The sequence below is a fragment of the Pedobacter sp. GR22-10 genome, from assembly GCF_026239715.1.
In the GTDB taxonomy this organism is placed as follows: Bacteria; Bacteroidota; Bacteroidia; order Sphingobacteriales; family Sphingobacteriaceae; genus Pedobacter.
On the sequence record NZ_JAPIVR010000008.1, the window covers coordinates 1 to 115343 of the forward strand.

83 protein-coding genes and 1 tRNA gene (1 of these 84 running past the window's edge) are annotated in these 115343 nt (G+C 38.8%); 19 read left to right on the forward strand and 65 right to left on the reverse strand.

Annotated features, from left to right (window positions below):
• Window positions 1–98 precede the first annotated feature (98 nt).
• Together OQX64_RS21505 and recO are read right to left on the reverse strand one after the other, a co-directional pair.
• Window positions 99–173 (reverse strand) — tRNA-Val (locus OQX64_RS21505).
• 63 nt (window positions 174–236) lie between these two features.
• On the reverse strand, window positions 237–962 hold the full coding sequence (gene recO, locus OQX64_RS21510) for a DNA repair protein RecO (RefSeq protein ID WP_265820304.1): 726 nt from the start codon (window positions 960–962) through the stop codon (window positions 237–239).
• Between the two features lie 120 nt (window positions 963–1082).
• Here recO and OQX64_RS21515 point away from each other — a divergent pair, with 120 nt between their 5' ends.
• On the forward strand, window positions 1083–3398 hold the full coding sequence (locus OQX64_RS21515; protein WP_265820305.1) for an efflux RND transporter permease subunit: 2316 nt from the start codon (window positions 1083–1085) through the stop codon (window positions 3396–3398).
• 4 nt (window positions 3399–3402) lie between these two features.
• On the opposite strand, the gene OQX64_RS21520 is transcribed toward OQX64_RS21515, so the two are convergent.
• A complete protein-coding gene (locus OQX64_RS21520; RefSeq protein WP_088302276.1) occupies window positions 3403–3675 on the reverse strand; it encodes an isoleucyl-tRNA synthetase in 273 nt (90 codons plus the stop codon).
• Window positions 3676–3932: 257 nt separating this feature from the next.
• Here OQX64_RS21520 and ileS point away from each other — a divergent pair, with 257 nt between their 5' ends.
• The 4 genes from ileS (at window position 3933) to OQX64_RS21540 (ending at window position 9052) form a co-directional block, all read left to right on the forward strand.
• On the forward strand, window positions 3933–7334 hold the full coding sequence (gene ileS / locus OQX64_RS21525; protein WP_265820306.1) for an isoleucine--tRNA ligase: 3402 nt from the start codon (window positions 3933–3935) through the stop codon (window positions 7332–7334).
• 30 nt (window positions 7335–7364) lie between these two features.
• A complete protein-coding gene (locus OQX64_RS21530) occupies window positions 7365–7748 on the forward strand; it encodes a TraR/DksA family transcriptional regulator (protein ID WP_029286865.1) in 384 nt (127 codons plus the stop codon).
• Entirely contained in the window at window positions 7748–8350 is a 603-nt protein-coding gene (locus OQX64_RS21535) for a lipoprotein signal peptidase (protein ID WP_088302274.1), read from the forward strand. Before OQX64_RS21530 ends, OQX64_RS21535 begins: the two co-directional genes overlap by 1 nt.
• A 186-nt stretch (window positions 8351–8536) precedes the next feature.
• The gene (locus OQX64_RS21540; protein ID WP_265820307.1) at window positions 8537–9052 is read left to right on the forward strand and encodes a DUF4269 domain-containing protein; all 516 of its coding nucleotides are present in this window, start codon (window positions 8537–8539) and stop codon (window positions 9050–9052) included.
• A gap of 181 nt (window positions 9053–9233) precedes the next feature.
• Here OQX64_RS21540 and odhB read toward each other — a convergent pair whose 3' ends face one another.
• From odhB to OQX64_RS21555, 3 genes are all read right to left on the reverse strand, one after another.
• The gene (gene odhB, locus OQX64_RS21545; RefSeq protein WP_265820308.1) at window positions 9234–10469 is read right to left on the reverse strand and encodes a 2-oxoglutarate dehydrogenase complex dihydrolipoyllysine-residue succinyltransferase; all 1236 of its coding nucleotides are present in this window, start codon (window positions 10467–10469) and stop codon (window positions 9234–9236) included.
• A gap of 100 nt (window positions 10470–10569) precedes the next feature.
• Window positions 10570–13368 carry a 2-oxoglutarate dehydrogenase E1 component gene (locus OQX64_RS21550; protein WP_265820309.1) on the reverse strand — a complete coding sequence of 933 codons (2799 nt, stop codon included), beginning with the start codon at window positions 13366–13368 and terminating at the stop codon, window positions 10570–10572.
• 329 nt (window positions 13369–13697) lie between these two features.
• A complete protein-coding gene (locus OQX64_RS21555) occupies window positions 13698–14975 on the reverse strand; it encodes a DASH family cryptochrome (protein ID WP_265820310.1) in 1278 nt (425 codons plus the stop codon).
• A 179-nt stretch (window positions 14976–15154) separates the two neighbouring features.
• On the opposite strand from OQX64_RS21555, the gene OQX64_RS21560 reads away from it, so the two are divergent.
• The 3 genes from OQX64_RS21560 to OQX64_RS21570 are packed head-to-tail and all read left to right on the forward strand — an operon-like array spanning window position 15155 to window position 19064.
• Window positions 15155–16768 (forward strand): DUF4139 domain-containing protein, encoded by a 1614-nt coding sequence (locus OQX64_RS21560; RefSeq protein WP_265820311.1) that lies wholly within the window; start codon window positions 15155–15157, stop codon window positions 16766–16768.
• A 55-nt stretch (window positions 16769–16823) separates the two neighbouring features.
• On the forward strand, window positions 16824–17732 hold the full coding sequence (locus OQX64_RS21565) for a TIGR01777 family oxidoreductase (RefSeq protein WP_265820312.1): 909 nt from the start codon (window positions 16824–16826) through the stop codon (window positions 17730–17732).
• A 33-nt stretch (window positions 17733–17765) separates the two neighbouring features.
• Complete coding sequence (locus tag OQX64_RS21570; RefSeq protein ID WP_265820313.1) at window positions 17766–19064, forward strand: cryptochrome/photolyase family protein; 1299 nt, start codon at window positions 17766–17768, stop codon at window positions 19062–19064.
• A gap of 63 nt (window positions 19065–19127) precedes the next feature.
• Here OQX64_RS21570 and OQX64_RS21575 read toward each other — a convergent pair whose 3' ends face one another.
• The 9 genes from OQX64_RS21575 to OQX64_RS21615 all read right to left on the reverse strand — a co-directional run bounded on the left by OQX64_RS21575 (window position 19128) and on the right by OQX64_RS21615 (window position 29025).
• Complete coding sequence (locus OQX64_RS21575) at window positions 19128–20153, reverse strand: hypothetical protein (RefSeq protein ID WP_265820314.1); 1026 nt, start codon at window positions 20151–20153, stop codon at window positions 19128–19130.
• 186 nt (window positions 20154–20339) lie between these two features.
• A complete protein-coding gene (locus OQX64_RS21580) occupies window positions 20340–21275 on the reverse strand; it encodes an FKBP-type peptidyl-prolyl cis-trans isomerase (protein ID WP_265820315.1) in 936 nt (311 codons plus the stop codon).
• Window positions 21276–21767 carry an FKBP-type peptidyl-prolyl cis-trans isomerase gene (locus OQX64_RS21585; protein WP_265820316.1) on the reverse strand — a complete coding sequence of 164 codons (492 nt, stop codon included), beginning with the start codon at window positions 21765–21767 and terminating at the stop codon, window positions 21276–21278.
• Between the two features lie 217 nt (window positions 21768–21984).
• Window positions 21985–22425 (reverse strand): FKBP-type peptidyl-prolyl cis-trans isomerase, encoded by a 441-nt coding sequence (locus OQX64_RS21590; protein ID WP_265820317.1) that lies wholly within the window; start codon window positions 22423–22425, stop codon window positions 21985–21987.
• 158 nt (window positions 22426–22583) lie between these two features.
• On the reverse strand, window positions 22584–24377 hold the full coding sequence (locus tag OQX64_RS21595) for an acyl-CoA dehydrogenase family protein (protein WP_265820318.1): 1794 nt from the start codon (window positions 24375–24377) through the stop codon (window positions 22584–22586).
• Between the two features lie 159 nt (window positions 24378–24536).
• Window positions 24537–25712, reverse strand: a complete 1176-nt coding sequence (locus OQX64_RS21600; RefSeq protein ID WP_088302263.1) for an acetyl-CoA C-acyltransferase — start codon at window positions 25710–25712, stop codon at window positions 24537–24539.
• Between the two features lie 60 nt (window positions 25713–25772).
• Window positions 25773–26123, reverse strand: coding sequence for a four helix bundle protein (locus OQX64_RS21605; RefSeq protein WP_265820319.1), 351 nt, complete (start codon window positions 26121–26123; stop codon window positions 25773–25775).
• A gap of 56 nt (window positions 26124–26179) precedes the next feature.
• Window positions 26180–28585 (reverse strand): 3-hydroxyacyl-CoA dehydrogenase/enoyl-CoA hydratase family protein, encoded by a 2406-nt coding sequence (locus tag OQX64_RS21610; RefSeq protein ID WP_265820320.1) that lies wholly within the window; start codon window positions 28583–28585, stop codon window positions 26180–26182.
• A gap of 5 nt (window positions 28586–28590) precedes the next feature.
• Complete coding sequence (locus tag OQX64_RS21615) at window positions 28591–29025, reverse strand: MarR family winged helix-turn-helix transcriptional regulator (RefSeq protein WP_088302260.1); 435 nt, start codon at window positions 29023–29025, stop codon at window positions 28591–28593.
• Window positions 29026–29150: 125 nt separating this feature from the next.
• Here OQX64_RS21615 and OQX64_RS21620 point away from each other — a divergent pair, with 125 nt between their 5' ends.
• Complete coding sequence (locus tag OQX64_RS21620) at window positions 29151–30110, forward strand: hypothetical protein (protein ID WP_265820321.1); 960 nt, start codon at window positions 29151–29153, stop codon at window positions 30108–30110.
• An 89-nt stretch (window positions 30111–30199) separates the two neighbouring features.
• On the opposite strand, the gene OQX64_RS21625 is transcribed toward OQX64_RS21620, so the two are convergent.
• From OQX64_RS21625 to OQX64_RS21635, 3 genes are all read right to left on the reverse strand, one after another.
• The gene (locus OQX64_RS21625; protein ID WP_265820322.1) at window positions 30200–31513 is read right to left on the reverse strand and encodes a DUF6089 family protein; all 1314 of its coding nucleotides are present in this window, start codon (window positions 31511–31513) and stop codon (window positions 30200–30202) included.
• A 90-nt stretch (window positions 31514–31603) separates the two neighbouring features.
• Window positions 31604–33319, reverse strand: a complete 1716-nt coding sequence (gene ggt, locus OQX64_RS21630) for a gamma-glutamyltransferase (RefSeq protein WP_265820323.1) — start codon at window positions 33317–33319, stop codon at window positions 31604–31606.
• Window positions 33291–35066: an AMP-dependent synthetase/ligase gene (locus OQX64_RS21635; protein WP_265820324.1), complete on the reverse strand. Its 1776-nt coding sequence runs from the start codon at window positions 35064–35066 to the stop codon at window positions 33291–33293. Before OQX64_RS21635 ends, ggt begins: the two co-directional genes overlap by 29 nt.
• Window positions 35067–35330: 264 nt before the next feature.
• On the opposite strand from OQX64_RS21635, the gene OQX64_RS21640 reads away from it, so the two are divergent.
• Window positions 35331–35804 (forward strand): hypothetical protein, encoded by a 474-nt coding sequence (locus OQX64_RS21640; protein WP_088302254.1) that lies wholly within the window; start codon window positions 35331–35333, stop codon window positions 35802–35804.
• Between the two features lie 80 nt (window positions 35805–35884).
• On the opposite strand, the gene OQX64_RS21645 is transcribed toward OQX64_RS21640, so the two are convergent.
• Entirely contained in the window at window positions 35885–37666 is a 1782-nt protein-coding gene (locus OQX64_RS21645; RefSeq protein WP_265820325.1) for a M61 family metallopeptidase, read from the reverse strand.
• A 355-nt stretch (window positions 37667–38021) separates the two neighbouring features.
• Here OQX64_RS21645 and OQX64_RS21650 point away from each other — a divergent pair, with 355 nt between their 5' ends.
• The 6 genes from OQX64_RS21650 (at window position 38022) to htpG (ending at window position 47338) form a co-directional block, all read left to right on the forward strand.
• Window positions 38022–39101: an efflux RND transporter periplasmic adaptor subunit gene (locus OQX64_RS21650; RefSeq protein WP_088302252.1), complete on the forward strand. Its 1080-nt coding sequence runs from the start codon at window positions 38022–38024 to the stop codon at window positions 39099–39101.
• Between the two features lie 2 nt (window positions 39102–39103).
• Complete coding sequence (locus OQX64_RS21655) at window positions 39104–42214, forward strand: efflux RND transporter permease subunit (protein ID WP_265820326.1); 3111 nt, start codon at window positions 39104–39106, stop codon at window positions 42212–42214.
• A 1-nt stretch (window position 42215) separates the two neighbouring features.
• On the forward strand, window positions 42216–43526 hold the full coding sequence (locus OQX64_RS21660; RefSeq protein WP_088302250.1) for a TolC family protein: 1311 nt from the start codon (window positions 42216–42218) through the stop codon (window positions 43524–43526).
• Between the two features lie 370 nt (window positions 43527–43896).
• Window positions 43897–44760, forward strand: a complete 864-nt coding sequence (locus OQX64_RS21665; protein ID WP_265820327.1) for an N-acetylglucosamine kinase — start codon at window positions 43897–43899, stop codon at window positions 44758–44760.
• Between the two features lie 117 nt (window positions 44761–44877).
• A complete protein-coding gene (locus OQX64_RS21670; RefSeq protein ID WP_088302249.1) occupies window positions 44878–45270 on the forward strand; it encodes a response regulator in 393 nt (130 codons plus the stop codon).
• A gap of 181 nt (window positions 45271–45451) precedes the next feature.
• Window positions 45452–47338, forward strand: coding sequence for a molecular chaperone HtpG (gene htpG, locus OQX64_RS21675; protein ID WP_216359253.1), 1887 nt, complete (start codon window positions 45452–45454; stop codon window positions 47336–47338).
• 139 nt (window positions 47339–47477) lie between these two features.
• Here the strand turns inward: htpG and OQX64_RS21680 are convergent, their stop codons facing one another.
• The gene (locus OQX64_RS21680; RefSeq protein WP_088302248.1) at window positions 47478–47966 is read right to left on the reverse strand and encodes a type I restriction enzyme HsdR N-terminal domain-containing protein; all 489 of its coding nucleotides are present in this window, start codon (window positions 47964–47966) and stop codon (window positions 47478–47480) included.
• A gap of 417 nt (window positions 47967–48383) precedes the next feature.
• Between OQX64_RS21680 and OQX64_RS21685 the strand changes: the two genes are divergently transcribed.
• Complete coding sequence (locus tag OQX64_RS21685) at window positions 48384–49124, forward strand: LytR/AlgR family response regulator transcription factor (protein WP_088302246.1); 741 nt, start codon at window positions 48384–48386, stop codon at window positions 49122–49124.
• 146 nt (window positions 49125–49270) lie between these two features.
• On the opposite strand, the gene OQX64_RS21690 is transcribed toward OQX64_RS21685, so the two are convergent.
• On the reverse strand, window positions 49271–49411 hold the full coding sequence (locus OQX64_RS21690; RefSeq protein WP_172406550.1) for a hypothetical protein: 141 nt from the start codon (window positions 49409–49411) through the stop codon (window positions 49271–49273).
• 140 nt (window positions 49412–49551) lie between these two features.
• Between OQX64_RS21690 and OQX64_RS21695 the strand changes: the two genes are divergently transcribed.
• On the forward strand, window positions 49552–50667 hold the full coding sequence (locus OQX64_RS21695; RefSeq protein ID WP_088302245.1) for a sensor histidine kinase: 1116 nt from the start codon (window positions 49552–49554) through the stop codon (window positions 50665–50667).
• Here the strand turns inward: OQX64_RS21695 and OQX64_RS21700 are convergent.
• The 4 genes from OQX64_RS21700 to OQX64_RS21715 all read right to left on the reverse strand — a co-directional run bounded on the left by OQX64_RS21700 (window position 50657) and on the right by OQX64_RS21715 (window position 70146).
• Window positions 50657–53455 (reverse strand): lantibiotic dehydratase, encoded by a 2799-nt coding sequence (locus tag OQX64_RS21700; protein WP_265820328.1) that lies wholly within the window; start codon window positions 53453–53455, stop codon window positions 50657–50659. The genes OQX64_RS21695 and OQX64_RS21700 overlap by 11 nt on opposite strands.
• Before the next feature lie 118 nt (window positions 53456–53573).
• Window positions 53574–55574, reverse strand: coding sequence for an OmpA family protein (locus OQX64_RS21705; RefSeq protein WP_265820329.1), 2001 nt, complete (start codon window positions 55572–55574; stop codon window positions 53574–53576).
• An 11-nt stretch (window positions 55575–55585) separates the two neighbouring features.
• Complete coding sequence (locus OQX64_RS21710; RefSeq protein WP_253249058.1) at window positions 55586–56587, reverse strand: PorP/SprF family type IX secretion system membrane protein; 1002 nt, start codon at window positions 56585–56587, stop codon at window positions 55586–55588.
• 41 nt (window positions 56588–56628) lie between these two features.
• Window positions 56629–70146, reverse strand: coding sequence for a putative Ig domain-containing protein (locus OQX64_RS21715; protein ID WP_265820330.1), 13518 nt, complete (start codon window positions 70144–70146; stop codon window positions 56629–56631).
• A gap of 213 nt (window positions 70147–70359) precedes the next feature.
• Here OQX64_RS21715 and OQX64_RS21720 point away from each other — a divergent pair, with 213 nt between their 5' ends.
• Window positions 70360–72939 carry a hypothetical protein gene (locus OQX64_RS21720; RefSeq protein WP_265820331.1) on the forward strand — a complete coding sequence of 860 codons (2580 nt, stop codon included), beginning with the start codon at window positions 70360–70362 and terminating at the stop codon, window positions 72937–72939.
• 39 nt (window positions 72940–72978) lie between these two features.
• On the opposite strand, the gene OQX64_RS21725 is transcribed toward OQX64_RS21720, so the two are convergent.
• The 40 genes from OQX64_RS21725 to OQX64_RS21920 form a co-directional block, all read right to left on the reverse strand.
• Window positions 72979–73818: an OmpA/MotB family protein gene (locus OQX64_RS21725; protein ID WP_265820332.1), complete on the reverse strand. Its 840-nt coding sequence runs from the start codon at window positions 73816–73818 to the stop codon at window positions 72979–72981.
• A 47-nt stretch (window positions 73819–73865) separates the two neighbouring features.
• On the reverse strand, window positions 73866–74528 hold the full coding sequence (locus tag OQX64_RS21730; protein WP_088302239.1) for a DUF2461 domain-containing protein: 663 nt from the start codon (window positions 74526–74528) through the stop codon (window positions 73866–73868).
• Between the two features lie 124 nt (window positions 74529–74652).
• The gene (locus tag OQX64_RS21735; RefSeq protein WP_265820333.1) at window positions 74653–75048 is read right to left on the reverse strand and encodes a DUF983 domain-containing protein; all 396 of its coding nucleotides are present in this window, start codon (window positions 75046–75048) and stop codon (window positions 74653–74655) included.
• A 3-nt stretch (window positions 75049–75051) separates the two neighbouring features.
• Window positions 75052–75324 (reverse strand): hypothetical protein, encoded by a 273-nt coding sequence (locus OQX64_RS21740; RefSeq protein ID WP_088302237.1) that lies wholly within the window; start codon window positions 75322–75324, stop codon window positions 75052–75054.
• 78 nt (window positions 75325–75402) lie between these two features.
• Window positions 75403–75588: a hypothetical protein gene (locus OQX64_RS21745; RefSeq protein ID WP_265820334.1), complete on the reverse strand. Its 186-nt coding sequence runs from the start codon at window positions 75586–75588 to the stop codon at window positions 75403–75405.
• Between the two features lie 84 nt (window positions 75589–75672).
• Window positions 75673–75930, reverse strand: a complete 258-nt coding sequence (locus OQX64_RS21750) for a hypothetical protein (RefSeq protein ID WP_265820335.1) — start codon at window positions 75928–75930, stop codon at window positions 75673–75675.
• A gap of 84 nt (window positions 75931–76014) precedes the next feature.
• Complete coding sequence (locus OQX64_RS21755; protein WP_265820336.1) at window positions 76015–76638, reverse strand: hypothetical protein; 624 nt, start codon at window positions 76636–76638, stop codon at window positions 76015–76017.
• Between the two features lie 265 nt (window positions 76639–76903).
• Entirely contained in the window at window positions 76904–77248 is a 345-nt protein-coding gene (locus tag OQX64_RS21760; protein ID WP_265820337.1) for a hypothetical protein, read from the reverse strand.
• A gap of 210 nt (window positions 77249–77458) precedes the next feature.
• The gene (locus tag OQX64_RS21765) at window positions 77459–78772 is read right to left on the reverse strand and encodes a hypothetical protein (protein ID WP_265820338.1); all 1314 of its coding nucleotides are present in this window, start codon (window positions 78770–78772) and stop codon (window positions 77459–77461) included.
• Between the two features lie 120 nt (window positions 78773–78892).
• Complete coding sequence (locus tag OQX64_RS21770) at window positions 78893–79501, reverse strand: hypothetical protein (protein WP_265820339.1); 609 nt, start codon at window positions 79499–79501, stop codon at window positions 78893–78895.
• Window positions 79502–79504: 3 nt separating this feature from the next.
• On the reverse strand, window positions 79505–82288 hold the full coding sequence (locus OQX64_RS21775; protein WP_265820340.1) for an OmpA family protein: 2784 nt from the start codon (window positions 82286–82288) through the stop codon (window positions 79505–79507).
• 3 nt (window positions 82289–82291) lie between these two features.
• Complete coding sequence (locus OQX64_RS21780; protein WP_265820341.1) at window positions 82292–82771, reverse strand: DUF4280 domain-containing protein; 480 nt, start codon at window positions 82769–82771, stop codon at window positions 82292–82294.
• A gap of 4 nt (window positions 82772–82775) precedes the next feature.
• The gene (locus OQX64_RS21785) at window positions 82776–83717 is read right to left on the reverse strand and encodes a hypothetical protein (protein ID WP_265820342.1); all 942 of its coding nucleotides are present in this window, start codon (window positions 83715–83717) and stop codon (window positions 82776–82778) included.
• Entirely contained in the window at window positions 83717–84652 is a 936-nt protein-coding gene (locus OQX64_RS21790) for a hypothetical protein (RefSeq protein WP_265820343.1), read from the reverse strand. The genes OQX64_RS21785 and OQX64_RS21790 overlap by 1 nt, the downstream gene beginning before the upstream one ends.
• A 1-nt stretch (window position 84653) precedes the next feature.
• On the reverse strand, window positions 84654–85574 hold the full coding sequence (locus OQX64_RS21795; RefSeq protein ID WP_088302226.1) for a hypothetical protein: 921 nt from the start codon (window positions 85572–85574) through the stop codon (window positions 84654–84656).
• A 2-nt stretch (window positions 85575–85576) separates the two neighbouring features.
• On the reverse strand, window positions 85577–85753 hold the full coding sequence (locus OQX64_RS21800; protein ID WP_172406549.1) for a hypothetical protein: 177 nt from the start codon (window positions 85751–85753) through the stop codon (window positions 85577–85579).
• A 2-nt stretch (window positions 85754–85755) separates the two neighbouring features.
• Entirely contained in the window at window positions 85756–87621 is a 1866-nt protein-coding gene (locus OQX64_RS21805) for a type VI secretion system Vgr family protein (protein ID WP_265820344.1), read from the reverse strand.
• A gap of 339 nt (window positions 87622–87960) precedes the next feature.
• Window positions 87961–88356, reverse strand: a complete 396-nt coding sequence (gene tssD / locus OQX64_RS21810) for a type VI secretion system tube protein TssD (protein ID WP_088299806.1) — start codon at window positions 88354–88356, stop codon at window positions 87961–87963.
• A gap of 130 nt (window positions 88357–88486) precedes the next feature.
• Complete coding sequence (tssD, locus tag OQX64_RS21815) at window positions 88487–88882, reverse strand: type VI secretion system tube protein TssD (protein ID WP_025141859.1); 396 nt, start codon at window positions 88880–88882, stop codon at window positions 88487–88489.
• A gap of 536 nt (window positions 88883–89418) precedes the next feature.
• A complete protein-coding gene (locus OQX64_RS21820; protein ID WP_265820345.1) occupies window positions 89419–90735 on the reverse strand; it encodes a DUF4302 domain-containing protein in 1317 nt (438 codons plus the stop codon).
• Between the two features lie 16 nt (window positions 90736–90751).
• Complete coding sequence (locus tag OQX64_RS21825; protein WP_265820346.1) at window positions 90752–92110, reverse strand: zinc-binding metallopeptidase; 1359 nt, start codon at window positions 92108–92110, stop codon at window positions 90752–90754.
• A 2-nt stretch (window positions 92111–92112) separates the two neighbouring features.
• Window positions 92113–93573 carry a RagB/SusD family nutrient uptake outer membrane protein gene (locus tag OQX64_RS21830; protein WP_265820347.1) on the reverse strand — a complete coding sequence of 487 codons (1461 nt, stop codon included), beginning with the start codon at window positions 93571–93573 and terminating at the stop codon, window positions 92113–92115.
• 10 nt (window positions 93574–93583) lie between these two features.
• Window positions 93584–97204, reverse strand: coding sequence for a SusC/RagA family TonB-linked outer membrane protein (locus OQX64_RS21835; RefSeq protein WP_265820348.1), 3621 nt, complete (start codon window positions 97202–97204; stop codon window positions 93584–93586).
• Window positions 97205–97543: 339 nt separating this feature from the next.
• Window positions 97544–98722, reverse strand: a complete 1179-nt coding sequence (locus OQX64_RS21840; protein WP_265820349.1) for a FecR family protein — start codon at window positions 98720–98722, stop codon at window positions 97544–97546.
• A gap of 64 nt (window positions 98723–98786) precedes the next feature.
• Complete coding sequence (locus tag OQX64_RS21845) at window positions 98787–99380, reverse strand: RNA polymerase sigma factor (protein ID WP_088302219.1); 594 nt, start codon at window positions 99378–99380, stop codon at window positions 98787–98789.
• 156 nt (window positions 99381–99536) lie between these two features.
• Entirely contained in the window at window positions 99537–100079 is a 543-nt protein-coding gene (locus OQX64_RS21850) for a DUF420 domain-containing protein (RefSeq protein WP_265820350.1), read from the reverse strand.
• Window positions 100080–100163: 84 nt separating this feature from the next.
• On the reverse strand, window positions 100164–100859 hold the full coding sequence (locus OQX64_RS21855) for an SCO family protein (protein ID WP_265820351.1): 696 nt from the start codon (window positions 100857–100859) through the stop codon (window positions 100164–100166).
• The gene (locus OQX64_RS21860; RefSeq protein ID WP_088302216.1) at window positions 100859–101206 is read right to left on the reverse strand and encodes a cytochrome C oxidase subunit IV family protein; all 348 of its coding nucleotides are present in this window, start codon (window positions 101204–101206) and stop codon (window positions 100859–100861) included. The genes OQX64_RS21855 and OQX64_RS21860 overlap by 1 nt, the downstream gene beginning before the upstream one ends.
• Window positions 101207–101230: 24 nt before the next feature.
• Complete coding sequence (locus OQX64_RS21865; RefSeq protein WP_265820352.1) at window positions 101231–101938, reverse strand: cytochrome c oxidase subunit 3; 708 nt, start codon at window positions 101936–101938, stop codon at window positions 101231–101233.
• Between the two features lie 31 nt (window positions 101939–101969).
• A complete protein-coding gene (locus tag OQX64_RS21870) occupies window positions 101970–102536 on the reverse strand; it encodes a cytochrome c oxidase subunit 3 (RefSeq protein ID WP_088302214.1) in 567 nt (188 codons plus the stop codon).
• Between the two features lie 16 nt (window positions 102537–102552).
• Window positions 102553–103461, reverse strand: coding sequence for a heme o synthase (gene cyoE, locus OQX64_RS21875; protein ID WP_088302213.1), 909 nt, complete (start codon window positions 103459–103461; stop codon window positions 102553–102555).
• 12 nt (window positions 103462–103473) lie between these two features.
• Entirely contained in the window at window positions 103474–104532 is a 1059-nt protein-coding gene (locus OQX64_RS21880; protein WP_265820353.1) for a COX15/CtaA family protein, read from the reverse strand.
• 84 nt (window positions 104533–104616) lie between these two features.
• Window positions 104617–106497 (reverse strand): cytochrome c oxidase subunit I, encoded by a 1881-nt coding sequence (locus tag OQX64_RS21885; protein WP_172406547.1) that lies wholly within the window; start codon window positions 106495–106497, stop codon window positions 104617–104619.
• A gap of 22 nt (window positions 106498–106519) precedes the next feature.
• The gene (locus OQX64_RS21890; protein WP_088302210.1) at window positions 106520–107755 is read right to left on the reverse strand and encodes a cytochrome c oxidase subunit II; all 1236 of its coding nucleotides are present in this window, start codon (window positions 107753–107755) and stop codon (window positions 106520–106522) included.
• A gap of 72 nt (window positions 107756–107827) precedes the next feature.
• Window positions 107828–109051: a quinol:cytochrome C oxidoreductase gene (locus OQX64_RS21895; protein ID WP_088302209.1), complete on the reverse strand. Its 1224-nt coding sequence runs from the start codon at window positions 109049–109051 to the stop codon at window positions 107828–107830.
• Between the two features lie 15 nt (window positions 109052–109066).
• Window positions 109067–109684, reverse strand: a complete 618-nt coding sequence (locus OQX64_RS21900; protein WP_088302208.1) for a c-type cytochrome — start codon at window positions 109682–109684, stop codon at window positions 109067–109069.
• Window positions 109656–110192, reverse strand: coding sequence for a DUF3341 domain-containing protein (locus tag OQX64_RS21905; protein WP_029286947.1), 537 nt, complete (start codon window positions 110190–110192; stop codon window positions 109656–109658). The genes OQX64_RS21900 and OQX64_RS21905 overlap by 29 nt, the downstream gene beginning before the upstream one ends.
• A 2-nt stretch (window positions 110193–110194) precedes the next feature.
• Window positions 110195–111667, reverse strand: coding sequence for an NrfD/PsrC family molybdoenzyme membrane anchor subunit (gene nrfD / locus OQX64_RS21910; protein ID WP_029286948.1), 1473 nt, complete (start codon window positions 111665–111667; stop codon window positions 110195–110197).
• 26 nt (window positions 111668–111693) lie between these two features.
• A complete protein-coding gene (locus OQX64_RS21915; protein WP_265820354.1) occupies window positions 111694–114714 on the reverse strand; it encodes a TAT-variant-translocated molybdopterin oxidoreductase in 3021 nt (1006 codons plus the stop codon).
• 48 nt (window positions 114715–114762) lie between these two features.
• A protein-coding gene (locus OQX64_RS21920; RefSeq protein WP_265820355.1) for a c-type cytochrome crosses the window boundary here: on the reverse strand, window positions 114763–115343 show its final stretch. The gene runs 721 nt beyond the window's last position; 581 of the gene's 1302 nt are visible here — the last part of the coding sequence; its start codon lies beyond the right edge, outside the window — the gene reads right to left on this strand; its stop codon occupies window positions 114763–114765.

Below are 115343 nucleotides of genomic sequence, written 5' to 3' on the forward strand. Positions count from 1 at the left end.
CCTCGGTGTAAACGAGGTGCTCTGAACCAGCTGAGCTAATTTCCCTTTTGTTAAAGGTCTTTATTCTTAATAAATCTTTCAAATCCTTGAAAGTTGTGTGGGAAATGAGGGGTTCGAACCCCCGACCCCCTCGGTGTAAACGAGGTGCTCTGAACCAGCTGAGCTAATTTCCCTTTCCTTTTGGGAATGCAAATATAGCGCTATAATCTTGTTTCGCAAATCTTTTTTATTTTTTTTCAGCTTAACAGGGTTTCTAAAATTTTATGCGATTGCACTTCCCCAAACGAAGCCGTATGTAAGGTATAGAAAACCAATATCTTATCCAGCAGAAAACGCCTGCGCACATTACTCATTTTTATTTCAGAAATTTTTTCCAGTGGCGTAATAAACAATAAGATGAAGCTTTCTGCATCCTCAAGCTGAAGATAATTCGCATGAACAGGCAAACGGGAAACAAATGCTCCTTCTTGTAAATCGAAGTAAACCTGATCACTCCTTTTTTTCTCATTTGGTGAAAACCCTAAAAACCGAGTTAGTTTTAATAAAAAAGAAAGATGGAAATTCGGATTAATTTCTTCCACCTCATCAAACCAGGCAATCGCATTAAAAAGATAATCAAACAGGCTTTCATCAGCCGATTGCTGGCGGATACTTTTATAAAGTACTTCGTTCAGAAAAATAACTATACTGGTCTTAACAATATCATAGGGAATGGTTTTAAATACAGGTGTTTGCCTCAACTCCGAAATCCGTTGAATATTGGTATTGGCCTTATGATAAACCACCATATCCAGAAGATGTAAAGACTGAAGCATATTCATCTTTATCTTCGCCTTCGGCTTTTTTACCCCGTTAATCAGGTAAGACTGCATTCCAAATTTATCCGTAAGCACCTGAACAATTACACTGGTTTCGCTGTAACTGGTGGTTTTTAAAACTATGCCTCTTACTTTGTGCAACATCTTATGGAATCATTTTTTCAAAAGTATGCTATTTGTGCAAATTTAATTGCCCTAAAAGTGATTACGATTTGTAAATAAGATTAGTTTTGTCGTTATCATTAAAATTAAACCAGTCAACACATGTGGGAAAAGCTATCAAGGTTTATTCTTCAGAACCGTATCGCCATTATTGTCTTTTTTTTATTAGGAACAGCTTTCATGGCCTATCAGGCCAAAAATGTAAAACTCTCTTACACGGGAAGTAAGATTTTACCTGTTACCGATAGCGCATTTATCAAATACAACGCATTTAAAAAAACCTTTGGCGAAGATGGCAGCGTAATGGTTGTCGGAATCCAATCACCTGACATATTTAAGAAGGAAATCTATAACCAGTGGGTTCAACTATCTAACGATATCCAAAAATTAAAAGGCATCAAACAAGTCTTATCATCCGGTCGGATTTTTCAATTGGAAAAAGATACTGTAAATCAGAAATTCACCTTAAAAGCAATTCCAGGTGGATTGGTTACGACCGATGCGGAAATGGATTCCATCAAAAATACCCTATATAATACACCATTTTTTGAAGGTCTTGTTTACAATAAACAGAATGCCACGCTAATGGCCATTACTTTCGATACAAAAATATTAAATACGGCTGCGCGAAATCCTATATTAAAACAGATTGAGGAAAAAGCAAAGACCTTTCAGAAAAAAACCGGCATCCAGGTTCATATTTCAGGTTTGCCATACATCCGGACTGCCGTAAGTAAATTGGTAAGCAATGAGTTTGTGCTCTTTCTGGGCTTATCTATTTTGGTTTCAGCAGCAATTCTCCTGTTCTTTTTCAAAAGGTTTTATGCCGTATTTTTCCCTATCCTGGTGGTTATCATGGGCGTGATCTGGAGCATCGGAACACTGGTTTTATTTGGATTTGAACTTACCATTTTAACGGGATTAATCCCACCACTTATCGTGATCATTGGCATTCCAAACAGCATTTTACTGTTAAATAAATACCAGAATGAATTGAGAAAAGATGGAGATAAACAGCGGGCTTTAAGCATTACCATCGAAAAAATTGCGGTGACTACACTCATCGCGAATATTACGGCGGCAATTGGTTTTGGTGTGCTCTATTTTACAGGAAGTGAATTATTGATGCAATTTGGCAGCGTGGCATCCCTTAATGTGATGACCACCTGGTTCATGTGCCTGTGTTTAATTCCGATTATTTTCAGCTACCTGCCCGCACCGAAATTAAAAGCACAAACACACGTTGAGGAAGGTTTTCTCCATAAATTATTAATTAAAACCGACCACCTGGTTCAACAGCGAAGCAGCCTGATTTACCTGGCCACCATCGTGATCTCCATTATTGCTATTATTGGGGTATTTAAAATTAATGTAAATGGCTACGTGGTTGATGATTTGCCTAAAAATTCCGAGATCTTAACCGATTTAAAGTTTTTTGAGAAAAATTTTGAAGGAATTTTGCCTTTAGAAGTAAGTGTTGATACGAAGAAAAAGAATGGTGTATTTAATTTAATCAACTTAAAAAGAATGGAGAAAATGGAAAAAATGATTTCCGCCTACCCAGAGTTCTCCCGGTCTATTTCAGTTAATATGGGTTTAAAATATGCTACTCAGGCTTTTTACAACAATGATTCAACGTTTTTCCGATTACCAGATAACCTGGAGAAAAACTTCATTTTGGCATATATTGCTAATGGTGGAAAAGGAAATTCAAATTTACTAACCAATTTTATCAGTAAAGGCAATCAAAGCACCAGAATCAGTTTTCAAATGGCTGATGTAGGCTCCAAACGCCTCGATGCTATCATGGCTGAATTAAAGCCCCGTATTGATAGTATTTTACCACCAAATAAATTTGATGTGGAGCTTACTGGCTCAAGCGTAATTTTTTCGAAAGGAACAGATTATATGCTGAAACATCTTTTTGAAAGCATTGGCTTGGCAATTATTTTGATTTCACTTTTACGTTTAGCGCAATTTAAGAGCTTAGGCATTATGTTTATTTCATTGCTTCCAAACATCGTTCCTTTAATTATTACCGCCGGAATCATGGGTTACTTTGACATTTCATTAAAGCCATCAACAATTCTGATTTTTACCATCGCATTCGGACTGGCTTCTGATCAAACCATCTATTTCCTTACCCGTTATCAGCAAGAAATCAACCTGACCAATTTTTCTGTTCCGAGAGTGATTAAAGATACCATCACCGAAACCGGCGTGAGCATGACGCATATTGCGCTGATTCTCTTTTTTGGATTTGGAATTTTCACAGCTTCCACCTTTGGAGGAACCGTAATTTTAGGCCTGTTGCTGTCTATCACCTTATTTGTGGCATTGCTATTTAACCTCACCTTATTGCCGGCATTGGTTTTATGGCTGGATAAAAAGAAGGTGAGAAAAGATTTAAATCCATAAAATTTTAATCCTTATTGTTTTTTTCTTCTTCCTCATCAACAGGCACTTCTACGGTAGGGTCAGTGATAATTTCTGCATTTCCATCCCGGTCTTTTTTGGCAAAAAGTATTGGGTATAACATCCATAATGCACCTATCATCACTAAAATACCGGCAATAATTTGCAGATATCTGGCACCCTCCACATCATATGCATCTAATGTGCGATAAAGTATATAGGAAATCACGCCTGCAATCAATACCAGAACGGCTTTTTGTAGTTTTAATAATTTTATCATCAGAACTTAAATTTGAATCGATATTATAAATAGAACAGAAATTATTCCTGTTGGTTCTAAAAGTTACTAAAATAAACAAATCTAACTTCGTTTATTTTAAAGCACTTGTTGATGTAACAATGAAGGTTTCTGATGCTAATGAACATCATGCATAAAGAATATTAAGCCATTTTGCATTAAAGTATTTACATCAAAACTACCAAATTTGAGTGAAAAACTTTAACTTTGCATCCTTAATTTTTTGAGGTACTTGATTGATGTATAGCGAATTTAAACAATTGGAACTGGCCAAAATAGGACAGGAAATACTGGATTTCTGGAAAAAGGAAAACATCTTTGAGAAGAGCATTTCTTCCCGTCCGAAATCTAATCCGTTTACCTTTTACGAAGGTCCGCCGTCTGCCAATGGCATGCCGGGGATTCACCACGTAATGGCACGTGCAATTAAAGATATTTTTTGTCGCTATAAAACCCTAAAGGGCTATCAGGTAAAACGTAAAGGCGGTTGGGATACGCATGGTTTACCAATTGAACTTGCCGTAGAAAAAAAATTAGGAATCACTAAAGAAGATATTGGCAAAAAAATCAGTGTTGATGATTATAATGCAGCCTGTAAAGAAGAGGTGATGCGTTATACTGATGTTTGGAACGACCTGACCGAAAAAATGGGTTATTGGGTTGATCTTGAAAATCCGTACATCACATATGAAAATAATTATATTGAAACCCTTTGGTGGATCTTAAAGCAACTTTACAATAAAGGATTTTTATACAAGGGTTACACCGTTCAGCCTTATTCGCCTGCTGCGGGAACAGGTTTAAGTTCGCATGAGCTAAACCAGCCAGGTACGTATAAAGATGTAAGCGACACTACAATTGTGGCGCAGTTTAAGGTCATTAATGAAACATTACCAGAGGCTTTAAAGGCTTTTGGCACCATTCACTTTTTAGCCTGGACCACTACGCCATGGACTTTACCAAGTAATACAGCATTAACGGTAGGACCGAAAATTGATTACGTCCTGGTTAAAACGTTCAATCAATATACCTTTGAACCTATTCAGGTCATTTTAGCTAAAGCACTGGTAGGGAAACAATTTGCCGGAAAATACTTTTTATCAGAAAGTGAGGAAGACTTTAACAACTTCAAAGCTGACGATAAAAAAATCCCCTATACCATTTTAGGAGAATTTGCTGGGTCGGATTTAGTAGGTATAAAATACGAGCAATTATTGCCTTATGCATTGCCATACCAAAATGCTGAAAATGCTTTCCGCGTCATATCAGGAGATTTCGTCACCACCGAAGATGGTACGGGTATTGTGCACACGGCACCTACTTTTGGTGCTGATGATGCGCGTGTAGCCAAACTGGCTACTCCGGAAATACCGCCTATGCTGGTATTGGATGAAAAAGGCAATGCTGTTCCATTAGTGGATTTACAGGGAAAATTTATCGCTTCTTTAGGTGGCAATTATGGCGGTAAATACGTTAAGAACGAATACTATAAAGATGGCGAGGCTCCAGAAAGATCTGTTGATGTAGAGTTGGCCATCCAGCTGAAAGAAGAAAACAAAGCTTTCAAGGTAGAAAAATACGTCCACACCTATCCACACTGCTGGAGAACGGATAAACCAGTTTTATACTATCCATTAGACAGCTGGTTCATCAAAACCACCGCTGTAAAAGACAAAATGGTGGAACTGAACAAAACCATCAACTGGAAACCAGAATCTACCGGAACAGGTCGTTTTGGCAACTGGTTGGAAAATCTGGTTGACTGGAATTTATCCCGCTCCCGTTATTGGGGAACTCCTCTACCCATCTGGCGCACCGCCGATGGCCTGGAAGAGAAATGTATCGGTTCTATCTCGGAATTAAACATTGAAATCGCAAAATCTATTGAAGCTGGCTTGATGCCTGCAGGTTTTGAGTTGAAAGATATGCACCGCCCATATGTTGATGACGTGATTCTAACTTCATCAACAGGTGAAAAAATGATGCGCGAAACCGACCTGATCGACGTTTGGTTTGATAGCGGTGCCATGCCTTATGCACAATGGCATTTCCCTTTCGAAAATAAAGATGAATTTGCAAATGCTTATGCTGCCGATTTCATAGCAGAAGGTGTTGACCAAACCAGAGGCTGGTTCTTTACTTTACATGCCCTTGCCGTAATGTTAAGTGAAGCCAGTGATGAAATTAAGGAAGTAAATGCTAAAACTGGTAATCCGGGTGTTGCTTTTAAAAATGTAGTTTCAAATGGATTGGTCCTTGATAAAAACGGCAACAAAATGTCTAAACGATTAGGCAATGCAGTTGATCCGTTCAGTACTATCGAAACCTACAGTGCCGATGCAACACGCTGGTACATGATCAGCAATGCATCCCCATGGGATAACCTGAAATTCAGTTTGGAAGGATTGGATGAAGTGCGCCGGAAATTCTTTGGTACACTGTATAATACTTATGCCTTTTTTGCTTTATATGCCAACATCGATAAATTTGAGATCGACAAAAATAACCTGAGCAAAGTAGCAGAAAGAACAGAGTTAGACCGTTGGATTTTATCGCTGTTGCAAAACCTGATCAGCGAAGTAGATGAGGCTTATAATACTTATGAGCCTACCAAAGCATCAAGAGCTATCCAAACTTTTGTAGATGAGCATTTAAGCAACTGGTACATCAGGTTAAGCCGCCGCCGTTTCTGGAAGGGTGAAATGACAGATGATAAACGTGCTGCTTATGAAACACTTTACACCTGTTTGGAAACTTTGTCGCAATTAATGAGCCCCGTAGCTCCATTCTTTGCAGATTGGCTGTACAGAAACCTGACCGTTACGGACGCATACGCAGAACAATCGGTGCATTTAACCTTATGGAATGAAGCAGACCAAAGTTTGATTGATCATGATTTAAATGAACGTATGGTTTACGCCCAGAATATTTCTTCGATGGTTTTATCGTTGCGTAAAAAATCAAGCATCAATGTTCGTCAGCCATTAGCGAAAATCTTAATCCCATCTTTAAATGGAGATTTCGAGCGTAAAATATCAAAAGTTGCTGATTATATCCTTTCTGAAACCAATGTAAAGCATATCGAATTCATTACCGATACGCATGGCATTGTGAAGAAAAAGTTAAAGCCTAACTTTAAATCCTTAGGTAAAAAAGTTGGTAAGGATATGAGCATCGTAAAAGCGGCTTTAGAAAACATGACCCAGGATGATATCCAGCGTCTGGAGGTTGATGGTTACCTGAATGTCTTTGGAAGTGATAATATTCAGCATGCGATCGATTTAAATGATGATGTGGAAGTTTTTGCTGAAGATATTCCGGGCTGGCAGGTGACCAACATGGGCAACTTGACAGTAGCTTTAGATGTGACGATTTCTGAAGAGTTGAAACATGAAGGACTCTCGCGTGAACTGGTCAATAGAATCCAGAATTTACGCAAGGAATTAAACTTTGAAGTAACGGACCGGATTAAAGTGTCTTTACAAAATGATAACCTTATTGCTATAGCAGTTGCTAAAAACAAGGCCTACATTTGCGCTGAAATTTTGGCCGATGAATTTGAATTGACGGATACTGGCTTAGCTGAAAACAAAATCACTATAGATGATGTTGAATTAAGCATTTCAGTAACTAAAATATAAATCCATATATTAGAAAACTAAATTAAAAACATGGAAAACAGTAACAAAACACGCTACTCAGACAGTGAACTTCAGGAATTTAAAGAGCTTATTCAAGATAAATTACGCAGTTCTAAAGAAGAACTTAATGCCTTAACTTCATCTTTGAGCAATCCTAATGCAAATGGCACTGAAGATACTTCCGGAGCCTATAAAACGTTGGAAGATGGTTCTGCAACAATGGAGAAGGAACAAATCAATCAGTTGGCTGCCCGTCAGAAAAAATTTATTGATAACCTGGAGAATGCATTGGTTAGAATTGAAAATAAAACTTATGGTATTTGCCGTGAAACTGGCAAATTAATTCAGAAAGAACGTCTACGCGCAGTTCCTCATGCTACTTTGAGCATGGAAGCCAAATTAAAACAAAGTTAATGAAAGGCTATACAAAACCTTTACTTCTTATCTTTCTGGTTTTACTTGCCGACCAGGTATTAAAAACCTGGATTAAAACCAACATGTATCTCGGCCAGGAGTTTAATATTATAGGTAAATGGTTCATTATCCATTTTACTGAAAATAATGGAATGGCCTTCGGTATGGAGTTTGGTGGAGAATTTGGTAAGCTAGCCTTATCATTGTTCCGCATTGCTGCCGTTGCTGGTATCGGATATGGACTTCATTATTTAATTAAGCATAAATACCACCGGGGTTTAATCTTAAATGTTGCACTGATTTTTGCTGGTGCTGTAGGAAATATCATCGACTCGGTTTTTTATGGAAAAATTTATGGCTACGAAACGTGGTTCCATGGCAGAGTGGTAGATATGCTTTATTTTCCAATCGCTGAAGGACACTTCCCGAGCTGGATTCCGATTTGGGGAGGAGATGAATTCATCTTCTTCAGACCCGTTTTTAACCTTGCAGATGCTGCGATTTCAGTCGGAGTGATTCTCATCCTGATCTTTCAGAAAAACTACTTTAAAGAAGATGTGAAGGATGAAGTAAGTATTAACAGTGAGATTGTGGAAGATTAAGCAAATTAAGATTGTTAATTTACAGCTTACAATTGAAAACTATCGTAGGGATAGTAATAGCTTTAAATAATTACAGGCCCGTTTCTTTACCGAAATGGGCTTTTTTGTTTATTGATTAAGTCGACAACTTTAATACCACAATAGAAAAGAATTTGTCAACTTTAAATCCAGAAAGGGTGCCCAAAAATGATAAATTTTCTTAACCTGTCTTATTTAAAAGCAGGAAATCCAAAGCAACAAAGTGCTTATCAGGTTTTAACCAAAAATAGCATACTGGAGAAACTGGCGGAGTTTACACCTGTTTTGGTTGGAACCATACCAATCAACATCGACATTCAAAACAGTGATTTAGACATCATTTGCGATGTTCAGGATAAAGAAAAATTTAAGCATACTTTGCTAACTCATTTTCAAGGAGAGAGGGGCTTTAGCATTTCTGAAAACCAAGCCTTAAACGCGCTTAAGGTAAATTTCTTTTTAGAAGATTTTGAAATCGAAATCTTTGGTCAGAATATTCCTGCTACTGAACAAAATGCCTATCGCCATATGGTAATCGAACATCAATTACTGCTGGAAAATGGTGAGGAGTTCAGACTAAAAATCATTGATTTAAAAAAGCAGGGTTACAAAACGGAACCGGCCTTTGCAAAGTTGCTGGGTTTGAGTGGAAATGCTTATGAAGCACTTCTAAACTTGTGCTAAACGGACCTGAGCTTATGTTAAACATGAGTAATTTCTTAAAGATTCGTGAAGTTGTACCTATTACAACGGCAATTGTATTGACATGGCATTTAAAAGCTCGGTTACCTCAATAAAAAAGCCTTCGATTGAAAAAAATCGAAGGCTTCTCGTATATATCAATTCCCTTTGAAGGAATTAAGGATTAAACACCCAATAATAACCTGGCTGGATCTTCCAATAGTTGTTTCACCCGAACCAGAAAACCTACAGACTCACGTCCGTCGATAATTCTATGGTCATAAGATAACGCAACATACATCATTGGACGAATCACCACCTCACCTTTTTCAGCAACCGGACGCTCCACAATATTGTGCATACCTAAAATAGCAGATTGTGGGGCATTAATAATTGGAGTTGACATCATTGAACCAAATACACCACCATTGGTGATGGTAAAAGTTCCACCAGTCATTTCTTCGATGGTTAATTTACTATCGCGTGCTTTCAAGGCCAAGGTTAAAACTGATTTCTCAATTTCTGCAAGCGACATACTTTCAGCGTTGCGGATAACCGGAACAACTAAACCTTTTGGAGCGGAAACAGCAATAGAGATATCAGCAAAATCGTTATAAATCAACTCTTCACCTTCAATGCGACCATTTACAGCCGGAAATTCTTTTAATGCTACGGTAACCGCTTTAGTGAAAAAACTCATAAAGCCTAAGCCTACACCAAATTTTTCTTTAAACTGATCTTTATATTTTCCACGTAAATCCATAATCGGCTTCATGTTCACCTCATTGAAAGTGGTTAACATGGCCGTTTCATTTTTAACTGCAACCAAACGTTTTGCAACGGTTCTGCGCAAAGGAGACATTTTCTCACGACGCTCAGCACGTGCACCTGCAGGAGTAGCAGCAACGGGCGTAGCAGCAGCTTTAGGCGCTTCCGGTTTTTTACCAGCTTCCGCTTTTACCGCGTCATCTTTAGTAATGCGACCATCAACACCTGTACCTTTTACAGCAGCAGTATCAATCCCTTTTTCTGCAAGTATTTTTCCCGCAGCAGGAGAAGGTGTTCCGCTAGCATAAGAGTCTTTATTCACCTGTTGTGAGCCTTCAGTCTTTGTTGCTTCTGCAGCTGGCGCAGGTGCATCAGCTTTAGGGCTTTCACCTTCCTGCTTAGGACTGGCAGCAGCACCACCATCTTCAATATTACAAACAACTGCGCCAATGGCTAATGTATCACCTTCAGCGGCTATGGTTTTTAAAGTTCCAGCTTGTTCTGCGGTCAATTCGAAAGTAGCTTTGTCTGATTCTAACTCCGCAATAACTTCGTCCATCTCCACAACATCGCCATCGTTCTTTATCCAACGTGATAAAACAACTTCTGTTATCGACTCACCAACCGGTGGAACTTTGATCTCTAAACTCATATTTTTAAAATTGTAATTTTTGTTGTTATCTGTTTTAAGATTGAAAGTTGGGATGTTTTAAACATACAACCTTCAACCTTATACTTTTTTACCTTAAACCTTAGTCAGCTTCAGCTAATTTTTTACTGGCCTTTTTTGTTTCATCTTTAACTTCTTCTTCCTTTACAGAAACCTCTAAAGCCTTCGCTAAAATATAGGTTTGTTGGTTGGCATGTTGTTTAGCGAAACCTGTTGCGGTACTACTGCTCTCTTTTCTTGAAATCACATCAATACCTTTTAAGCTTGTTTTGTACAATTTGCGGAACAGATATGGCCATGCCCCCATGTTTTCTGGTTCTTCCTGTACCCAGAAAATTTCGTTTGCATTTTTATATTTTGCCTTGATGGCTTCCATCTGATCAACTGGTGTTGGGTATAATTGCTCTACACGAACAATAGCAACATGTTTTACCTGATCAGTTTGCTGTTTTTCCAATAGTTCGTAATAAATCTTACCACTACAGAAAACAATACGGGTGACCTCATCTACCTTTACATTTACATCATCAATCACCTCTTTAAATCCACCATCAGTAAACGCTTCTAATTTAGAAACACAAGATGGATGACGCAATAAGCTTTTTGGAGAGAAAACTACTAAAGGTTTCCGGAAATCGCGTTTAAACTGGCGACGTAGTACGTGGAAAAAGTTAGCAGGAGTAGTACAATTAACCACCTGCATGTTATAATCAGCACAAAGCTCCATAAAACGCTCGATACGTGCTGATGAATGCTCAGGTCCCTGCCCTTCGTAACCATGTGGCAATAACATGACTAAACCATTTTCACGTTGCCATTTGGTTTCTGCACTGGCAATATATTGATCGACTACAATTTGTGCGCCGTTAAAGAAATCGCCAAACTGTGCCTCCCAGATGGTTAAAGCATTAGGATTAGCCATTGCATAGCCGTACTCAAAACCTAAAACACCATATTCTGATAAGTGGGAATTATAAATATCAAATGGTGCCTGCTGATCTGAAATGTTTGCCAATGGTACATATTCTTCCTCACTATCTTCAAGCGTTAAAACTGCATGACGGTGTGAAAAAGTACCACGCTCAACATCCTGACCACTTAAACGAACACGCTTGCCTTCTGATAACAAAGTACCATAAGCCAGTTGCTCGCCCATTGCCCAATCGAAAACATGGGTTTCATTAACCATCTTTGTACGTTCAGCAAAAAGTTTTTCAATTTTTTTGAAGAATTTTTTATCTGATGGTAAAGTAGTGATGCGTTTACCTATTTCCAGTAAGGTTGATTTTTTTACCGCCGTAACAGGAGAGGTTTCGAAATCTTTTGGTGTCGCCATCCGCAAATCTGCCCATGCACCACCAAATTTAACTTCATCCTTACTTGCAACAAATTCTTTGGCTTCGTTTAAGCGTTCCTGTAAAATACCACGGAAATCTTTTTCCATTTCCTTGGCCAGTCCAGCTTCCAGTTTACCTTCTTTAGTTAATTGTTCAATATAAATTTCCCTTGGGTTAGGGTGTTTTTCGATGGTTTTATACAACAGAGGCTGTGTAAATTTAGGTTCATCAGATTCATTGTGCCCGAAACGACGGTAACATAAAATATCAATAAACACATCGTTCTTGTATTTCTGACGATATTCCATCGCCAGATTAATGGCGTAAACCAAAGCTTCAGGATCATCACCATTTACATGAAAAACTGGTGACAACGTTACTTTAGCAATATCCGTACAGTATGTGCTCGTACGTGCATCTTTATAATTGGTGGTAAAGCCGATCTGGTTATTAATGACCAGATGAATGGTTCCACCTGTTTTATAACCTTCGAGGCCTGCCATCTGAATCACTTCATATACAATTCCCTGGCCGGCTACTGAAGCATCACCATGAATTAAAATAGGTGCCAAACGGCTGTTATCGCCACCATATTTAAAATCAATTTTTGAGCGGCTCATGCCTTCTACCACACCGTCAACGGTTTCCAGGTGTGATGGGTTTGGGCAAAGACTTAAGTGTACACTTTTTCCGGTAACGGTAGTAACATCTGTAGAGTAACCTAAGTGATATTTTACGTCACCTCCAAATGGGGTGTCAGGATTATAGCTTTTGCCTTCAAATTCAGCAAAAATATCTTTATACGTTTTTTGCATGATGTTCGCCAGTACGTTCAAACGACCGCGGTGCGCCATACCAATTACAAATTCTTCAATTCCTAAATCTGCACCTTTTTCAATAACAGAATCCAATGCCGGAATTAAAGCCTCTGCGCCTTCTAAAGAAAAACGTTTTTGTCCTAAAAATTTAGTCCCAAGAAAGTTTTCAAAACTTACCGCCTCATTTAATTTTTTCAGAATACGCTTCTTCTCATCAATAGAGAAACTTGGCGTATTACGGGCACTTTCCATCTTTTGCTGAATCCAGTTCAGCACTTCCGGTGTACGTAAAAATTTATATTCTGCCCCAATAGAGCTGGTGTAAGTTTGTTTTAGAAAAGCAACAATATCTTTTAATTTTGCTGCGCCAATCCCGATTTCAACCCCTGAATTGAAAACTGTTTCCAGATCGGCATCAGAAAGGCCAAAGTTTGAAAGATCTAAAGTTGGTAAATGCTTGCGTCTTTCGCGAACAGGATTGGTATGTGTAAATAAGTGACCACGGCTTCTGTATCCGTCAATCAGGTTTAAAACACTAACCTCTTTTAAGAACTGTTCAGGGGTTTCTACGTTAATGGCTGAAGTTTCAGCACTCCGCCCGAAATCGAAACCTTCAAAAAACTTTTGCCAACCAAACTCAACTGATTCAGGATCTTGCTGATACGATTGATATAAAGAATCTACATATTCGGCGTTAGCGCCGTTGAGATAAGATAAACTATCCATTATTAACTGATTACTATAAGCATTACAAAATTAGAATTTTACCTTATATAAATGGCAAAAAACTGGATTAATTGCACAAAAAAATATATTTAGAAACATTCTGACATTCAGCAAAATTAACGCTGGATGAATTAAAGAAATTTTTAGTTAAAGCATAAAGCAAAACCCAGGCCAGTATTCGCAATTGAATGAGAGAATGAAAAATGAATGAGTGAGTGAGGGAATGAATGAATAAGTGATAGAATGATTAAATGACGTGAACAAAGAACCATTCAATAATTCAATCATTCTATCACTCATTCTCTCAATAATTATTGAATTCAATCATCCTATTCCGAAGCCCAGGTTAAAGCATAATTCCCTTTGGGATCTAAGTTTTTAATATTTTTATCCAGGTCAAATACACTTTTTGATTTCTGGTCATTGCCTACACCTGCAACATTTGCCCAGTTGCCCCAGTTACTTGCCGGGTTATAATCAATCAATTTTTCTTCAAAATATGCAGCTCCAAAAACCCAGCTCACTTCCAAATTATTAATCAGGTAAAGTGCAGCTGTCTGTCTCGCAATATTGGAGATAAAACCAGTTTGGTTTAATTCTGTCATTACTGCATCTACAACAGCAAAGCCAGTCTGGCCGCCTCGCCATTTATTAAAATTTTCCTGTTCATTTTCTACGTCCACCAAACCCTGGCTTCCAAAACCATTTGGATTAAAAAAGGTATTGCCATATTTTTTGAACATAAAACGAAAATAATCCCGCCAGAGTAACCCCAGTAAAATGTGGTTAAACATAGCCTTGGTATTGGGCATCCCTTCCATTTTTTTTATTTCCCAATACACCTTACGGGGAGATAAGCAACCCATAGCCAGCCAGGCGGAAAGTTTAGAAACTAAAATCAGATTTTTGGTGGTTGCTGCTTGCTGCATGGCTACAATAACCTTTTGTAAATGCACTAATCCTGCAGATTCACCACCCGCAAATTCGAAATCTGAACGCTGATCTTGTTGCTGCTGAGACAATCCCAATTCTTCCAGAGAAGGTAAAGTTCCCCAGTCAATTACCTCTGCAACGTTAATCCGGTCGGGAGAAGGAAAGCAGGGTTTGATCATGGAATCACGTTCAATCTTTTTCTTAAACTGGTTAAAAGCGTCAGGAATATCTTTGATGGGGAAGGGTAAATCTTCCTTATTGTATAAGGTGTGACCGATAAAATGCTTGAGGTTGATGCGTAATTTCCAAAGGGCATTTTCTACCAGCGTAGAAACATGGGTTTCTTCTCTAGCCACTTCCCTGTGGTGATACACTTCAGAAATTTCATATTCCTGAATCAACTGAGGGATGAGCTCTTCCGGGCTGCCTGTCGCAATTAACAAATTCCCCCCAATCTGCTTCAGCGCACTTCTTAATCCGAGTACACTTTCTAATAAAAACTGTGCCCTGACACTGCCCGTTTTCAGTGTACCGTACTTGGTTTCTCCGAACTGACGGGGATCTAAAATATAAACAGGTAAAATTGAATCTGACTTAGCAATTGCCTCCACCAGCAATTCATTATCATGCAAACGAAGATCATTTCTAAACCATACTAAAATTTTTTTGGACATCTTTTATTGGAAATGAAATTAAGCGGACGAACACAAATTTATCTTATTTTTTTCTGGCATCAAAAACCTGCCAAATTCTTTACACACAGTAAACAATATACATACACAGTTATGGAATATAGGCAAATTACTCATCTTCAATTTAAATATTGAATTATACACACCCATAAACCTGAAAAATGAAACGAATTTTAATCACCCTGTTATTGCCATTAAGTGTTTTTGCGCAGCAACAAATTAAAACCAAAGCCAATTTAGAAAGTGTAACGGTTTACAATAACGGGGCACAACTTACACACTCCGGAACAATTAATCTTCCTTCCGGAACATCCGAAATCGTGATCAATAACATCTCCGGGCGGGTGAATGAAAATTCTATTCAGGTAGGTGTTTCTTCAGGTGTAACCATTTTATCCGTTCAGTTTAACCGAGATTTCCTGAACACTGATGCTGCAAATCCCACAGTTAAGTTATTAAGTGATAGTGTAAAATTAATCAGTGCGGCATTAATGAAGACGAAAAATTCAAAAACCATTGAAGAGCAAACATTGGCTTTATTGGATGAAAACAGAAAATCAGGCGGCACGGCTTCGGGAACCAATGTGACTGAATTGATGAAACTGGCAGAATATTACAGAGCTAAAAATGCTGAAGTGAGGAATGCAATAGCTACCCTGAGCGTTACCGAAGAAAAACAAAGCCAAAAACTAGATGCTTTACAGCAACAGATTGCCGCTTTAAGAAATAATCCAGACCAGCAGCTTGGTCAGTTGGTTTTGCAACTTATGGCGAAAACCAATACAGATGCCAATTATAACATATCGTATATTACACCAAATGCAAGTTGGTTAGCCAGTTACGATATTAAATCCACCAGCACAGCTAAACCGCTGGGTATCGTTTATAAAGCCGCAATTACCCAAAACACAGGTTTAAACTGGAAAAAAGTGAAACTTTCTTTATCCACCGGAAACCCGAATTATAATATTACTGCACCAACTTTAAACCCCTGGTTTGTATCTACTTACACTCAAACGCAAAAAGCATTAATGGGTAGAGCAGCAGGTTTAGAAGTTGCCGATAATAGCCTTCATGAAATTGTGGTAAGGGGATCTAATTCTTTAGCAAAACAAGCCATGCCCGCACCTTCCACCGTAAACAACTATACATCCGTGAATGAAACTCAACTGGGTGTAACGTTTGATATTGATATTCCTTATGATGTCAACAGTGATCATAAACCACATACAGTTTCATTTAAAGAATATGAAGTACCAGCGAGGTATAAATATTATGCCGCACCAAAACTAAGTACTGATGCCTACTTACTGGCTGACGTGGTTAACTGGGAAAAATTAAATCTCCAGGCTGGAAATGCCAATATTATTTTTGAAGGCACTTATACCGGAAAATCTTACATTAACCCTGCAAATATTCAGGATACGCTAAGCCTGAGCATGGGTAAGGACAAAAAAATTATCATCACGAAAGAGAAGCAGGAAGATTTTAGCAGCACTAAATTTATCGGGTCTAACAAAAAGCAGTTGTTTACCTATCTCATCAAAATCAGAAATACCAAAAAAGAAGCGATTGATTTATCATTAAAAGATCAATACCCCTTATCAACCGAAAGTGATATTGAAATTGAATTATTGGATAGTTCAGGAGCTGAAGTAAATAAGGAAACCGGATTACTTACCTGGCAGTTAAAAATTGCACCCAATGAAACCAAAACCATTAAGTTAAGCTATACGGTGAAAGCTCCAAAAAATAAAGTTATTGCTGGTTTGTAACTTTTAGTCTTTAGCCTTAAAAAAAACCCTTTCGCATGTTTGGTGTTTTAAAACCATGGCAAAAAAGATTCTGATTACAGGCGCTACCGGACTTGTAGGAACTGCACTCAAAAAACACCTGTTAGCGCAGGGTTATGAGGTCAATACACTATCCCGTAAAGAAAGTGATGATCCAAATAATTTTACCTGGGATGTATACAAAGGAGAAATTGATACCCAATGCTTAACTGGTGTTGATGCCATTATCCATTTAGCAGGAGAACCGGTAGCCGAGAAAAAATGGACCAAAGAACGAAAAAAACAAATTATTGATAGTCGGGTAAAATCAACTCAATTAATATATAAGGCTATACAGTCTAATCCTGACCATCAAATAAAATCTTTTATCTCCGCATCAGCTGTTGGTTTTTACGGAGATTGTGGCGATGAGATTTTAACTGAAGAAAGTCAGAATGGTTACGGCTTCCTGGCAGAATGTTGTAAACTGTGGGAAGATGCTGTAGATGAAGGTAAAAAACTGAGTTTACGCATTGTAAAACTTCGTACAGGTATTGTTTTCAGTACCAAAGGCGGTGCTTTACCTCAGCTTGACAAACCTGTGCGTTTATTTGCAGGTGCTGCCTTAGGAACCGGCAAACAGTGGACACCCTGGCTGCATATTGATGATATGGTAGCAATGTATGTTTATGCATTGGAAAACTTCAACATGGAAAGCAGCTATAATGCCTGTGCCCCGTTTCCGGTTACCAATGAAGGATTAACCAAAGCGATTGCCAAGCATTTACATCGGCCATTCTGGCCGGTTAAAGTTCCAAGAAAAGCAATAGAATTATTAATGGGTGAGCGTACAGAAGCCGTAATGATGAGCAACAATACCGCTGCACAGAAAATTTTAGATGCAGGATTTAAATTTAAATTTACCCATTTAGATGATGCATTGGCAAATCTATACCAACATAAATAGCCTAAAAAAAGCCGATAGCATAATTTCAAATAGATGAAGAAAACAATTAGTATTTTTTGGTTCCGCCGTGATTTACGCCTGGAAGATAATGCCGCTTTATACCATGCGCTGAAAGGCGCCCATGCGGTTCTGCCACTTTTCATTTTTGATCAAAATATTTTAGATCAACTGGCAAAGGATGACGCCCGGATTACCTTTATTTATCAGACTATTGAAGATTTAAAGACCACACTTCAAAAACAAGGATCGGATGTATTGGTGAAATATGGCAAGCCTGAAAAAGTATGGCCGGAGGTATTAAAAGAATATGATGTTGCTGAAGTATACACCAACCATGATTATGAACCATATGCCCGCGAGCGGGATGATAACATGGCGGAGTTTTTAAGGAGTGAAAATATTGAATTTAAGACTTATAAAGATCAGGTGATTTTTGAAAAGGGTGAGATTTTAAAAGCAGATCAAACACCCTATACAGTCTTCACGCCATTTTATAAACAGTGGCAAGCCAAACTGAATGAATTTTACACAAAAGCCTATCCCACTAAAAAATATATTAAAAACCTGCTGGAAACCAAACACCTGCCTTTACCCAGCCTGAAGGAAATGGGTTTTGAAAAAAGTAAGCTGCAATTCCCGAAAATTGAATATAAAAGTAAACTGGATGATTATGCCAAAAAGCGGGATTATCCGGCTATCGCCGGAACTACCCGTATTGGCTTACATTTGCGCTTTGGAACCATCAGCATTCGCAAATTGGTTAAAGATGCCGTAGCTGCAAAATCCAATGTCTGGTTATCAGAACTGGCCTGGCGCGAGTTTTACATGATGATTTTGTGGCATTTCCCTTATTCGGCTCATGATTCTTTTAAAAAACAATACGATAAAATAAAATGGCGCAACAATGAAGAGGAATTTAAAGCCTGGTGTGAAGGAAATACAGGATATCCAATTGTTGATGCGGGGATGAGGCAACTTAATACAATCGGCTGGATGCACAACCGGGTGCGCATGGTAACCGCAAGCTTTCTCTCCAAACACTTGCTGATTGACTGGCGATGGGGAGAAGCTTATTTTGCAGGTAAACTATTGGATTATGAAATGGCGAGTAATGTGGGTGGCTGGCAATGGGCAGCAGGCTCCGGTAATGATGCAGCACCTTATTTCAGAGTCTTTAATCCTGAACTACAAACCAAGCGTTTCGATCCTAAATTTGAATATATCAAGAAGTGGGTGCCAGAATTTGATACCAAAAAATATGCCCAACCAATAGTTGAGCATAAATTTGCAAGGGAAAGGGTTTTAAAAGTTTTTAAAGAGGCGTTAAATTAACTGTAAATGTTGAATAATTAGTATACTTGCTGCAGTAAAACAAAGAGTTTTAATTCACTATTTTTAATTGATAGAAAATAAAGGTGCATTAGGTACACCACCTGAATAAAAACGACCTGCCCCCTTTAGTGTACTCATTAAATAGCCTACTTTTGATCCCAAATCAACAATAATTGGTCCAGTCGCGCTCCCAACGCTGTAGTAGGGTAAGTTAAAATTAATATTTTCGGTTAGCATTGGTGGATTAGCTATAGAATAATTATAGTTTAGATTGCTGAAATAATAGTCAGTTTCGTTTGTTCTCCAACCTCCAAATGTTCTTTTTAGTTCTTGTCTTGAAGTAAAATAATATCTTATGATTGGGGTAATATTATTGTTTGTTTCCGAATCTGTTCTTGGTGTAGAGTCAGCCCATAAATCAACAAATAATCTTCTTTTACCATCTTCATTGTAATACAGTTGAGAAGAGATAACTGAAGTAGATGTAGGTCCATTTACTGGTGTACCAGCTAATATTCTATTCTTAATTGATAGATTTTGTACATAAATATTTTTTGAACTATCTGTCTTTTTAATATTCTCAAGTTCAAGTTCTGATTTTTTTTGCCCAACATATGATATTATCTTCCCTTTTTTGTTATATACAATCATCATATCTCCTATCTTAACTTCACCATTAATATTCGTAAACAAAGCCGAAAGTGGTGTACCAAATTTATAGCTAATTGAGCTATCAGCTTTTATTTCTACTAAACCGCTATATTTTGTTTGAAATTTCTTAAATGATAAATCATCATTCAAATTCGAGAATTCCTTTTCAACCTCTAAATAAAATTCTTTATATGATTTAAAGCCTTCAGAATTTTTAATGACTAATGGATGTGTACCATTTGCTTTTAGTAAAATATTAATTAATGAATCGAAAGTTTTCTGATCCCTAAACTTTAAATATCCATTTTCAACAGTAACTGCGTTCGATGAAGTTTTTTTAGCTACATCTTCTCTATTTGCATCCTTTTTACAGGAGAACAACGAAATCATGCTAAATGATAGTAGTATTAATAAGCCTAAATTTTTGTTTTTTTTCATATGTATCTTGTATTTTTTTCCTTACTAACCCAAACATACAAATAAAAAGCAAGCTATTAAATAATTAATCATACGATATATCTTTATATCGGAGCTATTATTTTATAATCAAAAAAAATGCCCAACCAATAGTTGAGCATAGATTTGCATAGGAAAGGGTTTTAAAAGTTTTTAAGGAAGCCCTGGCTAATTCGTAACGCTTACGATTTCAATATCGAAATCTAAAACGCTATTTGGTGAAATTGACACATCAGTTCTTGCTTTATAAGCATAAGCAGAGGGTATAAACATTCTTAATTTTGTACCCACTTTAAACTTAGGTATAATCGTTTTCCACCCTTGGATCACTCCAGTAGCTTCAGCAAATCCTGTTGAAAAAGTACCATCAGAATTCGAATCAAAAACAGTACCGTCTAAAGTTCGTGCTGTATATTTAATCACGGCAGTACTTTTCTCCACATCAGCAATCGCATCACCAGCGCCAACGGTATTCACAATATAGTAGATGCCACTTGGGTCTTTTGTTGCAGTTAAGCCTTTAGATGTTAAATAAGTAGTAATTCTATTATCATCTAATAATGCTTGCTTTTGATATGGATAGGTCGTTACAATGAGGTCTATTAATTCATTTGAAGGAATAGTTCCGGCACCATTCTTTCCAAATGCCAAATACGACGGCAATAAAATACGAGCTACTCCTCCTGGTTTAAGTGAAAGTATTGCAGTTCTAATTGCTGGAATATCATAACTACCATTATGGGTGGAGGTAGCCAGTGAAGAATTAGTTAGAACGTTCGTATAACCAACAAGATTATTCAAATTAGCAACTAATGGAGACTGCAGATAAGTTGTTCCGTTTGTTAAAGATTTAACTGTTAAATTATAAAATACAGAATCTGCCGTTCTAAAGTTAGAACCTGTTCCGGCTGTAATGACTTGATAATAAAACCCCGTTTTATCAGGATCCTGGATCATGGAACTTGTTAAATTATTTTTAGCGATATAAGATTGAAGAGTAGCTCCATCAATCGTTTCAATGGAGTCGTATTCTTTTTTGCAGGCGCTGAAAAGTACTGTAGCCAATAAACCTAAGCAAAGGCCAAGTTTGGTAAATTTGTTCATTTAATTTGTAACTTCTGTAAGTGTGATATTAAAATCGAGTATAGCATTTGCAGGGATACTCGCTCCCTGTGCCCTATTTCCATAAGCATAATAGGAAGGTATAATCAATCTGATTTTTCCTCCTTTTTGGATTTTTTGAATTCCTATCTGCCATCCGGCGATTACCCGGCCTAAGGCAAATGTAATTGGTGTGCCTTTAGATGCGTCGAATATAGTACCGTTCAGTAATCTGCCCACATAATCTGCTGTAATCTGAGTATTTGTAGTATAGGCTACACTACCTGTTCCCGGTTCAATTACCTGATAAAAAACGCCCGACGGATCCTTTATTGCCGGAATATTATTGGTCTTGATAAAGGCCCTGATAGCCGTGGTATCTGCCGCAAACTGGGGTAAGGGATCATACGTTTCGAATGCCTCATTTTTTTTACAGGCTGCAAAACAACCTATAAGGCATACCAACAATATTAAATATTTGAATTTAAGCATCATTGGCAAAAATAAGCTTTTAATATGGATGCAACAATTTTTAACCAATTTTAACAAAAAGCGGCGTTGAAAGACTAAACTGAAAATACACTATCGAAAAATGAGCATATAATACACCGCTAAACCAGGGTGTAGCATGTCTTGATTGTCTTTTTGCATTGGATCTGTTTTAATCTGCTTATCGCTCAGTCTTTAAGCTTTCAATTTTTGGCCTTTAAGCTTATTGCGTATTGGAAAGTTGTATGGTAAAATCAAGAACCGAATTCCCTGGAATGGAGCCTGCAGCATTGCCTCCATATCCGAGACCTGGCGGAATAATCAACCTGATCTCACCACCTTTCTGAATTTTTGGAATGCCGATTTGCCAGCCCTGAATCAATTGTGAAAGTACAAAAGTTTGCTCTTTTCCTCCTCCATTGTCAAAAACACTACCATCTAACAACCGGCCTTCATATTTAATGATAATCCGGGTATTGGCAGGATAAGTAAAGCTTCCTGTACCAGGCTTGATAATTTGATAATATAAACCAGAGGCATCTTTTGTTGCTGGAATATTATTTTTAGCAATAAAATCAGTGATCTGCTTATCTGTATCTTCATCTTTTTTACAAGACGAAATTGCAATAACAACAAGCAGCATAAAAAAAGTAAAGTATTTCATTTTAATCATTTCCAAAAATAGGCTTTCGAATTCCTATTCGCAATTAATTTTATTGATCATCCTTTTACTACTTTGCAAAAGTAAAGAACATAAAAAAAGGTTTAAGATTCTGGCACATACACCCGAATCTTAAACCTTCATAACTTTAACCTTTATGGCTAAAAGATGTACTTATTGGCTTCGATTAACTGCTGCGCTACCCGCTGACGGGCATCCTTCACATTGAAAGGTTCTACTTTGGTAAACCTGCGAAGCCCAACCAACATCATCCTTTGCTCATCACCTTCTGCAAAGGCCCAAAGTGCTTCTTTACCTGCTTTAGCTACACCATCAACTGCTTCAACCATATAAATCCGGAGTAAATCTAACTGACCAGCTGCGGCTTCCTCGCCCCTGGTTGCTACTAATTTTTCTGTTCTAAGCAAAGCAGATTCCAGCACATAAACATAGCCTGCCATGTCAGCAATATTCATCAGAATTTCCTGTTCTTTGCTTAAAGTCATCATGAGTTTTTGAACGGCCGCACCAGCAACCATTAAAGTCGCTTTTTTAAGATTAGCTAAAACTTTCTTCTCCGCAGCGAATAAAGTCGTGTCTTCTTCGCCGAAATCAGGGATGCTCATTAATTCGGCTGCCACGGCTGTAGCCGGGCCCATCAAATCAAGTTCTCCCTTCATGGCCCGCTTCAACATCATGTCAACCGTTAACAGGCGGTTAATTTCATTCGTTCCTTCAAAAATCCGGTTGATCCGGGCATCGCGATAGGCTCTATCCATTGGTGCATCGGCACTAAAGCCCATCCCACCATAAATCTGAACGCCTTCATCAACTGTATAATCCAGTGCTTCAGAGCCCCAAACTTTTAAAATCGCACATTCAACCGCAAACTGCTCTACTGATTTTAACCTCGCTTTACCAGATTCCATTCCCCCGGCAACCAATTGATCATAAGTATCATCTATATTTTGTCCGGCCCTGTAATTTGCCGCATCAACGGCATATAATTTTGATGCAATCTCAGCAATTTTGAAGCGAATGGCTCCGTATTTTGAAATGGGGCGGCCAAACTGACTGCGTTCATTCGAGTAATTAATAGCTGTATTTAATGTTGCTTTAGAAGCCCCGATTGCCGCTGCCGATAACTTAATCCGGCCGATGTTTAAAATGTTTACAGCAATTTTGAACCCATTTTCCCGGTCGCTCAGCATGTTCTCAACAGGCACAGGACAATCATTAAAGAAAACCTGGCGGGTTGATGAACCCTTGATTCCCATCTTATGCTCTTCAGGATTCATGGTGATGCCACCGAAATCTTTCTCTACGATAAATGCGGTTAGATTTTTATCATCATCTATCTTGGCAAAAACAATAAAAATGTCTGCAAAACCACCATTGGTAATCCACATTTTTTGTCCGTTTATCGTATAATGTTTTCCATCATCACTCAATTTTGCTTTTGTTTTACCGGAATTTGCATCCGATCCTGAATTGGGTTCCGTTAAGCAATAAGCGGCTTTCCACTCACCAGATCCTAATTTCGGAATATATTTCGCTTTTTGTTCTTCATTACCATAATAGAGGATAGGCAAAGTTCCGATACCTGTATGTGCTGAAAGTGCCACAGCAAAAGAGTGACCGGCACCAACCACATCAGCAACCAACATGGAAGTGTTAAAGTTCTTGCCAAAACCGCCGTATTCTTCCGGAACAGAGACGCCAAGAATACCTAATTCACCCGCTTTAGTCAGCAATGCTGGCATTAATTCAGGGTCTTCCTGCTTATCGATTTTATCTAAATTCGGATAAACTTCTGCCTCCAGAAAATCGCGACACGTTTGCGCAATCATCTGTTGTTCTTCATCAAATTCTTCAGGGATAAATACATCCTGATAAACGGTTTCTTTTATCAAGAATTCGCCGCCTTTAATCGTTTTTTTTTCAGTTGTTTCCATTGTTATGAGATTTGAGAAATGAGATTTGAGATGTGAGACCAGCTCAACTCAAAGTCAATTCATAATATTTCAAGATGTGAGATAGGAGACATAAGATTTGAGACTCTAGTTTTCTTGATTACACTTGCTGTCTCAAATCTCATATCTGGCTTCTCAAGTCTATAAAAGTTCAAAAATACCTGCTGCACCCTGTCCCGTACCTACGCACATGGTTACCATACCATATTTCTTATTTTGCCGTTTCAATTCATTCATCATCTGAACGGTTAGTTTTGCTCCGGTGCATCCCAGCGGATGGCCCAAAGCAATAGCGCCACCATTTACGTTAATAATGTCCGGATTCAAATCCAGTGTTCTGATAATGGCCAGTGATTGCGAAGAGAAAGCTTCATTCAGTTCAATCAGGTCAATCTCATTTTGATTTAAACCGGCCTGTTTTAAAGCTTTAGGTATTGCTTCAATCGGTCCGATACCCATAATTCTTGGTGGCACACCTGCTACGCTATAACTCACTAATCTGGCAATCGGCTCTGCATTCAATTCTTTCATTTTCCTTTCAGACACCACTAAAACAAATGCTGCACCATCTGAAGTTTGAGATGAATTACCTGCAGTTACACTACCCACAGCATCGAAAACGGGTTTCAATTTTGCCAGTTTTTCCAAAGTGGTATCTGCACGGGGCCCTTCATCCGTATCTACAACATAAGATCGTGTTTTCTTTTTCAGGTTTTCATCCAGGTAATTTTCATTTACGGTAATGGGCAGCACTCCATCTTTTAAATGTCCGTTTTTAATGGCATGGATGGCCTTTTCATGAGATTTAAGTGCAAAGGCATCCTGATCTTCACGGCTTACATTATACTCTTTAGCTACGGCTTCAGCGGTTAGTCCCATTCCCCAATACCAGTCTGGATTATTTTTCGCTACTTCCGCATTCGGAACCAGTTTCCAGCCACCAAATGGCATTCCACTCATTACTTCCACACCACCGGCAATGATACAATCTGCCATTCCTGCCTTAATTTTAGCTACGGCAGTTGCAATGGTATCTAAACCTGATGCGCAATAACGGTTTACAGTAACCCCGGGAACTTTATCGGTATCTAAACCCATTAGCGAAATCATCCGGGCAATATTCAAGCCCTGTTCAGCTTCTGGTGTGGCATTCCCTACAATCACATCATCAATTTGTTCCTTATCTAAATTTGGAACTGATGCCACCAAAGCCCTGATCACTTCTGCAGCGAGATCATCTGCTCTTGTAAAACGGAATACGCCGCGTGGAGCTTTACCCACTGCTGTACGATATCCGGCTATAATATATGCTTCCATTTTATTAGGATTAAAGATTAAGGAACAAAGAATAAAGACATCATTCCTTAACCTGTTTCATTATATAAGTGATTTTTTAAACGTCGATATTTTCTTTTGTAACTGAATAATATCTTTTATTAATTGTTCAGTGTTTTCCAAAACAAGAAAACCTAAATCAACACATAGCAGTACCTGTGTTTCAAGTTCAAATAACGAACCCAGAGCAACTGATAAAAAATGTGAAAATTCTTTATTTGAAGATCTGGAAGAGCCTTCCGCAATATTGGAGGGAACAGAAACAACACATCTGGAAATCTGTGATATTAAACCAAATTTTTCTGTTGCAGGCATATTATTGATGACCAAATAGGTTGCTTTGGTAATCGCCATGCCTTCTTTCCAAATCTGCAGTTGCCTAAAATTATGCATTTTACTATGCTCTTCTCCTTTGTTCCTTGTTCCTGGCTCTTTACTCCTTTATCTTTTTAATTCCTCAACGGCTTGCCTTTGGTTATAATAGATTGAATTCTTTCCAATGATTTCCGTTCTCCCGCCAATGATAAAAAAGCTTCTCTTTCCAAATCCAGTAAATACTGTTCACTTACCTCTGTAGGCGATGAAAGATCCCCGCCACACATCACGTAACCTAATTTTTCGGAGATTTTTTTATCATGCTCAGAAATGTAATGTCCGGCGTACATACTATTTGCACCGGCATAAACAATCCCTAAGCCTTGCTTTCCAAGCACTTTAATATCCGTTCTTTGAACGGGTTTGGTATACCCGGCATCGGCCAGTTCAATGGCTTTCGCTTTTGCATCGGCCAGTAAACGGTTGCGGTTCATCGAAATGGAAAATTTATCCTTTTGCAAATACCCTAGTTCATAAGCTTCATATCCTGAAGTGGATACTTTTGCCATTCCAATAGTTAAGAAGCGTTCTTTTAAAGCATTCTGGACAATCTGATCATCTTTATATTCATCAGATGCACGTAAAGCAAATTCTTTTGTACCGCCTCCTCCAGGGATCACGCCTACACCAAATTCTACTAATCCCATATAAGTTTCTGCGGATAACTGAACATGATCTGCATGTAAGCTGAACTCGCAGCCACCGCCAAGTGTTAAGTTATGCGGTGCCACCACTACCGGGATAGCGGAATAACGGATGCGCATAGACGTATTCTGAAACATGCGAATGGCCATATTCAGTTCATCCCACTCCTGCTCTACCGCCATCATAAAGATCATGCCCACGTTTGCACCGGCAGAGAAATTTGCACCATCATTACCGATTACTAAACCACGATAGTCTTTTTCAGCCATATCAATAGCTTTGTTAATACCTGAAATTACATCGCCCCCAATGGTATTCATTTTGGTGTGGAACTCTACATTCAAAATGCCATCCCCTAAATCGATGATGGAAACACCGGAGTTTTTCCAAAGGGTTTTATTTTCACGGATGTTATCCAGGATAATAAACTCATCCGTTCCAGGCAGGGCTTTATAAGATTTGGTTGGAATATCATAATACTTTTTGATACCCGCTTCCACTTTATAAAAGGAAGTATTGCCTGCATCAAGCATTTCATGCACCCAGGCCGCAGCTTTGTTCCCATATTGCTCCATGCCTTCTACACCTTCTTTTACGCCAACAGCATCCCAAAGTTCAAATGGCCCCAATTCCCAGCCGAAACCCGCACGCATGGCATCATCAATGCGATACAACTCATCAGAGATTTCCGGAATCCGATCAGACACATATTCAAATAAACCAAAAGAAGAATGGCGGAATAACTCACCTGCCTTATCTTTCCCCTTAGCAAAAATCTTCATGCGTTCGGGAAGATTTTCAACAGGTTTGGTCATCTCCAGCGTAGCTGATTTAACCTTTTGCTGAGGTTTGTATTCTAATGTTTTTAAGTCCAGTGCGAGGATTTCTGTTTTGCCTTCAGCCGTTTTTGTTTTCTTATAAAAACCTTGTTTGGTTTTATCGCCCAGCCATTTGTTCTCTTCCATTTTCTGCACGTAGGCAGGAAGTTTAAATAATTCGTGGGCTTTATCATCCGGACAATTATCATAGAGTCCTTTGGCTACTTTAATCATGGTATCCAACCCCACCACATCCGATGTACGGAAGGTGGCCGATTTTGGTCTGCCCAAAGCCGGACCTGTAAATTTATCAACCTCTTCTACCGTTAAGTCCAGCTTTTCAACCAGGTGGAGTAAAGCCATAATGGAATAAACCCCTACGCGGTTGGCAATAAATGCAGGCGTATCTTTACATAAAACAGTTGTTTTACCTAAAAACTTATCGCCATAATGCATCAGAAAATCAACAATTTCCGGTTTGGTATATGGCGTTGGAATCACCTCCAGTAATTTTAAGTAGCGGGGTGGATTAAAAAAATGTGTACCGCAGAAATGCGCTTTAAAATCTTCACTTCTGCCCTCAGCCATTAAGTGAATAGGAATGCCTGAAGTATTAGAAGTGATTAAAGTGCCAGGTTTACGAAATTGTTCTACCTGCTCGAAAACCTTTTTCTTAATATCTAGATTTTCTACCACCACCTCAATTACCCAATCAAAGCCGGCAATTTTCGACATATCATCATCAAAATTTCCAGTTTTAATTTTATTCAGTGCCTTTTTAGTGTAAACTGGTGATGGATTTGTTTTGACAGCCGTTTGCAAGGCTGTATTTACAATCCGGTTTTTAACAGCCGGTTTATCTAAAGTTAATCCTTTTGCCTGTTCTTCTGGTAACAGTTCTTTCGGGGCAATATCTAAAAGCAAAACTTCTACACCAATATTGGCAAAATGGCATGCAATCCGCGAACCCATGATTCCTGAACCCAGAACAGCAACTTTATTTATGCTTCGTTTCATAATTATTAATCAACAGTATATGCTACAGTTATATCATTTAATTTTATCAACAGATTAATGAAAGTCTCTTTTTCCTTTTTAGAAAAATGTTCATCGAGATATTCATTAAATTTTCTAACAACCCCCTTAGCCAAGTGTTTCTTTTCTTTACCAAAATCAGTCAGAAAAACTTTTACCGAACGTTTATCACCAACAGAAGTTTCTCTGTAAATCAGGCTGGCATCTTCCATGTTGTTTAGCATCCGCGACAGGCTGGTTGCCTTTACGCCAAGCAACCCTGCGAGGTTAGAAACAGCAGTACCTTCTTCATCATTGATATTGATCAGCATATAACCAATAGCCTGAGTAATTCCAAAACTGGAAGCCATCTGATTATACTTGTTAAACATATTTTGCCATGCAAATTTCACATGGTAATCAATAGTTTGCTGTTGTTTCATTTCAATAATTTATTATGCTTGCATAACAAAGCTAATGAATGTATTTTATTATTGCAATAGAAAATTTTAAAATAATTGTTAAAAGATGCTTATAATAGACGGATACAAATCAAACCTTCATAACGATGCTTTTTACGAAAAAAAATCTGATCATCCATTTATTGATGCTGCCTGCTTTTTCATGTCTGGCGCAAACATCATATTTTGGAAATGAGGCAACAATACTGGATAAGATAGAAAAATTAAAGAAAACAACTACACTATTTACTTTACCTTATTCCGGATATAAATCTGTTGAAAAATTTGAGGAAGCCATAAAAAAATCCTGGACCATTACACCCTATAAAATTATTAAACCAGAAGAACTGGCGGGCTATCAGCGCTCAACGGATTATTCTTTTTTTTATTTAGACAGCTATAGCGAACAAATTGACACCCTTAAAAATTTGAACCTGGTTTATGCACTAAAGGTGATTTCACCATCCGAAAACCCGAAGCAATTTGCAGAAACCACGCTGGCTACGGTTACCCTTTTTCCGGATGTACTGACCAGCTTACAAATGTCGCTTATTGAGCAGTCCAATTCAAAAAGAGCTGCAAAATCGAAACAGCTGAATTTACTTTATAATCAGGCTGTTTTCTTAAACTGGTCTCCGGGTATGCTATCGGGCTATTTAAAACAGATTAATGATGGACTATTATCCAACCAGACACGCGGACTGGATTATCAGTTCTATAATAAAGTAAGACTTCCTGAACTGGTAAATGAAACCTTATACCTTCCTGAATATATCAGGGAGGTTTTCTCAGCCCAGCCTGTTGCTCCGGTACAAGACATAGCTACTGAAGCACCATACCGTTATAAAATCAAATTCGTATCGAACGCCATACTGGATAGTTTAATTCTGAATAAAGATTCAAACATTAAATACCTGGTTTACACGAAACGTTCGAATGATAAAATCATCAGTATTTATGATAGCAGAGACGGATTACTGATTTACCAGATGTTTTCCTTTCAATCGCCAAATTTCAGCATGAGTGACCTGAATAACATTAAAAAAACAATCACATTGATTCATTAGTCATCCATTTTTAATGAACCATAAAATGTTATGGCATAAAAAAGGCCTCCGATTTTTATCGGAGGCCTTAAATTTATTTTAACTATTAACTAGTATAATGTAAATTCTACACGACGGTTTTTTTGACGACCAGCTGCAGTTTTATTCGTTGCAATTGGCTGACCCATTCCATAACCTGTAGCCTCAATACGTGATGCATTTGCACCTTGAGATACTAAGTAAGCTTTTACAGATTCAGCTCTTTCTTTAGATAAACGTAAGTTTAATTCTTTTGAACCAGTGTTATCTGTGTGACCAGCTAATTTTAAGCTAAAGTTTTTCTGCACCAATAATGCAGCAACCTTGTTTAATGAAGCATAAGATTTAGAACGGATAGTTGCTTTACCTAAATCAAACTCTAAGTTTTTAATGGCTTCACTCACCACTTTACGATCTTCTTCAGTGATTACTGTTACCTGAGGTTTTGGAGCCACTAACGGACAACCTGAACCATCAACCACTGTTCCTGATGGTGTATCAGGACATTTATCCAATTTATCAGCAACACCGTCACCGTCTGAATCTTTTAAGATGTCAGCCATATCTGAACGCAATTTTGCATTTTCAGCTTTTTGAGCATCAAGATCACCTTTTAATGCATCAGCAGTTTGTTTTGCTTTTAATGCCTCATCATAAGTTAAAGCAACCGGATTGTGGAAAGCCAATTGTTTTCCACTTCCCAAAGCAAATTCTAAACCAGCATAAGCATAGTTATATTTATCATTGCTTCCTCTGTAATAACCATCTAAGTTATCGCCATCAACAAAGTTGATTGTCCAACCTAAATCGAAGTTTACAGCATCTGAGATTTTAAATTTAGCACCAATGCCTACCGGGATAATTAATTCGCTAATTGTTTTATCACCTGCATACAATGAAGTACCAGCTGCTGTTGTAATTGTTGGTTTGTAACCAGCCAAGCCCGCTCCAACAGATGTATAAAGTTGCAAAGCATTCTCTTTCTTAAACATATCGATGTTAAACAAGTTAACAACAGCATTTAAACTACCCGAATATTCTAATTGCGTATCAAAAGCTGAAACCGAAGAGTTATTTGTTACACCACTGTCATAAGCTTCAGTATTATCGCCTTTTAATTTACCTCTTACCCCGTCTAAACGTAAAGAGAAATAAGGTGTAAATTGTTTCTTAATGTAAAGACCATAACCAAAACTCGTTTTGTTATTGCTAAAATCATTTTTACCACCTAGCGGAGAAAGTGGCGTTAAAGCACCTGCATTAACACCAACAGACCAAGTTCTGAAAGGTGTAGTTGAGGTAACTGGTTCCTGTGCCGAAGCAGCAGTTCCAATGAACAAACCGGCCAATGCTACCGGTAAAGATTTAAATAGATTTAATTTCATGTTCGATATTTTAATTTGTAAGCGTTTCCCTTAAATAGCAATTGCCATACCAAAAATATTGTTTTAAAAAATTAATAATATTTTTAATGCTTAATACCCAATGGCCTGATCATCTCCACGGGGATCGGCTCCCCCCTGATAGCTTCCGTTTTTGGTTCTTAAAATGGCATCTACCCTTCCAATCGGCCCACGGGGTACCAACTTATAACCTTTGGCTTTTAGTTTTTCCATCAACAGGCTATCCATGGCATCTTTTTCTGCATAAACTTCATCCGGTAACCATTGATGATGAAATTTCCTGGCTGAAACAGCCTGTTGCATATTCATGTCAAAATCAATCACATTAATAATGGTTTGAAAAACGGAGGTGATAATGGTTGACCCACCCGGTGTACCCACCACCATAAATAAATTTCCATTTTTCTCTACAATAGCTGGTGTCATCGAACTTAACATCCTTTTATCTGGCGCAATGGCATTGGCCTCTCCACCGATCAGTCCGTACATATTCGGTGCCCCTGGTTTGACTGAAAAATCGTCCATTTCATTGTTTAGCAGAAATCCACCACCTTTTACAGCAACCAGTGAACCATAAGAACCATTAAGCGTGGTGGTAACGGATACTGCATTTCCATCATGATCTGCGATGGAAAAATGAGTTGTTTCTTCATGTTCAGTCCCATTTATTTTTCCAGCCAGAACCTGGCTACTTGGTGTGGCAGCGGCCCAGCTAAAGTTGGCCATTCGTTTTCTATTATACTCGGGACTGAGGAGCTGATTTTGCGGCACCTGATAAAAATCCGGATCACCAAGATGTGTTGCACGATCGGCATAAACCCTCCGTTCTGCTTCAACCATTACCTGAACGGTTGAATCTTGATTATGCCCCCATCTTTTAAGTGGAAACGGCGCTACACTTTCCAGTAATTGTACCAGGGCAATACCTCCGCTCGAAACGGGTGGCATGGTGATGATTTTATAGCCCCGGTAATCACCTGTAATCGGTTTGCGCCATTTGGCATGATAATGCAGTAAGTCTTCTTTGGTGATCAAGCCTTTCCCACTTTGCATTTCGGCTACAATAGCATCGGCCACAGGCCCTTCATAAAAACCGGCACGTCCTTTTTCCTGAATCAGTTTCAGTGTATTGGCCAGTTCGGTTTGTACCAGCAAATCATTTTCCTTCCAGGTACTTTCTAAATTTACGAGAGCAGTTCCATTCGGATTAAACATCATTAATTTCTGATGCAGGCCGTTTAATTCTGCTGCTTGCCTTTTTGTAATGTTAAAACCATTCTGCGCGAGTTGTATGGCTGGCTGAACTACCTGTGCCCAGGTTAAATGTCCATATTTTTGATGGGCTTCTACCATCCCGTCTACCGATCCGGGAACACCGGCAGCAAGATGTCCGTACAAGCTTTTATCTATAATTGGCTCTCCCGATGGATCCAGATACATATCCCTGCTTGCTCCTGCCGCAGCCTTTTCCCTGAAATCAAGGGTATTAGTTTCACCTTTGGCAGAGCGGTACACCATAAAACCTCCGCCACCGATATTACCTGCATTTGGGTACACTACGGCTAATGCAAACTGAACGGCCACTGCAGCATCTATGGCATTGCCACCTTTCTTTAAAATATCAACACCTACCTGAGAGGCCTCCGGATGGGCTGAAACCACCATTCCGTTTTTATATTCGCCACTGTTATTTTTACCAAGCTGCCCGGTTACACAACCCGAAATGATAGTGGTAATGATGATAAAAACTGATAATACCTTAATGTGGGGCTTTATAGTTTTCTGCATCCTTATATATTTTTTCGATGATATCTATATTCTTTTCTGTAATTACTTTTCTCTTCAAACTTAATTTTGGTGTAAGTTCGCCACCATCAATGCTCCATTCTTTCGGTAATAAAGCAAATCTTTTTACCTGTTCCCATTTACCAAAAGAAACATTTGATGCTTCGATTACTTCATTGTATTTTGTTAAAACCTGCTCATTTCTGATAAGATCTTCCGGATTTGTAAAGGCAATGCCTTTCTTATTTGCCCATGATTTTAAGGTTTCAAAATTAGGGACAACCAAAGCTGAGGGGAATTTTCTATTTTCACCTAAAACCATAATCTGTTCAATAAAAATAGATTCTTTATATTTATTTTCCAGCATTTGCGGGGCAACATACTTCCCACCTGCGGTTTTAAACATTTCTTTCTTGCGGTCAGTAATCTTTAGAAATCTACCCTCTACCAATTCTCCGATATCACCGGTATGGAACCATCCATCCTGGTCAAGCGCTTCATTCGTTAAATCGGGACGTTTATAATAACCTTTCATCACCTGATGGCCTTTTGTTAACACTTCACCATCTGGCGCAATTTTAACTTCCACGCCGGTAATGACCTCACCCACGGTTCCAAACATGGTACCACCAAAGCGGTTTACCGTAATTACAGGAGAGGTTTCCGTTAAGCCATAGCCTTCAAAGACAGGCATCCCGGCGGCCCAGAATATCCGGGCCAGACGTGGGTTTAAAGCAGCTCCACCGGATACAATCACTACGATTTCTCCACCCAAAGCTTCCTGCCATTTCTTAAACACCAGTTTTCTGGCAATACTTAATTTAAAGTTATACCAGGCTCCGGCATCAATAGTATATTGTTCAGCCAAAGCCACAGACCAAAAAAAGATTCCTCTTTTAATACCTGTCAGGGCTTTACCCTTTTCCATGATCTTATCATATACCTTTTCCAATAAGCGTGGCACGGTAGAAAACGCATTAGGCTTAACATGCTGAATATCGGCTACAATGGTTTCCATACTTTCAGCATAATAAACTGCGGTATGGTTATACAGGTACAGATAAATAATCATCCGCTCAAAAATGTGCGACAGGGGTAAGAAGCTTAATCCTTTTTCTACGCCATTCGGCATCACCACCAATGAATTCACAAAATTCGACACCAGGTTATTGTGCGTTAACATCACGCCTTTAGGTGTGCCGGTGGTGCCGGAGGTATAAATCAGGGTCAGAATATCTTCCGGTTCAACTTTATTACGGTATTCATCCAGATCAATATCGATGGCAGATTTACCCAGATCAGTTAATACTTTCCAGTTTTCTACACCTTCAACTTCATTAAAACTATAAATTTTGATATCCGGATTTACCTCATTGACACAAGGTTTGATCTTCTCATATAATTCCTGATCAGCAATAAAAATGATAGAAACTTCTGCATCCTTTAAGATAAACTGAATATCATGTTCGGCCAGGGTTGGATAAAGCGGAATCTGATAAGCACCAATTTGATTAATGGCAAAATCAGTGATATTCCATTCCGGGCGGTTATGTGACATGACTGCAACCCTGCTTTCTTTAGCCATTCCCACGCTGATTAATCCGCGGCTCAGGTGGTCAACAGCCTCACAAAATGCGACTGTACTATAATTGACCCATTTCCCTTTAATTTTCCCACTAACAAAATCATCCTTAGGTTTTTCCAAGCTGTACTTTAATAGATCGAAAACGCGTTTAATTTCTGCAGCCATATCATCAATATATTTGGTTAAGTTAAAAAAATCAACATAAAAGACCTCACATCTGTATATGTTTCTTGTCAAATAATTTAGCCTAAAGCCGGAAAACCAGCACAAAGCTCATTACCTGAAATATTTGACTAAACTTAAGAATTCCATAATTACTATGCAAGCATTGTTTTTTAACATTAATTTTTTTACCCTCAAAACATAATCGGCATTAAAGTTGTTAGGCAGATCGTAATTAAAAAAATATTAATTTAAAAAAGCTCGTTTATGAAGAAGTTATTTACAATTTTAGGATGCATTGCTTTATTTGCTGTTACAACAACAACGGTTAAAGCACAAAATTACAAAAACGCAATCGGTGGTCGTTTTGGAACAGCTAATGGTGTGAGTTTTAAAACTGGCCTGAATAAAGGTGCTATGTTGGAGTTAATTGGTAATTTCAGAAGCTCAAAGGGCGTAGACTATTTAAGATTAACTGGTTTGTATGAAGTTTACAATCCAATTAATGGTGCTGATGGCCTTACCTGGTATTATGGTGGTGGTGGTACCATTGGTTCATACAAAGTAAAGGGCTTTGATAGCGATGTTTATTTAGGATTAAACGGTGTTTTAGGTTTAGATTATAAATTCAGAGGTGCTCCAATCAATTTATCTTTGGATTGGGTTCCTACTTTACAATTAACACCTGATACAGATTTTTATAGCGGTGATGTAGGCTTAGGCGTTCGTTTTACTTTCTAGAAAATGATTTCATAAAAAAGTCCTGCTAGATTCATTTCTTGCAGGACTTTTTTATGGACGATAAACTCACAACTCCAAACTTATTTCCCCGTCCATTTAGCAAATACCGCTTTCTGCTCAGATGTGGCATGCTCATTAATAGTAGCTTTTAAACGCACACTTGGATTTTCCTTTAATGTTAAAGCAATTTCTTTTTCCAAACCATCACGCATTACTTTCAGCTTCAGCACATCACCTATATTTTTCTTTGAAACCAGTGGCAAGGTTTCCAGTGAAATCATCGGACTTCTTAATTTAATGTTAGACAAAGCATCGTTAACACTAACACCATCTAAAGAAACAATTTCATCATTTACATTTAAACCGCTTATCCAGGCTGCCGAATTTCTGGTTACTGAAGTAACACTAAGAGTACCGTTGTTGGTTAATTGGCCGGAAGCACCACTTACCGGTTTACCTGGTGTAGCATTTTCGGTGGTAACATCTACCCCAGCCATTTTAAAATATTTCTGATATTCCACATCATCCACGCCATTCACATACTTTGCCCAGAAATTAGTGAAACTGATTCCTGCAATTTTTTCCACCATGGCTTTAAATTCTGCATCGGTATAGCCACGTTTCAATGTTTTGCATTGCAGGTACATAGCTTTCATCACATCATCAAGACTTTTGGTTCCTTTTGTGGCGTTAATAATTTCCAGGTCCATCAAAATACCAATGACCTCACCTTTACTGTAATAGGATATGGAATTATTCTTTGAATTTTCATTTGGACGATAGCCAATAATCCACGCATCATAACTGGATGATGCTGCCGACTGGTATTTGGCACCTGGCGTATTCACCACTGTACCAACGGCACCTGCCAGATCATTTACAAACTGAGCCCCATCATTAAAGCCAGCCCTTTGCATATATTTATTTTCATAATAAGAGGTAAAACCCTCTGCCACCCAGAGATTGGTGGTGTAATTTTCATTGTCATAATCGAAAGGGCCTAAAGCCACCGGACGTAAACGCTTTACATTCCATAGGTGATGATATTCATGCGCCACCAGGGCAAGGAAACCTTTATACCCTGCTTCAGTATTATAGGCATTTCTGCTTGCCCCCAAAGTGGTAGAATTTAAATGCTCCAAGCCGCCGCCGCCCCTTAAAAAATTATGCACGATAAAAACATAATGTTTGTTGGGGTTTTCACCATAAACTTTAGTAGGCTCCTCCACAATTTTAGCCATATCTACTTTCAGCTTTTCTTGATCGTAGTTTCCGCCGCCATACATGGCTACCTCGTGACGTACTCCCGCTGCCATAAATTCAAAAACATCCTGGTTGCCTACTTCAATGGGACTATCGTATAAAATATCAAAGTCAGTGGCTTTATAAGTAAACTGCTGACCGGCAACAGGCTCCAAACCAGTAGACACTTTACTCCAGGTATTAAACGGAATAATCTTTACTGTACTTGGCGATTTGATCATGCCATCAGGATGCATAAAAATCCCTGTCGGCGATAAAAAAGCGTGAGATTCATCTATGAATGGTGTACGCACAGAAATTTCAAATGCATAAACACGGTAGTTGATTTTGATATTGGCTGATTTTGCCGAGAAAATGCGCCAGGTATTTTTTCTTACCTTCTCTACCTTTACGGCTTTGCCGGATGCAGTGGCTTTAAATTCCTCTACACTTTTTTCAAATTCACGTACCAGATAAGATCCTGGTGTCCAAACCGGCATTTTAACATCAACATAATCTTTAACCAAACCAGAGATGTTCATCTGAACTTCTGCATAATGTGCCTGTGGTTCTTTAAAAGAAACTTCAAAGCCAATTTTTACCTGCGCCTTCGCTGCCATAATACATGTTAGTAATAAAACTAAACCTAAAATTGATTTTTTAATAAACATATTAATGTGATTTGCCACAAATTTATATTTATTGCTTAGTTTTTCGAATTAAAAACGGCGAAGAGGTGTAAAATTGTTGGGAGTTTTTAGTTTGAAGTCATGAGCTGATAGTCTTGAGTACAAAGTCTGCAGTCGCAAGTCTACTAAAGACGATGGAATGAAGACTCAGGAATAAATACTCAAAGCTAAGTAACATCCTTAATACAACAAATTTAGGACTAAACTATTTGGATATTTTTACACTCTATTAGCAGGCATTAAAATAACATTAGTGCAGGTTAAGGGGTACTACACAAATATAAACATGAAGAAAAGGTATATTATCTATGCTGTTTTGGCTCTGGGCTTGGCCTATCTGGTTTATTACAGAGTTAACGCAAACAAAAAAATAGATGGAAAAGGTGCGGGTACAACCGGTAAAAGTGGCAATTCTAAAAATCCAGCACTGGTTGTTGACGGAATTATAGTAAAACCAACCTCTTTTGATAACGATCTGGAAGTAACTGGCGCCATTGACGCCAATGAATCTGTTGTTTTAAAAAGTGAAATCTCGGGTCTGGTAACAGGCATCTATTTTAAAGAAGGCACTCAGGTAACTAAGGGCAGTGTATTGGTTAAAATAAACGACAGGGATCTCCAGGCACAGTTGCAGGAAGCCATTACGAAACAAAAACTTTCCGGGACAAATGAGAACCGGGCTAAACAGCTATTGGAAAAAGGTGCGATCAGTCAGGAAGAATATGATACTTCCCTGGCCGATTCCAGGTCGTTGCAGTCGCAATCACAATTGGTTAGGGCTCAGCTGGCGAAAGCCACCATCCGGGCCCCATTTTCCGGAAGAATCGGTTTGCGCAGCATCTCTGAGGGCACTTATATCACGCCATCAACCGTAATAGCCAATCTGGTGAGTACCAATCCCATTAAAATTACCTTTTCCATTCCGGAGAAATATGCCGGTCAAATCAAATCCGGTTCAACCATTACCTTTACTACTGATGGATCAGCTAAGGAAAATACCGGAAAAGTGTATGCCATAGAGCCCGGAATTAATGCTGCCACCAGAACTTTACAAATCAGGGCTTTGGCACCAAATGCCGATAATGCTTTATTGCCCGGATCTTTCGCCAAAATCAAACTGGCCTTAAATACCTTGCAAAATGCAATCCTGATTCCTAACCAGGCTGTTGTACCGGTTTTAAAGGGAAAGATTGTATATATCCAGAAAAATGGCAAGGCGAAGGAGGTAAAAGTAGAAGCAGGGACGCGTACTGATGAAAATATAGTCATAACATCAGGTTTAAATGTTGGTGATACCGTACTGACCACCGGTTCAATGGCACTAAAGCAAGATGCACCGGTAAAAGTTCATCTGGTTAAACAATAGATATGAGTATTTCTACCACGAGTATAAAGAGGCCTGTACTGGCTATCGTAATGAACTTGCTGATTGTGCTTTTCGGCATTATCGGCTATACCTTCCTGGGTGTAAGGGAATATCCTTCCATTGACCCAACAGTTGTATCAGTGAGAACTTCTTACCCCGGTGCCAATTCCGATATTATTGAATCGCAGATTACAGAACCTTTAGAAAAATCCATCAATTCCATTGATGGGATCCGGAATATCTCCTCTTCCAGTAATCAGGGTACCAGTAATATCACCATTGAGTTTAACTTGGATAAGAATATTGAAGAGGCAGCGAATGATGTCCGGGATAAAGTTTCGCAGGCCGGCAGAACGTTGCCAAAAGACATTGACGGTTTACCTGTGGTAAGCAAAGCAGATGCAAACTCCGATCCGATTTTATCCATGACCATTCAAAGCGACAAAAGAAATACGCTGGAATTGAGTGATTTTGCCGAAAATGTAATTGCCGATCGGATTCAAACCATTCCGGGCGTAAGTAGTGTGCAGATTCAGGGCCAGCGGAAATACGCCATGCGAATCTGGATGGACCCCAACAAACTCAGCGCATATGGTTTAACTTCACAGGATATTGTAACGGCATTAGATAATGAAAATGTAGAATTACCTTCAGGAAAAATTACCGGTGCCACCACAGAATTAACGGTTAAGACGCTTGGGAAGTTAACCGATGAAAACCAGTTCAACAACCTGATTTTAAAATCAGACAGTAACCAGGTCGTCAAATTAAAAGATGTGGGTTATGCTGTTTTGGGTCCGGAAAATGAAGAAACCATTTTAAGGGAATCCGGCAAGCCCATGGTCGCAGTAGCCATTATCCCTCAACCCGGCGCCAATTATCTTGACATCAGCAAAGAATTTTACAAACGGTTTGATAAGTTAAAAGCTGATATTCCCCAGGATATTAAACTAAAAGTTGCCCTGGATAATACGCTTTTCATCAAACGTTCGGTAACCGAAGTTGCCGAAACGATTGGTTTATCACTCGTACTGGTAATTCTGATCATCTATCTGTTTTTCAGAGACTGGGCCATTGCTTTCCGGCCACTCATTGATATCCCGGTATCATTGGTTTTTACCTTCTTTATTATGTATGCCTTCGGCTTTTCCATCAATGTTTTAAGCTTACTGGCTATTGTGCTGGCCACGGGGCTGGTGGTTGATGATGGTATTGTAGTGACCGAAAATATTTTTAAGAAAGTTGAAGAAGGCATGTCGCCTTTTGAAGCGGCGATTAAAGGCTCAAATGAAATTTTCTTTGCAGTAATTTCCATTTCCATTACCCTGGCAGCGGTATTTTTACCAGTAATCTTTTTACAAGGCTTTGTAGGGCGATTGTTCCGTGAATTTGGCGTGGTAATTGGCGCAGCTGTTTTAATTTCGGCATTCGTATCGCTTACCCTTACCCCAATGTTAAATGCTTATTTAATGAAACCGGGCGGACATAAGCCTTCCAGATTCTACAATTGGACGGAGCCTTATTTTGTTAAGTTAAATGATTCATATGCATCAAACCTGAATAAATTCTTAGATCGCCGATGGCTTTCCATTCCCATTATTGTGGTTTGTATGGGACTGATTTTTCTATTCTGGAAACTGCTACCTAAAGAAACTGCGCCTTATGATGACAGAAGTGCCATTAACATCAGTGCAACCACACCCGAAGGCTCATCTTTTGCCTATACTGATCAGTTTATCATGAAACTGAATCAGCTGGTTATTGATTCTGTTCCAGAGAAAAACGTGAACATCACCATTACCTCACCTGGGTTTGGAGGTTCCGGTTCGGTAAATTCCGGTTTTGTAAGGATGGGATTGGTTAATCCTGAAGACCGGGAGCGATCGCAAAAAGACATCGCTGATATGCTGACCAGAATTACCAAAAAATACAGTGAAGGAAAAACAATTGTTAACCAGCAACCCACTATTTCTGTAGGCCGCAGGGGTGGCTTACCAATCAGCTATATCATTCAGGCACAAAATTTTGACAAACTAAGAGAGAAAATCCCTTTGTTTATGGATGCAGTGGCAAAAGATCCAACCTTTACCGTTTCTGATGTTAACCTGAAATTTAATAAACCCGAAATTAACCTAACTATTGACAGGGATAAAGCTAAAAACCTGGGTGTTTCTATCTCTGCCATTGCGCAAACCCTGAACTTAGGTTTAAGCGGACAACGTTTTTCGTATTTCTTTATGAATGGAAAACAATACCAGGTTATCGGTCAGTTTGACCGTGGCGACAGGAAAGATCCGCTGGATTTAAGTTCTGTGTATGTGCGTAGCGATAAAGGTGAACTGGTACAGCTGGACAACCTGGTGACAGCGAAAGAAGAAAGCAGTCCGCCGCAATTATACCGGAACAACCGTTTTATTGCCGCTACCGTATCTGCAGGATTGGCCCCTGGCAAAAGTATAGGTGAAGGGATTGATGCGATGGACGCCATTTCAGCAAAAATCCTGGATGAAACTTTTTCAACAGATTTAAGTGGCGAATCACGGGATTTTAAGGAAAGTTCTTCAAACACTTTTTTCGCTTTCGGCTTAGCCCTGTTATTGGTTTACCTCATTCTTTCAGCACAGTTTGAAAGTTTCAAAGATCCGATCATCATTATTCTGACCGTACCAATGGCAGTTGCAGGCGCGTTCTTATCGTTGTGGTTATGTGGTCAGAGCTGGAATATCTTCAGCCAGATCGGAACCATTATGCTGATTGGCCTGGTAACGAAAAATGGTATCCTGATAGTAGAGTTTGCCAATCAGTTGAAAGAAAAAGGCGTCCCCATTGCAGAAGCCATCCGCGAGGCATCTGTTTCGCGTTTGCGGCCGATTTTGATGACAAGTTTAGCCATTGCCATTGGTGCCCTGCCTATTGCTTTGGCTTTGGGTGCTGCAGCAAAAAGCAGGATGAGTATGGGAACGGTGATTGTTGGCGGAACGATGTTTTCACTGATACTAACACTGTTTGTTATTCCAGCCATATATTCCTATTGGGCAAAGCCGTACAAACCCAACAAACAATTAAAAGATGCGCATCGCTTCGAAGAAGAAGCCTTAAACACAGCACATTAAGATGAGCATAAAGATCAAAACATTCATCATCCTTTTAAGCCTGTCAATTTCAGGATTTGCACAGGAAAAGCTCAGTTTGCAGGAAGCCATTACGGTTGCTTTGCAAAACAATTACGACATTAAAATCAGCAGGAATGATCTGTCTATTACCCGGAATAATGCCAATATTGGCAATGCAGGCATGTTGCCCAATGTAATCGGAACGTACAGCAATGGCGGAAGTATTCAAAATACCCGCCAAACTCCGGTTACCGGAGAAGACAGGGTTATCCGCGGTGCAAGAAGTACAAATAACGATTTGGGTGCAGATTTAAACTGGACCATTTTTGATGGTTTTACCATGTTCGCCAATTATGATCGTTTAAAAGAACTGCAAAAACAAGGAGAGGTAAACGCCAGACTTAATATTTTAACTACGGTTTCGGATGTAATTACCGCCTATTATGATGTTGTACGGCAGCAACAATTGCTGGTAGCAGCTGATAGTGCCATGGATGTTTCTGTTTTGCGAACCAATATCGCAAACACCAAACTGCAGCTGGGCCGGGGATCAAAGCTTGATGTTTTAACAGCACAGGTAGATTACAATACAGATACCTCCAGTTATCTGCAAATTAAAAATGCCTTACAGGTGGCTAAGGTTCGCCTAAACCAACTGATGGTGCGTGATATCAGCAGCCAGTTTTCTGTAGGGAATGAAATTGATGTCAATACCGGAATCCTCTTTAGCAAGCAGGCTGAAATTGCAGCAAAGCAAAATCCTGATTTACAGAATGCATTTATCAATCAGAAGATAGCATCATTAAATTTAAAGGCCATCCGTGGTGCAAGGTATCCGGCCATCAGTTTAAACTCAGGCTACAGCCGCACCAATAGTACCAGTCCGACAGGTTTTAACCAGAAGTTTGCCGCGAATGGCTTTACCTATGGTGTAACAGCCAGTTTAAATATCTTTAATGGTTTTTTACAACGCCAGAATGAGCGTAACGCGAAAATCAATATTGAGACGTCAAAGCTCAACTTTGAAAAAACGAAGCTCGATGTCAATTCCCAGTTATTAACGGCCTATCAAAACTACAGTACTTATCTGGATCTGATTAAGCTGGAACAGCGAAACGTTGACCTGGCTAAAGAAAACTTAGATATTACCCTGGCTAAATATCGTTTAGGAAGCATTGCCCCGCTTGAATTGCGTGAGGCCCAACGCAATGCCATCGAAGCACAGAACCGGTTCATCGAAATGCAGTTTCAAGCCAAGTTAGCCGAAACGACACTAAAAGAAATTAGCGGAAATATTGATTTAGGAAATTAGTTTGCCATTTAGCTTCAATCGATGGAAAAGTAGATGAAAATGGCTCAATTACTTTTAGAGGCCTGGCAGCTATGGATAGCCTAAAGCTAATTGATTATGCATTTACAAAAAAACATAAAGGTTGGTATAGCAAAAATGGATACTTTAAAACAGCAAGGATGGATACTTTAAGTGATTGCGAAATAAGAAGTGTGATTCGTTATATTAAGGACTTTGGCAGAGATATCCCAATGTCTACCCAATAATTTTAAGGTTTATCAGTATAAGAATCAAATAATATGAGGTAAACGGATATTGAATCAACCCTATTTAGAAGTAACGAAATTATTGCAAGTATAATATTCTCCAATTAATATTTATATTTATTGCCATGATACTTGTTGCAGATAGTGGCTCATCAAAAACAGATTGGATGGGTTATCTTAATGGCGAAACCATAAGATTTAATACCACTGGAATAAACCCCTATTTTTTGAGTGAACAGGAAATTTCGAAATTGATTTCGAAAAATGAAACTTTAATACAATATGCTGATCAGGTAAAGGAAATTTACTTTTTTGGTGCCGGTTGCTCCTCCCCTGATAAACATGAAGTGGTTTCCAACGGATTATCTGAAGTGTTTCAAAATGCCTTTATTTCCGTAGATCATGATTTGCTCGGGTCGGTATATGCCACCTGCGGAAATACAGAAGGCTTAAATTGCATCTTAGGCACGGGATCTAATATCTGCTATTTTGACGGCAAAAAGATTCACGATGGTCATCACGGTCTTGGTTACGTTTTAGGTGATGAAGGCTCTGGCACCTTCTTTGGCAAAAAAGTATTGCTGGCTTATTTATACAACAAAATGCCATCAGGTCTGGCTGCAGCATTCAAAAAAGCTTTCCCGGCAGATAAGGAGCAAATTATCACCAACGTATACCAAAAGCCTTTCCCTAATATTTACCTGGCCGGCTTCAGCCGTTTTATGGCCAGCCATAGCGACCATCCTTTTATCCAGAATATTTTAAAAACCGGATTCCAGGAATTTGTAGACTCCAACATTAAGGATTATCCGAAATACAGAGATGTTCCCTGCCATTTTGTGGGTTCCATAGCCTACTATTACCAGGATACCCTGATGGAGGTTTTAGCAGATAATGGAATCAAAGCGGGCAAAATATTGCAGAAACCCATAGAAGATCTCTTCCATTTCATTCTTCAGAAAGAAGGAATTGCACGCCAGGCAAGCTGATTTTTTTTAAAAAAACCTTTGACTGTATAAACTTATTGTTAAAATATTTTTAAGATTGTAAACTTAACAAGATACATTTTGTTATATTTTTAGCAGCAAATAAATGGATTAGAACATATGAAAAGAATACTGGTAGTAGATGATGACATTGAGGTTTTAGAAACCATACAATTAATACTGGAAATCGGCGGATTCAAAGTTTCGTCACTTAATGATGGTGAAGAGGTATTTAACCGCATTGAGAGTTTTAAACCAGATTTGATTTTGCTCGACATATCACTTGGCCATATTGATGGTCGTGTTTTATGTGAGCAGTTAAAATCCATCGAAAGTACCTCCAAAATTCCAATTCTGCTGATTTCAGGCCTTTATAATCCTGAAGATTTTACCACACTGAATTACGGCCAGGACGATTTCCTTTCGAAACCATTTCAAATGGATGTACTCCTGAAAAAAATCACCAAAATTCTTTCATTAGAAGAAGATAAACCTAGTTTTCACTTAAACTAAATCAATACTTCATGTTATTTAAACCCAAAAAACCAACCGTTTTTTGGGTTTTTGTTTTAAGGCCATTTATCAGCATGTGAAACTTCATTGGCGGCACCTATTTCAACTGTCATTTTGTCAATTAAATTCATTTGGAACAAGCATTGATATGCAGGTAGTAGATTAAACAATTTATTTACATATGAGCATTCAAGAAAAAGGAAACATCTCCATACACACCGAGAACATTTTCCCGATAATTAAAAAGTTTTTATACTCTGATAACGAGATTTTCCTCCGCGAGTTGGTTTCAAACGCTGTAGACGCGGTTCAGAAAATCAAAAGACTGGGTTCATTAGGTCAGTTTAACGGCGAGGTCGGACAGCCCTTGGTAAAAGTGGCTGTAGATAAAGAAGCTAAAACCATCACCATCAGTGATAATGGTTTGGGAATGACTGCCGAAGAAATTAAAAAATATATTAACCAGGTGGCATTTTCTGGCGCAAGTGAGTTTGTAGAGAAATTTAAAGATGCTAAAGATGCCAATGAAATCATCGGTAAATTTGGTTTAGGTTTTTACTCGGCATTTATGGTGGCTGATTTGGTAGAAATCCAAACCTTATCTTATCAGGATGGTGCAGAACCAGCCCGCTGGGTTTGTGATGGCAGCACAGAATTTGAGATAACTGAGGGCACCAAAACTACCCGGGGTACAGATATTATCCTTCATGTTAATAAAGATTCAGAGGAGTTTTTAGAAGAATCGAAATTACAGGAAATCCTGAATAAATATGCTAAATTCTTACCTGTTCCCATTCAGTTTGGTACGAAGACAGAATCTGTCGAAGATGGCGAAGATGAAGAAGGAAAGAAAAAATATAAAGATGTTGAAGTTGATAACATCATCAATACCACTAACCCGATCTGGACAAAAGCACCTGCAGATTTGTCAGATGAGGATTACTTAAACTTCTATCGCGAATTATATCCGTTTAGTGAAGAGCCCTTATTCTGGATTCACCTGAATGTTGATTATCCTTTTAATTTAACAGGCGTATTATACTTCCCGAAATTGAAAAACGATTTCGAAATGCAACGCAACAAAATCAAATTATATTCCCGCCAGGTATTCATTACCGATGAGGTGAAGGATATTGTTCCGGAGTTTTTAATGTTGCTTCATGGTGTAATTGACTCACCTGATATTCCGTTAAACGTATCACGCAGTTTCTTACAGGCAGATAGTAATGTAAAAAAAATCAACAACTACATTACTAAAAAAGTTGCTGATAAATTAGCGGAGTTATTTACAAAAGACCGTAAAGCTTTTGAAGATAAATGGAAAGATATTGGCTTGTTCGTTAAATACGGCATGATCAGTGAAGATAAATTCTATGATAAGGCAAAAGATTTTGCGTTGGTTGGCAACACTAAAAATGAACTTTTCACCTTAAATGAATACAAAGAAAAGGTTGCACCTCTGCAAACCGATAAAAATGGAACAGTAGTTTATCTTTACTCAAATGATGCAGCCAAACAAGATGCATTTATTCAATCGGCTAATAAGAAAGATTATGATGTTCTGGTATTAGATTCACCAATAGACAATCACTTTATTAACCAGATGGAGCAAAAACTGGAAAAAACATCGATCAAACGGGTAGATTCCAGTGTTGCGGATAAACTGATTGAAAAAGATGAAGTGAATGAACATGTATTATCTGAAGATCAGGTTAAAGAAGTAACAGCTATTTTTGAAAAGGCAATTACCAAACCAGGCATGCAGGTAGAGGTAATTGCATTAAATCCGGATGAGTTACCGGTAACGATTACGATGGATGAATTTATGCGCCGCATGAAAGACATGGCGGCCATGGGTGGCGGAATGGGTTTCTATGGCCAGATGCCTGATAACTACAAGGTAGCCATTAATGGAAACCACAAATTGGTAAGTAAAATTCTGAAAGCTGAAGGCGAAGAACAAAGCAACCTGGCTAAACAGGCTGTAGATTTAGCTTTATTGGCTCAGGGTATGTTAACAGGTGCAGAATTAACCGCATTTGTGAGCAGAAGCGTAGCATTAATTTAAGCTTTATTCATAATTGATAAAGGGAGAAATCGGAAGGTTTCTCCCTTTTTATTTTTAGCCAGGCATAAAAAAAGTCCTGACTGATCAGGACCTCATGTTATAGAATTTTTCGGGAACTTTAAGGTATGCGTAAAAGTATTTAGCTGGCTACATTTTTTTGATCAACATTAAAGTAGTCTTTATGTTCTTCAATCATTTTGGCAATGGTTGCAGCTTTTGTATCAGTTAATTTAAATTCAAATAATGGCTCCTGGTTTTTCTTTGATCTCACCATTTTCTCTGTGTAAAAACGGTATACCAGGCCATTGGTTAAGAGGCCATATTTAGCTTTTGTTTTACGAAAATATTTCGACAAACGGGAATCATGAATATCCAGGCTGTCTTCATGGTGCTTACATTCTACCAAAATAGTTGGCTCTCCATCTTTCATAATGGTATAATCAACTTTTTTACTTTTTTTTACACCAAAATCCATTACCGCTTCAGACTGAACTTCTGAAGGATCAAAGCCTAGTATTTGAATGAAAGGCATCACCAATGCATTCCGGGTTAAATCTTCTGTTTGAACTTGTGGGAGCATTTTTTTGATCCTGACAGCAAATTGCCCTATTTCGTCTTTAAGTTCCATGATGTGTATATATGTTTAGAGGTATCTTTATCAATAGCATTTTTAAATGCTTTAATCCTGTATTTGCCAGATTACTATATGCTTTGCTACCCTAAAACCCAGTGTTGTATGGCCTGTTTAAAATGATATTTTTAACAGGCTACACAAGCGCTTGGGCAGGCAGATGTTAGTTAATTAAAATGATAATCTTTTAAAGATCAGTCATCTCAATTATTTGTTTTTGGCAAACATCTTAAAGATTGGAAAAATATGATCAGCCGGATATTTTTTTACATGAACCTACCAGTTTATTACACGAAACCCGTAGATTTTTAGACGAAACCGATGTTACGTTTTTTTTAAGGGGGGAAGATAAATACAAGCCGTTTTTTATTTATCTTGCATTGAAATCATTACAGGCCATATTATATAACTATCATGAATCTAAAATGCGTTGTTATTGACGACGAACAACATGCAATTGAGGTCATTACCGATCATATCGCGGAAATGCCAGGCTTAACTATATTTAAGACATTTACCAGTCCTATTCAGGCATTAACAGAACTAAGCTTAAGTGACGATATAGACCTGTTATTTATGGATATTGACATGCCTGGTATCAATGGCCTGGAGTTAGCTAAAAACATCAGAGAAAAAGCAAAGTACCTGATTTTTACCACAGCGCATCCTGATTATGCGCTGCAGGCTTTTGATGTACAGTCAGATCAATACCTATTAAAGCCAATATCATTTGCAAAATTTGCCCTGGGCATTGACCGGATTCTTAAAAAAGAAGCAAATCACAGCAGAACGGCTAAAGAACCAGATCATGCTGCAGCTCTTTATATTAAAGGCGACCATAAATATGCTTTTTCCAATATTGCCATTGATGAAATACTTTACATCAAGGCATTACAGAATTATATACAGATCATTACCAGCACCGAAACCCATATTACTTACTTAACCTTAAAAGAGATCGATAAGGCTTTAGAACGACATCCGTTTATCCGGGTAAATAAATCAAATATTGTAGCCAAAGCCGCGATCAAAAAGGTAGATGGAAACATTATCCGCCTGATTAATAATGAAGTAATTCAAATAGGTGAAGGTTATAAAGAAGCCTTCTTTACCTATGTACAAAACAGCTTACTCAAATCAAACAGGAACCAGTAACGCAAATGAAATATTATTGCTATTCTGGTTTTCCGGTTAAATGGATAATTCCGGTTTAAATTTATTCTTCAAAGGTGGCTTCAGTACCTGATATATAGCTGAATCAATGAAGCCTATTTAACCTTTCAAAGAAAGTAATGCCGATACTAGTTCGCTACAATAAAACTTGTGGCAATACTATGGCTCATATCACCGGTTGGATGAGTAGCAAAATTATCCTGAACTTTAACGGCTTTGTAAATGAAAACAGTTTTTTTTGTAATTTTAGAATGGCCTTGTGGTTTCATATTCGCTTTATTTAAGTTATGTTAAATGTTCTTATTATTTATGTAAAGGTGCAGGGTAAACTTCAGGGCAACCACTTTTTTACACAAAACCTTAATTTTAGCAGATAAAATCCATAATTTAATAGATTAACGAATCAAAAATGACCTCCTTTAACCTTAAAACCTATTATAAAAACTACAGACTTCACCTATTAATTTGGAGTATTTATATTTTTTATGATGTATTTATTTTAGGTTTTATATCCAAATTCCGGGAACCGGGAGTTTATGTTATCGTATATATCATCAACATTTTCACCTTTTATTTACAGGCACATCTCTTAAAGAAGATATTAAATGACAACAGCAACTCTGTTAAAATCATAAAAATCCTGTTACTGGTTGTACTGGTGGTTTGCACGTATATCCTGACTACTCAAGTATTGGTAATAGCCTTTGAGAAACTTAAGTTTATAGACTCAAACGCGTTAAGCATTTTTGACAGAAGTTTTATTTTATCCTGTATTTACAGATCCTTGCTTTTTATTGGTTTTGCTACAGGCTATGTATACATCATTCAATCATTCGAAGACCAGAAAAAGGTTGAAAAATTAGAGCGGCAAAACTTAATCAGCCAGATCCAGAAGCAGAACCTGGAAAATGACCTGGTACAATCGCAGAATAATTTTTTGCGTAGTCAGATCAACCCCCACTTTCTGTTTAATACATTAAATTTTATTTACAATGATACCCGTAAGAAGGCTCCGCTGGCTGCAGATGCCATTATGAATTTATCAGAAATGATGCGTTATGCCTTAAAACAACCCGGAGCTTCAGAAATGGTACCTTTAAGTGAAGAGGTAGAGCAGATTAAACATTTAATCAATTTACATCAGTTACGCACGGCAAACAGCATCAATCTGTCCCTTGAAGTAAAAGGAGATTTATTTGGACTGCGGTTTCCACCGCTTATTCTGCTTACCCTTGTAGAAAATATTTTTAAACATGGAAATGTTTCCCACTCTACCCAACCCGCAGTGATTAAAATAGATTACAGCCTGAATACCTTAATGATCAGCACCATTAATATGATTAATGATGTGAGAGGCAAACACGAAAGCCATCATGTAGGCCTGGAAAATGTGGCCAACCGGTTAAAAAACTTCTATAAGGATGATTATGTTTTTAAACATTATACTGACCCCTTAAACCGCTATGTTACTGAAATATCCGTAAACGTGGTTAACCCCATGGCTAAACTGAACATTACCCGATAGCTTTACTTCGCTGCAGATCTTTTAATAAAAAATAATACATCACCATTTCATGCATGCGCTGGTTTTTACTAAAAAGGCGGTTGACATGCATATGCATTAAATCAGTAAAAAGTCTTATCCGCCGGTTTGACTCCGTTTTTTTTAACAGCGTAACCATCGATTGAACCATCTGCTGAAAACACAACTGCTGATCTTCTTCCAATGCTTCCCCCCCAGTACTTTTATAAGACTGATAGTGCTGATTCAGTTGTTTAAAATCGGCCGCATCCAGCTGATGTTCCTCATTAAAGGCATCGGATGTTAGCCTGATCACCCTCCTCAGCTCATCCGTTTTAAAAACCTGCTGATGCGCCAACTGATTTATAATCGCTGTACATAACCTGTATTTACCAAAAGAATCAGCCTGGGTTGCCATAAGGCTCAGTACAAAGTTGCTGTCTGTACTAAAATGAGCTTCCACCGCTGCGATCAGATCGCTGCCATACCGGTCAATTTCGCGCTTATATGCTTTAGCGTAAAAATCTGATACTAACCCGGCGATAACATAAGGTGAGAGCATATCCGCAAAAGCAGCGCTTAGTTTCTGACCATCTGCCGCACGAAAAAGATTTACCCGGAACCTTAAATGATTCCCATTTTCATTATAGCGGATAAAAAACCAGGCGTTAATTTCACCTTTGTGCAGCTGCAAAAAAGGATGAATAACCTGAAGAAGGATTTCATCGGCGCGATGCTGATGACAAAACAACTCAAAATACAACCATTCCTGACCAGGCAGAAAAATATGCTGGACAGGTATGTCGCTATTTGCATTTAATGCTGACATACCCTGATAAACCAGCTCATTATGTGTAAAACTAAGCATAAATTGAGCGAGGTAAGGCTTAGCTGTTTCATTTACCACTATATTATGCTTTGGTAAGATTACTTCTTCCAGGTAAATGTTGTTATGCTTTTGCATCAGTTGCATAAAGGCCTGCAAATCCTCATCAACGGATAAACTGAAGCACAGCGTCTGATCTGATAAACCGGTTTTAAAATATGCTGAAACGCCTATACCCGTTAGATAATCCCGGCACGCACTTACAGTAAGCTGGACTTTTTCAGGAAAAAGCTTTTTCTTTTCTATCCGCCATTTTTGGGTATTCAATAGGATATTCTGATACTGTAACCTAGGATAGTAATCCAGATCAGGAAAAATATTTTCTAAAGGAAGTGATAAACTGCTTTGGATTCCCTGATGTTGTACATCGCAAAGCAACCTGAACACGGAAAGATCTGACCTGGTATAATTATATGCTGAAGCCATCCTTGGCATCAAACGTTTGTTTAAGGATTTAGACCTAAGGATAACCTGGTTATTTCTTACTGAAATCAGAATATCACTCAACTGAAGCGGATTTGCTGATGTATCAAAGTTAAGGATAGATAATTGATGGTCATAAACCAGTTTCCGCCTGTTAATATTATCTACATTAGCCTCTACCATATAAGCCACATCAAAAAACAACACATCAGGATTCGCCTTTTTCTCTATTGCTGAAATCTCTTTACAAAAATGTTCTACGGACTGACTTGCCATGGTAAAGCGACCGGTTAATGCATTTGCGGTTACCCCACCGATCTGGTCGATGATAATTTGTTCGTCCGCAATATGCATCAACATGCTGAATGAGTTTGGCAAAACGGCTGGTTTTTCAATCCGATTCAGGTCAAGTTCATTCAGGAAAACAGTTTTTCCACGTTCAAAACTTTCCAGGGAAAGTGCCTTTTTTAATCTTGCCTTTAAATCATCAGTGGTTTTATTATTCCGCTGTTTACTGTTTAAATGTACCATAAGATCATCGCCATCACTACTTTGTTCCAGTTCATCATAACCAATACCCATTTCCGGATCAAGGGCCACCAGGAGTGAGACTTCACGTTGCTCAAACTTTTTCTTAAACTGCTGAATAAAGGTTTTTAAAGCGGCCTTTTCTTCCTTTGGTATAATTTGCTGCAATAACATCAGCATATTCGGAATAAACTTTAAAAGATTCCTGTGTATGCCTCCGGCATTAACCTTACGTTCTGCAATCAGGTATTGGGGTACATTTTCGGTTACTTCCAGGCTGAGTCTTTTAAAATAATCCTCACCAATGATATTGGGATCATGTTCAGCAAAAAGAAGCTGCAGGTCGTGCATATCCTTTAGTAAACCAAGCAACTCTGGTACACGCGCTGCATCCGGCTGAAGTTGATCAACCAGATCTTTCACCTGAACAGGCACTAAACAGGCATTCAGGATCTGTATAATGAAATCGTCTCGATCAATTTCGGCGAGTTCAAAAACGCCTTCCGCACAGGAAATATACCTGATGCCGTTTAAAGTTTCATAAAAGCTGCTGTTGCTCAACAGCCATCCATTTTGTTTGATTGTATCTTCGAAGTCAAGACTGAGCTGATTGCGGTAAGGCCAGTCGATAAGGCGATGAACAGTTTGTTTATCGGTTATCTGCAAATCGTCTGCCTCATTTTTGATGGCATCATTTAAAATGCTGAAACTTGCAAAGGTGCCATATGGCGTAGAGCGGTATTTCGCCCTGTTAAAATATTTCCATATGGTAAAATAAATTCTGGGTGGCAACGTCTCTAAATCTTTGACTTCTATATCTTTTATTGTTTCATAAAAATCGGCTGATGAGCCGGAGATCGCATTTTTCAATTCTGCCCAGCAAGCCTGTAAACCGGCTTGGTAAGAAAAAACAGGGGTTCTGAAAACAATTGTCGGGTGAAGATGGAGTTTCATAAAATAGTATAGACAGCGAAAAATACAAAGATTAATGAGAAATCAGCGAGTATTAAAACTAAAAAAGCCACTTACATATCAATGAAAGTGGCCATCAACGGGTTAAATGAGATAGCGTTTATTTTTTAGTTACCTTGAACTCCGTTCTTCGGTTCTTGGCTCGTCCATCCGGGTTATCTTTCTTTCTTCTTCCCCGGCCGATTTCATTTGGTGCAATTGGCGTGGTTTCTCCATAACCTTTGGAAGTCATTCTGGTGGAGGAAATTCCTTTGCTCACCAAATAATCGACACAGGATTGTGCCCGTTTATTTGATAAATCAAGGTTGTATTCTTCTGTACCTACATTATCGGTATGCGATCCCAGTTCTATTTCCATTGCAGGGTTATCTTCCATCACCGGAATAAGGTAATCAAGTACCTTTTTAGATGGCTCCGTTAATGCTGAACTGTCAAATTCATAGTAGATATTTTCCAGCGCAATTGGAATACCGATTTTGAAAGGGCTCAGGCAATAATCCTTATTGATCAGGGTATCGGCTTTTGCCAATTCCTCATAAGGATAATTTTTTGTGATCGAAAAATAATCTTCCTTGGCAAATGATAATTTTACCGGCCGCCTGGAATCTGCTTTAAAATGATATTTTCCATCGGCACCGGTTATTGCCTTTTGTGTTCCTTCTGCATTGGTAAAAATTACCGTTGCATTAGGCATAGGTAAACCCGTTTTACAATCGGTTAACAGACCACTTACTGAAATAAATTCCTTTTTAACTTCAAATACTTCCAAACAGCAGGACGATTCGCGATCCGAGCTGATGTATCCCCTCGTGCCATCAGCATCAATAGCAGTGAAATATAAATCGTCTTTTGATGAATTGAACGGATAACCCATATTTTTAGGTTCAGACCAGGAAATGAGGTCACCATCCGACTCAAAAAAATCTAACCCGCCTAATCCAATTCTGCCATCCGTACTGAAAATCAATTTTTTAGAGGAGGGATTATAATAAGGTGCACGCTCATCATCTTCTGTGTTAATGGTTGGACCCAGGTTAACCGGCTGCCCCAAAGATCCGTCGCTGCGAATGGCGCAGTACCACAGATCTAATTTGCCATAACCACCGGTACGATCGGATGAGAAAAGCAGAAAATGACCATCTTTGGTAACAAACGGCTGTAGTGAATTAAAATCCTTACTGTTTACTTCCAGGCCTACCGGTTGTGGATCTGACCATTTATTGTCATCTTTTCTGGAAGAATAAATGGAATACCGCTCCTTTTCTCTCCATGCCGTAAAATAAACTGTATTCCCATCAGGTGAAAAACTTGCCGCAGCAACTTCCATCTCTCTTGGTAAATTAATCCCCATCATTCTCACTGAAATTTCGCTGGATGACAACTCATTTTTAGTGGTATAAAGGGTATTCAAAAATGGATTGGCCTTGGTTGAAACCTGTACCTCACCTGTTTCGGTTTTTACCACGTCGCGCTTGCCTGCTACATTGATGGGCCTTGAGGAGGTAAAATAAAAATTTTGATTAATATTTACCGGAGCATAATTAGAGCCTAACCCATTAACATTTGCAGGCATCTTTTTAACCTGAACCATCTTCGGGAACCGCATTTCTTCAATTGCAAATTTACAGGACGCAATTTCTTTATGCGCATCTTTAACCAAAATATCGTTGGGATTTTTGCTGATAAATGATTCAAAAGCTGCAATTGCCGGGTTGAACTTTTTGTTTGCCCTTAAGCTTTCTGCATAATAAAAAAGTGCTTTTCTATACCGGGTATTGGTAAAGGTAATGGCAATAGCATAATATTTCTCAGCCTCGGCAAATTCGCGGTACATCCGGCTTGATTCTGCCAAATTATAAATTGATCCTTCATAATCTTCAATCACTTTTTCATCTGATGTACCCTTGCGTTCTTTTCCATAAGGCAGAATGGCCTGAGTACTATCACCTGTAATTCTCAATGCCTTTTTATAAAAAGTAGATGCCGCATAATAATCCTTATTTTCAAAATAGGTATCTGCAACCCTTTTGTAATTTACAACATACTGCGCTTTAGCTACCCCCCCAACTGCCAATAATAAAAACAATAATATTTTTCTCATTTGATGATCAATTATAATCGTGGACAAAAGAAATTCGGACCAATAATACCATTGCGACCGATTAAAGAAATAGACAGCTCAATACCTCCGTTACTGTTGGATGCCCGGTTAAAGTTGGAAGTATTGACATCATAACTTAAGCCAAATACCATATTGCTGAGTTGTAAACCTACAAAGGCAATTGCGGCATCTTTAACACGGTAATTGCCTCCAAATAAGATATTGGAAGATTGACTTACATTAAGCTGGGCATAAGCGCCCAAGGATATTTCATTGGTATTTCCCTGGTACATCACCAAAGCGTTCGGCACAAGATCTAAAAAATCTGAAGCACGGATTCTGGCTCCACCATGCCCGGTTAACCGAATCGGGATTCTGGATTCAGTTCCGGTAAAGCGATCAATTGGCCGGGTTAAGTGTGCGGCACTGGCGCCAACAAAAACATTTACATTCTGATTGGGATTGCCATCAAAATACATCACACCAAAGTTAACATCAGGCACCAATGTGGATTGCGACTGAAAGGTTTCACCACTGACCATACCCCCATCATAACCCGTAATCGGATTGAACTGGTTGCCAAATCTGGCTTGCGAATAATCGAAACTCCTGTTGATGATGCCTGCCTGCAAACCAAAATTGAGGGTTTGCAAACCTTCACGTCCAAATCTTAAACGATATGAACCCGATACCAGGGCGGTGAGGTAATTAAAATCAAGTTCACCCGCACGTTGATTCAGGATGGTACCGCCAAATGCAAAGTTTTTTCTGGGTGCCAGATCAAAGGATGCTCCACCGGTTAAAAAGGAACTGTTTAAAGCACCCCATTGCTGCTTAAAATTTACTGATGCACGGTAATCACCATCAATAACACCCGTTAGTGCAGGATTTAGCCAAAGGGGATATGCATAATATTGTGAAAAATGCGGATCAGTTTGTGCAAATAACCCGGAGGTACAGAGTAGCAAACTCAGCATTGCCAGCAATGATCTTAAAGACGATGGTATTTTCATGGTATTTAATTTTGTCTGTTTATATTTTATCCTGCTCATCATTATCTAATTAGCGTTACTGTTCCTTTTTTCATGGTGCTGGTGCCATCGGCAAAATCAGCCTCTACCATGTACACATATACACCAATCGGTTGGTTTATGCCTTTAAATGTTCCATCCCAACCATTAGCCATATTATCAGACTGGAAGATTAACTGTCCCCATTGTGTAAATACCGACATTCTGGCTGATGTGATGGTTGTTCCATAAATCAGGAAGGTATCATTCTTACCGTCATTATTTGGTGTAAATGCATTCGGAATATAAATCTGGTTTCCAAGTGGGTTAGTGGCTCTCGCGGTTACCGGACTCGAATTCGCACTGGTTTGGCAAGCCAACTGACCTCTTGCCCTTACGATAATGGCAACGCTTTGATCTGGTTTTAAACCTGCAGCCAGATAACTCGTTCCGGCAGTGGCTTGCCAGGTTAAGCCGTTATCAGTAGAAATTTCATATCCCAATGCTCCATTTACAGCTAGCCAAGCGAAGGTTATACTATTTGGAGTAGTAGCTTGCACTATTACTGAAGGCGTAGCCAATACCGGAAGAACCGTTACCGTAACCGGCGTTCTCGTAGCACTGGCACAACCACTAGTTGCGATACTTTCTACATAAAAGATGGTGGTTGCACTGATATTCGGTGTGGTAAACGTAGGGCCTTCACCTAAAACATTTCCATTAACACTTACATTGTACCATCTGTAAATGATACCCGGTACCGGATTATTTACAGTTAATATGGTATTGCTGCCCGCACAGATTATTCCATTAGCCGCAGTTGCTGATGCAGGTGCACCTGGCACTGGTAAGGCAACTACATTTACCGGAGTTCTTGAGGCTGAAATACATGATCCATTTGCTCCTTCCACATAATAGGTAACATTGGTGCTAATGCCTGGCGTGGCAAATGAAACACCCGTACCCGCAATTGTACCACCCGTTGCCGAAGTATACCAGTTGTAAACTGCACCTGCTTGCGGATTAGTTACCGTTAAAACGGCTGTATTCCCAATACACACATTTACATTGGCAGCGTTAACCGCCGGAACAGCTGGTTTTTGATTTACAGTTACTGTAACCCTCACCCTGCCGCCATTATTATTACAGCCTCCTGCATTTACTGCTGTTACATAATAATCAGTAGTAGTGGCTAAAGCTGGGGTGTTGTAAGTTGAGCCGGTGAATAATAAGTTTCCACCTGTAGCAGCACTATACCATTCGTAAGTAACACCAGTTTGCGCATTGCTGATGACCAGTTGTGTGGTCTCTCCGGAACAAATGCTTGTTCCGGTATTGGCAACCACCGGATTATTTGGTGCACTGTTTACCGTAACGGCTATGGCTAAACCATTACCCGAAGCATTCTCGCATTTATTATCACCTTTCACACTTACATAATAAGTGGTATTGGCTGTTAAAACTGGTGTGGTAAACACATTGCCAACAAACACTGGTGAGGTTAATGTAGCATCACTATACCAGGTAAATACCGGATTGGTTACCGTATTCGTACTTGCGGTTAATACTGCAGCAACATTTCCACAAACAGACCTGTTTCCGCTTACGGCAACATCAGCCTGCACTGCCCGTGGGTTTACGTTAACCGTAATGGTCTTGGCATTTGCCGCTGAATTCTCACATTTATTGGTGCCTTTAACAGTTACATAATAAGTTGTACTGGCCTTTAATGCTGGTGTATTAAAGATCGGACCGACAAAGGCAACACTGGTTAATGAAGCATCATTATACCAGGTAAATACCGGATTGGTTACCGTGGTTGAACTGGCATTAATGGTTGCTGTCCCTGAACCACAAATTATTGCAGGCGCAGATAAAGTAATATCTGATGCTGTTGCCGCTTCATTTACATTCACAGTAATTACCCTGGCAGTAGCAGCAGTACTTTCACATCTGTTGTCGCCTTTAACCGTCAGGTAATATCTTGTAGTTCCGTTTAATGATGGTGTGTTAAATGTTGCTCCAACAAAAGCTACTGATGTTAGCGTCGCATCTGTATACCAGGTAAATATTGGATTAGTTACCGTGGTGGTGCTTGCCACTAATGCCGCTGAAGTACCCTGGCAAATGCTTGCATCATTTGCGGAAACATCTGCCACACTTGCAATTGGCGTAACCGTCAGTGCTACCGCTAAAGCACCTCCGGATGCATTTTCACATTTATTATCGCCCCTAACGGTTACATAATAAGTAGTATTGGCGTTTAATACCGGAGTGGTAAACACACTACCGGTAAATACTACTGATGTTAAGGCTGCATCACTGTACCAGGTAAATACCGGGTTGGTTACGGTAGTGCTGCTTGCGGTTAATACAGTGGCCACGCTTCCGCAAATTGATCTTGATCCATTCACGGTAATATCGGCTTGTACAGCCCGTGGATTAATGATTATGGTAACTGGTTTTGCTCCTGCCGCCGTATTTTCACACTTGTTGGTGCCTTTAACCGTTACATAGTATGTTGTGGTTGCGGTTAGGGTTGGTGTGTTAAAAATCGGACCGACAAAGGCAACACTGGTCAGTGAAGCATCGTTGTACCAGGTAAATACCGGATTAGCCACTGAGGTTGAACTGGCGTTAAGGATTGCAGTTCCTGAACCACATAGCACCGCTGGTGCAGATAGTACAATATCCGCCGCTGTTGCTGCTTCATTCACATTTACAGTAATTACCCTGGCGGTAGATGCTGAACTTTCACACCTGTTGTCGCCTTTAATGGTCAGGTAATATCGCGTGGTGGCCGTTAATACAGGGGTATTAAAGTTTGCACCTACAAAAGCGACAGTGGTGAGTGCTGCATCAGTGTACCAGGTAAATACCGGGTTGGTCACTGTTGTAGTACTTGCCACCAATGGTGCTGAACTACCCTGGCAAATACTTGCATCATTTGCAGCAACATCTGCTGTACCCGCCACTGGTGTAATGGTGATGGTTACCGGTTTACCTGTATTTGCAGCATTCTCACATTTGTTATCCCCGCGAACGGTTACATAATAGGTGGTTGTTGCAGTTAAAACTGGTGTGGTGAAAACACTGCCAATAAAATTGATATTGGTTAAGGCGGCATCACTGTACCAGGTAAATACCGGATTGGTTACCGTTGGAGAACTTGCTGTTAGGGTAGTACCTCCCCCGGCACAGGCATTGGTATTACCATTCACGATTATATCAGTTGTAGTAGCCAGCGGATTTACGGTTACCACAACTACCTTAGCATCAGCCGCGGTATTTTCACATTTATTGGCCCCTTTAACGGTAACATAATAGGTGGTAGTGGCGGTTAAGCCATTTACGGTAAAGGTTGGTCCTACAAATGCCACACTGGTTAAGGAGGCATCACTGTACCAGGTAAATACAGGCTGGGTTACGGTTAAACTCGAAGCCATTAGCATGGTGGTCGAACCGGCACAGATTTGCGTATTTGCCACGGTGATATCTGCTGCTGTAGCATATGGTTTTACCGTTACCGTAATCAGTTCAGCCGCATTTGCCGGATTCTCGCATTTATTATCACCTTTAACCGTTACATAATAACTGGTTGTATTGGTTAATACTGGTGTGGTAAATGAGGCGCCAACATAAGCTACTGAAGTTAAAGCAGCATCACTGTACCAGGTGTAAACCGGGTTGGTTACGGTAGTGCTTGATGCCGATAGCTGAGTGGTTGAACCCTGACAAATCGAAGTGATTCCATTCAGGTTAATATCCGCAGCGGTAGCAAAAGGGTTTACCGTTATGGTTATTGCCCTGGCTGATGCGGCAGTGTTCTCACATCTGTTATCGCCTTTAACCGTTACATAATAAGTGGTAGAAGCGGTTAACACAGGCGTTGTAAATTGAGCTGTTGTATTTACCGGAATGGTTAAAGCTGCATCGCTATACCAGGTAAACACCGGATTAATTACGGTTGTACTGCTTGCTGATAAAGTAACCGTTGAACCTCCGCAAATGGATGTGGGCCCGGTCAGAATCAGATCGGAAGCTATTGCTACCGGATTGGTGGTAATAGTTACTTCCTGTGCATTTCCTGGCGTATTGGCGCATTTATTATCACCCCTTACAGTTACATAATATTTGGTGATGCCCGTAATGGCTGGCGTAGTAAATACGGCCGAATTACTTACCACCTGCGTTAAAGCGGCATCACTATACCAGGTAAATACCGGATTTTGAACAGTTGTACTTGCAGCAGTTAAAGTTGTGGTAGCTGATGTACATAATGCTGTATTTCCTGTAACGGTGATATCAGATGCCAGGGCAACCGGAAGAACGGTGATAGTGGCTTTTGTTCTGGTTGGGTTGCTACAGCCATTTGCATTAACAGCTTCTACATAGTAATCATAAGTTCCGGCAGGTAAATTCGCAGACGTTACAAAACTACTGTTATTGGTCACCAACATATTGCCGTTTACAGCAGCATCATACCAGTTATAAGTGTTGCCCGCTACAGGAACAACGGTTAGCGTAGCTGATGAATTGATACAAGTACTTGCCGGATTGGTTGAAGAAAGCACTGGTGGCACAGGAGGAGCCAAAATGATTACCGTAACTTTTACTTTAACGGTTTCGCAACCATTGGCACTGGCACTTACGGCATATTCGTAGGTACCTGCCGCCAATGCTGGATCAGTTACAAATGTTGTTCCATCCTTACCAGTTTGATATACGCCACCCAAATACCACTTATAAGTAATTCCGGGCTGAGGGTTTTGTACACTTAATGTAGCCGAAGCGCCCTGACAGGCGTTAACTGTAGTCGAAGTTACAGCCGGAGCCAGAATACTTCTCTGTGCATAATCAAAATTTACAGCATTTAATGCCCCGAGTAATCCCGAGCCTAATCTCAATTCAACACCATCAAACCGATTGGCTGGCACAAAAGTAAGTATGGCAGAATTTCCTCCGTTCAGCAAACTCAAATTGATTAATGGATTGGAAATGGCAATGGCATCGTTATTTGAAACAGTACCCTGATAAGTTGTTAAGGTTAGGTTTGACAGTAACCCGACAGAAATCAGCTGACCTGGAGTGGTAATTTTTACCCTCAAGGTATCACCAACATTAGATAACCCTGGGAAACCCAACTGTTGGAATACAGATGAACCTAATAATCCAACCGGAATAACCAGACTTGATCCGGTATTAATATTACCATCAATGGCCTGAAGCGGATTAATGACACCTGCACCAATGGTTATTCCACCGGCTACACCATTGGTTTGGGTAGTTGCTGCCCCACAAGGTGTTGGTATAGGAGTTCCATTCGGAATCACCGTAACCACAACCGCTGTTCTGGTTGAGGTACATCCGCCAAGGATGGTTGCTTCTACATAAAAAGTAGCATTGCTTGATAACGGGTCGGTTACATAATTGGTTCCGGTAAAGATGGGTGTAGTTGCAGTTGCGCTGGTGTACCAGTTAATCGTTGCGCCTGCAGTACTTGATGTTGCCGTTAAGGAAGCAACAGAATTTTCTGAAATGGTAATTGCAGATGGCGTAACTACCGGCGCATCAATATTACCTATAGTAATGGTTGCCGTTGTTCTGGCAGATGCAGCACCGCAACTGTTCACGGCCTCTACAGTATAGCTGGTATTAGTGTTTACATTCGCCACGGTGAAAGTTGTACCATCTAAACCTGCCTGATAAATGTTTGCAGCATCATACCATTTATAAATAGTTCCTGCAACCGGATTTTTTACCTGGAATACCACGGTTGTATTTAAGCAAGCCGTAACATCAGGATCCAATAATTCTGGTACCACGGGAGCTGGATTAACAGTAACGTTTACCACCGTTCTGGCACTTACACAACCTGATGCCGATACCGCAGCTACAAAAAACCGGGTATCACCAGTTAATACAGGCGAGGTAAAAATGATCCCGTCTTTACCAGTTAAATAAGTTCCTGCAGCATCATACCACCTGTAAGTTAAGCTTGATGATGGATTATTAACCACCAGCTGCGTAGTCTGACCCGCACAAGCGGTAACATTTGGTGAAACCACTGCCGGTGCCACCAGAATACGCTGGGCATAATTAAAATTAATGGAAGTCAGTACACCCAAAGCACCCCCATTTAACCGTACTTCTACGGCATCAAAGCTCGTAGCAGGTACAAATGTTACCAATGCTTGTGTATCACCATTTAATAACTGAACATTTAAAAGGTTGTTGTTTAGGAATCTTGAATCGCCGTTACTGTTGGTTCCAAGGTAACTCGTGATTTGCGCGTTACCCAATAAGCTAAGTGAAAGCAGCCTGCCTGGTGAGGAAACCAAAACCCGTACCGTATCACCGGCGTTGGAAACGGTACCAAAACTTGCTCTCTGGTAAACCGAAGCGCCTAATGCGCCCACTGGCAATACCAGTGATGAGGCTGTTTCGGTATCGTTATCAATCGCCAATGCCGGATTAAATACGCCTGCCAGTAAGGCTACACCGGTAACACCATTGGTTTGGGCAATCGCAGCCTCGCAGGGAACTGGATTAGCTGTATTGTTACCATCAACAGTAATGGTTACCTGCACCCTTCCGGCAGAAGTACATCCATTAGCCGAAACTGTTTCCACAAAATAACTGGTGGTGGCGGTTAACGGCGGTGTAACATAAGTAGCACCTGTATAAATTGGTGTAGTTGCATTTGCAGCATTGTACCAGTTAAAGGTAACCGCAGGATCTGTAGACGTTGCCGTTAAAATAACGGTTTGACCGGATGTAATTGTCGATGCACTTGCCGTAACAACAGGTAGCACCGGACGAGGATTCACTGTTACTGAAACAGTTGCACGGGTTGCACTTACGCAGCTACCCTGAGCCGCCTCTACATAATAAGTTGTATTTGAATTTAATGCCGGTGTAGTTACCACTGCACCGGTAAATAATAAATTACCTCCAGCCGAAGCGTCGTACCAATTATAGGTAACGCCGGGAACCGGATTGTTAACCGATAAAGTAGCAGGATTACCTGCACAGTAGGTCGCTGCTGCCGCTGTTACTGGTGTAGCCAGTGCAGGTGTAACAGTTACTGTAACCGGAATGCGTAATGTATTTGGACAAGAACCTTTTGATACTTGTATATAGTAAGTAGTGGTTGCTGTTAAAGCCGGTGTGGTAAACGTTCCGTCAACAGCCAGCTGGGTACCACCGGATGGTGCATTATACCAGGCTAGCGTGGTACCTGCATTAGCCGTAGCCGCAAGTGTAGCGGTACTACCGGCACAAATCGTTTGTGCACCAGCGGTAATGATTGGATTAGGGTATACCATTGTTGCACCGAAAATATCTAAACTGGTTACGGCAGAAACCAAAGCACCAATTCGAACTTCAACCCGGTCAAATGCACCACCCGCAGCTAATGTTGCAGCAAAGCGGCTTCCACTTAATAACTGAAGATTTAATAAGGAAGAACCCAATTGAACTGTTCTGACAACCGTTGTTCCGTTCAGGATATTCACCGTTACATTATTCAGCAACTGAAGATCCAATAATCCACCTGGCAAAGCCAGATCCAATCGTACGCTATCGGTAGCAGAACCAGCTGTTGGAAAAATTAATTGTTGATATCCTGTTGAAGCTACGCCGGCACCCAGGGTAATCCGGGTAGAATTTGTCGCATCAGCATCTGTTGAATTACCGGCACCCGTAATACCACACAACAGGCAGATACCCGTAATGCCACTGTTCTGGCTGTTCGCTGCATTACAGGCCGTACCTGTACCACTTGGGATGACTGTAACCGTCACCGGAACACGACTTGCACTTACACAGCCTGCGGCGTTAGTGGTTTCAACATAATAGATAGTAGTAGCGCTTAAAACAGGGGTAATGAAAGAAGTTCCGGTGCCTACCTGTGTACCACCTGTTGGTGCATCAAACCAGGCAATGGTATTTCCCGCATCAGCAGTGGCCAGTAAAGTAGTAGATTGTCCGGCATTAATTACCTGACTATTGGTTGTTACAGTGGCTAAAGTTGCAGGCGGATTAACATCAACAGTTACAGCTGTACGCGGGCTAATTGCTGTGCCGGATACCGCTTCCACATAAAATACAGTTTGAGCAGTAATAGCAGGGGTAGTAAATGTACCTGTAGTATTGGTCGCCAGTGGCGCACTTCCTGTAGAAGCATATAAATTATAGGTCACACCAGACAGCAAATTGCTAACCGTTAAAGTTGCAGGTGAACCTACACAAACGGTAGCAGCAGCTACAACCGGCGCATTTATGGTGACCGTTAAGCCATAACCGGTAGTCGCCTTATTGCCGTTTGCATCAGTTGCCGTTAAGGAAATGGTAAATGTACCACCCATCGTTGGCGTGCCTGTAATTTCTCTTGTTGTCGTATTAAATGACAATCCTGCCGGAAGATTGGCGGCCAAATAAGTGTATGGTCCGGTTCCACCCGTAACAGCAGGTAAGGTTACTGTCGGATAGCTATTGCCAACTACCCCATTTGGCAGGGTTGCAGTTGGTAAGTTTAATGCACCGATTACGGTGATGCCATAATTATTGGTTGCAGTTCTGTTCTGGCTATCTGTAACCGTTACCGAAACAACATAATTACCGGCCTGAGTTGGCGTACCCGTAACGTTTCTGGTTACCGGATCAAATGATAAGCCTGGAGGAAGATTAATAGCTACATAACTGTATGGCCCCACTCCACCAGTAGCTGGCGGAATATTCTGAACCGGATAAGCTACATTTTCAGTTCCATCAGCCAGGCTGGCCGGTGGCAATACCAACGGATCCAGGATTGAAATGCTGTAATTGGTCGTGGCGGTTTTTCCCGTTGCATCTGTTACCGTTACAGGTATACTAAAAATACCGGATTCGCCAGGCGTACCCGTAATTTCCCTTGAAGCAGGGTTAAAAGTTAAGCCCAATGGAAGGCCCGTAGCTGAATAGGTATATGGTGTTGTTCCACCAGTTGCCGATGGAATAGCCTGCGTAGGATAAACAGTTCCCTTAACTCCACTGGCTAAAGTTGCAGGAGGTAAAACCAGCGGATCTGTAACTTTTATCGAGTAATTAGCCGTAATGGTATTTCCATTGGCATCGGTTACCGTAACCGGAATAGTAAAGGTGCCGGTTTGCGTGGGTATGCCTGTAATTTCTCTTGTTGTCGGGTCAAAAGTCAATCCCGGAGGAAGACTATTGGCCGTATAAGTATAAGGGCCAGTTCCACCTGTAGCAGCCGGAATGGTTTGAGGAACATAGGTTGTTCCGGTGACTCCATCAGCCAATACCAGAGGTGCCAGCGCTATTGCCGGAGTTACAGTTAAATTAAAAGTAGCCGTTACACTGCAGTTTTTTGTATCCGTAACCACCACAGAAAATGTTGGTGTTCCTGTTGCGGTTGGCGTACCACTGATTAGACCAGTTGATGATAAAGTTAAACCGGTAGGCAAAGTATTTCCCGCTGCCAGGGCATAGGTAAAACCTGGTGTACCACCGCTTGCCACCGGAAGTTGCCTGTTATATGGTGAAGCAATGGTTGCGTTTGTTAAGGTTGTACCCGAAAATATAATCAGCGGATTTACCGTCACCACTACTGGAATACGTGTAGTATTGGCACAATTTGCGCGGTTTACCTGGATATAATAAGTAGTAGTGTTAGCAATGGCTGGCGTAGTAAAAGTTTCGCCGGCACCAAGCTGTGTTCCGCCAATAGCGGAATCAAACCAGGTAAGTGTTGTACCTCCATTCGCTGTTGCCGCTAAAGTAGCGGTGCCACCGGCACAAATAGACTGGGCACCTGCTGTTATAGTTGGATTTGGATAGATCACTGTGGCACCGTAAACATCTAAGCTGCTCAAGGCAGAAACCAAAGCACCGAAGCTTACCTGAACACGGTCGTAAACCCCGCCTGCCTGCACAGTAGCGGTAAATCTGTTTCCACCTAATAAAGTAAGATTCAATAAACTTCCATTGATTTGAACGGTTCTGACAACGGTAGTTCCGTTTAATATACTTATTGTAATATTATTTAAAACATTTACATCTGCCAGTCCTCCCGGTAATCCTAAATCTAAACGGATACTATCTGTTGCAATGCCTGCAGCAGGAAAAATCAATTGCTGATAACCTGTAGCACCGGCACCAACAGCCAGCGAAATCCGGGTAAAATTACTTGCATCGGCATCGGTAGAGTTGCCGGCACCATTCACGGCACACAGCAAACAAATGCCATTGATACCTGTATTCTGACTGCTGGCGGTATTACATGCCGTATTGCCTCCGCCAACAATTACAGTAACGGTTACCGGAACCCGGGATACACTTATGCAACCCGCAGCACTGGTTGTTTGCACATAATAAGTTGTGCTGGCCTGTAATGCCGGCGTGGTAAATGAACCACCAATTCCAACCTGATTTCCGCCCGTAGCCGCATCATACCAGGTAATGGTATTTCCGGCATCAGCAGTAGCTGAAAGGGTAGCCGTTTGCCCTGCATTAATAACCAGACTGCTTGTGGTTACCGTAGCCAATGTAGCAGGCGGATTTACCGAGACCGTAAAAGCAGTTCTGGCACTTACTGCCGAACCAGAGAAGGCTTCCACAAAAAAGGTAGTTTGAGCGGTAACTGCCGGAGTGGTAAAAACACCTGAAGTACTGGTCTGTAAAACTGAATTTCCTGCCGGACCATATAACCGGTAAGAAACATTTGGCAATACATTACTTACCGTTAAAGAAGCAACCGAACCCGAGCAAACCGTTGTAGATGCCGCCACCGGCGCATTTACATCTACCGTAATACTGTAAGATGTGGTGGCCTTATTGTTATTGGCATCTGTTGCCGTAACCTGTACGTTAAATACTCCTCCCTGTGTGGGTGTGCCCGAAATTACTCTTGTTGAAGGATCAAAGTTTAAACCCTGAGGAAGATTAACAGCCGCATAGGTATAAGGCCCCGTTCCACCACTTACAGCAGGGATGGTTTGAGCCGGATAACCCGTTCCGACAATGCCGTTTGGTAAAGTAGAGGATGGTAAAGTCAGTGTTCCAACAACCCTGATGCTATAGTTCCCCGTAGCCGTTCTGCCTTCACTATCTGTTGCAGTTATGGAGATAGCATAATTACCTGCCTGAGTTGGCGTACCGCTTAATTGTCTGGTTAACGGATTATAGCTTAAACCAGCCGGAAGGTTACCGGCCAGATAAGTATAGGGTCCTACACCGCCGGTTGCTGCCGGAAGCGTCTGAACCGCATAAGCCACATTTTCAGTACCATCAGCAAGCGTTGCAGAAGGCAATAACAAAGGGTTAATTACCGTAAGCGCATAATTTGTAGTCACTGTTTTTCCATCTACATCTGTGGCCGTTACCGCAACGGTGAATGGACCGGCAACAGTTGGGGTACCGGTAATGGCTCGGGTAACCGGATTGAAAGTTAAGCCGGCAGGTAAACCAGTTGCAGTATAGCTATAAGGTGTAGTACCTCCTGTTGCCGACGGAATAAATTGTGGTGTATAAACCGTACCTGTTGTGCCAACGGCTAAGGTTGCAGCAGGTAACAGGAACGGATTTGTAATTTTAACCGTATAATTTGAGGTGATGGTATTTCCATTGGCATCAGTGGCAGTTACCGGAATGGTATAAACACCTGGTGTAGTTGGCGTTCCTGTAATTTCCCTTGTTGCGGGATTAAAAGTTAAGCCTGCAGGAAGCGGATTCAAAACGGCATAGGTATAAGGCCCTGTACCTCCTGCTGCCGCAGGAATGGTTTGTGTTGGATATGTTGTACCTGTAATTCCCTCTGGCAAAGCAGCGGCAGTTAACGTCAGTGCGGTAGTTACAGTGAGCGTATATGGCACCGTTACATTACAGCCCTTCGAATCAGTGGCAACAATGGAAAAATTATAAACGTTCGGAACCGTAGGTGTACCGGTAATATTACCTGATGGTGAAAGTGTTAATCCCGCTGGCAATGTACTTCCTGCGGCTAAAGCATAAGTAAAACCAGGTGTACCACCAGTTGCCGGATTGATCTGTTTGCTGTAAGCAGACTGGCTGGTTGCATTTGTTAAAGTTGCACCTGCAAAACTGATCTGTGGATCTACAGTAACCACCACCGGAACCCTTGTTGATTCGGTGGTACAGTTCAGGCGGCGGGCAGCTACATAGTACGTTTTATTCGCGGTTAAAGCGGGTGTGGTAAACGCTGCATTAAATGCTACCGTAGCCAATGGTGATCCACCTTCAACAGCCTCATACCAGATCAATTCATTTGCGCTGTCTGTAGTTGCGGTTAATACTGCCGGAACATTGTAACATGCCGCTACCGCATTACTGGCAGGAGCCGTAAAAGTTGGCCGGCCTGCAGAACGGGTTAAACCATACACGTCAATTGACTGTGTTAAATTTGCATTTAAAAGAGAAGATAGGGTGACCTTTACCCTGTCGAAGGGCCGCCCGGGCGAAAACGGAAGGTTAACTATTGATCCGCTGTTCAGGAGGGTAAGCAATTCCAGGTTTAATAAACTCGGATTTAAAGCTTGTGTATAAACTTCTTCATTCCCATTGTAGGCCGTCACCCTGATATTATTTAAAAGGCCGAGGTTTAACAGCGCAGTAGACGTTTTGAATCTTAAATTAAAGTCATCAGTAGCGTTGGAAGGTGTGGTAAAATAAAAAATCTGACTGGCTGTTCCACCTACAGTGGCAACACCCAAACTGATCTGCGAAAAGTTGGTCTGGTCAGCATCAATTGCCCGTTCGCTGTTAATCACACCTGAATTGCCAAGGCGCAATGCATCCAGGGAAATTCCAGTCCCTTCGAAACTGGTTAAAAATGCCTGTGCACAAGGATCAGTTCCTGAGGTATGAAATGCATAATAAACTTTAGTTGTATTATTTGCGCCCAGCAAAGCGGCATTGGTAATGTCTCTGATCAATACGCGGTCATAAATCTGGTTTGGTGTAATGGCTACATAAAACCTGCCCAAACCATCTTTAACCAGGCGAAGGTTGCTGTTGGTAAACTGTCCACTGCTGGCACCATCAGTTACAATTGTACCTGCCGCATTTTTTGCCGCCACATAAAAACTATGATTGCCTAAAACAACGTTCCCTAAAACATTGGCCAGTAAACCACCTAAATTACCACCCAACAAGGCATTCAACAGATCAGGATCAGAATCTATTCTAATGTAAGTGGTCGTATTGGCCGGAATGTTAGATGGAAATTTCAACTCCATTTCACCACTGTAAGCCAGAATATTTAAAGCTATACCACCTGATGACTTCACCGTTGCAAAAGTATTATCATCAGGAGTAATCGCATTCGCCGCATTATCTACGGTAGTAACCGAACAGGGGCTTAAACCTAAAGCGCCACACCCTGTAAGGCTTGTGGCATTAGCTGATGTTGTGACTGAACTGGCATAAATTTTACTTTGCCCATAAGATTTGGAATAAAGCAGCGTTATTATAACGATGAATGCAAATGTTAACACATGTCGTGTTATCCTGCTTACAGATAGATAGGTAAAAATTTTCATCATTTCAGGCGTTATTTAGTTTGATTCCTTCGGGTGATCCTTCGGAAATGTTAGTGACAAATCTACATTCGTGACTTTAACCTGACTTATCCATTTCTATTCATTGTTTCAATAAGCTATCCTATTCATTTTATTCATAAGCGTTATTGTTACCTAATTCATTTCTCCTATTGTTAAAATTTGATGACATTAGCAAAGTCATCATCTCTATAATTAATGAACTCGAACGAACTCCTCATTGAACTCAGGAAGTTTGTACTTACAAAATCAGGATTGCGAAATATTGATCCGGCACATTGTAAAGTAATTTCTGAGTATGTATTTCAGGAAACTAAAAACTATGTTAGTGAAACCACTATCAAACGTTTCTTTGGTTTTGCCAATACGCTGCATAAATTTTCGCTGTTCACTTTAAACAGCTTATCGCAATATATCGGGTATGCAGACTGGGACGCTTTTACGAAAGATAAAAGAGATAACCTTACAGCTGACCAGAGTTTATGGCAAACTTTAAAACTAAAGGCTAAAGCCATTACAGACTCATCCCTGGTTAACAAGAAAAATAATTCTGGTGTACCGTTTGAGTTTACGGCAAAAAGGAGTTTCTATTACCCGGATTTTGATTACTTTCTAAAAAACAATTATCAGTTTGCCACTATCAGTGCCCAGCCTGGTCATGGCAAATCTATCCTGGTTGCCCATCTGGTAGAGCAGTTTTTCCATGCTGACCATGCACTATATAAAAATGATATTGTTTTAATGATTAATTCCTATGCTATCATGACCACCATTCAGGCGGGATTAACATTAAAGGAATGGTTTTTAAAAGAATTCAATTTCGCCAGTGTGAGTGATTTAGTCACTTATTTTAAAAATAACCCCAACCTGAAAGAAGGCCGATTTATTATCATCATTGACGGCATCGATGATTACATTGCAAACAGCAACCGGTTTAAGTTATTTGTAGATTTTCTGTACAGCATTGAAGAGAATAACTTCTTAAAAACGGTCATCAGTTTACGTACCCACACCTGGATAAACCTGCAGCCTGTTTTAACCGGATCGGCATTTTTAACCAAATCATGGTATACCGGCGTATATTATGATGAAGATACGTTATGCAACGTTCCACCGCTTAATAACAATGAAATTTTACATACACTCAGTCATATTGAGAAAAAGCAGGTTACCATAGATGATATTAGCCAGCCATTAATCACACAATTCAAAACCCCTTTCTGGCTACAGGTATATTTTAAGCTTTCCAATGAGATTAAAACACTGGAACTTGAAGATCCGTTGCTATGCTACGAGCTGATCAATTATTTTCTGGAGAAAAAAATATTTTTAGCTAAAAAAAGTACCGAAAAAATATTTCTGCTAAAAAAAATAACCGAGCATATTTCCATAGGAAACAAAGGTTTAAGAGTAGCTAAAGAAAACGTGCTGAACTATATTGACAGCTATCCTGAAGCCTATGAAGAATTATTGTATACCGGTATCTTAATTGAAGAAAAGAGGTTAAGCACGGTTGTACCTACAGAAATCGTTCGTTTTTTAAATAATGATATCTATACGTATTTCGTATTTATCCAGATTACCGAAACTTTCAAATACCGGTCGAGCAAAGCGTTTTTTGAACATATATTACAACACTTTTTGCCTAAAACCCCCTTAAGAAACAATATTTTAAATTGGGCGGTCAGATTTTGTGTAATCAGAAATGAGATTTCCGAACTCAAAAATATCTTAACACTTCCCTTTACTAATGAAGAAAAAAACAAAGCCTTTGATTTCATTTGCAGTGTTGCAAAATATGAACTGAGCAAGCCAAGTGCCATGTTCAATAAACAGAGCATTGGCGAAGATTTTATCAGTTTGCTGGCTTCAGGCAGAACCATGAGCAGGTTATACAAGGAGACGGTTAAACATATTTCTGATAATGTATTAAATGAGGATGTGCAAATTATGTTGCACGTTATAGAATGCAATATCTTATTAATTGATATCGATAAAGCCTCATTGGTGAATACCATGCAGTTGTTAAAGCGAAAATATAAAAGGCTGAATGAACTTTTCCCTATTAATCCTTACGACCTGATTTTATATTTTTATAACAACCTGATTAACAAACCAAATGAAGGGCGGGCGATTGAAGATAAAATTATTAAGCTTTGCCATCAGATTGACCGCACACATCCATTAAAGAATGGAGCACTTACCACGGCAGAAATTCTTTCCTACCGGCTGGTGTTGATTACATTGTTTGCACAGAAAAACTATGCAGAATGCCACCGTTTCATTATGGCTATCCTGAATAAATACCCCAATATTTTTCATATCAGGAATTCTGTGTTTTCACCATTCCTGCTCATTCACCTGGGCCATACTTATCTAAAACTGAATTATTACAAGAAAGCACAAAGGATCGTTAATTTTGTAGATAAAATTATCAGGAGTGAATACACCTACTATACACCGTTTATTTCTGTTGGTTTTTTTGTTTTTAAAGCCAGCTTTTATAATTGTATTCACCACTATGAACAGGCAATTGTGGAATGCGATGAGGGCTTAAAAATAGCACAAAAATCCGATTTCAAAACGATGGAGGTAACCCTTTACCTGTTAAAAATAGACGCCCTTAAACACGGTGAAGAGTCAGAAGAAGTATCAAACGTCATTAAGCAGCTGTTAAACTTTTTATCACGACATAAAATTTCCATGCCGGATTATACAAACTTAAATGGCGGAGATTTTGAACAAACCTTCAAAGTATTAAAATCATACCGTGAATAAAAAAAGCCTGTTGATGGTGATCAACAGGCCTGGCATATTTTATTTGATCAGGTTATAGAGTTCATCCAGTTTTGGTGACAGTACAATTTCTATTCTTCTGTTTTTACTTCTTCCCTCAGCAGTGGTATTTGCACCAAGGGGTTGATATTCTCCTTTTCCGGTAGCCGTCATCCTTACACTTTCTACCTTCTCATTTTCAGTTAAATAACGGACAACTGATGTGGCCCTTAATACACTTAAATCCCAGTTATCTTTAATTTGCCCCAGGTTATTGATTTTCTGGTTATCGGTATGCCCTTCCACTGCAATATTAATTTCCGGCTGTTGCTTTAATACATTGGCCAGCTGGGTTAGGGCTTGTTTACCTTTATCATCAATAATAATACTTCCCGAAGGGAACAACAGTTTATCAGTTAAAGAAACATAGACTTTACCATTTTTAATGTCTACCGTTAAGCCACTTTTGGTAAAGCCTAATAATGCCTGCTGTAACTTTTCTTTTAGCGAGTTTGTGGCCTCATCACGTTTGCGCAATACTTCTTCAACTTCTTTTAAACGCTTTTCTCTTGCGGCTAAATCGCCAGATAATTTGGTAATTTCAGTAGTGGAATTGTTTTTAAGCTTTTTATAATTCGCATCTACTTCATTGTAGCTGTTTTGAAGATCTCTCAATTCTTCGGCCATCATGGTGGTATCCTTTTTAAGCCTGGATACCTCTTTTTCGAGATTTTCTACCTTAACCAGTCCTTCATTGAAAGCAGTATACAACGAGTCTTTGCTGCCCAGTAAGGCTTTATACTTTTTCGGAGATAAAACAACACATGAGTTTAGGGAAGAGACGAACAGGAGAACAGCAAAAGCGAAGAAGGTGTTTTTCATATTAGTATTAAGATGTTAGTATTAAGTAGCAAGTTCAATAATTGTGGTTACTGATCAATAGCGCTCCGTAAAAATGCAACTAAAGGTTGTACCGTACCAAAAGAAATTATTAACTTATTAACGATTGAGGGCTTAAAAAATTCTTCGTCATCCAGTTTCATTGTGGCCTCAAAACTTTTAAGTTTTAAATATTCGATGTTCGGATCAGCCGGGTCATAGCCTTTAGGAGCATTCTTTAATGCATTGGATGTACCCAATTTAAAGTGACTTTTAAAGTCTTTGTTATTGATGATCGCTTTAAAATCACCGATATTGTAATCGATCTCCTGCCTGATGAGTTTAACATCCGGCGCTTCAGGCATCCAGTAACCACCCGCCACAAAACTATTGCCCGGCTGAATATGCAGGTAATAGCCAGGTCCGTTCCCGCCCTTACCTTTTGCGGAAAACCAGATCCCGAAATTATTTTTATACGGATCTTTATTTTTACTGAAACGAACATCCCTGTAAATGCGCATCAGACTTTTCTTCGCATCCGTATCAGCCGAAATCGTGGGATCTATTTTAGAAAGTTCCGGAATAAGTGCAGCAACCAGGTTTAAAACGTCTTCCCTGGCTTCCTCATATTTAGCTTTATTTTCAGCAAACCATTCACGGTTATTGTGGCTGGCTACATCTTTTATAAATTTTAAAGTTTCTTTTTTTAACATTGTTGAGATATTAATCTGGTAAACTGTAGAGTTGGCAAGGTGTGAAGTTGGTCAGCTGACAAGTTGGATTGAATTGACTAAGCCACTATCTATAAATAACTTACCAAATCTCCAACTAACCCTATCATTTATCATAATACGGCTTGTACTTAATATTTGGCGACAAAATATGCAGTAATATAATTCTCGAATAACGGTAATTGAGCGGATAAAGAATAAAACAGCCCGCAAAAATCACAATAAGATAATGCCAGAAGGTATCATCCGTTAAGGGACCAAAAATAAGGTAGGTAAGCAAACTGGCCAGCAACATTTCAATCACATTCATGGCATAACTCACGTACATGGCCGCATAAAAATACCCTGGTTCAATTTCAATCCTTTGTCCGCAGTGGCTGCAAACTTCTTTTGTATGCTGAATGTTCCAGCCATACATGCTGCCTGTAAAAATATCACCTCTGCGGCAATGCGGGCATTTGCAATGCACAATGGCGTAAAGCTTGGATGTTTGATCGGCCATGGCTTAGTTCAAATGAAAGGGCTCTTTCTTCATGTCCAGGTGAACATTCTTTTTGCGGTATTTTTTATACCACACCACACCAACCACCACGGCCATGAGATATGGAATGGCTAAAAGATAGAGTACACCTGTATTCAAACCGGCAGAAACCGTATTACCATTCTTATTGCCTTGTTCAGCATTGATGCTGCACATGGCACATTGGGCATTCACTTGTGCTGCAATACCAAAGTTGAGCAACGCCAGAAATAAGACAAAAATCATTTTCCTTTTCATGTTCACAAATATACAGATTTAACGACTGGAGCAGCTTAAAAATTATGTCATAAAAACCCCTGCTGATGAGGCGAGGATTTAAAGGCCATTGCAAAAATGTAAATAATCCTTATTCTTATAATCTGCCTGAAGATTGTTCAGGAGTGTTCTTACTTTTAGATAAAAGTACATTTTACCCAGGTCTTTGCTGTTATCCCAACCCACTAATTGATAAGCTACTTGGGCATAAAAATCAAAGCTGAATGAAACTTCTCTTCTTTTCATCTGCGCTTCACTAAGATAAAAAGAGCCGCATAACTCTTTAAATCTTAAATCTGTAAAGCTTTTATATTTATCAATATTATTAGTTTAGAAAATATTATATAGTTCATTATAGAAGTTGTGAATTTCATTAAATAAGACTTTCTTATTCTCATTTATAAGGTCAACTGATTTTTTCCATCCCTCATAGTCATATGGAACATCAGCATCAAACTCACCTATAATTCGGAACTCTTTTCTGGAATCTTTATCCTTTGGGAAGTCTGGAATTGAGATATCTGAAATTAATATTCTAGGTTTCGGGTAATCCAAAGCATCTCTGACAGAAACTTTGCCAGATGACAATAAGTTTGCATTTACAGGCCAGTCTAAAGCAACTCCTCCCTATTCATCACTTGAAAAACATGGTAAATGGTTATTAATTCCAGGTTATTCTTTACAGCTACTATCTAAACATATTGGCGAACCATCTACTGATAGTGTACTTTTATCAATACTAGCCCTAGCTATAACAATGTTCAAAGTATATCCATCCTTTAATTTAGATATCGTAACTGCATATATTTTATTAGGAAGATTCCATTGATAAAGTTTTGAATTAGAAAAATCCAATTTTTTGTCGGGTTTTAATTTTACTTTATAGGCACCGTACTTTTTATCCAATTTGGCAATTAGCGATTCTGGATTTTTATTTGTTTCAACAAAGGATGTAAAAGCCTGTATTACTTTTTTATTATTCGCTATTATATTTATTCTATTATTTTCTATACCGAAAAAGCTAATAAGATTAGGCTTAACATTACTTTCCTCAATTTTATTTCTGTAAACCCATGCTTTACTTTTATCGGCGGTTCTATCCAAAGAAACATGTTGAACTTTAGAAAACAATGTTTCTACACTTTCATTAAAGGTTGCTTTATCCAAATCAAAAACACCATTTTCAGACCCCAAATATTTTGGATTTTCTTTAGTTTGAGACTGACAATTTTGAAATAAGGTCATTAAAATTATTAAAATAAAAATATAAGATCTATTTTTTGGGGGTTTCTTCATCTGTATAAAGCTTTGTAATTATCTGAATAAGGTTAGTTTACCTTGTTTATTTCTAAAGAAAATTGCACTCTCAATAAAATGTAAACCCTCATCTTTCGAACTTTTGTCTTATAAAATTAGACCTTGACTATTATTTAATTTTTCTAAATAAACTAACTTGTTGTTGAAACAAGATTTCAGGATTAGACATTTTGTGACGTCTGCCTTATATCGGTATAGGATTCTATTGTTAAGGGTATTTCTGGATTGTGTTTTAAAGCCTGTATTAAATTATCCAAAACCGGTCCTGATCTGTATCATAAAAGATATCCAGGCTTAAAACAAATTTATCTCTGGTTACTCCAAATGTATTGGGGTTGTTTTCATCGAAAATTACCTTAAAATCTTCTCTATCTGTAATACTAATACTTTTAAATTTACAAGGATCGTACTTAATCGGTTTTTTTTCTTCTTCTCCAATCACAATTGGCTTATTGCCTTTCGGTAAGGGCACCACTTTACTGATTAACTTACCGAAACTATTTTTAATGTACAAATGCGTGGCACGTTTTAAGTCACCTTTGGGGGTGGTATCCTTCACATAGCCTTTATTGCCTTCCACAGTCAGCATGATATAAAACTGCTCAACAGGCTTTTCTGCCCCGATTTGCTTCCGCCACTGCAATACATCCTGCGCACTGATGTGAACATCCAGGACATCATTTATACATTTTTAGTATAGGTTTTACTTATTTTCTGGTTATGATTACTAATTATACAGCTTTTGTAATTAACGCTTCGCTACTATATAAGTCTCTAACAGATTTCTGGAATGCCTCAATTAAAAAACAACGAAATCACTTTCTCCATTAGGCAAACAAAACCAAATATCGAGTATTAATTCTTCACTTGTTTTGCTATTTGAAAATGCTAACGCTGAGTTTCCGTCTGTTCTAACAAGCCGAACCAATTTACCATTACCTGCATAAGATAAAACCTGGCCACCTTCCAAATCCATTATTTCAAATCCGTCATTTATATCATCCAAAATACTTTTTATACGCTGCTTAGTTTCTTGCTCACTTAAGTACATGGTTTTTGAATTTCTAGCTTCAACGATTTTAATAACTTCAATAAGTGGTTTATAATCGCCTTCCTTTGCTTTTTTAATCAAACGTTGATATGCCTTGATTAAAAAGGGTTTAATATCCGTTTTCAAATCTTTGATATTACGTAAAGTATTCCAACTTTGTAATTCATAAGATACTTCAGCAATAAAGTTAGTGGTGTGATAAATAAATGGCTCCCCTACTTTGACTTTCGGTGTTTGATATTTTTCTGAGCCTTTGACAAACATAAACTGCCCATTTTCTACATTTTGCTCTACGATCTTATATCTGATATAAGCTTCCGGATTTAGAATTTTTTTGCCGTCCAAAGGATAACCTTTAACCTCTATTTTTTGTAAGCCACTTCCAAAAACAGCTGCGTTAATAGGAATATCTGTGGCAGTCTGCCCATCCAAATTCATTGACAAAATTTCGATATCATTTACTTTAATCTGGAATTTACATGATGATGCACTAAAATCTAATTGATAATATGGTTGTTTCATCGTTTTATTGCTAATTTGTTTTTGAAAGGTTCTTTTTAATTGCTGCCTTATGTCATATAAAGCATTATCTTTTTGTATTAAATTAACATAGGTTATGTTGAAGTTTTGGAATTTTCTTTTTTCGAAGTTATAACCATAATCTATTTTGTGTATTGTATCAATTGTAAATTGAAGATTATGCTTGGATTGCAGGCTGCTAACTATTGTTTTCGCATCCTGATCATTTACTAGCTGGAGTGAAAACCCAATTACCTTTTTAGGCTGCTGCATCTCTAGTATCACTACCCTATTACGTTCTTTATACTTGTAGAAGTCAATTTCTGCATTAGGAAAAGGTTTACGATTTATGGTGTAATCTTGCTCAAATGGCAAAAGGTAATAATTAATTCCGGCAATGGTTGTTTTTTGATAGCTGCTTAAATCGATTTTTTTTAAATTACTAATATCATCTATTTGTATGGGCTTTGAAGTATTACATCCTATTGATATACCAATAAGGGCACAAATAATTTTAATATTTAATTCCCGCCAGAAAAACATTTTTTTAAAAATTTAAATTAATCTGATAAAATCCTATTAAAGCACTATTTATTGAGATATTAATTAATATCATATTCCAGGATTTAGCAAATAAAATTTAAAGTGATATTTTTTCAAAGTTTATTTGAGTAAATCTGGATACATCATTTTGTAATATTCCTTTATAGTTATCACTTTAGGGTCTTTACTATTTTCCATCCGTGTTCCTTTTTTTACAAGAATAAAATCGGTACTAAAAAAATTATTATTATTCTTATCAATTGAAATCGACTGATAACTAAAAATCCATGCATTTAGTGTTGATATTTCCCAAAAATAAGATTCACCACTTTCTTTTTTATCAGACTGAATATAATCGGGATATGTTTTTTTTAAATAGTCAAGGATAGACTTTGTTTCTTCCTGATTTACAGAATTATACTTGAATCCTAAATAATTATTTTTTATTTTATCTGTAATAAACAATGTTAGGTTATTATAATCAGCCAGATTTCCATTAGGAAAGGCATATGTTAAGAGTTTAACGCTACCTATTGTATAATTATCTAGTTTATTTGTTGTATAACTTAACAATCCCAGATTAGGATCTTGACCCTTTTTTAGTTCTTTATCTTTTTGGATAATGCTAGAAAGATTTACACCAAATTTTAGGGATAAAAGATCAGTATTCGTTTGTGATTTACACGAAATGATAGTCATTCCTATCAACATAAAAGTTAAATATTTCATAATTTAATTTTTGATTAATGGTATATTTGCACTTGTTTCAAATAATTTTTCTAAATGTTCTATTACATCGAATTTTGGAATTACTTCAGGATAATTACCTTCAGCAATTACAACCTTATTATTTTCATCCTGTTTTATTTTAGTTTTATCAATAATGATTTTTTTTGCTAGTCCCATTGATATTGAAACTATGTATTTAGCATTTAAGCCATCAAAACCTAATAACGGTCGATAATACAATCCTTTCTCATCATAAATAATTTTATGTCCAAATGTTACAGAAGCATCTCCTGAGGCAGAAGCCTCGAAATAAGCATAAGCTTTAATAACAGCCATAGATACTTCACCTTTAACTATAACACCAACTTTTAATTCAATTTTAAGCTTTGCTTCAGTACAAACTTTAAGTCTAGAATCTGATGGCTTACCAACAGTATTAAATTTAAATTCAGAATCGACTGTAATTTCGCTGGTAATAATCAAGTCCATATATATATTAATACTGGACTTAAAACCCAAGCTATCATCGCCTACATCAATACCTTTTTTTAGTTTATCTTGAATTTGATTATAAAGTTTAAGCACTCCAGGAGCTGCTGCTCCGCCACTAACTACACCAGAAGCTCCAAAAATTATTGCCGCCAGTAAATCTATAGTAACTTCAAGGCCTATTAAGGGGTTTGCGTTTAGTGTAATCTTTACATCTGTTCCAACTTCTGGTAAATTACTGGAATTTAATACTTTTTTCAAAAACCATTCGCCAGTTAAGGAAAGATTTGGCGGTTTAACCACAAAGGACGCTGGTACTCCAGGTATCGCCTTTTTAACTGCTCCCTTAGTAACACTTGTTATACCATCTGCAATTGATCCGATAGATGAAAAAATATTATAAAGCTTCTTGAATTTACCTTCATATTCCGCTTTTAATTCTGCATCTTCACCGTAAACTGTTCCTGATTTATCCCACTGTGCTTTTAAACCAAAATTAAAAGTAGCATCTTTTTGTTTCCAGCGCCGTTCAGCACCAATTTTTCCTGCTTTGCTTTGAAATTCTTTATGTTGTTCTGGAGATAAATTTTGCCACTTAACACTTAGGTCATTATTCAAATTTAGCATGAAATCTAGATTCCATTTAATATCTGGGTATACCTTAACCTTTATTGTCGGATTGTTGCGAACAGAAAAATATCTACAACTATGAACATGAACTGAATAGTCATTAGCAGAACTAAACGAACCAAATTCGGTAAGGTTATTCATAGGCCATATATAATTTAATGGCATTGGATGATCCTTGCTCATAGTTGATATTGCGGGAATAGTAATATTGCCTACGCTACTAGCTTTAAGGTTAACATTGCTAAGCGTAATATTCTTAGTGTGTTGAGGCCGTTCAAAGCATGCCTTTGTTTCAAATTTAACTGGCTCTATTTTTATATTTCGTGGAGTTGGGCCTCCAATAGACTGATAAATAATTGTTTCTGCATTATGTCCATAATATTGAAAAGAAATATCAACTCTTCGATTGCCTTTATAACTTTCCTCATCCTTGTATTTAATATTATCACGACCCATTTTATCATCAGTTGGATTAACCTCTCCATGACCAGAAGTTACCATCCTGACAGGATCAAGTTTACCTTTGACAAAAAATTCTCTCACGGTCTTAGCCCTATTCTCAGATAAGATATTATTATAATTTTGTTTACCTATTACGCAGGCAAAACCATCCAAATGAATGATACTATGCTTATGCTCCAAAAGAAATTGAAGAATATTGTTAAGTTTTTTTAAACTTTCAGATGATAGTCCAGTACTATTAAAGTTAAAAATTATAGGTTCAATAACATCTTCTTTTCTATTAATAATATTTTTAACACCCGCACCATTGTCAAATACCAGTTCAGGTTTACTACCTTCCTCTGTAACTGTAATCTGCTCAAATTTGCATAATTCAAATCTTGCGGCATTTTTATCAGGCTCATATATGGTTACGGGAGTTCTGTTTTGTGGTATTTCTACCACTTGAGACACCGTTTTATCTTTTATCCTTAAAAAACGAGCGTGAGTAGTATCACCACTACCAAAATTATCCTGGATGTACTGGCCGGTTACCGGGTGTACGACACGAATGTAAAATTCTTCTACACTTGATACATCTTTCATGGATTGGCGCCATAAATAAGTATTAGGGATTTTAAGGTTAATTTCGCCACGGATTACCTCAACAAAATAGATTTTTCTTGTAACCTCATCATCCTTTGGCAATAGCCCAAATGCTGATCTTAGTTTCCTAAAAACGCGAACCTCAACGTTTTTATAGCCATTTAACCCTTCTGTAAACAGCCTTAACCAAATCAATTCTCCGTAAGAGAATTGGTAGGTTTTGCGTACATCTGCACCACCCTCATTTCTTGACCATCTACTATCATTTATTCTTGCAGGCGATTCACCACGAATTTTCAAACCCGATTTTCCATCAAAGTTTCCGGTTAAAGAGGCTTCAATATAATAAGTATAAGGTCCACAAAGTGGTTTTGGAATCTTATATCCATATTTAAAGTTACCGGGAATAGTCCTTTGGTGATCAATGTAGCCCTTATCATTAAATATTGCCCATTTAACGTCTTTTGTTTTTTCTTGTTCAGTTGTTCCTTCTAACCATTCCCCTACTTTAAACCAAACAAAATCACCGGCCGCCAAAACCAGGAGATGATTCGCTATAGATCCCTTTTTTAATACCCTGCCTTCTCCAGTCCAAATAATTTTTTTAACTCCCTTTGCCATAAATTATGATTTTATATCAACTTCAGTGCCTTCAAAGTTTGTTGCAGATTCTATCACAGCATCTGACATAGGATTGAGTTGTGTTAAAACATTTTTGTTTGAATTATCAAAGTTTTGCTTTGAAGGTTCAGACTTTTGTCCATGTTGTACAATTTCTATACAATCAGTTCCTCCCACAGGACAGGTTGCCTTGCTATCTTCAAGCAAAATTTTACCACCATTGGTAAGGATAGTATTTTCATAAAACCCTGACCATTTAGTAACCACGGCTTTGCAGGGCCTGTTGTTCATTTTAGAACATGTACCGAACATATTCTTTTCAAAAGTTGCACCAATATCAACTGTTGTCACGATGGGCTTTGTACTCGCAGCCTGATCATTTGCATACTCTTTTGTATGTGTAAGAACTTTTAATTTATCAGGGGCCGAGCCAAATTTACACATGCATTGTGCACCCTGAACTACAATATGTTTTTCTGCCATGGTTTTAAATATTTAATAAACGTTCCCAAAAACTTTTCTGAGGAGGTCCATCCAGTATAACTGCCCCTGAGGTTATAGTATTATTTTCATCGTAAGTTGAAAGAAAATCGTAATCAAAATCCCTTCCGTCTTCGGGAATCATAAAAACCCTAAGGTGTACTTTACTGGTTGCGTAACAACTAATTGAAAAATCAGATATCAAAGAAATGATATATTTGTATTTCGGATGCAGGAAATATTTACCTTGATAATCACCAAAATACTGGTTAAAATTATCTGCATTTTCCATTTCAATACTCCCCTCATGGTGTACCTCAATTGCGCCAAAACTATTGGAATTCTTCTCAAATTTTTCGGCAATCAAATAGTTATCAACATTAGAATTGTTTAGTATTGGGAAGACCATCTTTTCAAATTTATCTTTTTGATAAACTTTATATATGGGCTTAAAAAAAGTATTTATCAACCAATCATTCTTACCAAGAATATTGGTAACATTAAGGGGTATGGCCAACAGTTTTTCCATATTTGCAATATAATAATCAGTCATCACGCCATCGAAGTTGCTTAGTAATTTCGATTTAATTTTTGGCCATCTTTTAAGAATCTCGTCATGATTATAAACTGTTTCAAACCCTCCATTGTTATCCACTGAGATTACAAGTGGATAAAAAACCTTACCAGCTTCATAAGCCAATCTATCTGCAACAAGTTCAGGGATAGCTTCATTTACAAATACCTCACTCGTCCTCTCAATTTGAAATAACGGTTCATTATTGCTGCCTGGTTTCAAACGCGAAACCTTAACTTCATACTTAACTTCATTTTTACTACCTTCATTTTCGAAGGTGATACATACACCATAACTAACAGATTGATCAGGAATCCATTTTAATCTCAAAGCTTGTTGGGCTGAATGTTTATCGATGGGTTTTCCAGCATTCATTACTTCATTTGTTTAACTAAGCTTAATACCTCTGCCTGAGACAGATTTGCTTTTTTAACTGCTTGAATATCTCTTCTCATCAGGGTAGTGACCAGGTCTGTCTGAACATTCTGACCTGTTTCCAATACATGGTCTGTCCATTTTATTACGCCAGTTTGTTGAGGATTAAAAGCCATCTTTCGATCCGTAATCTGCCGGTCTTCTATATTCTGATGCACTTTAATGGCAATCCCGCCGGTGTTGTAGGTTACCGTTTTATCAAAACGCACCTCCTGACCTGAAGAAGCTTTAACAGAAACGATTTTTCCAGCCTGATTATAATTGTAAATGCACGTCCAGGTATCTGTAATTTCATCAGATTGACTTCTTGGTGTAATAATCTTAGCTTGTTGAACCTGCTTGCTAAATTTATCCGGTTTGGAAACCATCATTAACGGAAGCAGGCTTTCAATTGGATAGTTACCAATATTATCTTCCAATAATTTTAACAAACTCAAAACCTGATGTTGATGATTGACCTGCTGTTTAAAGGTAATGTAGTTTGCAGGAAATAAAACATATTGATCAGTTTTACCCACTAAAACCATGTGTTTGCGATCATCAAATGAAATATGCAGGCTATCTGTTTCATCCTGATTTGAAAATAGCCTGTTAGCTATAAAGAAAAGACCATTTTTAGTATCAACCATCTTATAACTGATCGCTTCAGAAACCGAACCATCTGCTATCGAATAGACAAAGTACTGATCACCCGATGGCGTGGAGGTGTACAAAATTTTACTAACACTACGTTCATTTCCGTTCAGAGATTTTGATACAACAGTTTTTGTAATTAAAACAGCACGATGCTGGGTGGCCGGCATTTTAATTTGTTGCCATACGCAGCTCAAAGCAATGAGTATGTTAAATATAAATATGTTTACGAGTTTACTCATCTTATGGTGTTACTGGTGTTTCTGAAGTTAAACGTGTAGGGGTTATTTTCCAGAAAATACTCTTACCTGCGGTGATGGTTGCAGAAATACCGTTTGCAGTTTTTGCAGTGGTTTCATAATAAAAGTTTCCGCTCGTCCAGTGTTCCTGATCGTTAAAATCTGCCGCGGGAATTGAATAACGTATCTTCGATTTTTCATTTCCTTTTTTGTCTTTTACCTTTATATGTTCATGGGTTCCGGCATCTTTTTTCAAATCATGATTACCTGAATCTCCATAGGTTGTGGTTGTTGTACCCTGAGCAGCTACAAAATCATCATAGATACCCTTTGGTATTTCGATAAACTTATACTCATCAAATTTATTCTGGCCAAGTTTATTATATGGATTTTGTTCAGAATTTCCCCAGGCTAAAAAGTCAGTTCCATCCCAGAACTCAGCACCATCAGTAAGGTCTTCGATTCCACGTAAAACATCAATTACAGCATACCTGGCCAGTTTAGATTTATTTTCATTCTTATCCGGAAGTTCTTTTTTATTAGGTACAGAAGAATAGCTGGATGCCAGCAGTTCCCGCCAGGTTTTCTTTTTAGAAACCGAGCGGTTATAACTTGCAAAAGCCACACATCTTAACTCCTTAATATCCTCATCCCCAGATTCATGACTAACCACATAAGCGATATAGCGAAAATCACCATGCATAATTGCTTTTTCATTATATTTTAGCAATTGCGTTTCGTCGTTTACAGTTTCAAAATTCTTTGCTGCACTGGCCTGATCGTATTTTTCTTTCGTAGTGATATAAATTTTAGCACTTCCGGCTATGCCGCCAAGATATTCGCCTTCCCGGGTGTAATACACATACTGAACCGAATCTTTAGGTTCTTCCGATGGACTATAATTTCCAAATTTTACGTTCGCCATGTTTAACTTGATTTTCCACCTTGCCCAACAACTTTCTTATTACTGGCTAATATTAAATTATTCCGCCTTGCCTCAATATTAACTTTGGCAGCCATTTTCTGCATATTTCCGGTAACGGTTAACTCATAGGCAGATTTAACCCGGATACTCATATTTGTACTGGTTTTCTGAATAGCCATGTTTAAAACATTTTGGATTTTTCTGCACTGTTTACTTCTACCGTTTTACCACTTTGTAAGGTCATATTTTCAGACTGACTAAAGATACTAATGGCACTTGCCAGTTCATTTGAGGTATCGGATTGGCGAACAAAGTCTTTGGAAACAAATTCTTTTCTATGATCGGAATTTTCCTGGATATCTCCTGCAGCACTTAATGAATAATTATTTCCTGCCGTGGTATTTATATCCTTACTTACTGAAATGGTTTGGTTATTTCCGATACTAGAACTTTGATCTTTCCCTACCTGCACATCCATATTCTCGCCTACATTAATCTGCATATTCTTGCAATTCAGCGTCATGTTTTCCAGGGCGGTTATGGTAATGTTATTGCCCTTGGTATCGATGTAGATAATGTTTTGGTGCATATCGGTCAGCTTAATTCCTTGTGTGCCCTCGCTATCATCAAATTCCAGTAAATGCCCGCTTCTGGTAATGATACTTTTGAGGTGATTTTTAATCAGCGGGCTGCTATCCACACTCGAACTGTGGTATACGCTGCCCATCACCACCGGACGGGCGATGTTGCCTTCTTCAAAGGCGATCATCACCTGGTCATTGATCTCAGGAATGGCAAAATAGCCCCGGTTACTGCCTCGCTCACCTGTTCCGGCACTTGGCGTAACTACCCGCAACCATTCGGTAACATCATTGGTTAAACATTCCCACTTAAACCTTACTTTAATCCGTCCCTGCCCTTGGGGGTCATTGTTATCAATCACATCTGCCAGTTGCATATCCGGCTGTGGCTTTTCGAAATTTTTAACCAGAATACGTTCGGTGGTGGCTATCCTTCCCTCAAAGGTATGGTGGTATTTACCGTTTTCATTGATGTGGTGATTGATGCTCGTGATCAGGAATTTACCTAAGCTTTCGGTGGTAAATGCCAATTCTTTCCGAAGACTCATCGTAATTTCGGCAATGCTGCCAATGCTCAGTTCTGCATTGTCGCCTCTGGCGGTAACCTTTAAAAGTTCGCTGGTATTGGCCTTTTCCTCATTTTCGACCAGCTTTTTGATATCGTTCGAATTATCTACCCGGATTAAAGCGGGCTGATTAAAGGTTTTGCTGTAAGTAAGGTTTGATGCTTTGATGGCATGTGATAAATCTGGTGTCGATCCATCCGTTTTTCCAGTGCTTTCGCCCTGAAGCATTTCATTCTGATTTGGATTATAGGAGAACCGTTTATTTTTGATCGGCCCGATTTCCATGGCATACTGCATTTCCTGAACATCCCGCCCGTAAAATAAAGAGATTTCGTTTTGTACATCGGGCTTGCCGAAATTGAGTTGTTTGCCATCATAGAAAAACCACTCATGGTATTCTGCCGAAAGGCGGTTAAGAAAGGCGAAGTCGCTTTCTTTATATTGGATGAGGTAGTCGATTGAGGTATCTCTGTCTGCATTTGCCACCACCTTTAAATCGTTGGCCGGCGTATCTTTGGTGGCCAGTTTTACAATCTCATTTAAATCTTTATCTAAATAAGAGCCCAGGTCTGGTCCACGGTCTATTAAAATCGTCGGGCTATAGCCGCTTACAATTAACACCCCATGGTAACCATGACTCTGCGAGAGTTCTACTTTGGCAACAATCCCTATAAAATGCTGCATGCCTTCCTGCGAATGGCCAAAAGATGCAGTTAAGGATTTACCTACAAAATCGCGGCTATCATCTAAACTGATCAGGCCGGGCGCACCCATATGGTCGTGGTTAAAACGAAGTTCGAAATGATGGTGATCATTAAAAGCCTGTTTTAAACTGAAAGAAGCAAAGTGTGTAATTTCTTTGCCTTCAATATTGATTTCTGCAAGGAGTTTCTTTTCCATATTGACGATAAATCAGTGGTTCAACAATTACTTGAAACTTTATTCAGAAAGGAATGTGGTGTTCTTTTTAAGAACTCATTTGATTCACGTACCGTGCCGGGTTTAAATAAATGTTGCTTCTTTAATGTCCACCTTATGACCGCTAAAAATATGAATGTTTTGCCATCGCAGATAGGGTTAAATGCAATGAGAAAGCATCAACTTCAGATGGTCCCTCGACGGGACATCAAAATAACGAATAATTTAGATGGACTAATCTGTTATAAATAAAATCGGATAGCGAAAAGCGACTGGTTTATACCAATCGCTTTAACTATATTATTTTTTGCCTGAAGCAGATTATGCCTTCGGCCAATCGTTTTCGTGTTCTGCATTACCCAGCTTGAGTTTCCTTGCTGATACCACGAAAGTAAGTGTCATTGGTGTATTGTCATTCACGGCAATACCTTCACTATATTGAACGATATAGCCATCTTCGAAAGTTAGTTCTTTCATTTTAGCATCTTCTTCACCTTTTTTGAAGACAATCGTTCCTGATTGTGGTTTGTATTGGTTATTCACCATTGATTCGATGACTGAAGTATCTTCAGTTGATTCAATTTCGATGTTAATGGTACCACCGTATACACCTGATGATGGACGGCCTTTAGCGTCTACATCCCTGTTTAATGAAAAGCTGCACTGTAATACATCAAATTCTTTTGAACCTAATGTTAATCTGGTCTTAAATGCCATTTTGGTAAGTTTTAAATGTTTTTGAAAAAATGAATTGGGTTAGCGGCTGGCGTGTGGTGAAGAGCATGGTCATGAGTATCCGGCATTTAATTAACCTTTATACCTTCAACCTTTTTATCCTCTACCTCTTTTACGCTTTAGGCCAATCGTTTAGATGCTCTGCATTTCCGAGTTTCAGCTTTCTGGCCGAGATCTGGAATTTAAGCGTCATCGGGTGATCACCTACAATGTTAATTCCTTCGGAATACTTGACAATATAGCCATCTTCGAAATTAACCTCCTTCATTTTGGCATCTTCTTCCGTTTTCTTAATCAGAAGGGTTCCGGTAATGGGTTTGTACTGGTTGTTTACCATCGCTTCGATAATGGAGGTGTCTTCAGTTGACTCAATCTCAATATCAATGGTACCGCCGTAAACTCCGGAAGAGGGTCTTCCTTTAGCATCTACATCGCGGTTTAACGCATAGGCGCAATGAAGCACATCGTACTCCTTGCCCGAAAAATTTAATCTAGCTTTGAAAGCCATAGTTTTAGGGTTTTTGGTTAAAATTGGTTCTTTATAGCTTACGCTACCATATCAAACCTTAACCAAATATCAAGCCAGCAGCACGTTAAGCAAGAAATAATGTATGGTAAAATTTTTAAAAAAGTGGAAAAACCCAGGTTATTCGCCTTTCCAGACTGGTAAAACCAAATATATACGATAAAAATGTGGAAAAATTTTACGAAAATTTTCACGCAGCACAGACATTGAAGATCATAATACACTTCAAAAACTGTAGTGATTCTCCACAACTTGTAGAAATTTAGGACACACCTAAAGGCGGTAGTTAATTAAAAATCAGGTCATCAAAAGAGAGCGGCATCAAAAGTAAAACATAATTACATAACGGAATTAAATTTCGCGAACCTTGTTATCAATTAAGAAAGAGGCTACTTTCAAATCGAAAATAGCCTCTTATAATTGCAAGCTTAACAGCTTTAGAATTTAATTTGGCACTCCTCGTCAAAAAATGACTTTTGACACAGCCGCTAAGTACAAATTATTTAAGTTATACGTCGTTACTGTAAAGAGCCGGAGAATGTAAAGTTTGGATGTTCTATACTTTTAAACTGACCTAAGATCTCTCCCGTTGTTGGATTTGTAAAATAGGCAAGTGTGAAAGTATCTGCATTAATGCGTTGCGTAGTAAGTGGTGCCATTTGTGTTACAATTAAAGCAGCATTCCCTGTTGGTGCTGATCCTATAAATTTATATACACCTGCTGTAGTTTTAGTAAAAGTATATGGAAAATCTGCAACAAACCTGTTTGCACCCTGATAAACATCAGCACTTAACAACATGGTATTATTTATGGTATTAAAATTAAAGACCATTCGATCTAATCTTAAATTATATCCTGATGTAAGTGTACCTGCTGCTGCGGCTGCTCTTCGGGTAATAAATTCTGTTCCCCATCCTGGGTAATTCGTACCATTCGGAACAATAATTCCGGAATATTGGATACCTAAAAGTAAGTGTAAAGGATAAATTGAAATTGTTGAAGAAACGATTTCCAGTCTTACTCCGCCTACTGTGGTAAAATATACCTGCTTAGCCGGATCCCAGGTGAACTCGCTAATGGCTTTATCTTTATATATTAAAGGTTCCTTAAACCTTATTCCGGTTAAGGTAAAAGCAAAGCCAGTTGAAGTTGTAGTTACGCCACCATTACCGTTATCCCAGATTAGGGTTATCACTTTTTGGAAATAGTTGATAGAAGTTTGAACCTTTATGGCGTCAACAAGCGTAAAATATAGGTTATTATTAGCATCAATATAATCTACGGATGTTTGAATAGCATTTAGTAAACCTTTTTCATCATAAAGCTTTTTTTCAGCTGCTGTTGCCTTTACCAAAACCAATTTGCTTTTTAACAGCTTACCGGTTAACATAATGGAATCCCCTACCTGTTTATCAAATGTAAATTCGAAATCGGAATATAGTCCCCAACCTGCAACGCCACCAAAGGTATTGGGATCAGGATCGGCCAGAATATGTAAGTAACTATAAGTATCAAAAGATAATGTTGGATTTTGTAATGCTTTTACCCGAAATGTACTTTCCATACTTTCTCTAGCCGGATCAACATCCAGATCAGCATACATACTCACTTTATTATCTTTGGTAAAATTAAAGTAGAATGAATAGCCACCTCCGCCTTCCGGGTATAGGAATGCTTTCCAGCCGTTTGTACTCCCGGTTAATTCACTATTATATTTTGTTACAGCAGTAGAAACCCTTTCTTCAGGTCTTTCGCCATCAATCAATACCTCTTCCTTTTTACAACCCGTAAATAAGGCAAGAGAAAAAAGTGTATATATTAATATTTTTTTCATGTTGATTTCCCTTAAATTATTGCCCCATTGTTCCATAAAAATAGGAGTTAGCATTTGTGGTTTTATAAAATGCGCCTAGTGAACCTAAATATCCAATTTCGCCTGGTATAATTTGATTAATCCAATTCGCCCTGAATGATCCCGTTGAAAAGTAACTGTTCACCCCTGCCATTCGGGCATTAATTACCCCCATGTTACTATACGTAGTTCCAGTTGGTTGAGTCGCCATTAAGGTAAATATAGTTAAGCCAGTGTTTGCATTTAGTGCTAAAGTATAATCAGCATCGGCAAAATAAGTCGTAGTTCCTGTAGCATTTGTAAATGTATATCTCAATGTCATTACATTATTTGCTTTAAAAGTCATTAAGAAATCTTTAAGAACAAAGCCACCAGCAGCCATAGAAGTTCTTGCGGCATTCCATAATCCTAAAAATTCTGCAGATTGATTTGGGTCTGTGCTAGGGTTCGAATATAATGTAGTATAGCCTACTCCATAACCAGTTAACCTCGACAAAACAGGAGGAGATACTTTAAATAATGCCTTCTGAACTTCCTTCTGTAACTGATAGAAATCAATGTTAAATGCAGTCTTAAAATAGTCTACCACATATTGTTCTTTTTTCTTCAGTTTAACCTGAGCATCTGCAGGTGTTGTGGCTACAATGGCATTATATTGTACCCTCCCCAACATTAACATATTGGATGATTGCTCTGCAAAATCTTCTATTGGCGATACCCTGGCATATTGTGTGATGAAACCCAAAGAATATGCTTCGGAAAGTGGCCGTTGAGTCCAGTTGGCTTCATAACCACCACGAGATACGGTTTGATATTCAGGAGAAAAATCCACCGTTTGATTCAAAATATGCGTGTACTCATGCTGAATCACCTGGATCATCTGTTTCACAGAATTGATATTCGTTTTATCAAACGAATTAATCACATAAAGAACAATTTTACGCCCGCCTTCTGCTGTACCTAAAGTGATAGAACCATTGCTGTTATATTCTGCACTACCAGCTAAAACGAATTGTTTTGGTGAGATTTTTTTTATAAAATCCCCTCCACCGGCAACTTCATATGGTCTGATCCACACATCACGAACCATTTCCATTGCAGGAATTACCTGTTCTACTGCGGGAGGAGTAATATTCTTTCCTGATGCTAATTCAAAACGGTCAAACCGATATTTGGTTTCAATATTATACGGATTCAAAAAGTTTTGATCTAACCAGATATCAGTCAAATTTTTATCTTTTATTATATTTTGGTCTATCGCATCCAGATTAGCATTCAGCTTAGATTCCTTTTTACAGGATGTGAGGATTGTAAACATGGCTAATGCAACCAATCCATATTTAAATGTTTTTTTCATAATTATCTTGGATTTTGGTTAATACCTGAAAGTGTAACTTGTGTAGGGAGTTGAAATAATCTTCTTGGATCATTAGCAGTAAGCTCCATAGTTGTAAATGAACCATTTACAGCATAAACACGATGCTTTACAGGTATTTTATACCTTAAAATATCAAACCAGCGCAAACCTTCCTGAGTAAATTCTTTTTTCTTAAAATCCAGGACAGTGGCGATTAACGCTTCTTTGGGATCGGCGATACCATAAAAAGCGGCGATTTTAGCTAATGTTATGGCATGAGTAGTTGCACTGTAATTTAAAATTCTGGTGCTGGCATAGGTGTTCAGATCCTGTAGGGCCAATGTATTTTGTCCTGATGAGGCATAAGCTTCTGCCCTATTTAATAAGGTTTCATCTGCTGTAAGTACAGGAACTATCGTGTATGGTTCTCCAATGGTGGCATTAGGACTTGTTTTCACAAAATATTCTTTCCATTTCAGCATACTATAATGTGGTTGCCCATAATAAGCTGATTTATATGACCAACGAGCTCCGGTAACATTATTGGTAAAAACTTCATTATTAATGATCTGCCCATAACCAAACCTAGGTGTTAGGGTTCTTGCCCATGATGAAGCGGTCTCAATTAATAATAAGGTAGATGGCTCTGAAGCTTGGGTAAAATACAAGTACATTTCATCCAGGGTATAAGTGTTATATCGAGTATTCCATGGTCTCAAAATGTTTGCAAATGAATTTCCCGGAGATACGGCACTTGCATATTGAATTACTTTATCGTAATCTTTTTTAAACAAAAAGAATCTCGCCGCAAACGCATTTCCTGCAGAAATATTAAAGTGATATTTAGGAATTTTATATGCCGTGTTCCTTAAAAGCGGCAACCCTTCGGTTAAGTCCTTTTCTATATTCGCATATACGGATGCAACAGTACTTCTGGAATATTGGCCAACTACAACCTTCTCTGGTGAAGTTACATATGGAACCCCCGGAGAATCATTAGCGGTACCGGCCTCATACGTTTTGGAGAAAAGCGTAACCAACATAAAGTGAGCATACGCTCGGGCAAGCAATGCTTCACCTTTATAAGGTAAGTAAGCCGTTTGATCAGGTGCCTTACCAATGGCTTCTAGTGCAGCATTAGCTGCTGCAATTGCAGTATAACAGGCGTTCCAGTAATTAGTAGGTGTATCTTCAGTATAATTGTCATTATCTTTCCAATAGTAAGGAAAAACAATTTCCCTGTTTTCATCACCTATACCCGGACCTTTATCTTCTACATTATCTGATGATGTTTCCGTAAAAGCAATATAATTCCCTTCCGGATAAGCACTGGTTAATAATTCTGCTACTTTATCAACTGAATTTAATTGTGTTCTTTGATCTGGAGATTGCTCTAAAAACTTCTTACACCCCATGGTTGAAAGAAGAGAAAGGGCAACAATAGATATAAATATTTTTTTCATGATTTTTTATTTAGAATCCTACTTTTAAAGACAATGTGAACTGACGTGGTATCGGCAATGCAACACCACCCGATCCGAAGAATTCCGGATCTTGCCCATTCAACTTTTTATCTGAATAAATCAAGAATAAGTTGTTACCGACAGCACTTATTGAAGAATTAGTCAATCCAAGCTTCTTCGTATATTTTGATGGAATATTATAGCTTAGAATGACTTGTTTCATTCTTACAAAGCCTCCATCTGCCACACGTTCTGTAGAATAGTTATAATTATTATAGGCATAAATACTTCTAAAGTCAATTGCCTCAAGTGCATCTAAAATAGAAGGCACATTGGTTTTAAGTTCATCTCCTTGCATTTCCCAACGGCTTAAAAAAGCTTTTGGCATAGCATCCAAATCGGTATAGCTCGTTTTAAAAGCTGGAGAAAGACGTACTTTATTTCCTGCAGCAAAAGTGACCAGTGTAGAAAGTGTAAAATCTTTATACTTAAATGTATTGGAGAAACCACCAGTATATTTCGGATCAATTGGTCCTTCATATTTTAAATACTTAACCACATTGCTCTGCAAATAAACATCGCCACTAACCACCCCTTCATTATTCAGAAATTTTGGAGAACCGTTTAACGGATCTAATCCCTTGAAATCGATCGAGAATAAACCGCGTTGTGCATAACCTTCCAAAGCACCCCCATCTGGTCCAATTAAGTCAAAAATTAATGGCTGGTTCTTAAGGTTTGTGATTTCATTTTTATTGTATCCAAAAATGAGTTGTGATGACCAGCTAAAGTTTCCTGTCTTTAAAATACGAGCGCCAAGAGATGCTTCTATACCGTTTGATTTCATATCTGCATAATTGGCTTGCTTTACTGCTTCGCCTCCTATGCCGCCATTTCTAAATTCGCCAATTAAATCAAAACTCTTTCTCTGATAGGCATCTACAGTAAGGGTTAACCGGTCATTAAATAACCCTAAATCCAAGCCAAGATTTAACTCATTGAGTTTTTCAAATGTTAACTCAGAATTTTCCAGTCCATCGATATATAATTTGGTCTCCTTTTCCGGGATGTAAGGCCTGCGTGTGGCCATACTTCTTAACACAAGACTAGAATTTTGCGCTGTACCCATGCTTGCAACTAGCCCATAAGTAGCACGAAGGGTAGCCCGGTTAATGATCTTTTTAATCCGCTCAGATTGCATAAAATTTTCTGTATCAATATTCCATGCGCCGGAGACATTCCAGGTAGGCAACCATCTTGCTGTAGGTGATTCACCCAAAAGATTTGATCCGTCATAACGCCCTGTAGCGTTAATACTGTACTTGCCTTTATAAGAATATGCGCCCCTTAATGAATAGTTTAAGTATCGTTCATAACGATAGCCCATACTATAATAATTAAAACCACCCTCTACATTTGATTTTACAATATTTGGATCGATAAACGGAATACCGCCCTTATCATATTGGTATCCATAACCATCAAATATTTTATTCTGACGGTTGATGTATCTCATTTCCTGAGTGGCAAAAAAGTTGACCAAATGGTCTACGTTAAAAGTTTTATCATACTCCAAACTGTTTCTAACATAATAATTTACGATATTATCATCATTGGTTTTATAGAAACCACCATAAGGCAATACACTAACCGGTAATGCATTTGGATCATCAGGATTGCGGTATAAAAATTTATTGTTCGATCTAACTGTTGCATCATTTGGACTTATACCAGCACGGTAAGCCTCAGCCATATTGGAGTTTTCGGTAATTTTATGCTCCTGACTGGTTTTAGCATAACGGTATGCTCCATCAAATGAATACTTTAAATCTTTCGTGATTTTATATCTTACCCCACCCTGAACCTTAAAATCAATTAAATTAAGTTCAAGCGTATTGTTTTCCAACTCATGTAAAATATTGAACGGTGCGTAGTTCTGGGTAAAAAACTCACGATTTCCATTTGCATCAAAGGCAGTAAGAGCACGGCTGGTATTTAATGAATAACTGAATGGGTTAATATCAAAATCACGATCATATGTTCCATAAACCGGATTACCGTTTCTACCCAGTGTACCTGGTGCTTTTTGGTCACGGATTGATCCCTGTGTAATGAGCTCAATACTTAATCTGTCATTAATTTCAAAGTTTCCACGAACATTGCCTGTAAAACGTTTCACATTATCGCCAACAGTCCAACCATTATCCTGCAAATAACTCGTTGAAGCATAAATCTTTGATTTTTCAGTACCTGATGAAATCCCTATTGAATGTTCCTGCATGAAAGACTGTTTGAATAAGATATCAAACCAATCTGTATTGGCATCCGCATAACGTTGCAAATATTGTTTTTGACTAAGTGCATCATTTTTTAATCCATACGTTCCGGTTGCAGCATCATATTTATACATTTCATTGTACATCTTAGTAAACACACCTCCATTTGCACTACGTGATGAACTAGAATGATTTAACCAACCCTTATTTTGCATTTCCAGATAAACGTTCATCTGATCTGCAGAATTTAAAATATCAAAATTATCATATGAGGGTTTCATGTAACTGGAAAAGTTACCTGTATAAGAAATAAGAGGTTTCCCTTGTGTATTTCTACCTTTTTTAGTGGTAATGATCACCACACCATTCATTGCTCTTGCGCCATATTGGGCTGTAGCGGCTGCATCCTTTAAAATATTGAAACTTTCAATATCATCAGGGTTTAGCCCGGCTACGGAAGATCCAACCAAAGTTGAAGGATCACCAGTGGATAATTGTTCATTGGAAATGTTTACAACATCTTCCAGGATAATCCCATCTACTACCCATAATGGCTTATTATCTCCGGAAATAGAGGTTGCACCACGAACACGGATTTTTGGTGCAGCGCCAAACGTACCCGATACGTTTTGTACAGAAACACCTGCAACCCGCCCCTCCAGCATTCGGCTCACATCATTGATACCATCTCTTTTCACATCCGAAGCTTTGAGTGCTGTGGCGGCACCTGTAAATAACTTTTTATTCAGGTCCTGATAACCAGTTGAAACTACATTTACTTCACTAAGCTGTTCAGCATCTTCTGATAAAGTTACATTTATGGTGGTCTGACTTCCGATTTCAACTTCTGTTGATTTATATCCAACATAGCTAAAAACGAGTGTCGCTCCCTCTTTTACGGTGATGGTGTACTCTCCTGATGAAGTAGTAGAAACCGCATTTGATGCACCTTTTTCTCTAACGCTTACGCCAGGAAGCGCATTACCGCTTTTGTCTTTAACCTTACCTGTTACCTTTACAGCGACAAAATAATCGACTACTTTATCTAAGATTGATTTATCTTTTGGTTTAATTAAGATCGTTTTATCTTCAATAGAGTAGCTTAAATCCCTTCCAGCAATGATCTTTGTCATCACTTCTGTTATGGTTGATTGATTAAAGTTCGCGTTAAACGTAGTGGTACTTTTAAGCTTATTTGTTGATAGTAAAACATCGTAACCAGATTGCTTTCTAATTTCTTTAATCATTCTTTCCAGTGTTACGTTTTTATCATTTAACGTAACCAGTTGTCCAAACGAAGCTGCACTAACCTGCATGAGGGAGGCCAGTAATATGACCGTAATTAACTTCATCATCAATAGCAATTTAGGTATGTAGCGGCGATGCGTACATAAAATTCTTATATAAATTTTGTACATTTAATAGTCTGTTTTTTATCGATACGCACTTATTGTTTAAGCACATCATGTGGTATCGTGGTTTATTCAGGAAATAATTGATTTTTGGTTCCGGGTTACCGAAATAGCCAGACAGCAAAATTAAAGGGGTGTTGCAAGCACTCCTTTTTTATTTAGTTGGCCTTTGAATGTTAGTGGTGTTGTCGAAGTTTGTACATAGTTTTTTGGTTTAGGTTAAGGTTGATAGTTAGTAATATTTTTATAGATAAGGGTTAGTTACGTCCTCATCTTTTTGATTTAATCTTTGTAAACAATAAGCTTATTGCCTTGCATCTCAAAACGAACCTCACCGGTTTGTTCAAACTTGTGTAAAACCTGAGAAATTTTATCAAATCTGCTTACTGTTCCGTAATACATTACATCCTTTGCTTCTTCGTCTGCGTATTCCACTTTGATGTTGTACCACCTTGATATTTTACGAAGGATACTTTCCTGTTTCTCATTATTAAACATAAAATATCCCTTTTTCCAGGCAACAGATTCATCAGTATCTACCGTATTGATTTTAATTCCCTGAGCTGATAATACAGATTGCTCACCAGGCTTTAAAATTCCATATTCTGCTAAATTAGTGCGCGAGGAAATGCGAACACTACCTTCTAATAGCGTTGTTCTGGTTGTGCGTTCATCTGCATAGCTATTAATATTAAAGTGGGTACCTAATACTTCTAATTTTTGCTTTTCTGTTTCTACAACAAACGGATGAGCACTGTCTTTAGCCACTTCAAAATATGCTTCCCCCTTTAATCTCACACTTCGTATGGAGCTTTTACTCATATTTAATGGATATTCCAGTGAGGATGCGGCGTTTAACCATATATCACTGCCATCTGGCAAGTGTATCTGCCATTCACCTCCGTTTGGTGTTGTAATGGTATTGGTTTCATTGCCGCCTGTAGACTGATCCTCATTCATCACATGGTAAACCAAATGACCATCAGCTGTTTTTGAAATGGAAAGGCCAGCTTCTTTAATCACATCTCCATTAGCAACATCACTTAATGAGATTTTTTTTCCGTTAGCCAGGGTAAGTATTGCCTTGTTTCCACCAGGCGCAATGTCAGTAGTAAAAACAGGTGACTTTTCTCGTATTTTATAAATGAATATGGATGTTAACGCCAGAATTAAGACAGCTGCTGCCGCCCATTTGTAATAAAGTGAGATAGGAGGTTTCTGCTGGTATTTTAATTGATCTACAGATACAATTTTCTGAAGGATTGAATCCCATTTATGATGACTAATATTTATTTCATCATCATTGGTATGCACCAGATCATGGGCCATGAGTAAATTAAATATTTCTTCACTTACGGCGTCTGGATGATCTTCTATAAAGAGAAGTAATTCAGTCTTTTCAGCTTCCAACATTTGGCCAGACTGAAACTTATTTATCAGAAATAATACTCTTTCTTCCATAGATCTGATACTAAGAAGCACAAAGGACAAATCAGGACTATCGAAAAATTATTTTTTTTGTATTTTAATGAATCCCCTTGATTAAATAAATTAAAAAAAGAGATATTCCATGTTTAACTAAGCTTTCCCGAATACTTCTTAAAGCAATAACAAGTGCATTTTTAACAGTACTGGCAGATAGGCCTAAAATTTCGGCTATTTCAGGAATACTTTTACCTTCCACCCTACTTAATTCGTAAATTTTTCTGCGTTGGTTTGGTAATTTAGATACTGTTGCAGTAATAATATGATTTATTTCATTGAGGTGGATGGCGTCAAGGGTCACATTGTCCTGATCGGCATGACGAATTTTTAAAAAACCTATGGCTTTCTCTTCCTTGATTTTTTTTCTGAGAAAGCTTAAGCATTCATTTGATACATATTTATAGAGATAGGCTTTTACATTATCAACGTGTTCCAGTTTATCACGGTTTAGCCATATACGCAAAAAGGCATCTTGAATAACCTCTTCTGCAGCATGCTCAGACTTAGTAAACTTAAACGCAAAAGACTGTAAAACAGATAGATAATTAAAAAATAGAATAGAAAATGCTTTCTCGCTTCCTCCAACAATTGCCATAAGCAGTTCCCGTTCTTTTTCACTATCCTTAAAGGCCATATATCAATTGGTCATCATTCGTTTTAGTTAATTAAATCACGAGGGATATCAAAAGAGATATATTTATTCATCCGTATCAGGATGGCATAAACATGTACCAATAATACATAATATTGGCTAATGTTTTACAAAAAAAAGCTAAAAATCAAAATCGTATCAATATTGATAATAAGGAGCAATCATCAGGTACACCACTACGCCGGTAATGGCTACATAAAGCCATAATGGAAAGGTGATTCTGGCAATTTTGCGGTGCCGGTCAAATCGTTCGGCTAGTGCCCTTACATAGGTCACCAATACCAAAGGTATAATAGCGATAGATAACAAAATATGGGTTAATAAAATAAAGAAATAAACATATTTTATCGTTCCATCCCCTCCGAACTTAGTAGAAGGTGTTGTCATATGGTAAGCAATGTACATCACCAGGAATAATAAAGAACAGGCGATAGCCGATTTCATTAAGTTTTGGTGCAGGTTAACTTTACCGTTTTTAATAGCCCAAACAGCAATAACGAGTAACACGGCGGTTATGCCGTTAATGGTGGCATAGATGGGTGGTAAAAAAGGAAGAGTTGGCGCATCTATACCTAAATCCTTAAGCTTCACCACAAATAAAAAGGCCACTGCAACAGGTATGAAGATGGATAAAATGATGATCCACTTGCTATACTTTTTTTCAATTGGGCTATTTTCCATGCGTATATAAATCTTTTTATTATTTGTTGCTATATCCCATCACCAACTTTAGACTTTTGACTAAAGACTTTGGACTAAAGCTCCCTACCTGCCGTCTTTAACATTCCGTAAGTATTCGGCAATGAGTACTTTTATTTCATCCTCCAAACGGGATGTAGCCTCAGGGCTGTCACTTTCATACATTCCCCTGATGCGGTGTTGAACATCAATCAGTATGATCTTATTTCCAAAAATAAAACTGGGCTTATCTTTTCTGTCATCCTCAATCACATCAAGTAATAAACCCTTTCTGATCAGTGGATAAGTCACACTGCTATCTCCTGCCAAAAAACTCCACTTATCCGCTTTAGCCTGAAATGTAGCAGCATATGCCTTGTTTTTTGTCTGGTCGGATGGATCAACCGAAAGACTGATAAAGCGTACCAGTGGTTTCTCTTCATAACCATCAGATAACTTTTTAATGTACTGAACGACACTGGTATTATTGGAGCCGGTATAAAATAGGTTTAATACGATAATCTTATTTTTAAAGGCCGACCATGAAACCGTGTCCTGATCCTGATTGATCAGTTTAAAATCTGGTACCTGGTGATAAATGGTATCTGGTATTTTTTCACCTCTTACCGAATGAAAACTGGATGCAACGGTTTTCTCCCCGTAAATAGGAAGACTTTTGTAGCGGTTCTTCGCAAAGTGTGGCAATAAGTAAAAAAATAAAAATCCCGGTACAGCCAGAATGCTTACCAGGATTAAAAGTTTTTTGATGGTGTTACCTTTCATTAATGATTCATCATGTGGATATTTAAAAATCCACCTTCAATTAACATTAAAACAATAAAGTAAATAATGAAAATGAATGATACGGTTAAGGAAAGCTGTAATCCTAATTTTTCATACTTTAAGTGCATAAAGTATGCAACGATGTAGAAAGCTTTAACTAAGGTTAAAGCGATATAAACAAAGTTCCCAATAGCGTGAGACAAGTAGCCATTAGGCAAAACCCAAAGGGCTACGATAAATTCAATAATCGTAATTAATAAAAGGATACCGAAAACCTGCCAGATTTTACCTTTGGATAAACCTGCATGCTCTTCGTGTCCTTCTGTATGTGCGTGATGTTCTGACATGATAATATGTTTAGAAATGATAAATTAAACCAAATAGAAGAATGTAAATACAAACACCCATACTAAATCAACAAAGTGCCAGTATAAACCCACTTTTTCTACCATTAAGTAATGGCCTCTTCTTTCAAAAGTACCGTTAATGGTCATGATCAGAATAATGATGTTGATGACCACACCACTGAATACGTGAAAACCGTGGAAACCTGTAATGGTGAAAAATAAGTTAGCAAACTGTTGTGCCGCTACTAAAGATACATCACCGGTAAATAAGTGTTTCAATTCTTCAGCTGTTGGAATTTGCCCCCACCAGAAACCTTCGTGGTGTAAGTGTGTCCATTCCAGTGCCTGGCAACCCAGGAACATGAAACCACCAATAATGGTAGCCACCATCCACAAGATCACTTCCTTCTTTGCACGGCGATGACCAGCTTCAACCGCTAAAACCATTGTTACCGAACTCATGATCAGGATGAAAGTCATGATACCCACAAATACCAATGGTGCACCAGTATCTTTAATACCTGGAATTGATTGGAAAACCAAATCAGGATCAGGCCATGTTAATTTAGAAAAGCGTTGTGCGCCATAATAAATTAATAAAGAAGAAAAGGTAAAAGCATCTGACAAAAGGAAAAACCACATCATGATTTTGCCATATTCTACCGACCACGGAGAACGGCCACCATTCCATGGCCCGGTTTTAACTTGATCTAATTGTGATACTGAATTCATTTGGAAATAGTATAATAGTTTGTTAACAAATTTAACGGTTCAAAAGTAAAAAAACATACAGATATATCCATAAGATATCTATAAAATGCCAAAAAATAGAAGCGATTTCCATCCGGTAATTGCTTTTGGCCGGAGAAATATTTCTGTAGCTGCCCACCAATGCATTAATGATTAATCCAACACCGCCGATAATATGCAGCAAGTGTAAACCCGATACCACATAGATAAAGGATATAGCGGCGTTATTGCCGACCAGTGTTGCACCGGTTCTAACCATACTGCTCCAGGCATTAAACTGCATCACGCCAAATACAACAGCCAATATAACCGTTAACCACAGCATGTTGCGCTGAAGGCTGAAGTTTAGCTTTCGCATGGCTTTTGAAGCCAGCACGAGTGTAATGCTGCTCGCAATAATCACCAGCGTGCTGTAAATAAATGCATCAGGTAACACCAAGCCATGACCTTTGCCTTTTGATGCGGCAAATACCAGGTAATAGCTGGTAAAGCCACCAAACATGATGGTAGATGATACCACAAAAAGCCAGACGATAAATTTCCGGGGTTTTGGATCAAATGTATCTTGGATCTTTTCCATTGTTAGAACCATAAAATTATTGTGCTATAAAATTTAATAATAAAGCCAGCTGTACAGCTGGAATGTAAAAAAATGAACAGAACATCACTTTTCTGGCGTCTGCCAGTTCCCTGTTCATTAACAGTTTAAAAGCGAGCCAGCTAAATATCAAGCCTGCAATTAAGGATAAACCAGCCACATAATAACCACCGAAACCCATAATAGTTGGCAGTAAACTTACCGGAATCAAAATTAATGTACTGATGAAGGTAAGCAAAGCCGATGTCTTATCCCTTTTCTTGGTGGGTAACAACCGGAAACCCGCCTTTTTATAATCGTCATCCAATACCCAGGCAATGGCCCAAAAGTGAGGGAATTGCCAAACAAACTGAATCATGAATAACACAACAGCAACCCAGTAATCAACCTCATGAAACATCTCTGCTTTCAAGCTTCCGAAAGCAGCCAGGTAACCAATCAATGGCGGCAAAGCGCCCGGAATAGCACCAACAAAAACGGCTATCGGCGATTTCCGCTTTAAAGGCGTATAAACAAATGCATATAACAAAATGGAAAACACAGATAACAAACCGGTTTCCAGGTTCAGCTTACCCAATAACCAGGTACCCAGAAAAGCCATAAATACCCCCATTATTAATCCCTGTCCGGTGGTCATTCTGCCGGCAGGCATCGGGCGGTCTTTTGTTCTGGTCATCAGTTTATCCAAATCCTTCTCAATAATTTCATTAAAGCAATTGGCTGCTGCGGTAACCAAAAATCCGCCGGCAATCAATATCCCCCAATTCGCCCAGTCAATTGACGGAATGTGTCCCCTGCCAACCTGCATTTTCTGTCCGATTAAAAATGAGATCGATGCAGAAAACACTACCGTAAACGATAGCCTGAATTTAATGAGCTTAGAAAAATCTGAAAAAAATTGTTTCAACTTCCTTAAATATTATTGCTTATAAGTACTTGTCCGGTAAACCAACAGGTAGAGATAAAACTGTAAACTGAATAACAACGTAGAAAACAAAATATGTATGGCCTGCGCTGCCGGTGGAAAAGCTAAATATGCCAGTGCAAATCCACTTAATAATTGAATGAGAAGCGTTACTAAAATAAATCGTGCCGTTAACAACGGTGCCGCCTTACCACTAAAACGATCGATCACCATTTTATATACGATGGCATTAGCAACGATCACCAGAATTGCTAAATCGCGGTGGTGAGAAAATATGTCTCCCAACCTGGATATCCAGCTGCTTCTTAATCCGCCTGATAGTGACTTAGCCACAACGTCAACAGATTCTCTAACCTCTGTACCCAACACGATCTGAAGAATGCTTAATACCACTGTAAACAATAAAAATCCTTTTAACCATAGTATCCGGTACATAATTACCGAAGGTGTTTTGTTTAGTTGCTTAGCATAACTATAAGTATAAATCGATATCGCTAAAATAACCAGCGCCAGAAGCATGTGTACCGTTACCACCCATTGTGCCAGATTAGTGGAAACTACAATTGAGCCTAACCAGGCCTGATAGCCTACCACAAAAATATTGAGTATACTTAAGACAATGATGCGCTTGGCACGCTTCCGGTAAGTAAACGAAAAAACCAGTGTCAGCAACAAAAATAAACCAGCCATTACGCCGACCAACCTGTTTACATATTCTACCCATGTTTTGGTTGGATTAAACTCTTCAGGGATGGTGATACTTTTGTCATGCCTGATGCGATCAGCCAATTCGGTTTTACCCATGCTTTTCAGGTACCTGGCAAACTTTTCATTCTTCTTTAATCTTGCCTCAACATACTTCTGCTGGTAATTTGCCGGAAGCTGCGAAATGTCAGTAGGTGGAATGTACCGATCAAAACACTTTGGCCAGTCAGGACAGCCCATACCAGAACCTGTACTTCTGACAATACCGCCCGCCAGTATAACCAATAATGTAACAATAATGGTTATAAAGTTAATCCTGATAAAATTTTGCTCTGATCTGCTGATCATATACCTTTTTATGTGAAAAGGGTATCCGGATAAGCAGAAACTTAGTCAGATACCCCTTTTTAAATTGTATTGAAGACTAATTAACTAGCCCTTGTTTTCTTCAACAGGATTAGCCAATTCCCAGTCCTGCTGTATTTTTTCGGCTTCTGCATTTCCTTCAAAGTCATGAGGTAAATTAGAGCTCATGGTTTGAGAAAAAGGAACCGTTTGCGGAATAAAGTCTGCATCATGACCAGGTTTGCTATAGTCATAAGGCCATCTGTAAACCGTTGGAATTTCTCCAGGCCAGTTTCCGTGAATGTGTTTTACCGGAGCAGTCCACTCTAAAGTATTGGCTTCCCAAGGGTTCTGAGGAGCTACTTTACCTTTAAATATCGAGTAGAAGAAGTTAAACAGGAATGCTACCTGTGCAAGTGCAGCCATAATAGCAGCCCAGGTTACAAATATGTTTACTGTTAACCATTTCTTCATGAATTCAAATTCAGTGAAAGCATAATAACGGCGCGGTACACCATCTAAACCCAAAAAGTGAAGCGGGAAGAATACGAGGTAGGCAGCAATGAAGGTTAACCAGAAATGCAGGTAACCTAATTTAGCATTCATCATTCTACCGAACATTCTTGGGAACCAGTGATAAACACCAGCAAGCATACCAAAGATCGCAGCAGACCCCATTACCAGGTGGAAGTGGGCAACCACAAAATAAGTATCATGTAAGTTAATATCTAAAGAGGCATTTCCTAAGAAAATACCGGTTAAACCACCAGAGATAAAGAATGATACCAAACCAATGGCAAATAACATGGCCGGTGTGAAACGGATATTACCACGCCATAACGTTGCTAAATAATTAAACGTTTTTACCGCTGAAGGTACCGCAATGATCAATGTGGTAATCATAAATACACCACCTAATAATGGGTTCATACCAGTTACAAACATATGGTGTCCCCATACAATGAATGATAATACGGTAATACCAATTAAAGAGTAAACCATGGCATGGTAACCAAAAATAGGCTTGCGGGAATTTACTGAGATGACCTCCGATGAAATACCTAAAGCAGGCATAATTACGATATAAACCTCAGGGTGACCTAAGAACCAGAATAAGTGTTGCCATAAAATTGGAGAACCACCTTCATTCGGTAAAATATCGGTACCCATTACGATGTCTGATAAATAGAAACTTGTTCCGAAACTACGATCGAATACCATTAAAACCACCCCGGCTACAAGTACAGGGAATGATAAGATACCTAAAATAGCGGTTAAGAAGAAAGCCCAGATCGGTAATGGCATTTTCCAAAGATCCATACCTTTGGTACGCATATTCAAAATGGTACTGACATAGTTGATACCACCCATTAAAGATGAAGCAACGAAAAGTACCATACTGATCAACCATAAAGTCATACCCATACCAGATCCCGGCATGGCTTTAGCCACTACGGATAATGGCGGATACACTGTCCATCCACCTGATGCCGGACCAGTTTGAATGAAGAATGAAGACATCATGATCACACAAGCCATAAAGAAGAACCAGTATGAAAGCATGTTTAAGAATGGCGAAGCCATATCCCTTGCACCGATTTGTAATGGAATCAATAAGTTACTGAAGGTACCACTTAAACCAGCGGTTAACACAAAGAATACCATAATGGTACCGTGAATGGTAACCAGGGCTAAATAAAAATCAGACTTGATACGTCCGCCTTCAGCCCATTTTCCTAAAAATGTTTCCAGGAAGGGGAAGCTTTGATCTGGCCAGGCCAGTTGAATACGGAATAATATTGATAAGCCCATCGCAATCACTGCCATGATTATACCCGTGATTAGGAATTGCTTAGCAATCATTTTATGATCCATGCTGAAGATATACTTGGAAATCAACGTTTCCTTGTGGTGTCCATGATCAGCGTGATCGTGATTGTGTTCGTCGTGTAATGCTATTGTTGACATAATTCTTTCGCTCTGCGGTATATTATTTATTTAAAGCCATTTGGTTTGGTTTCACAGCTGCTGAATCTTTAGCTGTTGAATCTGATGCTGCTTTAGGGGCAGCAGGAGCAACCGGCAAATTAAATTGTTTTCTCAAATCATCATTTAAGTATGTTTTCTGTTCAGCTATCCACGTTTTGTATTCTGCATCCGAAACTACGCGTACAACTTTCTGCATGTTGTAGTGACCAGATCCACAGATTTTCGCACACAGGAAAAGAAACTTAAAGTTCGGATCATTTGTTTCCTGCTGCATCTGAGCAGTAGTTTTGGTTGGCGTAAACTCAAAGAAGGTTTTCATACCCGGTACAGTATTCAATTGTACCCTGAAGTGTGGCATATAAAAACTGTGAATCACATCCTTACTGGTTAAGATCAGTTTAACCGGTTTTCCAACTGGAATAACCATTTCATCTGCCATCTCATCATCACGGGAGTGAATATCTTTAAAATCAATTCCCAACTGATTTGTTGCTGTAGTCAGTTTATAGTTCTTATCTCCAACAATTCCGTCAGCACCCGGATAACGGATAGACCATTTGAACTGCTCTGAAGTAACTTCAATTTGCAAAGGCTTATGGTTTGGATCTTCAGTTTTAAAGAAGATTGATCTCCAGGTTAAGAAACCCATCAGCACCAATACCGTTAACACTAAAGCCGGAACAATTGTCCAGATTTTTTCAATGGTGTTATTATGTGGGTAGTAGTAAGCTTTTCTTTTAGCAGAATACCTGTAGATATAAGAAAATCCGAATAACAGGATGTGCGTAGCGATAAATACAATGGTTGTAATGATTAAAGTTAAATTAAACATTTCATCAATTTTCTTACCATGCTCAGAAGCTGCAGCCGGTAATAACATTGAACCATGTACGGTATATTCCCAATACACACCGTATAAACCTAAAACCAGAAACAAGGCAAATAAACTGGCATGTACCCTGTTCCAGTTGATGCCTACCGGTTTACCTTGTGCTTCGCGGCTTAATTCATATACTTTTATTGATTTACCAATAATTGCAATGAATAAACATACGGCCAGGAAAATCAGAATATAAAAAATTACTGATTTATAAACCTCACCCATATCAACTTTCGGTGCCGCTGCTGCACCTGCTACTGATGCCTCCTGCGCAAATGCGCTCGTGTTCGCAAAAACAGTAAGTAGTACTGCCAAAGCTGCGGTCGTTTTATTCGTGATAAACTTTCTTAAACTCATTTTCTTAAAAGTAGTACGCTGTACTGCTAATTATAATAATAATATAAATATTTGCCCTTATAATATCACCTGCTAAAGTTGGTGATGCAAACTTTCCTGTAATAATGGGTGGTTTTTCGCAATCAAAGGCTTTTTACTCAATGATGTTAAAACCGTAAAGGTAAACAATCCTACGAAACCAATTGCAGTTCCGATTTCAACCACGCCAAATCCATTGTGTCCATCCTCAACTGCACCTGGCATAATCATTTGATAATAATCAACCCAGTGGCCCAACAGCACTACAATAGATACGAACAATAATTTCACATCCGTTCTTTTGTTATCCCTGTCCATTAACAATAAAACAGGAGCTAAAAAGTTCATCGCCAGGTTTAAGAAGAACCAGAATTTGTAGTATTCAAAACGTTTATAGAAATAAACGGTTTCTTCAGGCATATTGGCATAATAGATCAATAAGAACTGTGCAAACCAAACGTAAGTCCAGAAGATAGAGAAACCAAAAATAAACTGACCTAAGTTATGTAAGTGGCTATTGTTTACCCATTGCATATATCCCGCTCTTCTTAATAAGATCAGGATGATGGCGATAGTGGCTAAACTACTCACCCACATCGCTGCGAAGTTATACCAGCCGAACATGGTAGAGAACCAGTGTGCCTCTAAAGACATGATGGTATCGAAAGCGAAGATCGGTGTGGTAAATCCGTAAATCACTAAAAAGATACAGGCATTCTTAAATCCTTTTCTGTATGATTCCAAACCTCCTGCTAAATCTTCATTGTATGATAACTTAACAAAAAGCATGGCAAAGATGCTGTATACACCTAAAAACACAACCTGGCGACCTAAAAAGAATGGTACATTTAAGAAAACGGCTTTGCCGGCAATCAATGAATCATAATTAGGGCTGTTCGGATCTGTTAATCCGTCAGCATGCCAGTGATGGTATAAATTGTGTGTATATAAACCCGCCGAAATAATAACAACCAGTATTACAGCTGCAATTGGCAAAGTTTTAGCCATTGCTTGTGGTACACGTAAAATAGATGCAGACCAACCAGCCTGTGCGACGTATTGAACAGCCAGGAAAAACATACCCGACATACAAACGCATGCAAAGTAGTATCCCATAAGCAACAGGTTGGCAAAAGTACGCTCATGCATCACTTTATCGCCGGCAATAAAACCATAAGCAACAGCAGCGATACCTAAAGCGATACCAACTATACTTAAAGTTTTTACTTTCCCTGTAAACTCAAATTGTTCACTAAAATTAATATTGTGAGTTCCCATTTATATTCTGCTTTACTATTGTCCTTTTTGTAATTGTTGAACATACATCACTACTTTCCAACGGTCTGTTGGTGTAATTTGTGAAGCATGCGAGCCCATGTTATTTACACCGTAAGTGATGGTGTGATAAATTTTACCGGCGGTAAGATCTACCATGTTACCCCCTCTTGATGAAGCACCTGTTTGATAAGCAGGAACACCGCTGAATTTCTCAATCTTAACCAGGTGGCCTTGTCCATCTCCCTTTTCACCGTGGCAAGGGCTGCAAAATACAGTAAACAAATGTTTACCCGCTGCAAGATTCAGGGTATCAACCGGTAGTGGATTTACCATGCTCACACCTGCTGCCTCATATCCTTCTTTGGTATTTGGATATTCATCATACTCTGTAAAACCTACAGGTTTTGTATTTGCCGGTGGCAACTGGGCAGCATGACCTTTAAAACTAGGTACGTGAGCCGTATCAACTGGCTGATCCGGATTTAAAGCAATCGGATCATACATATTTCTGGCATATTCTAAACCAGTACTGCGTTTATCTTTACAAGCGGTGAAAGTAGTTGCAAAAGCAATAGCTAAAAACGCCGTATAAACAAATTTATTCTTATTCATAGCTAATGTACTTCCTTTCATTATACTTTACTTCTAAAGCACCTGCATCTTTTAATAATCCATCAATAACTGTATGTGCTGCATTGTCTTTTGCATCAATTGCGATCACAAAACGATCATCAGTTGCACGAAGATCCATTACCCTTGGTGCTCTTCCCGGAAACAAATGCGTAGATGCATAATAGGTTAATACCATACCGAAAGCACAGAATAGTACCGTCAACTCGAACATTATCGGAATAAAATCCGGTAAGGCAAAGGATGGTTTACCACCAATATTAACTTTCCAATCAATCACCGCACAGAAATAAATCAATGCAAATGCTGCGCAGGTTCCGGTAATACCAAAGCAAAATGCTGCGATATCAATTCTGGATCTTTTAATTCCCAATTTGGCTTCTATTCCGTGGATAGGCATTGGGGTGTATACATCATGAATGCTGATGTTATTTTCCTGAAGCTTTTCGATGCCATGCATCATTTCATCAGGATCGCCAAAACTGCCTAAAATATATTTGATATTACTCATTGTTATATTTTTGCGTAATCTTCTTGTTTAACACTATCAAATTTCTGTAAAGACTCTACGTATTCAGCAACGTATTCTTTATTCTCATGACCTTCTTTAATCTGCTTCATTTTGGCCTGCTCACTTGCAGATTTCAATAACAATTTAACCTCTGCGATAGCAATTGAAGGCAATACCCTTAAGAATAATAAGAACAACGTAAAGAATAAGCCGATTGAACCCACAAATACACTTACATCAACCCAGGTTGGATAGAACATGGCCCAGCTTGAAGGAATATAATCACGGTGTAATGAGGTGACGATAATTACGAAACGTTCAAACCACATACCGATGTTTACCACGATCGATAAAATCCAGGTGGCACGGATGCTTAAACGGATCTTCTTGAACCAAAGTAATTGCGGTGAAATAACGTTACAGGTCATCATCATCCAGTATGCCCACCAGTAAGGACCGGTAGATCTGTTGATGAAGGCATATTGCTCATATTCTGAACCAGAATACCAGGCAATAAAAAATTCTGTTAAGTATGCCACACCAACGATAGATCCGGTTAAGATGATGATCTTATTCATCGACTCAATGTGGAACATGGTGATGTAGTTTTCAAGGCCTAATACCTTACGGGCAACCAACAATAAAGTTAATACCATCGCAAATCCGGAGAAAATCGCCCCAGCTACGAAGTACGGAGGGAAGATCGTGGTGTGCCATCCGGGAATTACGGATGTTGCAAAGTCCATGGATACAATTGTGTGTACCGAAAGTACCAGTGGTGTAGAGATACCGGCTAAGATTAATGATACCGCTTCGAAACGTTGCCATGTTTTAACACTTCCACTCCATCCGAAAGAAAAGATAGAATAGATTTTTCTGCGTGTACCCACTGCACGGTCGCGAATGGTTGCAATATCCGGCAACAAACCTGTATACCAGAATAATAAGGATACAGAGAAATAAGTGGAGATGGCAAACATATCCCAAACCAATGGAGAGTTAAAGTTTACCCAAAGTGAACCGAATTGGTTGGGTAAAGGTAAAACCCAGTATGCTAACCATGGACGGCCCATGTGTGATACCACATAAGTGGCGGCACAAATAACGGCGAAGATCGTCATTGCCTCTGCAGAACGGTTAATGGAGTTACGCCAGTTTTGACGGAAAAGTAATAGTACTGCTGAAATTAATGTTCCAGCGTGACCGATACCAACCCACCACACGAAACCGGTGATATCCCAAGCCCATCCAACAGTTTTATTTAAACCCCATGCACCGATACCATTCCAGAAAGTATAGCTTACTGCTACCACCCAAAGTAAAGCACCTAATGAGGCAAAAATGAACCCAATCCACCAGGCTTTATTTGGCTTATTTTCTACCGGTCCTAAAATATCATCGGTAATTTTAGCATACGTGATATTATCGCCGGTAATTAATGGTTCTCTAAGTATTGATTCGTTATGTCCTGACATAATTTGTATTTTCTTTATGCTAAAGCTTACGCTTGTACTGATGGATCTGTATTTCTAATTTTAGTCATATATCCGATACCTGGTTTCACGTTGATTTCTTCCAATACGTAGTAGATACGCTCAGAACGTAAAGCTTTTGAAACTTCTGAATTAGGATCGTTTGCATCACCAAACACAATTGCATTTGCTGAACATGCTTCTTGACAAGCCATTTTAATATCACCATCCTTTAACGGACGTTTCTGTAATTTGGCTGTTAGTTTACCTGCCTGGATACGCTGAATACACATCGAGCATTTTTCCATTACCCCACGTGAACGTGTAGTGACATCAGGGTTTAGAACCAGTTGTGTAAACTCGTTATTTAAATAGTTATCAAAACGTGAATCATTCCAGTAGTTGAACCAGTTGAAGCGACGAACTTTGTACGGACAGTTATTTGCACAGTAACGGGTACCTACACAACGGTTATACGCCATTTGGTTTAAACCATCAGAAGAGTGTACTGTTGCCAATACCGGGCAAACCGTTTCACAAGGTGCGTGGTCACAATGTTGACACAACATCGGTTGGTGAACAACAGAAACATGATCCAGGTCTTCCAGTTTTGCAATTTCTTTTTCCCTGGTTACATCACCATCTTTTGTTTCGTAACTGTAATAACGGTCAATACGAATCCAGTGCATTTCACGGCGGCGGCGAACCTCGTCACGACCTACAACAGGAATATTATTTTCAACATTACAAGCCACTACACATGATCCGCAACCTGTACAGGCATTCAGATCAATGGCCATTACCCAGTTATTTCCTGGTTTCTCATACTGATCCCAAAGATCATAATCTTTGTGCTCTCCCTTTTCGTTACCGGCAGCAGGATCTTTTAAGTATTCTTTGAAAGTAGCCTCTTTAATTACTGCACGACCTTCGAAAGAGTGGTGTGTTTGTGTTTGCGCCAACTCATAGTAACCGCCTGTTGGCGTAATGGTTACTGAAGTAGCATACTGCATGGTACCGTTTACAAAAGAAACAAAAGGGAAAGCATTTTTACCCACTTCGTTACCAGCTTTACCTACTTTAGTACGGCCATAACCCAATGCGATGGATGCAGTTCCCTGTGCTTGTCCGGGTTGGATCAATACAGGTAAATCTATTGAATATCCGTTTGTACCTTTTACAGTAACCACGTCAAATTCTTTAACTTTTAATTTCTCAGCGTATTTTGGTGCAATGGCCACATAGTTATCCCAGGTTACTTTAGAAACCGGATCAGGTAACTCCTGTAAGAATGCATTATTGGCATTTTTACCATCGCGCATTGGGATATTTTCATACACCTGTAACTCGATGTCTTTCGCTAAAGATTTGCTTCTGTTTAAAATTGAAGCTGCAACAGGTGCTACAGATTGTGTGAATGAATACGCTGCAGCAGTTTTTGGTGCCACATTGATCACACCTTTTTCCAGTACATCGTTCCATTTTAAACCAAGTGCAGGCAGCATTTTGGTTTCCCAGTTGCTGCGCACAAACTGATAGTAATCTTTTACCGGAGCATCAGCCCATACCAGTAAACTTTCTTCTGCCTGGCGGCTGTTGAAAACCGGGTTGATGGTTGGCTGAACGATGGAATAATATCCTTCATAAGCATTTGCATCACCCCAGGATTCTAAATAATTGTGGTTGATGGCGATGGCATCACAAAGTGAAGCCGTTTCATCAGCCCTGTCTGCAAAAGAAATCTTAGCCGGAACATTTTTCAATGCAGCCTCAAATTTCTTTGTGTCCAGGTAGTCGTAAGCCGGGTTGCTGTTTAAGAATAAAACTGCACCAACCTCACCACGACTCATTTCGGTCACTAAACCATTAAATTCAGCATCATTACCTGCATATAAATAGCAAGGATTATCTAAATCAATAGTCGTACCATAACTGCCGATTGCAGCATTAATGGCATTAACAAGGATTTGAGTAGAAACATCGTTCGAACCGCAAACCACAAGGCCTTTGCCTTTATGTTGAGTTAATTCTTTTGCAGCTAACTTAATTACTTTATCAGCAGTGGTATTGTTTCCTAATGTGCCACCTGGCAGTGACTGACCGGTAATGGCATTATATAAAGCAATTAAAGCAGGTCCCTCTTCAGATAATTTTACCGGAACCCGGGTATCTGCATTGGTACCTGTTAAGCTCATACCACTTTCAATCTGAATGTGGCGGCTCATTTTTTTACCTGCTAAAGATTTGTAGTTACGGTTTGAAGTGTATTGCGCGGTATACTCTTCACCACTGATCCATGTGCCCAGAAAATCTGCACCAAAGCTCACAATTAAATCTGCCTGATTAAAATTGTATTTTGGTAAAACCGCTTTTCCGAAACTGTTTTGATTGGCCTGAATGATCCCGGTATAAGAAACCGCATCATACTGAACCAGTTTGGCAGCAGGATATTTCGTAATGAATTGTGCAATAACTGCATTGGTAGAAGGACTGTTTACAGTTGACGCTACAAGACGAATCTTTTTACCTGAAGCCTGTGCTTTAGCCAGTTCTGTTTTAACAAAACCATCTAATTTAGCCCAGGTGGTTTCTTCATTTTTAAGCACCGGTGCCTTAAGTTTAGATACATCATATAAATCTAAAACTGAAGCCTGTGCTCTGGCGTCTGTTCCGCAATTGAACTCACCTGCATTAGGATTTGGTTCAATTTTGATCGGACGGCCTTCTCTTGTTTTCACTAAGATACTCTGGCCATTAAAGCTTGAGGTATAATAGTTGGGAATACCTGGCGTAACCTCCTCAGGCTTTACCAGATAAGGAATAGATTTATGAATCGGGGCTGTTTGACATGCAGCCAAAGTAACTGCACCCAAACCAAAACCTAACGCCTTTAAAAAGTCGCGGCGTGGGGTAACGGTACTCAACCCTGCTTCATTTAAAACATCTTCTATTGGAAGTGGCTCGGCAAATTCGTTTTTGTTATTCTTAACAAAATCGGGTGTATTGTTATACTCCTCTAAGCCTTTCCAGTATTTTTTGTTGCTTTCCATTTAAGCTATATTACTGTTTATTCGAACGTTCTTACTAAACTCTATCTATTAATAGTGGCATTTACCACACTCTAAACCACCCAATAATGCCGGGGTAACTTTTTCGCCTTTTTTAATTTTCTCGTGCGCTTCGATTACCTTCACATAGAAAGCATTATTTTTCTGTCCGGAAATATCAGTTTCCTTATGGCAGTTAATACACCATTTCATGGTTAACGGAGAGTATTGATAAATCTCTTCCATGGTATTAACCGGACCGTGACAAGCAAAACATACTGGCTCAGTTGGTTGTAAACCTTTTGCTTTACGAATGGCATCCTCTGCAACCACTACGTGCTGAGAGTGATTGAAGTAAGCAAAATCAGGCAGGTTGTGCACACGCACCCACTCCATTGGTTTTGATTTACTTTCATCGTATTTCTGCGTTTCAGGATCATAACCCAAAGCATTGTAGATTTTTTTAATCTCCGGAGAAATCTCACCATCATATTTATCTCTTGCCTGTACCGCTTTATGGCAGTTCATACAAACGTTTAATGATGGAATGGTTGCATTTTTAGATTTAAAGGCACCATTGTGACAATACTGACAATCAATCTGGTTAACTCCGGCATGCAATTCATGAGAGA

Bases quoted from the DNA above. Each gene is read 5' to 3' on its own strand.
- OQX64_RS21715 (WP_265820330.1), bottom strand. From the start codon at position 70,146: ATGATGAAAATTTTTACCTATCTATCTGTAAGCAGGATAACACGACAT.
- OQX64_RS21565 (WP_265820312.1), top strand. From the start codon at position 16,824: ATGGCAAAAAAGATTCTGATTACAGGCGCTACCGGACTTGTAGGAACT.
- OQX64_RS21685 (WP_088302246.1), top strand. From the start codon at position 48,384: ATGAATCTAAAATGCGTTGTTATTGACGACGAACAACATGCAATTGAG.
- tssD (WP_088299806.1), bottom strand. From the start codon at position 88,356: ATGGCATTTAAGACCAGATTAACATTAGGTTCAAAAGAATTTGATGTA.
- OQX64_RS21575 (WP_265820314.1), bottom strand. From the start codon at position 20,153: ATGAAAAAAAACAAAAATTTAGGCTTATTAATACTACTATCATTTAGC.
- OQX64_RS21840 (WP_265820349.1), bottom strand. From the start codon at position 98,722: ATGGAAGAAAGAGTATTATTTCTGATAAATAAGTTTCAGTCTGGCCAA.
- odhB (WP_265820308.1), bottom strand. From the start codon at position 10,469: ATGAGTTTAGAGATCAAAGTTCCACCGGTTGGTGAGTCGATAACAGAA.
- OQX64_RS21670 (WP_088302249.1), top strand. From the start codon at position 44,878: ATGAAAAGAATACTGGTAGTAGATGATGACATTGAGGTTTTAGAAACC.
- OQX64_RS21890 (WP_088302210.1), bottom strand. From the start codon at position 107,755: ATGAGTTTAAGAAAGTTTATCACGAATAAAACGACCGCAGCTTTGGCA.
- OQX64_RS21745 (WP_265820334.1), bottom strand. From the start codon at position 75,588: ATGAAAAGAAGAGAAGTTTCATTCAGCTTTGATTTTTATGCCCAAGTA.
- OQX64_RS21825 (WP_265820346.1), bottom strand. From the start codon at position 92,110: ATGAAAAAAACATTTAAATATGGATTGGTTGCATTAGCCATGTTTACA.
- OQX64_RS21555 (WP_265820310.1), bottom strand. From the start codon at position 14,975: ATGTCCAAAAAAATTTTAGTATGGTTTAGAAATGATCTTCGTTTGCAT.
- OQX64_RS21530 (WP_029286865.1), top strand. From the start codon at position 7,365: ATGGAAAACAGTAACAAAACACGCTACTCAGACAGTGAACTTCAGGAA.
- OQX64_RS21895 (WP_088302209.1), bottom strand. From the start codon at position 109,051: ATGGGAACTCACAATATTAATTTTAGTGAACAATTTGAGTTTACAGGG.
- OQX64_RS21700 (WP_265820328.1), bottom strand. From the start codon at position 53,455: ATGAAACTCCATCTTCACCCGACAATTGTTTTCAGAACCCCTGTTTTT.
- OQX64_RS21590 (WP_265820317.1), bottom strand. From the start codon at position 22,425: ATGAAATACTTTACTTTTTTTATGCTGCTTGTTGTTATTGCAATTTCG.
- OQX64_RS21610 (WP_265820320.1), bottom strand. From the start codon at position 28,585: ATGAAACGAAGCATAAATAAAGTTGCTGTTCTGGGTTCAGGAATCATG.
- OQX64_RS21550 (WP_265820309.1), bottom strand. From the start codon at position 13,368: ATGGATAGTTTATCTTATCTCAACGGCGCTAACGCCGAATATGTAGAT.
- OQX64_RS21535 (WP_088302274.1), top strand. From the start codon at position 7,748: ATGAAAGGCTATACAAAACCTTTACTTCTTATCTTTCTGGTTTTACTT.
- OQX64_RS21680 (WP_088302248.1), bottom strand. From the start codon at position 47,966: ATGGAACTTAAAGACGAAATAGGGCAATTTGCTGTCAGGATCAAAAAA.
- OQX64_RS21580 (WP_265820315.1), bottom strand. From the start codon at position 21,275: ATGAACAAATTTACCAAACTTGGCCTTTGCTTAGGTTTATTGGCTACA.
- OQX64_RS21660 (WP_088302250.1), top strand. From the start codon at position 42,216: ATGAGCATAAAGATCAAAACATTCATCATCCTTTTAAGCCTGTCAATT.
- OQX64_RS21805 (WP_265820344.1), bottom strand. From the start codon at position 87,621: ATGGAAAAGAAACTCCTTGCAGAAATCAATATTGAAGGCAAAGAAATT.
- ggt (WP_265820323.1), bottom strand. From the start codon at position 33,319: ATGCAGAAAACTATAAAGCCCCACATTAAGGTATTATCAGTTTTTATC.
- OQX64_RS21570 (WP_265820313.1), top strand. From the start codon at position 17,766: ATGAAGAAAACAATTAGTATTTTTTGGTTCCGCCGTGATTTACGCCTG.
- OQX64_RS21720 (WP_265820331.1), top strand. From the start codon at position 70,360: ATGAACTCGAACGAACTCCTCATTGAACTCAGGAAGTTTGTACTTACA.
- OQX64_RS21780 (WP_265820341.1), bottom strand. From the start codon at position 82,771: ATGGCAGAAAAACATATTGTAGTTCAGGGTGCACAATGCATGTGTAAA.
- OQX64_RS21855 (WP_265820351.1), bottom strand. From the start codon at position 100,859: ATGAAAGGTAACACCATCAAAAAACTTTTAATCCTGGTAAGCATTCTG.
- htpG (WP_216359253.1), top strand. From the start codon at position 45,452: ATGAGCATTCAAGAAAAAGGAAACATCTCCATACACACCGAGAACATT.
- recO (WP_265820304.1), bottom strand. From the start codon at position 962: ATGTTGCACAAAGTAAGAGGCATAGTTTTAAAAACCACCAGTTACAGC.
- OQX64_RS21585 (WP_265820316.1), bottom strand. From the start codon at position 21,767: ATGATGCTTAAATTCAAATATTTAATATTGTTGGTATGCCTTATAGGT.
- OQX64_RS21620 (WP_265820321.1), top strand. From the start codon at position 29,151: ATGCTTTTTACGAAAAAAAATCTGATCATCCATTTATTGATGCTGCCT.
- OQX64_RS21625 (WP_265820322.1), bottom strand. From the start codon at position 31,513: ATGAAATTAAATCTATTTAAATCTTTACCGGTAGCATTGGCCGGTTTG.
- OQX64_RS21665 (WP_265820327.1), top strand. From the start codon at position 43,897: ATGATACTTGTTGCAGATAGTGGCTCATCAAAAACAGATTGGATGGGT.
- OQX64_RS21795 (WP_088302226.1), bottom strand. From the start codon at position 85,574: ATGGCGAACGTAAAATTTGGAAATTATAGTCCATCGGAAGAACCTAAA.
- OQX64_RS21845 (WP_088302219.1), bottom strand. From the start codon at position 99,380: ATGGCCTTTAAGGATAGTGAAAAAGAACGGGAACTGCTTATGGCAATT.
- OQX64_RS21865 (WP_265820352.1), bottom strand. From the start codon at position 101,938: ATGAATTCAGTATCACAATTAGATCAAGTTAAAACCGGGCCATGGAAT.
- OQX64_RS21900 (WP_088302208.1), bottom strand. From the start codon at position 109,684: ATGAAAGGAAGTACATTAGCTATGAATAAGAATAAATTTGTTTATACG.
- OQX64_RS21770 (WP_265820339.1), bottom strand. From the start codon at position 79,501: ATGAAATATTTAACTTTTATGTTGATAGGAATGACTATCATTTCGTGT.
- OQX64_RS21760 (WP_265820337.1), bottom strand. From the start codon at position 77,248: ATGCTGACTGTGGAAGGCAATAAAGGCTATGTGAAGGATACCACCCCC.
- OQX64_RS21905 (WP_029286947.1), bottom strand. From the start codon at position 110,192: ATGAGTAATATCAAATATATTTTAGGCAGTTTTGGCGATCCTGATGAA.
- OQX64_RS21605 (WP_265820319.1), bottom strand. From the start codon at position 26,123: ATGCATAATTTTAGGCAACTGCAGATTTGGAAAGAAGGCATGGCGATT.
- OQX64_RS21705 (WP_265820329.1), bottom strand. From the start codon at position 55,574: ATGAGAAAAATATTATTGTTTTTATTATTGGCAGTTGGGGGGGTAGCT.
- OQX64_RS21860 (WP_088302216.1), bottom strand. From the start codon at position 101,206: ATGTCAGAACATCACGCACATACAGAAGGACACGAAGAGCATGCAGGT.
- OQX64_RS21790 (WP_265820343.1), bottom strand. From the start codon at position 84,652: ATGAGTAAACTCGTAAACATATTTATATTTAACATACTCATTGCTTTG.
- OQX64_RS21835 (WP_265820348.1), bottom strand. From the start codon at position 97,204: ATGATGAAGTTAATTACGGTCATATTACTGGCCTCCCTCATGCAGGTT.
- OQX64_RS21820 (WP_265820345.1), bottom strand. From the start codon at position 90,735: ATGAAAAAAATATTAATATATACACTTTTTTCTCTTGCCTTATTTACG.
- OQX64_RS21710 (WP_253249058.1), bottom strand. From the start codon at position 56,587: ATGAAAATACCATCGTCTTTAAGATCATTGCTGGCAATGCTGAGTTTG.
- OQX64_RS21830 (WP_265820347.1), bottom strand. From the start codon at position 93,573: ATGAAAAAAATATTTATATCTATTGTTGCCCTTTCTCTTCTTTCAACC.
- OQX64_RS21655 (WP_265820326.1), top strand. From the start codon at position 39,104: ATGAGTATTTCTACCACGAGTATAAAGAGGCCTGTACTGGCTATCGTA.
- OQX64_RS21695 (WP_088302245.1), top strand. From the start codon at position 49,552: ATGACCTCCTTTAACCTTAAAACCTATTATAAAAACTACAGACTTCAC.
- OQX64_RS21690 (WP_172406550.1), bottom strand. From the start codon at position 49,411: ATGAAACCACAAGGCCATTCTAAAATTACAAAAAAAACTGTTTTCATT.
- OQX64_RS21800 (WP_172406549.1), bottom strand. From the start codon at position 85,753: ATGGCTATTCAGAAAACCAGTACAAATATGAGTATCCGGGTTAAATCT.
- OQX64_RS21870 (WP_088302214.1), bottom strand. From the start codon at position 102,536: ATGGAAAAGATCCAAGATACATTTGATCCAAAACCCCGGAAATTTATC.
- OQX64_RS21520 (WP_088302276.1), bottom strand. From the start codon at position 3,675: ATGATAAAATTATTAAAACTACAAAAAGCCGTTCTGGTATTGATTGCA.
- OQX64_RS21600 (WP_088302263.1), bottom strand. From the start codon at position 25,712: ATGGAAGCATATATTATAGCCGGATATCGTACAGCAGTGGGTAAAGCT.
- OQX64_RS21915 (WP_265820354.1), bottom strand. From the start codon at position 114,714: ATGGAAAGCAACAAAAAATACTGGAAAGGCTTAGAGGAGTATAACAAT.
- nrfD (WP_029286948.1), bottom strand. From the start codon at position 111,667: ATGTCAGGACATAACGAATCAATACTTAGAGAACCATTAATTACCGGC.
- OQX64_RS21650 (WP_088302252.1), top strand. From the start codon at position 38,022: ATGAAGAAAAGGTATATTATCTATGCTGTTTTGGCTCTGGGCTTGGCC.
- OQX64_RS21885 (WP_172406547.1), bottom strand. From the start codon at position 106,497: ATGTCAACAATAGCATTACACGACGAACACAATCACGATCACGCTGAT.
- OQX64_RS21785 (WP_265820342.1), bottom strand. From the start codon at position 83,717: ATGAATGCTGGAAAACCCATCGATAAACATTCAGCCCAACAAGCTTTG.
- tssD (WP_025141859.1), bottom strand. From the start codon at position 88,882: ATGGCTTTCAAAGCTAGATTAAATTTTTCGGGCAAGGAGTACGATGTG.
- OQX64_RS21645 (WP_265820325.1), bottom strand. From the start codon at position 37,666: ATGGCAGCGAAGGCGCAGGTAAAAATTGGCTTTGAAGTTTCTTTTAAA.
- OQX64_RS21880 (WP_265820353.1), bottom strand. From the start codon at position 104,532: ATGATCAGCAGATCAGAGCAAAATTTTATCAGGATTAACTTTATAACC.
- OQX64_RS21740 (WP_088302237.1), bottom strand. From the start codon at position 75,324: ATGAAAAGGAAAATGATTTTTGTCTTATTTCTGGCGTTGCTCAACTTT.
- OQX64_RS21725 (WP_265820332.1), bottom strand. From the start codon at position 73,818: ATGAAAAACACCTTCTTCGCTTTTGCTGTTCTCCTGTTCGTCTCTTCC.
- OQX64_RS21615 (WP_088302260.1), bottom strand. From the start codon at position 29,025: ATGAAACAACAGCAAACTATTGATTACCATGTGAAATTTGCATGGCAA.
- OQX64_RS21850 (WP_265820350.1), bottom strand. From the start codon at position 100,079: ATGGAAAATAGCCCAATTGAAAAAAAGTATAGCAAGTGGATCATCATT.
- OQX64_RS21755 (WP_265820336.1), bottom strand. From the start codon at position 76,638: ATGAAGAAACCCCCAAAAAATAGATCTTATATTTTTATTTTAATAATT.
- OQX64_RS21635 (WP_265820324.1), bottom strand. From the start codon at position 35,066: ATGGCTGCAGAAATTAAACGCGTTTTCGATCTATTAAAGTACAGCTTG.
- OQX64_RS21595 (WP_265820318.1), bottom strand. From the start codon at position 24,377: ATGGAAACAACTGAAAAAAAAACGATTAAAGGCGGCGAATTCTTGATA.
- ileS (WP_265820306.1), top strand. From the start codon at position 3,933: ATGTATAGCGAATTTAAACAATTGGAACTGGCCAAAATAGGACAGGAA.
- OQX64_RS21515 (WP_265820305.1), top strand. From the start codon at position 1,083: ATGTGGGAAAAGCTATCAAGGTTTATTCTTCAGAACCGTATCGCCATT.
- OQX64_RS21640 (WP_088302254.1), top strand. From the start codon at position 35,331: ATGAAGAAGTTATTTACAATTTTAGGATGCATTGCTTTATTTGCTGTT.
- OQX64_RS21775 (WP_265820340.1), bottom strand. From the start codon at position 82,288: ATGGCAAAGGGAGTTAAAAAAATTATTTGGACTGGAGAAGGCAGGGTA.
- OQX64_RS21560 (WP_265820311.1), top strand. From the start codon at position 15,155: ATGAAACGAATTTTAATCACCCTGTTATTGCCATTAAGTGTTTTTGCG.
- OQX64_RS21730 (WP_088302239.1), bottom strand. From the start codon at position 74,528: ATGTTAAAAAAAGAAACTTTAAAATTTATAAAAGATGTAGCCAGCCAC.
- OQX64_RS21765 (WP_265820338.1), bottom strand. From the start codon at position 78,772: ATGTTTTTCTGGCGGGAATTAAATATTAAAATTATTTGTGCCCTTATT.
- OQX64_RS21540 (WP_265820307.1), top strand. From the start codon at position 8,537: ATGATAAATTTTCTTAACCTGTCTTATTTAAAAGCAGGAAATCCAAAG.
- OQX64_RS21735 (WP_265820333.1), bottom strand. From the start codon at position 75,048: ATGGCCGATCAAACATCCAAGCTTTACGCCATTGTGCATTGCAAATGC.